This is a genomic window from Enterococcus salsurae, from assembly GCF_054784955.1.
In genome coordinates this window covers 57,672-173,014 of record NZ_BAAHWY010000005.1, presented here as the reverse complement: position 1 = coordinate 173,014, position 115,343 = coordinate 57,672, and the positions used below count along the sequence as shown (strand labels likewise).

The window sequence follows — 115,343 nt, the reverse complement described above, 5'->3', positions numbered from 1 at the left end:
GAACTGACTGAAGAGGCTGAAGGGTTTATTTATGCCGTTACAGTGAACGGCGTGACCGGAAAAGATGCCCAGTTTTCAACTGGTTTGGATGCACATTTACAAGCAGTTGCCCAAATCAGCCCGATTCCAGTATTGGCAGGATTTGGTATCCGTTCTAAGGCTGATGTCGACCGCTTTAGTCGTATCTGCGGCGGCGTAGTGGTCGGATCTGCCATCGTGGCCGCTTTGGATCAGTCTTTGTCTGAAGCCGAAAATGTTCTCAATAAATTACGCACATAGAAAAAAGCGATCTTATATGATCGCTTTTTTCTATGCGTACAAACCAGTCAGCATCAAAATACCTGGGAGCCAGGTTGTAAAGACCCCGCAAAAGATCGCAAAATAGTGGATTGACTTGCCAAAAGCAACATCCATCACAGAATCTAAAAATCCACAGAACCACAACATGCCCCAAATCAACCAAATCAAGGCAAAGACCCAGTCATTTTCCCATTGCCAACTGATCCAGGCAAAAGGAATCGTGTTGATTGCGACGAACAACGCATAGATGCCATAAATCCGCATGTCTAAATCAAAGAGATACAAGATACCCACTAACAGATACGTAAAGGCAAAGAGAAAGCCTGTACCTGCTTCGTAATAAGCCCCTTGAAACATGTAGATGAGGTTGATGATAAATGATAACGAACCAGTACATAAATTGATCAATGATAATGAACGATGATCAACAGACAACAAACTGCCCCATCCATTGATTATTAAAGTGATTCCAACGAAAAATAATCCAATACCTAACATAAATACCCTGCCTTATTCTTTATTTAGAATAACAAAAACAGGGAGGGTTGAAAAGAGTTATAAAATTAAAATCATTTTTATTAAAAAAATTAACTATTTTTGACTTTTTTTACGCTTTAATTTGATAAAATCAATATAATCAAGGATGTCGGCAATTTCTTCTTCGGACATGGCATCATCGACCACACTGATTATTTTCTGTTGTTGTGCATTTAACTCCTCTGGAGAATAATACACCGGCTCTCCAATAAGCAAGGGTAAGGGGACTGAAAGTGCATCTGCAAGTTTTTTGGCGGTATCGATGTGGGCTGTTTTACGCTTGCCGTTTTCAAAACGTGAGATTTGGGCCGCACTGACGCCAGATTTCAACGCCAACTGGTTGACGCCTAGTTGTTTGTCCTCACGGAATTTTTTTAGATTTTCGCCAAAACTCATGTATGTTCCTCGTTTCATTTGCTTGTTAATTTTATGATACGGGCTAAAGAATTGAATTGCGATGAAAACTATGGCCGAAAAGAAAAAACTGTTGTTCACTGGTAATTTCTCCTTTATACTATTACCAAAGGGCAACGTAGGTATCCGAGATACAAGGTAAAGGATCAAATCACACAAAACTATCTTTTAGAAAGGGGACGCTACATGTTACGAAGAGATCGAATTATTGTATTTATTGATAGCTATATGCGAGAACAAGGTTGTTCACCTACTGTCAGAGAAATTTGTGCCAACGAAGGAATCAAGACGACTTCTCTGATTCATCGTCATCTGGTTCGGATGGAAAAAAAGGGACTGATTTATCGCGAGCGCCGCTTCCAATCCCGGGGGCTGCGTTTTACGGATAAAGGACGTGCTTATGTATCAGAAGTCAAGGCACCTGAGTAAGCAACAGCGTAAGTGGACGCGTGAAGCAAGTGCGAAAAATCGTCCTTATGCCAAAATAAAAAAGCCCAGTGGCTTTTTTATTTTGGTGCACGATAACCAGCCGCTTTTGCTTCAGCAATCGTCTTGAACCATTCTTTGGGATTGGTTGTTTCGTCATAGTAGTTTGAACCCGGCAGGTGATAGATCCCGCTTTTCGAGCCTTTGATCAAGCCATTTCCTTGCTGATCGACATAACTGACTTGATCCGCTGAAGGACTGGTATCAGTATTGTCGGAGCTTACAGTTGATTCACTGTTATTCGTCGTAGAAGTCGTCGGGTTTGTTTCGTCAGAAAGGCGGCTAGTACCATCTTGATAGTTGATCGTAACACCGTTTTGGATATTGAAAATATAGATATTGAACTGAATCGTGTCATCCCCAATAGATTGGGCTTGCATGTGTACCCCGCGGGCCACCAATTCATCCCCGCGATAAATAGGTGTAACAGCATAGCGGACATAGTGACTGGCATTTTGTTTCAAATAATGATTGATATCCATTTCAAAACGCAGCATTTCAGGATTGTTCAATTGACTAGTACCTGTGATCAAGTTTTTCCAATTGGCATTTTCGCCAGCCAATGCAAACCCAATCAAATGGGTTCGATTGTATAGATAACTGCCGCTGGGTAACTCTTTGTTATGCCAACCTGTTGGTTTGACACTTGAAATGTCGCCACGTTTTTCTGTAGGCATCAACGATTGATTCAGCATCGCTTCAGCAGCTGTCGCTCGATTAAGGGTGTCTAAATCGCCGTAGCGTGCCCAAGCCCCTTCAGATGTAGACAGTGCTTCTTTTGAAAAGGTCGGTTGATTGTTGTTGACTTCAATCGTCTGGGTGCCCTCATAGGACAATTGCGCCAATTCTGACTCAGCGGCACTGATCGTGGCTTGCGGTTCTTCAGCAGGAGAGAAGAACGTTTGCTGTCCCCAAAGCGCCAAACCAATCAGTCCAATTGCGATCAAACTGTGGATCTTATGTGTCTTTTTTTTCATATCGCTATCCTTTGCTTTTTTCTTTAACCTCGGTTTATTATATAACAAATCCAGATGAGTTCAAGCAAAACCTTACTTGTTGTATTTGTTTAAGCAACACATTATTATTCAATAGAAAGGATTTGTGTTGCGTATAGAATTTAGTTGCGATAGGATGACATAGAAGATGCATGAAAAAAGGAGATGAGATACATGGAAGATACACTGTTACATCATTTGCATACAAACGACACGGAGGCGTTGAAAACATTTCTTTTCACGATTGAAGAATTGCCTTTATTACAGGTTTTCACATCCTTATCCGCCAATGAGAAAGCCATTGTTTTTCGCTTATTGCCAAAGGATAAGGCGTTGGCGTTGTTTGAAGCACTACAACCAACTGCGCAACATCATTTATTGCGTTCTTTTACTGATGAAGGTGCAACAGAATTCTTCAACGACATGGCACCTGATGTTCGGGTCCGTTTATTGGACGAATTGCCAGCAAGCGTCACCAAGAAACTCCTGCAATCCTTGACGGCTTCTGAAAGGGACGCAACCAATTTGCTCTTAGGCTATGAACGAGAAACTGCAGGCCGTTTGATGACACCAGAATTTATTACCTTAAAGAAGGAAATGACCGTGGAGGACGCTTTAGCAAAAGTACGCCTGCAAGCCAGAGAAAAAGAAACGATCTATACACTCTATGTCACTGATCAAACGAAAAAATTACAGGGTGTTTTATCGTTGAAAGAATTATTGATTGCCGAAGGCTCGCAGTTGATTGCAGACATCATGTCCCACGAGGTGATTTATGTTGCGACGGATACCGATCAAGAAGAAGCAGCTCGTTTGCTGAACGAGATCGATGTGATCGCACTTCCTGTTGTGGATCGTGAATCCCGGATTGTCGGTATTGTCACTGTCGACGATGCCATCGACATTCTGGAACAAGAAGCGACAGAGGATATGTTCAACCAGGCTGGGTTAGCGGATGTCGCCTCGAATGAAGCTGACCGCAGCAACGTCTTGATCAATGGCAATGTTTGGCAAATCTGGAAAGTACGTCTGCCTTTCTTAGTCATTACATTGATTGCTGGTTTGTTGGCCGGTGCCGTGATCGATGAATTTGAACAGACATTGGAATCAGTCGCAGCCGTCGCGATTTTTATTCCATTGATCATGGATATGGGCGGGAACGTCGGCACACAATCGTCAACAGTATTCGTTCGGGGGATGTCATTAGGGCATATTGATCTTTCGTCATTCACTAAATATTTTTTAAAAGAAATCTGGATCGGGTTGAGTTTGGGCTTGATCGTGGGCATTATTTCTGGTGTAGCTGCTGCTTTTTGGCAAGGTATTCCGATGCTAGGCGTCGCTGTCGGCATCTCATTGGTCTTTGCCATGACATTAGCTGCAGCATTAGGCTTCCTAGTTCCTTTTGTCCTGATCAAATTGAATATTGACCAAGCAGCTGGCTCAGCACCGATCATTACTTCAATCAAAGATATCGCAGGGTTGTTTATTTACTTTGTGTCGGTAAATGCATTACTGGGACATCTGTTGTAAAAAGCTATCCAAAGATGGCGGAAGAGGTTCAAATGAATAACCAAAAAGAGACACCCTCACTACAATGGTAAACGTAGTGAGGGTGTCTTAGGCGTATGCCCCTGCCAAGGTATGTCTAGTATAGTTGCTTTGTCATAGAAACACAATCCTATTTTGAAAAAAATGATCGCTCAGCTTTCTCGCAAAATCTTTTGCAGCGCTTTGCCTTTGGCCAATTCATCGATCAGCTTATCTAAATAACGAATCTCTTGCACCATAGGCTCTTCGATCTCTTCGACACGGATCCCGCAAATGACGCCAGTGATCATTTTTCTAGCTGGGTTCAAGCGCGGGGCTTGAGTAAAAAAATCAGCCATTGACACTGCGCTTGAAACTTGTGTGTCAATGCCGGCTTGGTCATAGCCAGTCAACCACTGAATAATAGCAGCTACTTCTGCTTTAGACCGCTGCTTTCTTTCGGCTTTAGCGATATAGAGGGGATAGACCTTTGCAAAACTGATTTCTGTGATATGTTGTCTAGCCATTTGTCTGCTTCCTTTCTTTTTCTTCAGCATACGTGATTGCGCTAGAATTGTCGAGTGTCAGTATAAAAGATACGTCAGAAAATGATTTTCCCATCTTGTTCACGAAATCCATACACTGGTTGCCGTTGCTCCCCATCCCAATAACGCAAGGTCAAATTTTTGTGCAGCATCAATTGCGTATACAATTCTTTTAGCGTCAAGGCGGATTTGTGGGGTTCAAAAAACAGGATCAATTGATCGTGACTATCCACCGCGATCGTTGTGAAGGGAACTACTTTCTCCTTGTATTGTAAGTATATACCAGTCAATTTTTCTGGATCGGCGCCATTGGATAAAGCAGTGAGTAAATCACGGGCTTTCATGATTGTTCCACCTTTACAGGTCGTTGGCAGTGGTCCATGTCCAACATGATTTTTGTCTTGCCATACACAGTATATTTTTGGACCACAAACTGTTTACGAGGGTTCCAGTAGCCGCCGACGACTACATACATGCCTTCATCCACATCACCTAAGAAGTTCAAACTATGTTTAGCAATCAGGCAATTGGTCGTGCCAATCGTAAAACGCAAGAGGGGAGGTGCCCCAAAAGACAACATTTTGATTTTTGAAACTGTTCCTTTCATCGTTTCCAAGATCAATCATTCCTTTCTATGCCATAGCCTGCTCTTTAACCTTCCACATAAAACCATTTCTTTTCTTCAAAAAAAGCCGCGTGCCGAATTTCATCATAATGCACCTTTTCCGTCGTTTCTCCGCTGAGATAGATACCAAGGGAATCATAGCCGCTGATTTTGCCTATGATGTCTGGTGGATAGTGCCCCTCTGGATCGACTTCTTCCCGTTGGATCGCTACGGTGTAATTTTTTTTCATCGCTTCAAATAAACACTGATTGATTTCTTCTGGTGTGAGTGCTTGCTTTGGCGGACAGTGAAACTGTCGTAAAGCTTCTGTATCGATTTCCGTTGTATGTTCAGAAAGAAAAAAACCTTGCCATTTTAATTTTTTTCGATCTTCATAAGGTTGTATCATACCCATCACGATCACCTCTTAGCTATATCATACAAACATTTGTTCCCTTTTGTAAAGCGAACAGGTTTTTAAATTTACGTTTTACGCAACAATGGCATCGATTCGGGCAAAACTTGTATTTAGTATGATAGAAGGTACATGTGCGGATGAGAAAAGAGCGTTGTTTTCTCAGAATAGGCTAATGTCTGAAAAAAAGTCCTTTAGAGAAAGCCGTATTATACGTTGAATCATTATCGGAAAAGTTATTTAAAAATCACTGGATACTGACAGCATCGCAACAAGTAGTTCTTTTCATTTCTTTTTGTTTCATTTTAAAAAAACAGTTTTTTTTAAAAAATAACTTTCCGAATGTATAGTGAATAGTGTGCCAATGTTTGCGCTTTTGCGACGTAAGCTTGTTTGTTGACCAAGAGGGCATCTTTGGGACTAGTTTAGATGATGCAAAGTCATCTGTTTCATTATGTTCACCAAAAAAGTTCAAAAGGAAAGAAAGAGAATGAAATCATGAAAAGTCATCAATTTGCAACCGCAGCAACCATCACAGCACTAGCTTTGGGCAGTACTCAGACCATTTTTGCCGAAGAAACTACGGAAACCGCACTGAAATCTGTGCAAACGCAAGGAACGATCACGTTCGAGAGTCCAGATGGGCCTTCGATCATTGTTCCGCCAGTTGAAGAACCAGACATTATCCCAGAAGAACCAGATAAAACTGCAGGGCCTTTAGCTATCGTTCATGCGCCGAATCTAGACTTCGGGACGCATGAGATTTCAGTTCAAGACGAAACATATACAATGCTGGCAGAAAAAGCAAAGACAGGTGATGGAAAAGAGGTCCCATATGTCAGTTTTGTTCAAGTACAAGATTTACGTGGCTCAAATACTGGATGGAGTCTAAAGGTCAGCCTAAGTGCGTTTACATCAAATACGCAAAATAATACGCTAAAAGGGGCTGCACTGACATTTGAACCCGGTGTACTGAACTATTCTGGAGATGAAATCAGTAAACCAAGTTTTGAAGAGGAAATAAAATTAAGTGCAGATAGTGAAAGCCAAAAAGTAATGGATGCGGTAGTTAAAGTCGTAGACGAAAAAACAGTCGGGGAAGGGGCTGGTGTAACATCGTTGATTTGGGGGGATCAAGAAAAATTGAACAAAGCAGAGCCTGATGAACAGGTACTGAATGACGCGATTACACTCTCTGTACCAAAAACAGCCACCAAAGATGCTGCAGAATATACAGCAACGCTGACATGGGAGTTAACAAGTACACCTGCAAATGTCATCGACTAGTAGAAAATAGGAAAGGAAATTCTTCGGCATGCGATTTTTTAGATTAAACAATGTATTCGTAAAGAAGTCCATCATTCCTATAAGTATGCTGATTTTTTTCTTCTTTGGTAGTGTCTTGACCCATGGGGATGACAGAGCTGACTTTTATGTCACACCAAATTTACCGAAAAGTCAGCTTGCCGATAGTGAAAATTACTTCAATGTATTGTTGGCACCTCATACAAAAGAATCTTTGAAATTAACCTTGATCAACGCAAAAAATGAACCGTTGACCGTCAATGTTACAGCCCATACAGCCTATACGAACAACAATGGCGTCGTAGAGTATAGGAAAGATGCGGACACCCCGGATGCGTCATTGAACTGGTCGATCGCAGCTTTATTGGCAACCCCAGGTATCGTTAAACTGAAAGCCAATGAAACAAAAACGATCGATATCACCCTTACAATGCCAAAAGAACTATTCTCTGGCGTGTTGGCCGGGGGAATCAGACTGCAAAAAGTAAAAGGATCTGAAGAGGCTTCAGAAGAAACCGATAAAAGCCAACAACTATCCATCGAAAATGAATTTGCTTATGTGATTGGTGTGGTGGCCAGAAATGAACAAGAAAGCATGTCGCCTGATTTGACGTTGCTGGATGTATTCCCTGATCAACTGAACTATCGCAACGTCTTCAGTGCAACGATACACAACAGCTTGCCCACTTATGTGAACCAACTAACTGTTGAGGCAAAAATAAAACGTAAAGGCAGCAATGACATACTGTACCAAACGAAAAAAGAAACGATGCAAATGGCGCCCAACTCATCCTTGGATTTTCCAATTTCTTTAGCAGGGGATTCCTTCAAAAGTGGGAGCTATGTTGCAGAAATCAGTGCTTCATCCGGAGAAAACACATGGGAATGGACCAAAGCATTTACAGTTAAATCAGATGAAGCAAAGGCATTCAACCAAAGCGATGTGACCATCGATCATTCGCTGAAATGGTGGTGGATCATCCCTGCTGTGATAATCAGTTTGTTGAGCATTATAGTTTTGCTTTTGGTCAAGCAAAGAAATCTCAATCACATGACCCAAAATAACTAATTTCAGAAAGATATGCAAAAAAAGCTTATTCAATCAAAAATGATAAGCTTTTTTTGCATATCTTTATTTTTTTACCCGTTACAGAGATTCTTCAATCATTTTGGTTAATGTTTTTCTATCCCATAGTTCGACATTTAACTTTTGTGATAATTGCTTGGCAGATTCAGTATAGTAGCTGTTTGTTAATACAATTGCTTGATCTAGGGAATAATAGCCAATGCCAGCATAAACTTCTTGAATCGCTTTATTGCCCACATTCTTTTTCCAGCGCTTACATTGGATTCCATAAGTAATACCGTTTTTAGTAGCAATCACATCGATACCTTGATCGCCGTAATCCTTTGTCTGTTTGATTTGTTCAAATTGATGTTTAGCCAATAGAAATGTAGTATAGGCTTCAAATTCATTTCCGGTCATTACATCTATGTGTTCTAATTGTGCATTTGAAAACCTTTTACGCCTGCTTAAAAGGGGATAGAGCAGAGCTAGTAATCCTAAAAAAATTGCACCAAGACTTATATATAAGATGACATCATAAGTAGAGTCGAAAAGAATATAAAAAACTAACAGAAAAACCCCCATACTAAATACACCAAATCGCTCATTTTCCTTTTTTGACATATGGTTCCCCTTAAATGTTTTCTAATATTATATCATAATTAGGTATTTATTTTTTTTTTTTTGATAAATTTAATTCAAACGTGTATGAACTACTTTTAAAACGTATCAATAAGTCCGATCAATTTATAAAGCTGTAAATATGCTACGATTGATTCAATTTCTAGATGACATGCAGTAGAAACAAAATAGTATACTTAAAAAAGAGCAATCAACTTTAAGGATTCAAAGACAAGGATGCAATCCAACTGATACACATCAATGCAGTCATTGATGATTTGTTAGCGCTGGAACCACAAACGTATCAAACAAATTTCAAGTTGATCATGAAAACACTAAAAAGAAGAACTTTAAACAACAATTAACGAAATTGGGCTAAAAAGAAAGGTTTCTATGTAAAAATACAATTAAGAGAGACCCTGAAAAGATAAAAACAGACTTGTTGGCGTCTTAACTTTTTTCTAAATAACCTCGTATAATATATAAACTTTCAATGTAAGTTGAAAATGTCAAAAAACGGTATATTTCTATATTAAATAGATTAATATCTCCAATTTCCTCTCTTTTGATGGTAAAATTAAAAGAAAAAGTGAGTTGGTGTAATATGAGTATGGATGACAGAGAATATTATAGGAACTATAAAAAAGAGCAAGTAAAAAAGCAAAAAGTCAATTACAGTACTTATTCGACAAATACGACATCCCAAAAAACAATCATTGGATGGAAATGGATCTTTCTTTCTATTGCGTTCTCAGCTATTCTATGGTATCTATCAGGTTCTTTAGAATGGCCAATAAGATTTTTGTTTATCAGTATACCAGTTACTACAATTACTACTACTAGGAAAACTTATAGGGGTTAGGAGAATTGATAATGGGGATTGTTTTTTTTGTTGTTTCTATATTAGCGCTAATTTTGTATGTAGTTATATGTGTTGACGTAAAAAAGCTTAGGGTAATGAATGCGGTTCTTATATTGTTGATGTGTTACCTGATATATAATTTATTTATGTATGTAGTTGTCTTCAAAGCATTCTAAAATAATATTTATCTTTTATAAAATGATAAATATGGTATACTTTTGAAGTCGGCCGTTACTCCTGTTTTTTAATGGGAGGGGGTGATTTTTTGCTAGAACTCATTATAAAGCACGTGCTTATACCTTTTATTGTTGGCATATCTGTTGGTTTAATAAACAGATGGCTCGATAAAAAGTAGGGCCGACAAAGGGTTACCAATGACAGTGGTAGCCCTTATTTTTTTGCAAAAAAATAGCACAATGCAGATGACAGCTACATTGTGCAGGGTGTTTGCTAGAACTCATTTCATAAATATTATATATGATTTCTATTGATTCGTCAATTTGGCTTTATCATTCGCTATACGTTGCAAGTCTAAAGATTTCTTTCTTAGTCGCATTAATTCAATTAGTTCAATCAACTCTTTTTCAGTAGCATGATCTACGATATATGATTTAACTAGTTTCAACCATTCCGACCTCGATTTTTCTTCTTTACTACCAAACATTTTCATTTCCCCTTTTTAATAGAGGATCCATCCATCACTCCTGCATTGAATTAATAAACTCTTCAAGTTTTGCTAATTGGTTTTCATTTAATTGTAAATTGTGGTCACTGTCTATATCGCCATTATTTCTATATGGTGAAATACTCAAAAATTCAACAACAGTGATATCAAGTGCAGTACATATCTTAAAAAGCATATCAATTTTTGGAACACTTTTTCTATTTACTAAATTACTGAGAGTAGATTGTCGTATTCCAGTTAAATCAGCTAATCTACTAATTGTTATATTTTTTTTTCTCAGAAAATAGTAAAGCCTATCTATGATTATTTCGTTGTGATTTATCATCCTGTATCACTCCATAATAATATTATTATATACAATATTAATGCTAATAACCAAAAATTGTTAACCAAAAAGTGTTTACTAATCACCATTTTTGGTTTATAATTCTAATTAACCAAAAATGGTTAACGCAACCCAAAAGGAGAGATTGTCAATGTCAGAAAGAACTCTAACAGTTACAAAAGATCAGGAATGGATTATTCGAAAAAGCTTATACTCTGAACTTAATATAAGAGAAGAACAATTAGAATATCTTAATCGTCGCGCAAAAGATAAAGATTATGGTCAAAGTTTGATAGCTACAATTCAGAATGATATACAAGAAATAAATTCTATACTTCGACAATTAGGTTATCAAGCATAATGCTTAATATAAAAAATAAAAAAGGAGGATGTCATATGTTTGTCAGTCAATCAGATTTGATTTTCGAGAAGAAAGAGGAAAAAATAAGCAAAGCAGGAAATCCTTATATCACAATACATTTTATCGATACAAAAAACTATCAACGTTTAGAATTTTTTGCTGATGAGAATCTTACTATCAACTGTGGCGAAGGTGCTAAATGCAAAGTTGTTTTAAAAGCTGAACGTCGCGGTTTTAGCACGAATCTTAACTGCTTGTCAGTTGCAGCAGCTTAGTATGAATGAAGCGCAAGAAAGGCTCTTAGAAGACATCTTAAGCGAGTTAAAGACGTTTAATGATAACTATACAAGCGAACTTGAAAGGGCTGAAAATGAACGTAATAATCAAGCTGTTGAGGATCGCAACAATGCTGAAATACTTGCTGAAGCCGAGAAACAGGCGCTAGAATTGCAAGACCAGCAAATGCAAGAAAATCTTGAAAAAGAAGAAGAACAAGCGAATATAATCAAAGAACGATTTGAATCAACAGAGTCATTACTCGAAAATTCTGAAAAGTCAAATAAGTTGTTGATCCAGACCTTAGAAGAATCAAATCGCGATTTAATATCATCGATCGAAGAATCAAATGATTTAAATGAATCAATCGAAGAGTTAAAACTAGCAATTTTTTCAAATGGTGAAATCTTAGAAAGTGTCAATCAAAATCTAGAAACTAGTTTAATTCAATCAAACGATCAATTTTCAGCTACTGGTTTTGTTGCTGGTGGTGTAGCAATTGTAAGTATAGCTATTCTAGTATTTTGTTTTTTGAATTGGTTCTTTAAACCGTTCTTCACTTTCTAATTTTATAAAAAATTAAATGGAGGGAAAAAATATGTTTACAATGGATATGTTCGAACCGATCATCACAGCAACAACACAATTTGTACCGATTGGTCTTGGCGTTGGTGTAGCATGTTTTGCTGTTACGGGCGTTGCGACTAAAGGCTTCAACTTCATCAAATCTATGTTCTTTTAATTTGATGGAAATCAGGAGAAATCAGAATATCTGGTTTCTCTTTTTTTAATAAAGTAATGGAGGTTAAATAAATGGACAAAGAATTTCAATTATTTTTAAAGAAATACTTTTTTAAATGGTTTATGCGAATCGCAGTATGCTTTTTATTTTTTTTAGCATTTGTGAGCCCAGATTCTGTCGCAGTTCTATTCATGCGTTTGATGAGTGTTCTGATCACATTTACATTAGTCAAACTTTGTTCAATTTGGGTTCGATGGTTACGCACGCCAGCGAGATTGAAAGTCGAGGAAACATCGGATTAGAGAGAAATATAACCTATATTGCAGTTGAAGCACCACCGCCTCAAGTAGTCACTGTGCAAGGACTTGAAGATATAAAATCAAAGCTAGGAGACTTCACTACATCATTTGATACTCAGTTTGAAAAATCTTTTAAAGAGCTTGAAAGAACGGGGCAAAATGTTAGAGATGTTGTTAATAGAGTTGACGATGTAGGGCAATCCGTTAAGACGAGTGTTAATAATTCGAGTTCTATATTAAATAGTATCGGGAATATCAGTACACCGATAATTGGATTTGCTGGTGACATGCTTAGCACATATTTAACAGTTAAGAGTATAAGTGAATTGATGACTTTACACGCTAATACTCTTAATAACAATATTATGACCCAAACAACACAATTAGTGAATTCAATTGGTGCTCCAGTTCAAACTATAAGAGACTTCTTAAAGGTAGGCAGTTCTACTTCTACAAGCGCTAATAGCTCTGATGGACCATTTACTTCATTAATGAAAAATCTAACCAAAGCTGTGATCTCACCGATCGATAAGTTAAATGACTTATTAAAAATCGGTAGTCCTACTTCTACAAGCGCTAATAATTCGGATGGATCTTTTGCTACACTAATGAAAACTCTAACCAGAGCTGTAATCTCACCAATTGATGCATTGAATAATTTATTAAAAGTCGGTAGTCCTACTTCTACAAGTGCTAATAGTTCGGATGGAACATTTGCTACGTTAATGAAGACTTTAACCAGAGCTGTGATCTCACCAATTGATGCATTAAATGAAGTTTTCAAAATTGATAACGCTAATACTATAAGTGCAAATAATTCGGATGGAACTTTATCTACGCTAATGAAGACTTTAACCAGAGCTGTGATCTCACCAATTGATGCATTAAATAAAGTTTTCAAAATTGATAACGCTAATACTATAAGTGCAAATAATTCGGATGGAACTTTATCTACGCTAATGAAGACTTTAACCAGAGCTGTGATCTCACCAATTGATGCATTAAATGAAGTTTTCAAAATTGATAACCCTAATACTATAAGTGCAAATAATTCGGATGGAACATTTGCTACGTTAATGAAAACTTTAATGAGAGCTGTCATTTCACCTATTGATACGATTGTTAACATACAAACTGCTATCTCTAATACTGCAAATGCAACTCAAAATCTATTCACGAATAATGGTACATTTACGAACGTTTTAATATCCATAATGCAAAATGTTATCAATCCACTTGAAAGCATACAAAAATTGATGAACGTTGGCAATTCTACATTATCGATCAATAGCAACGATGGATTGCTATCACAACTTTTCAAAAATGGTTTTAACACACTATCAAATGCAATAAGTCAAATTCCTGTATTAGATTTGAATAATATAACTAGCAATATAAGTTCAGGTTTCAACGATGTTATGCAAGGCTTGCAAAATATTAGTGATATTTTTAAGAATGGTTTTGAATCAGTGCTTGAGGGTATCAGCAGTTTATTCGTTCCTAATGGTGCAAATCTCAAATCAAATTTTGACGATTTAGTGACTACTGCTAATAAAAAATTGCCGTTCATATTTACTCTTCCAAGTTTTATGCTAGCACTGTTTACTCCAATTTCTTCAGATTGGTTTGAAGCTGTTAGTTTCAATTTTATGGATGTACAGGCGAATTTTAATAATACTGCTCGACCTTTAACAGATATTTATATACCTGTATTTAGAGATATTATACGCTTGTTGTTATGGTTGACGTTGATCATGAAATGTTATAAGCGTGTAGTGGTTGGATCTGCAATTACAGATGGGGGAGATACTACTTGATTTTAGATGCAATTTTCAACTTATTTTTCGGATTAATCAATGGTATTCTTGATTTTCTTCCAACCCTTAATTTTTTGATTGATTTACCAGATACCACAAATTTCCGAATATTCTTGGGGTATGCTGATTATTTTTTTCCTGTCCAGACACTAATCATTGTTGCTGGTATCTACTTTGATTTTTCTCATAGCATGTTCATTTGGCGATTTATCAAAATGTTATGGAAATTAATACCTTTTACTTAACATCTAACATATTTTTTTAATTTACTATTTTTAAACTATCGGAAATTTTTTTCTGGGTGCAGGCTTGACCTGTACCAGAAAAAAATTCGATTTTTAAAGTGAGGTAGAAAAATGCAAGAGATTTATAAAAAAGTTTTTAAAGGCCATAAATTTTGGCGTTTGTGGTATTACGTTTTTAGAGATTTGAAACTTGAATCGGATAACAAGAAAAAGGGGATCGTAAATTTTAAGCATTTCGGATTGACTTTGTTTTGTGGTCGTCAAGGATCTGGTAAAACAATGAGTCTTTGCTACTATGCGCTGTATATTATGCGGAAATATCCAACAGTCAAAGTTTTATCTAATTTTGGGTTTGTATATCAGCATGATGAAATATACAGCATATACGATATTGTTGAAGCAGCAGAAAAAGCAGAATCGGAAGGGTACGACGGTACGCTTATATTGTGGGATGAGCTTCAGAATGATTTTGACAGCTATTCTAAAGTTTCTACTGAGGTTTTATCATTCATCACTCAACAGCGTAAGAGAGGCGTTAAAATACTTGCTACGTCTCAAGTCTTTACAAGGATCTCGAAGCCTTTACGAGAACAAACTTTTGAAGTAGTCGAATGTCGTACATTCTTTAACAGATGGACTCGTGCAAGATTTTATGATGCGATCAATTATATTGAAAATATCGAAAAGTCACAAGATCGTAAGCATCTGCAAAAAGGCAGACTCTTGAGCTTTATACAAGAAGACACCTTGCGAAAATCTTATGATTCTTATGCTGTTATTGAACGTTTGATAGATAAATCTAAAAAAGAAAAAGACAAAGAACCGGCTAACTTGATTGTTATAAACGAATAAAACCGAATGTTTGATAGACCAGGAACGATCATAATCACACTATTAACCGAACGATAATGTTTCAAAAAACTAAAAGTATATTAAAACTATTATAACTAATTATATTCAAATAGTTGGTTTACATTAATTCGATTATTTAAATGTGACTTGCATCGATATTTTACGAATAGTGTAAAAAGTTTTCCACAGTTTTAAAATCAAGAAAACAAACAAAGTGTGCATTATCCACATTTTTATTTTCTAAACGCTAAACGGTGTAACACGTGCGTCTATGTTTTTGCTTTATTTTATTAGTTTTTCAGCATAGTTCAATAAAGTCATGCCGAACAAAATAATTATAAGAAATTTTGATAGTTGAAAATAGTCTGTTTGTAAGTAATTTTGAGTTAATACGCTATGAAAGACGATGCTAGCGCCTACAATAGCTAATAAAACAGCATATAATTTTCTTGCTATAGAATTCACCACCTTTAAAATAAAGCGGTGTAAAACATAGACACACGATAAATATAGTTTACTACAGTTATCCACAATTTCGAAATCAGAAATCAAGTTATCGTGCAGTCAAGTATAAATGTCACGAGCCAGCGAGTTTTATGCCTTGACGGCTGCAAATCAATCTCCAGAGCCTTGAAGCACTAGGGATGCCAAAGCCATTCCTAGACACCTGCCGACGGGGCGTGCCCCCAAGCATGGGGGAGTGGGGGGCTGACCTATTAAAGTTTGGAGGTGGCCTTTTCAAAGGCTACGGTTTTAAAGCAATCTAAATTAAATTTTTGGGGAGTGATCAAATGTTAAGCTATGTCGAATTTTTAGAAGTTGTCGAGTTTCATGTATCAAAGATTTCAAACACTGATCGTATGTCGCAAGCATTGACGCTTAAGATCCCACGTACCAAAACAAAATTTCACGTGCAGATCTGCAATCGTATTCGTTTACCGGATCTAAAAAAAGGCGATAAAGTCAAGTTGGTGCTTGATTTTTATACTTGCGCGAGATCAAAGATGCTGCGCTGGACTGTCAGAGATGTGATCTTACTACATGATTTATCAAATGTTAAAACAGAAATTGTCAAAAAGTCGAAAAAGTGATTCGCATTTTACTGCAGTAATAAGTGCTTCACTTTTTAAATTTGGATTATTTAAGTGAGTCGCTTTTGTCCAGGATGTAAGTGATTCACCATTCCTGATTTGAGTAGTTGGATCCAAACGCATTATATAAAAATATTGTAGAGGTGGTAAAAAGATGGGTGTAGCAATAAATAAAGATCGTAGATCAGTAACTTTAAGAATTAAACATTGGGAGTACCTAAGCGAAAAAGCAAAAGCATCAAAACAGAAACATCCGTATTGTGGCCGTTATACAATCAGCACTGAGATCGAACGATTAATAGAACAAGACATCGAGTTAAAAAAGGCGGGTTTTATCAAATGAGTGAGAAAACAAATTTTCTTGAAACCCCCGTAACTAACAGGGGGGTATACAATACAAGGCAAATCTCTCTAGCTTATGTGGCACAAGAGTTACACCTTGATCGCGACTGACAGACTGTCTTACAAAATAGTATAACAAGGTAGGTAGGTTGTATGAATGATGTTTCATTAGAATTTGTTGAGCAATCTAAACGCTATATCACAATAGACTGGCTGACTGCTAGCTTCAACATTAATCTTGATGTACACGATTTTATAGGTGAAATTTTGTTTATGGATTATCATGATTTCGAATTTGAAGTGGGTGGATTAGCGCGATCATATCGCTATGGGAACACTGCTAAATTTGGTGATATTCATATTTATTATTCTAACAATTTGGATGTTGAAAATGGCTTGAACGCTGGCTTTACAATCATTTTCAGAGGGCAAGGCTGCAGACAATTTGAAAGCTATCGCTGGTCGGATGGATCTTGGTGCTGGTACGATACAATCAAAACTTTTTTCTGAATGATTGCAAATTTACTAGACTAGATATTGCATTAGATTTGATCAATACAAAATATACTTGGCAATTTTTGCTTGAAAAAATTTATCAGAAAACATTGATTTTTCGTGGCGACGTTCGTCGTCACAATAAGATCAACACAAAAACAGGCGAAGATTATCATGCTAGTATTTATATTGGATCTAAACCTCAACAATTAAACGTTTATGACAAAAAAGGTGAACGTTTTGATCGTGCTAGTCAAGAGTTTGATGTTGAAAATTGGATTCGTTGGGAGTTGCGTTTAAGTGGTGAAAAAGCATATTTAGCATGCATAGAACTTGAAAACGGTCGATCGTTGTCTGATTTGTTTTGTGGCGTATTAAGAGCGCATTATCGATTCGTATAACTCGCACTGGTGATAAAAACTTGTCAAGACGTAATGACGCACGTTGGTGGTTAGAATTTCTGGGAAATGCAGTTGAAACAAAACTATATGTAGATAAAGACAAGCCGACCCTTAAAAAGAAAGAAAACTGGCTTGAAAAACATGGACCAGATAAGTCAGAACTCATGCTTTATTTAAAAGATTACTTTGTTTATGGATCGGCAAAAGCGTTTGATAAACTCACTAAAAGAATTCAAAGGCAAAGCTATAATCTAACTGTTGATGACTTATCAATGATCTTACAAGGTGTTTATGAAGAATGTTCGAATGCTGGTGTTATCAGCAAATATTCTAAAAATCAGATTATTGAGGAATTGCACAAAATTCAATTTAGAAAGGAATCTGAATGATCTATATGAAAATCAATGAATTGATCGATCAATATCAAAAACAAGCTGAAAAACTTGAAATCAAATTAAAACGGCTATCCGTAAAAGAATTAAAATCGTCAACCGACCAGCAACGCATAGGAATCATTCAAGGTCAATTAATGCACATTGATACAGTCATTGATGATTTGCTTGCGCTGGAGCCGCAAACGAATCAAACAAACTTCAGATTGATCATGCAAACATTAAAAAGAAGAACTTTAAACAACAATTAACGAATATTAACGAATTTGGGTTGAAAAGAGAGGTTTTTCCATAAAAATGCAATTAAGAGGGACCCTGAAAGGATAAAAACAGACTTGTTGACGTCTTATCTTTTTTCCATGTAACTTTGTATAATATATATTATGTAAACTAAAATAAATAATTTTCCTTACTGTCCCAGATTTGTTAAAAAATGCCTACATCCTCCTTCTTAGAACCACTTATTTGCCCTTGATATCTCTAAAACAACACTACGTGCGAAAAAATTCGTAAAAAATACATAACTATACAAAATATATCAATCAAATCATGTATAAGCAAATGCCTGCCTAGGTCCACAAGCGACTGACGATTTCTAAGTGGTTCATGACTGAAGCTTTGCGAATAACACCCATGCCTGGGAATTTTTCTTGATCAACAGCATTTTGCAGCAATTGCAATCCAGCGGTATTTGTCGGAAATCGTTGTTCATGATCAGAAAGTTGCACCATTACTTGAAAAAATTTATCTTTCTGACTAGGCAGCTCGTCATCAGAAACCAAATGTACGAGCTGTAGATCAGCCGTTTCATCTAAAAAAATCCAGTGAAGTGCGATACGATTTGATGGATAGCTTGATTCGTAATAAATTTTGCTATCGATCGAAAAGTCGCTGTATCCGTTAAATCCCAATTGATGAAAAGACTTTTTTCGTGAAGAAAAAAATTCTGTGGCATATTCTGTGTAAAATAGATTTTTCGGTAAGCGTGTGAATGGATCTTCCATAATGATTTTGGGACCTTTCACATGTGTTAACAGACGAAATTCTTTGCTCACTAATGTTGGAATATGATTCGTCGACCAATCACTTGCTAAAGCAGCCTCAGCGTGATGTATGATCCACATATCCGGCTGTGTGTCATAGGTTTCGATGGGCTGTTCAACGATTCTTGCTTTGGCTAATGGAATGGCCGCTAATGCTTGCAATCCGTCATCGGTCAAGAAATCACCTGCACTCGGGTTGTCGATGATCAAACAAGGATGATTTTTTTGTTTAAACAAATCAATCAGTGACCAAAAAGTTTTTGATTGTTTGACTGGTTCAATGATGGGTTGGACTTGTTTTGATAACAGATCTGCTTCTAACAATGTTTTCAATGCCAGCAAATCAAATTGTTTGCCCCGTAAATATGGATAGTACACCCGCTCACCTTCCCTCTTGTTGGCCGTGCAAAAATCGATTTTCCAATGCTTCATAGGCAATCCTTGTTGCAGCCAATTCTTCTTTTAGCGCTTCGATTGCTTGATTTTGGGTATCTTCAATGAAGCGGTCATAATAATTGACGCCTCCCCCGAACAAATCATATTCCGGTTGTCGTTTCTTCAACTCCTGGTATAAACGTTCCGTCGAAAAGACTCTTAATCCACGGGCAGTTTGCTTGGCTTTGCCAACTTCCCTAGCTTGAGCTGAAATCAAACGAAACAATAGTGCTTTTTCGGGAACTTGCAGTAGTTGCCGTTGCGGTTTCTTTTCGACACTGAAATAGCCTTTTCTGCCGCTTTCTTTGTCTATAAAAGAATGATAAACCAGTACACCGATTGCTGGAAGGATTTGGTCCTTGACCTTTTCGTAGAGTGCTTTTGGCAAGACAAAATAATTATAGTGACCAATAAAAGACAACTTTGCTTTTGACCGAAAATCTGCCAAACTGACTTTTAATTCATAACAACGCCATTCAAATTCATTTTCTGCAGTCAAACGGCAGCTTAATGTATCGACAATGCCTTGGTCATCTGGCATCACGACTTCTTCAACCACGATGTCGCTGTTCTCACGGCAATAATAATAGAGTGCTTCTTCCATTTCGATCGTTAACGGGGTTTTCACAGCAATGCCTACTTTCTCAAATGAAAAATAACCTTCTATAAGTATAAAACATACGTTCCCGTTTTGGAAGTGTCTGACACAAATTTTGGCTATTTCTTTTGTTTTAACAAAGTTTACATAATTTAATTATTGAAAACACGCAAAAAAAAACCCGTTAAGGGAGCTGTTTGCGTGTTTTCACGGTGTCTTTATAGATACCTCACCAAAAGTTGCAACAACTGTTGCGGGAATTCGTGTAAATCAGACAAGTCGATGAAGCGTTCTGGGCCATAGATCGATTTGATGACATCTCGATCTTGACCGATGGCAGCTGCCAAAAACAATACCCCTTGACGTTCATAGTCAGCAATCACCTGTTGAATGTCGCTCTTGGCTTTTTCACCAGTATAATCAGGCAATGCTTTTGGTTGTCCGTCGCTGATATTCAAGACGAGTTTGGTTGTCGCTGTTTGTTGGCTGACGTGATGGGCCAAGACGCGTAACGCTGCGCCATCTCGATTGTTTTGCCGTGGTTTCATGGTCATGAGCTTCTCTGGGACAAAATCATATCCTTCGTGAAATTCCTTATAGGCATACAACGAGGTCTTTTCTCGTGCTGAAGTATCCGCTGTATCGCCGTAGATCATTAATGGGATTTGGACCTGTTGGGCAAACTCGGTCAACGCTAAGACTGCTTGTTGGGCATATTTGATGCGGTCTTCTCTGACCATAGATCCTGATTCGTCGATGCGGATCGCTACTGCCAAAGATGGTGTTTCATTAGGCGGATTCTTTTTGTCGAAGGTGCGTAAGTCTTGATAAACGACTTTACTCGCATCAAAACGTGTACCGGTATATTGGCCCTTTTGATAGACAGTTCCCTCTTCGTTTTCCAACAATTCTTTCGTTTGTTTTACCAAGGCATCAATCACAGGTCGTAAGGGTTGAATGAGCGCTTGTGCGGCCTTTCGCAGATGTAAATCTACAGCTGGTCGATGAACGATCAGCCCTTCTTTGGCATGGATCGATTCTTTTAACGCTTGGCGTGCTGTTTTTGACGCGTGGGCTTTTTCTTCTTTGTTCGTTGCTTCAAAATCTTCAAAGGTCAATGAATGATCTACAAGCTCCTGGTTGTCTGATTCAGTGCCGGTTGCGGCTTGTCCAGATTGACTTGCCGTCTCTGTATCCTCGAATAATCCAGCCGTATTTTGCGGCGCTACTTCTTTGTCTGAGACTGTTTCCTCAAGGGTTTCATCAGACGTTTTCTCAGGCAAGGTGTCGTTTTCTGCAGATGTAGAGGATTCTTCCTCGGTGAAAGCTGCTGTTAAATGAACATGTCCCTCGGCCGTGATGTTTATTTCTTGCGCTTCCTCAGCTGAAATACGGCGTCCAGCTGCTTTCTTGAAGTCTTGCAGTGGCTGGCCGTGGATCAGCAAGCGCAATTGCGCCAAAAGCCCTGTAGTATCGAGAGCTGTTTGCAATAGTTGCAATTCGTTGTTGTCGGTTGTGACTTTGTATAATACTTTTTGATGGATCGTTTGCAAGGGATCTTGTCCTCGTTTGACAGCTTTTAGCCAATAAAAATAGGAACGCATGCCAGCTGCGCCTTTAATAGCGTTCGCTTTAGCTGAGATGTCTAAGAGGCGAATGATTTCAGCCATTTTCTCTGCAACGGCTTGATTTTGGTAGCCGGTTTTGGCCATGCCGCGGTCAACCATCACACCTAAAGGCGGCAGATCCATTTTCTCTGCATGCTGCATCCGATCTCGCAAAGACTCATTCAACGGTCGATTGCCTTGGTAATTGCGATTGGTGGTAATCACAACCACACAATCTGGATGGCGTTGTACAAAACCTGTCGGAATATTCAACATGCCATTTTGTTCCAATGCTGCGTTTAGTGCCACCAACACGGAGGCATCGCGTATTACTGTTGGTTCCTGTATTTCTAATAGATAGCCTTTCTCCATTGCTCGTACAATCTCAGAAGGATAGTATTTATAACGAACGATTGGCTGGTCCTCAGCGTCCTCTATACGCTGGATCAGTTCAGCAAACTTTTCTTTCCCACGATCAGGTGTGACTGAAAAGTGCCGTTCGATCAATTGCAGGACATCATCAAAACAATCGCTTTGGTAGATGGCATCCAGCAAGTCTTTATCCTCTTCTTGATCCGTATTGATCACAGGCAGCAGCGCACCGAAGATGTCTGATTTATCCATATCGGCAAAGCAGGTGATTTTTGTATAAGGCAACTGCAGATCCGCGGACAATGCTTTGGCCAATTGGGTTTTGCCTGAACCTGCATCACCTTCTAACAAGATATTGAATAATTTCAGTTCAGGGTCATCCCAATTATCGGCAATCTCTGAGGCAATCCGCAATTCTTCAGCACTCGTCTGATGGCTGGCTGGTTTTTGCCAGATCATCATTCGTTCCAACTTGCTGAAGTCGCGCCCGGTTGTCACTGCATAGGGAAAATCGGGTTGTTCCATATGTATCCGCTCCTTTCTTAATAACCCAAATCTTCAAGCAGCCGTTTGAGTATTTTATATCTTTCGCCGATCAATTCGCCATTTTTTTGCAAAGTATCGTAAAAAGTCAAAATATCGGGATCGATAGTAGGATTTTCTGTATCGATTTCTGCCGTCATTCGATTGCCTTGGATACCAATAATATCGATCAATGGATTTTCTGGATCATAAAATTTTTCGTGGCGATAGGCTTCTTGAAAGTATAAGCTAGACTGCGCAGTCAAAATCGCCATGTCTAAGATCCGTGTCAAAGGCATTTCTTCTGCCTCCACGGAGGAATCAGCATGTTCATGCCATATTGCGCCGATGATATCATTGGGATTTTTTTCAGGGTCTAGTCCTAAGGATAATGCTTTGGCATCTGTATGCAAGGCATTCCGACCATCGATTTGATCGTAATGTTCAACTTTTACTACAGGTTTATGTTGTTGATCTTCAGGTATTTTCACATGAACACTCCTTAACTAAATGCGTTTGATGCTACTTATCAGTATAGATATCTACTAGCGGATACTCAAGCAATACACTTACATGCAACGAGGTGTTCACTAGATAAAAAGCGTCAATCAGGTGCTCGACCTGATTGACGCATGCGCTTAGGGAAAACTATAAACTTGATCCAGTCGCTTATTGTGCAGAAAGTGCAATACCGATTGCTTTTTCGCCTAAATGAGAACCAATGACTGGGCCAAAATGACCAATTTCAATGTAGGCATTTGGGTATTTGACTTGCAGCTTTTCTTTTTCTTCTTCGGCAACAGCCAAATTATTGGCATGGATCACATAGAACTTCACTGGATAAGCAATATCTGCTTCTCGCTGGCCGATAATATCTTCCGCGCGATTGAAGGCTTTTTTACTGGACCGCACTTTTTCATGAAGAACGATCTTTCCTTCATCAAATGTGAGTATCGGTTTGATTTTTAAAAGTCCGCCAATCAGTGCTGCACCATTGGTCAAGCGTCCGCCACGAACCAAATTGTTCAAATCATCGACGATCAAATAGGCATAGGTGTTTTCTTTGATGATATCTAAATGAGCCAAAATATCTGTCAAGGATTGGCCTTGCTTTGAAAGATCCAACGCAGCTTCTACCATATGTCCCATAGGCATACTGGTGATTTTTGAATCGTAAGGAATGATCTCAACACCTTCGATTTCATCTTTGATGCCATATAATGTATTGATAAATCCAGAGATACCACTAGATAAGTGGATACTGATGATCGTGTCATACCCACGATCACGCAAAGAAGTATATAGATCCATCACTTCTCCTAAAACCGGTTGTGAAGTGGTGGGGAATTCTTTGCTGTTTTTTAAAAGTGCATAATATTCATCCGCTTCGATGTCAATTCCCTCATTGTAGATTTTTCCATCTAAGATAACAGGTATCGGAATGACAAACAAATCCTCATGATTCTTGATCCGTTCCGGCAGATAAGCGGTACTGTCAGTTACAACGGCTAATTTCATTCTTTTTCCTCGTTTCAAGATATTTCAAACGTCATTAATAATATAGCACAATTTTGCATGCTTTCAAATGATTTTCAGAAGATTTCCCAATTCCTACTGATTGAAGAAATCAGAGATTGCTTGCTGATTTGTTTGCAGATCGACGACCAACACACTGCCTGCTGTGTCCGAATTTCCATACTGCCATGAGTCATCGACCGGAACAGTCAAGCGCTCAATACCAGCGGCGCCCCGCGCAATGGAGAAGATATTCTTTAGTAAAAAGGTAACTGGCAAGTTGGTTGAAGCGTAGCCGAGTACTTTACCCGCAGCATATGGCAATTTGGCGATCGACAATGGATTTTTCATCTCGCTGAAAATGGCATCAATCACTTGTTGCTGACGACGCACCCGACCAAAATCGCCTTCTTCATCCATGCGAAAACGTGCATATTGCAGCAATTCTAACCCATTCATCTGCTGTTGTCCTTTTTTGATGGCCACTTCCAGATTCTTACTCATATCTTTTTCGGCATTGATTGAGACACCAGAAGGGAATAATGTATCTATCACTTTCTCAAATGATTGGAAATCAACCTTCGTGTAGTATTTGGTCTCAACACCAAAATTTTGAGCCAACGTTTGTCGCACCAGTTCGGCACCACCAAAAGCGTATGCCGCATTGATTTTGTTTTCCCCATATCCAGGAATCGTCACCAATGTGTCACGCATAAATGAGACCAGCTTAGGTTGTCCTCCGCCATCTAGTTGCAGCACCATAATGGTATCTGCACGACCCGTCTCCCCTTCGCGGCTGTCACTACCAATCAGTAAAATGTTATTGCTGCCGTCTGCTGATGTGACACCATTAAAGGTTTCAGCGTCATCTTTTGGAATCGATGCGTCGCTTCTTGCGACCTGTTGACCAATAAAAAAGGCACCGACTGAATAAATCAATAAAAAGAGCAGTATGCGGATAACAATTCTTAAAAATGGTCTTTTCTTACGTTTTTTCTGTGCTTGTTTTTGCTTATTCTTTTGTTTTTTTGCTTGTTTTTTGGTTTCTTGATTTGTCGATTGTCCACGATTGGCTGAATCGGCGCCGCGGGCAGTGCTTTGCTTCGTATTTGACTCTAGGTTGTGTTGCGTATGGCCTTGTCTGATCTGCGTAAGCGGTACGCGAGGATCAATAGACATCGACGATGAACGACGATGTGTGTTTGTATGATCTTCAAGAGACTGATCATAGGCAGCGTCATCTTCTGGATCCTGCGCCTCTTGCGCGATGGTTCTGCGGGCAAAAATACTCTCTTTCGATGTCTGTTTCTCTTCTGCCAGTTTTTTATGTAGTTCTTTGTTTCGTTCCATCCGACTCATTGCGGTTTTCCTCCAATAAAATAGCTTTCTATCTATAAGGATACCTTACCCCTCACAGAAAGAAAGCTGTTTGTTTAAAATTTAATCTTTTTCTAGGAAAACAGACGCGCTTCACAGGTGTTTTATAGCGCCGTGACGCAGATGACGCACTGTTTGAATCTCTTGATAAAACCCTGTCAATGCCAACGCATCGTCAGACGCTTTAAGGATGAAAGACTGTGACATGGACTACCTCACTTTCTTTTCTTCAACTGGATAGACACCTAGCAGATGGACCCCGCTGCCTAAGAGCTGAATCTCCTCAAACGCATTGGCTATCAATTGGATTGGTTTATCCACGACCAAGTCGATCACAAAAAAATATTCCCCTAGCGTTGTTTTTGACGGTCGGGACTCGATTTTACTCAAATCGATATCACGCCAGCCAAAAGCCGCCAAAATCTTGTGTAAAATGCCCGGTTGATTGGCTGGCAATGTAACAAAAATCGTTGCTTTAGCAGCATCGTCAGAAACAGCATCCAACTGAGCTGCTCCTTGTTTCATCACCCAAAATCGGGTTTGATTGAAGGAGACATCTTGGATATCTTCCGCTTCTATCCGTAAATCATAGAAAGCAGCCGCTTCTTTAGAAGCAATTGCGGCTACCGAATCATCAGGATGATTTTTGACATAAAGCGCCGCGGTCGTTGTTGAAGCAACCGCTTCGATCACCGCATGTTGATAATAGCGATTTAAAAAGTTGGTACATTGTGCGAGTGCTTGCGGATGAGAAATGATTCTTGTGATCACTGGCGGTTGGTCTTTACCAGACTCCGCTGTCACCAACTGATGGTTGATTGGCAAGATGATCTCCTTTTCGATCGACAGTTTTTGTTCTCTGAAGAGCGTGTCGATCGTCGCATGCACTGACCCTTCCAATGAATTTTCATTTGGCACGACGCACCGATCCACGACGCCGTCGACCAATGCTTGAATACACAGAGGGATCGAAGGGTATGGCACCAATGTTTCATGGACAAAGGCATCTTTGGCAGCAAGATATGTGAAGGAGTTCTCCGGACCTAAATAACCGACCTGCATACTATTCACCTACTTTTGTTATAATTTCTGCAACGATCTCCTGCGGTGCCTTATTTGTCGTTTCTACTACCAATGTGGCACTCTCTTCATAAAATGGGATCCTAGGCTGGTAGACAGCCAAAATCTCAGCTGGTGTTTTTGATAAAACCAACGGGCGGATATTTTCCGCATCTCCTTCCAATCGGCTAATCAATTCTGCTGGATCAGTCTTCAAATATACGACGCGCGGCATATTTTTCAATAGCTCTCGGTTTTCTTCTTTTAGCACAATGCCGCCACCAGTCGAAATGATCGCTGATCTTGTCAAAGTCTCTGCTAAAATACGGGTTTCGATTTCTCGGAAGGCAGGTTCACCATGGATAGCAAAGTAATCCTGGATGCTCATGCCGATTTCCTCAGTGATCAAATCATCAAAATCAATCTGCGACAAGCCGGTTTCCTCAGCTAAAAGCTTGCCGACCGTCGTCTTGCCAGCACCCATAAAGCCGATCAATACAATACCATTCATTTTGCTTCACCACCTTGCGCTAAAGTTGTGACATCATCAAAGAAATGAGGGTAAGAAACTGCCACAGCTTCTGCCCAATCCAATTCAACATCTTCATCTGTTAGCAATGCAGCGATCTGCAGCATCATACCGATTCGATGATCGCCTCGACTAGAAACTTGACCACCATGCAGTTTTGTCGGTCCATGGATGATCAATCCATCGGCAGTCGGTGTGATATCCGCGCCTAACTTTTGCAATTCCTCGGCGGTGGCATCGATACGGTTGGTTTCTTTGACTTTTAATTCTTCGGCATCTTTGATCACCGTTGTGCCATGGGCTTGCGTGGCTAAGAGCGCGATGATAGGCAATTCATCGATCAAGCGGGGGATGATATCGCCAGAAATCGTGATAGCAGTTAATTGAGAAGAACGAATATCAATCGTGGCAGATTGGTTTTGTACATCTTGGTCATGGATGGACATCTCTGCGCCCATTTCTTCCAGCACCTCTAAGATACCCGTTCTCGTTGGATTGATGCCCACATTGGTCAATGTGACCTGACTCTCAGGCATGATCGCTGCAGCGGTCAAAAAGAATGCGGCGGAAGAAATATCTCCTGGAACGATCACTTCCTGTCCTTGCAGTGTTTGCGGACCCGTGACGGTGATTTTTTTCCCTTCAGTACTGATATTTCCGCCAAATTGACGAATCATCTCCTCGGTGTGATTGCGGCTGGCTTCTTTTTCGATAATCGTAGATGTGCCCTTGGCTTGTAAGGCCGCAAAAATAATCGCTGATTTGACTTGGGCGCTGGCTACAGGCATCGTATATGTGATGGGCAGCAGCGATCCTTTCCCGGCAACAGTGATGGGTGGAAATTCTGTGTTTTGATCCCCAGATAAGATTGCACCCATTTCCCGTAAAGGCAGCATCACACGATTCATTGGCCGTCGATTCAAAGAATCATCGCCATACAGGGTCGTTTCGAAAGACTGACCAGCCAAGATCCCCATCATCAAGCGAATCGTCGTACCAGAATTGCCGATATCGATCGCCGTTTCTGCAGGTTTCAGCCCGTCAAACCCTTGGCCTTCGATGGTAATCGTTTCCCCATCATCAGTAATTGGTACGCCTAATTTTTGGAAAGCGTGCAAGGTACTGAAACAGTCCTCTCCCCTCAAAAAATTGCGAACGGTTGTCGTGCCGTTAGCCAATGCACCGAACATAATGCTGCGGTGAGAAATGGATTTATCAGCGGGTACAGCGATCGTCCCGTTTAAATGCGTAGCTTTGACTAATTTCATCGTATTCTCCTATTTGATCCGACATGTGTAGGTCGTTTTTTGGTTGATTAGCTGTTCTGCCAACAGCAAATCGTTTTGGCTTTTGAAGGAGATCTGAAGGACACCAGTGATCTCTTCACGGCTTTCTAAAATTTTCAAATTGATCAAGGACAGCTGATGCGTCCCTAACAGTCCGGTGACTTCTGCGATCACTCCTGAATAATCGGGCACATCGATAAATAAATCGTAAAACGCTGGAATAGCGCCATTTTGATGGACTGGCAGCTGATCGCGAGTTTCTTTTGCTGATTCGAAAAATGCATAAATCGCCTGTTCATCTTTCGTTTGCAACCAACGGGAGACGGTGTCCATCCGCTTTTGCCAGTCAGCGATCATCGTCAGCAGTGCCTGTTGATTGCTTAATAAAATATCGGTCCACATGCGCGGGTCAGACGAAGCAATTCGCGTGATATCCCGAAAACCGCCCGCAGCCAATTGTTGTGCTCTAGGATGTGCTTGGTTGAAGGTATCCGCTTGATTCACTAAACCAGAGGCAATGATGTGGGGCAAGTGGCTAAGCATACCGGTGATTTGATCATGCTCTGCTGGTGTCAGTGTCACATACTTCGCCCGTGTTCCTTGAAATAATGCTTCCAGTTCGTTGATACGGGAAGCATCGTTCGGCGTAAAAATATAATAGGCATTTTCAAACAAATCTCCATTTGCGGCTTGAATCCCGGATTTATGCGAGCCAGCCATTGGATGACCGCCGATAAAATCAAAGGAAAACTGTTGCGCAAATTGACTGATCTCTGATTTTGTACTGCCGGTATCTGTCACCAATACATTCGGCTTGAGGGGTAGTTGCCCTAAGCGCGCCAAATAACTTTTCGTGATTTCCACGGGTAATGCCAACAGAATGATATCTGCTTGGACGGCTCCTTCATCAAAAGAAGCTGGGACTTCAGCAACGAGGTTAGTCTGACGGGCGATCTCATTCGTCGATGAACAATGATCCCAGCCCATCAGATAGCTCTCGGGATGTTCCTTCTTTATACATATTGCCAGTGATGCACCGATCAGCCCTAGACCTGCGATCATAATCCGTTGCGTCATATCCCTTGTCCTCTCCTTCATTCATTTTTTTGTCAACCTGTATTTAATACTGTAGTAAGTATGCGCGGTATTCTTTGACTGCCGCTTGTAATTCTTCGTATGAATCACTTGGGAATTTCTCTAAGATCTCATTGGCGACAACTGTAGCAACCACACTTTCGCAGACGACACTTGCTGCTGGTACTGCAGTACTATCAGAGCGTTCGACACTTGCTTTGTAGGGTTCCTTGCTGTCGATATCCACGCTTTGCAATGGTTTATACAACGTTGGGATTGGTTTCATGACGCCACGTACCACGATAGGTTCTCCATTGGTCATTCCGCCTTCAAAGCCGCCTAAATTATTGCTGCGTCGGGTATACCCGGATGTCGCATCCCACAAGATCTCATCCATGACTTTGGATCCTGGCAATACTCCAGCTTCGAAACCGACCCCAAACTCAGCGCCTTTAAAAGCATTGATGCTGACAACAGCTTGGGCAATTTTGGCATCGAGTTTTTTATCCCATTGCACATAACTGCCAAGACCTGCTGGCACGCCGCCAACTAAGACTTCTACAACGCCACCAATCGTGTCGCCATTTTTTTTCGTTTGATCGATCAATGCCTTGATGTCTGCTTCAACTGAAGGATCAAGGACTCGGACTTCGGATGCCTCAGAACGTTCGGCAATTTCTTTGACAGTCAAGCCGTCAGGAATCTCAGCCTTGATCCCGCCTAACATGGTGACATGGCCAGCGACATCTATCTCTAACTCTTTCAATATTTTCTTAGCAATTGCACCAATCGCTACCCGCATCGTCGTCTCTCTAGCAGAGGAGCGTTCAAGGACGTTGCGTAAATCTTGATGATGGTATTTCATCCCACCGACCAAATCTGCATGTCCAGGTCTAGGCCGTGCAACACGTCGCAACTTGCGGTCTTTTTCCGGCACTTCTTCAATGGCCATGACTTTGGTCCAGTTTTTCCAGTCTTTATTTTCAACGATCAATGTGACGGGAGAACCTAACGTTTTACCATGACGAATCCCGGAAGTGATCTTGACTTGGTCTTTCTCGATCAGCATGCGGCCGCCTCGACCATAACCAGTCTGCCTTCTTGCCAATTCATGATTAATGTCTTCAGCCGTCAATGGCAGGCCAGCGGGCAAGCCTTCGATGATGGCTGTCAATTCTGGTCCATGGGATTCCCCAGCTGTAATGTAACGCATAATAGATAACCTTCCTTCTTTCTTATAGGTAGTTTTTGATATTTATTGTAGGGATGGTAACGACTCTCGCTTGTCCAATTTCAGCCAGCAGAATAATTTTGATTTGATTGCCTCGCGCTTTTTTATCATGTGTTATCGCTTGAAATAGTTGCTCCTGATCCACGTCTGGCAAATTGGTTGGCAAAGAAAATTTACGATTCATATTGATTAGTTGTTGTGTAGACCCCTTTTTTGAAAACCCAATCTTCTCCGCATGGCGTGTGATCATCACCATACCGATCGCCACACCCTCACCGTGACTCAGCGTGCCGAATCCAGACAACTTTTCCAATCCATGGCCAATGGTATGACCAAAATTCAATGTCAATCGGCTGCCATGATCAAATGGATCTTCTTCCACAACCTGTTGCTTGATTTTCAACGTTTCAGTGATGATTTCTGTTGCATGTGCTAAGAGATCTTCTTCATCCGCTAATGCTGCAAGTCTTTGCCATAGAATTGGATCTGCGATAGCCGCTGATTTGATGATCTCAGCTATGCCTTCTCGTACCCTTTGGATGGGCAATGTAGTCAGTAGCGCTGGATCGATCAAGACGCCTTCTGGCTGAGAGAACGTCCCCACCAGGTTTTTGGCTGAGTCGGTATTGACGGCTGTTTTGCCGCCAATACTCGAATCTACTTGTGCCAATAAACTCGTTGGGATTTGCAAGAAATGGATCCCTCGCATATAGGTAGAGGCCACAAAACCAGCCAAATCACCGATCACACCGCCTCCTAACGCAATGATGCCATCGCTGCGGGTCATGCCGAATGTTGCCAACTGATCATAAAGGGCCGTAGCTTGCAGCAATGATTTGCTTTTTTCCCCTGCGGGCACTTCGAGCAATGTCGCATCAAATCCATGGCGCTTCAAAGCTGTCATTATGGCTTCTCCATACAAAGGTGCAACATGGCTATCGGTGATCACCGCGACTTTTTGTGCTTGCCACAAGCGACTGACCCAACTACCGACCTCTTTAAAGGCACCTGATTCGATGATGATATCGTATGATTGATCTTTTAAATTTATGTGTAACATCTACCTACACCTCACGATTTGTTCTTCAGATTATAATGCTTTGATTTCTTTCATCGCTTTTTCCATAATATTGACTTCTTGCATCATTCTCATGTATGTTTTTTCATTCAGTGATTGCGGACCATCTGACCATGCATTTGCTGGATCAGGATGGATTTCGACGATCATACCATCTGCCCCAGCAGCGACACCCGCTCTCGCCATTGGCGGAACTAGATCCCAAATGCCTGTACCATGACTAGGGTCAACAATGATTGGGAAGTGACTTAGTTTCTTGATGATTGGCACTGCACTGAGGTCGAAGGTGTTTCGTGTAGCTGTTTCGTAAGTCCGAATCCCCCGTTCAATGAAAATCACTTCACTCTTGTCTTGTACGGCAATGTATTCAGCTGCATTCAACCACTCATCGATCGTACCTGAGATCCCGCGTTTCAAGCCGATTGGTTTGCCTGTTTTCCCAACAGCTGATAGTAATTTGAAGTTTTGCATGTTGCGGGCACCAATCTGTAAAATGTCGCTGTATGCAGCAACCATATCGATATGGCCTTCATCCATGACTTCAGTAATGACTTTCATACCCAACTCATCTGCTGCTTGACGGATGTATTTCAAGCCTTCTTCTTCTAATCCTTGGAAAGCATATGGTGACGTCCGAGGTTTGAAGGCTCCTCCACGTAAGATCGTTGCACCGCCGGCTTTCGCGATACGGGCACATTCACGGATTTGATCAAGGCCTTCGATTGAACATGGGCCAGCCATTGTAACGAAGTTGCCACCACCGATTTTTACCCCATCAACATCGACAACTGTATCTTGCGGATGGAATTCGCGTGAAGTCAATTTGTACGTATTTGAAATACGAATTGCGTCTTCAACGCCTTCGTAACTGCGGAATGCAACATCTTGGATCAAGCGGGTATCTCCTTTAAGGCCGATCACAACTTGTTCTTTTCCTTGGTTGACTTGAACATCCAAGCCTTCTTTTTTGATTCTTGTTACAACAACATCCACTTGTTCGGCAGTTGCGCCTGGTTTCATAATTACGATCATTTTCATTTCCTACTTTCAGTTTTTATAGTTTATAATTTATAGTTGCTTTTTTATAATGTTTCGATCAATGCTTGGACTTTCTTCACCAGCATTTCTTTGCCTGTCCATAATTCAAATGCTGCAGCACCTTGATAGAGCAGCATGCTCAATCCATTTGCTGTTTTGGCACCGGCTGCTTTAGCATCCCGCAACAATTGGGTTTCACGGGGATTGTAGATCACATCGTAGACCGCCATTGACGCCCGTAATAGCGATGTGTCTTTTAGCGGACTCTCTGATTCATTGGGCTTCATCCCAACCCCAGTCGCATTGACCAGCAACTGACTCTTATTCAAAGCGTCTGCCAAAGCTGAATCATCTGCTAAGTCTTGCAGTGTGATGTTGCAGCCTGTTTGTTGTGCAATGTCTTGTAATTTGACTTCGATCACTGGATAAAAAGCATCTTTTCGATTAAATACTTGGATCTCTTTGACACCATCCAAAGCTGCTTGACTAATGATCGCTGTTGCTGCACCGCCGGCACCGATCACTGTGATCGTTTCACCGATGATCGACACATCGATTGCCTCCAGTGCTTTCATAAAGCCGATGCCGTCTGTATTGTGTCCAGTTAAGTGACCGTTGTCGTTGACGATCGTGTTGATCGCACCAATCAAAGCCGCTGCTGGTGAAAGTGCATCTACCAATGGTACGGCCGCCATCTTGTGGGGCATTGATAGATTGACACCTAACATATCTAAGGTACGGATACTTTCAATGCTGGTTGCCAAGTTTTCTGGTTCAACATCAAAGGCAAGATAGACTGCATCAATGTTGTTTTCTGAAAAAGACAGATTGTGCATTGCTGGTGAGATGCTGTGTCGTGCTGGCTTAGCGAACAGTGCGGCTAAGCGGGTATGCCCGGAGATCATTTGTTCCATTTGATTCATTCCCTTCAACAAAAAAAGATGTCCACCGTAAATTGTCAGAATCTACAGTGAACACCTTTAAACATTACATATCAGCTGATATACGAATATAAAAAATAGCCACTATAGATTTTACGATCTACGTGGCTGCGAATTCATTACGAAATGCCCTAGCCATCATAGATACAAACGCGTAGTTTGCATCCATGCTTTCATGAATACAAACCTATCTAAAATAGCTAAAGTAATAATTATTCAGTTGTGAGGGGTTCGATTGCAATTGTTTTTGCATAATAGTTCGCTCCAAACTGATGTAAGATTGACCTTAGTATAGGATTTCTTGTGAAAGTTGTCAATGATTTTTTCTGATTTTTTTCAAATATTTGCATTTTATTTATCTAAACGCTGTAATAGCAACGTTTTACAAATCATCTTCAAAGAACAATAACAGTTCAGGCAAGCTAAGCGCCGCTTTTTCTGTTGCGGACAAATCTTTGACGATTTCTCCTTTGCGTAATAAAATCAAACGATTACCGTATTTTAATGCATCGTCCATGCGGTGGGTGATCATCAAGCACGTCAATTGCTGTTGGGCCACTCTCTCAGCAGTGATCTGCATCAGTTGTTTGGATGTCTTGGGATCCAAAGCCGCGGTATGCTCATCCAATAGCAGCAATTTTGGTGTTTGGATCGTGGCCATCAGCAAACTTAACGCTTGTCTTTGCCCACCTGACAAATTTCCCGTCGGTGTGTCCAAATGTTGTTCCAAGCCATTGCCAACTTGTTGGCACAAAATATAGAAGTCCTCTCGTTGATTTTGCAGCTGTCTCAATTTCAAATTACGCTTTTGCCCTCTTTTTTGTGCCAACAATAAGTTTTCTGCAACGGTCATCCGTGGTGCAGTACCCATTTTTGGGTCCTGAAAGACCCGCGCCAAATAGCGGGCTCTTTTTTCTTCCGATAACGTGGTGACCTCTTGGTCATCGATCTTGATCTGCCCGCTTGTTAGTGGCAGCGTGCCAGAAATACAATTGAACAAGGTACTTTTCCCTGCGCCATTGCCGCCTACCACCGTGACGAACTCACCTGGTTGTAATGTCAAGTCAACTTTATTCAGTAGGACTTTCTTTTCATGGGGACCATTACCCACCACTTTGGTTGCTTTGCTGATCTGTAACATTACTCATCCTCCGTTTCGAACCCTGTGCGTAAATGCAGGGCTTGCTTTAGTTGCGGGATCAATAGGCAGATCGTCAATACGATGGCAGAGAATATTTTCAAGTACGTCGTATCAAAACCAGCTTTGATCACAAATAAAATCAATAATTGATAGATGATACTACCAATCACGATCGCAATCAAGCGTTCCACTAGGGTCAATTCTCCATATAGAACCTCACCGATAATGATCGATGCCAATCCGATCACGATGACCCCAATCCCTTTGCTGACATCCGCATAGCCGTCATTTTGGGCAATCAACGCCCCTGACAATGCAATGACCCCATTAGATACGATCAAACCCAAAATCTTCATCCGATCAGTGTTGATACCCATTGATTTGGCCATGTCTTCATTGTCGCCTGTTGCGATATAAGCTTGACCAAGATTGGTATGGAACAGATACAACAAGATGCCGCCAATCAATACGACCATGATCAACCCAATGATGACCGTATCGTAATAGTTTGGCAAATTCATTTTTGTAAAAAAGTCTTGAATTTTCGGTTGATTCAATAAAGACAGATTCGGTGATTGCATGACAAACAACATGACAGAATTCAAGGCTGACATCACTAGGATCCCTGCTAAGATCACTGGAATCTTACCTTTGGTGTAAAGCAGACCCGTGACACATCCTGCACACATACCAGCCAGTACACCCAGTACAGTAGCTAAAACAGGTGAAACGCCATGGGTGATGGCTGTGACACACACGGCCCCTCCTAGAGGAAACGAGCCTTCAGTCGTCATGTCTGGAAAATTTAGAATGCGATACGTCATAAAAATACCTAAACCAAGAATGCCCCATAATAGCCCTTGGCCGATTGCTGATACGATCATGTTGATTCCTCCATTATTGCACACTGCCAGATGTCGTTAGCGACATTGGCAGTGCCTAATTCGTTACGTTACTCTGCGCTTGATGATGTGGTTGCATCATCGCTGTTGACCATTGTCGCATCCGCTTTGATGCTGTCAGGGATCGTGATGCCTAAAAACGCTGCTTGTTCTTCGTTGATGATCGTTTCCCCATCACTGAATGTGTAGATTGGTGTCGTTGCTGGTTCTGATGTCCCATCTAAGATTGCAGCAACCATTTTTCCAGTTTCCACCCCAATCGTAAACTGGTCTTGCCCAACAGTAGCTAGGCCCCCTTGTTCGACCATGGTGTCCACAGATGTAATGATCGGTGTTTTGGTTTTATTGGCTTCGCCGACAACAGTTTGCATCGCATTCGCAATCGTATTGTCTAATGGAATATAGATAAAGTCAACTTCTTGCGCCATGACTTGAACTGTTTGTGCAATCTCATTGCTTGAAGGAACCGCATATTTTTTTGTGGTCAAACCATTGTCTTGTGCTGCTGCTTCTGCCTCAGCCACTTGATACTTCGAATTGTCTTCAGTCGACGAGTATAAGATTCCGACAGATTTGGCATCTGGCATGAGTTCTGTAGCCAATTTGATCTGTGCCGCCACAGGCGCTTTGTCAGATACCCCGGTGATATTGCCGCCAGGTTCGTCCATATCAGCAACCAAATTTGCACCAACTGGATCTGTGACAGCACCTAATACGATTGGTACATCTTGCGTCACATTTGCTAAGGCTTGTGCCGCTGGTGTCGCCACACCCACCAGCACATCTGCATTTTTGTTTAACAGCTGCTGACTCATCGTGGCCAATTTACTTTGATCCGCTTGTCCGTTTTGAAACTCGATCGTTAAATTATCGCCTTCAGTATAGCCTGATTCTTTCAATCCCTCTTTGATACCATTCGTAATGGCATCTAATGCTTCATGGCTGACATATTGCAAGATTCCCACCGTTTTGTCCGCTTTTTCACTTGTCGTTGCTGTCGTGGCTGCTTGATCATTGCCGCGGCTCATGCCTAATTGATACACCAATGTTGCCCCCAAAAATAGTAAAATAACAATAACTGTAGCCATTAATCCTTTGTTTTTCATGTGTATTTGCTCCTTTTATTTTCAAGTATATTGATATGATTGCCAGACGAATGTTGAGAACAAAAAAAGCAACTGCCTATGGTTGGGCAATTGCTTGTAAGCAAAAGCCGCATAGAAGCTCGTCCTATGCGGCGGATATGTCAACTACCAGCATAGATACAGCACTTTAGAAGGTTCTCTAAAAAGTTGTATCTATGGAATGAGGTCCATCAATACAACTATCTACGCCAGATTTGCCATGATTTGACTTGCAATGGAATAAATAGTTTCATGATTGTTCCTCCTCTTCCTGTGATCGATTTCTTGATTTGAATTTAGTTTAGCTTATTGATAAAAAAACGTCAATAGAAACTTTGCAAATTGTCAGATTTTTTTATTCATCCTCATCCAAGGAGCGAATCGTCCACATTGGCAAGCGATTCAGTTCAGGAATAAATTCAGTTTCCGGATGTTCAAATGAGTCAAATGTAAAGCGGTTCTTTTCAACCCCTTCTTCATAGAAGACAAAGGTCACTTTATTCGGATCTACTTGATACGTGTCGGTGAAAAAAACAGTGTCATAAACGATTGGGTAATAATAAAACGTCCGATTCAATTCCTCTTCCTGGTCAGCAATCAACTGATACACCTGGTCTAACGCTTCTCCATGTGGTTGACTGAACATGACCGAGATGGCTTTTGTCTGCTGGATGGTTTGATCCGCAGATTGATAGTGCAATGGTTGCACTTTTTCTGAAGGGAGCTGTTCAAAGGCCATGCGGTCTACCAATGATGCTTTGATTTGCTTTTGAGAAAAAAGGATAATCCCCGCAAAAACCACTGCCAATAGGATCCCAGTGCTTAAGATAATCAGCGTTTTACGTTGATTACGATAGACATCATCCACGAAATCATGCCAAATATCCGCACCTTTACGTTTCATTTCTTGAAAATAACGGGCGGCTTCTGCCATAAGGCCCCCTCCTTTGATAATATATTTATGTAAAAATTCGTCGGTTCATCTTCTGTATCATACTAACAAGATGCGTCCAACACGTCAAGAAACTTCACATATTGGCCTATTTTCGGTATGATAGACAAAAAGGACAAAGGAGTAAAAATAACCAATGGCAGATAGACTGATGGATATAGCCGCACCAATCTTCAATATGATCGTGGTCTGTTTGAATTTCTTATCGATCTTCGTTTTGGTTTGGGGTGTTGTCATGGCGGGGATTGATTTTATTCGTTATGAATTAACCGAAAAAGACCGACTGGTTGCCGCAAGAGAAAACAATTTTATCCGTAATTTCTTAGGCAGTTATGTTCTATTGGGATTGGAAATCTTGATTGCGGCGGATATTATTGAAACGATCATTCACCCAACCTTTGAAGACATCGTCCGCTTGGCCGCTGTCGTGATCATTCGAACCGTGATTTCTTATTTTTTGAACAAAGAGATCGAACGGGCGTTGCAAACCACAGATCATCACTCCATCAAGAAAGACAAGTAGCCGTTGTCCATGGCTTTTGTCTTTCTTTTTCGGTATAATAGATAAGAGTTTACGCGATAAATGACTGCTTCCAAGTGACAATGGAATGCGAGAAAAGAGGAACCAATCATGTCTTTTGATGGTGTATTTACCCATTTAATGGTTTCAGAGCTCAACAATTTGTTGATCAATGGCCGTGTCAATAAGATCCATCAACCTTACGAAAACGAGGTTGTCTTTGTGATTCGTTCTCAAGGGAAAAACCACAAACTATTATTATCCGCCCATCCAACCTATGCCCGCGTGCAATGCACGACGATGACATACCAAAACCCAGACACCCCCCCTAACTTTTTGATGATGCTGCGCAAATATTTAGAAGGTGCGATCCTAGCCCGAATTGATCAAATCGACAATGACCGGGTGATCCATTTTCATTTTAGCCGGCGAGATGAGTTAGGTGATCTGCAATCATTGGTTTTAATCGTTGAATTGATGGGACGACACAGCACGATTTTATTAATGAACAATGCCACAGGGAAAATCGTCGATACGATCAAACATATTGGGCATGCACAAAACACGTATCGTACCCTCCTCCCCGGTGCAGTCTACATTGCACCGCCAAAACAGACAACACTCAATCCGTTCACTGCTGCCGACACAAAAATTTTTGATGTATTATCAAGGATCGATGACTGGCAGCCAAAAACGCTGCAGCAACAGTTCCAAGGACTCGGCAGAGATACTGCGGATGAGTTGATCCAGCGCATCACTGCCAATCCCAATGACAAATTACGCCAATGGACCCAATTCTTTAAAGCAGTCACGGATCAATTGCAGCCCAGCTACATCGAAACCACTGGCAAAGAATTCTTCACCCCGATCCCTTATCAATCCTTATTGACTGAGGGAAGCCAAATCACAAACTTTGCGTCACTAAGCGCCCTGCTTGATCATTTTTATCATGACAAAGCCGAACGGGACCGTGTCAAACAGCAAGGCGGTGAATTACTCAAAAAAATCGAGAATGAGCTGAAACGTAATCAAACCAAATTGCAAAAACGGCAACAGACATTGCGTGATTCGGAAAATGCCGAAGCATTCCGGCAAAAAGGTGAACTATTGACCACCTTTATGGCACAAGTGCCACGCGGTGCACAATCGGTGACATTAGAGAACTATTATGAGGAAAATCGCCCATTGATCATTGACCTTGATCCGGCATTGACCCCCAATCAGAATGCCCAGAAGTATTTCCAGCGTTATCAGAAGCTGAAAAATGCCGTCAAATTGATCCATCAGCAAATTGCCGAAACCAAAGAAGAAATCGACTATTTAGCCTCCGTGCTGGCACAATTAGAAATTGCTTCTCCATTAGATCTGGCGACGATCCGCGAAGAGTTGGTGGTACAAGGCTATATCAAAAACCGCAGCAAACAAAGGAAAAAAGCTGCGCCTTCACAGCCCGAACGTTATCTGTCATCTGATGGTATCGAGATCCTAGTCGGCAAAAACAATTTGCAAAACGATCAGTTGACATTAAAGACAGCCCGTAAAACAGATTACTGGCTCCATACGAAGGATATTCCAGGTTCTCACGTGATCGTCCGATCTGATGATCCAAGTGAAGCCACCTTACTGGAAGCCGCCGAACTAGCTGCTTATTTTTCTAAATACCGACAGTCAGCGCAAGTGCCGGTTGATTATGTTCAAGTCAAACATATTCGCAAACCTAATGGTGCCAAACCAGGTTTTGTGATCTACGAAAATCAAAAAACACTGTACGTGACACCAAGTGAAGCAATTTTGCAGTTACGACAATAAAAACAAGACCGTTCAACGCAGGAATCCTCTGCTTCGAACGGTCTTGTTTCATTTAACGTAGAGATCTAGATAGACTACAGGAGAATCAGGCTTGACTTTTCCTAAAGAAAAACAACGCCATGACCCCGAAAACGACCCCAATAATGGCTGGAGCAACTGGGGCAAATAAGACATATAACTGTCCACCCAGCAAAGGTCCGATCACCCGTGGCAGCGACTGCATGCCTTGGCTGCTTCCCAGCACCATACCTTGTTCTTTGTGGTCCACTTGCTTTGATAACGAGCCATTATAGGCAGGCGCAAAAACAGCATCCCCCATTCCGTATAGAAGCAAATCTAGTACAAACAAGATCGGTGCTGCAAAGAAACCGGATAAGCAGATGAAGCAATAACCACTGACCTCGCCTATGATCCCCCAGCGAAGAATCGCTGGCTCACGCATTTGTTTCAGCAGCCACGGCATCAAAAAACTTTGTGCCAAAATATCTTGAATCCCAATGATCGAGAACATCAAGCCGATCAGCGTTGGCGACCAATTGAAGGAATCGATGGTGAATTGCGAAAATATGGCTTGCAATCCACCTGCAGGGATCCACAGAATAAACGCCATGAAAACAATGCGTCCAATCGCTGGATGGGTGAATACATAGCGAAATTGCCGAAATGGATTGATTGCTTTCAGACTAGCTTTCTTACGAGAAGATGTTGGCAAACTCTCAGGCAAGCAAAGCCAGGCATATACACCATTGACGATCGAGACCAACGCACCGACAAACATCGGCACCGCATAGCCGAAATGTGCCAGACCACCGCCAATGACCGGACCTAGCGCCGTACCGGCACCTGCTACCGCACTCATCCACCCAAAATATTTCGTTCGTTGATCAGGGGATGTACTATCCGAAAAGTAAGCATACAATGTGCTGATACTACCACCAGTAATCCCTTCAATGACACGACTCAAAAAGAAGACCCACAATGCACCGCCAATGCCAAACAAGAGATACCCAAGTCCGCCGCCGAATAAGCAAAGAATCAAAATCGGGCGTCTGCCGATTTGATCACTAAAAGCCCCCAAAACAGGCGCAGCAAGAAAGACACATGCTGCATAAACAGCCGTCAATGCACTAATCACAAATGCTTGCTGACTGGGATCTTGAACATAAGGTGCCACCAAGAATGGCGTCACAGGTGCGATGATCGTAAAGCCGACCCCGCAAAGAAAAACCGAAATTAAACCTAAAGTCAAAGCATGTGGTGAGAGTTGTTGATTATTTGTAATAAGAATCAGTCCTTTATATTTAATGTTTCCCAGGAAACAAATGTATCATACTGCAATATTGTTTCCTAGTCAACAATAAAAGGCACACTTCTGTCAAAGAAGTGTGCCGTGTTATGATTTTCCAATGAGTAAACCCAAGCCACCTATATGAAAACAAACAGCATTCCTGAACAAAGGGTACCAATCAAGAAAATCTTAATACTTCCTTCCCCACCTTCTGGCAACTCAAATTTAATGATATTCATGAGCAACGCACCCGTAATGATTGCCTCAATCGACACCAGTACAAAATAAGGCAAAATCAAGAACATCGAACATATGGCACCTGTGAGAATCGAACCTACGAGTAGAAAGCGTCCGATCTGAGTGAAGCGCGTCCCATGATGATGAAACAAATGCCAGTCATTCATCAAAAAATGCAACCCAAACGCGACAAAATAGGTCAATACATAAAAAGGCGCATCTAAAATATTCGCAATCACCAAATAACCAATCATCACATTGTACAGCATATGAAAAGAAATATCCGACCAAAAATACGCTTTTTCTGCAGAAGCAAGATCCTTCTTAGCCAAAATACTGAAACTACGTTCATCAATTTTGTAGGCGATGTAACTCAACACGAGCCCCAGCAATACTGAGGCATAAATACCGTGGGTATAAAGAATGCCTGAAGACCAGCCAAATTCATCAATCAACACCGATTGGAAATAGGCCAGATGTGGCAATAGGTGTATAATCGCATAGGAAACCCCCACACCAGCCGCGAAAGAATGAAAAAACTGAACATCTCCATTTTTATCCAATAGAAAAATAGATGCCAAATGAATCAAGATAAAGCCTGAGATCACCAACAAATTGATGAGCACCTCTGAATTCGAAAACATATGAACTCCTTACCAACAACCATGTTTAATATTTTAATATAAATAACGATTGTTTATTAAGTTCGAACCGAATATTCAACTAATAAACAACCTTTAATGATATGCAAAGCATTAAAAATATTGTAACACGCCAATTTTAAAATAACAACATACGCCATAGTGAAAACGCTAGGTGAAAATCATGAAAAAAACAGCTAAGCTTTCACTCAACTGTTGGTCAATGGATGGTGGCTTGCTTGCTGATCGAGATGATCGCTGTATAATGCCAAAAAATGTAATAACTCGGCTTTTTGCTCCGCATTCATCGTGGCAAAAATCGGTTGATCCCGTTCTCTGAACACTTGGTGCAAATCACGATGGGTGTCATATACGGACTGGCCTTCTTCCGTCAAGGCAAATAAGATCTCTTTTTTATTTTCCGGGGATTGATAGCGAGTGATTGCATCCTTCTTCAATAGCTTTTGCGTCAATTTGGTCACCGCACTGCGGGTCAAAAACAGCGTTTCGGCCAGCTGTGTCACATTCGGATGTGGCAAGTCATGGATTGCTTCAATCAAATGGACTTCAGTTGACGTATAGCCCGCCAGCGCAGCTTCCATTTCTTGTTTGTTCAAGGCAGCCATTTTGTTGTAGACATCACGAAAGCCGCGTATGATTTTTTCTTCATCGGTATAGGGCATCATCTTGCAGCTCCTTCATTTTTTATTATTATAAGCCGAATGAAGGAAGAATTCAATGGACGCCTCAGCCAGGTGAGTGAATCATATTATACGCACTCAAAGTGAATCGAAATTTCAAATCGATGTTATATCAACATTCTATTTTATGAAGCCCCATTTGGTGGGGAGTCGTGCGATAAGAATAGTTAGATTTTTACTGCCTGATTTCCATTCGATTCTCTTACTTTTGATTTGGACTTAAGTCAATACTTCGGATACGATTTGTGAGAGTTTTTTCGAGATTCCGACGGCGAGTTTCTCATCTTTCAGTGGCTAATTTTTGATGTAAGATTTTGGGGATACTAACTTATTTTCATTATGTCATAGTATTAACTAAAAAGAACAACTTCATCAAGACAGAAAATGACTTCAATCTTCCAACTTCCGGAATTAAAGTCATTTTCCACTTGCCTCATCATTTTTTGTTAGCACTTCAATAAAATGTAAAAGAAACTCATAATACAATTCTATCAAAAAGTTTTCTGATTAGAAAAGCACATTAAAATTGGAAAAGTTTGCTTCCAGACCAACCGGTAATTTCATAACTCTGTAGAGTTCGAGGGATTGAGGTATAATTGAAATAAGTAGCACTATCATACCAACCATCTGCTACGACCAAAAAGTTTGTTTGTGCACCGTTAATAGTTCCTGATAATGCTCCTTGTGCGAATACCGTGTGTCCTCCAACTGTTCCATTTGGTCGATAATAAAAATAAGTAAAAGCTACAGGATAGCTTTGTGCAATTCTGGTTTGAATATCCGAAAATGATGGTGATATTATCCGTTGAGACGTGAGATTCATACCTTTGTCTCTCGCGTAACTTACTAAAGCTGGTCCAATTCTACTGGGTTGAGTACCGCCATAGGATATTCCGTTAGAAGTTGATGATACAGTCGTACCTGAGTAATTCCACAGAGAATTGTAGGCGGTTCTCAGCTCTGCATCATTAGCAGAATTGTATAATCTGTACGAACACGCTATAGTTGCCATGGCATGCACAGCACATGCATATTTTCCCGCTGCTCTCTCGGAGCGTCCCTGTGTTAAAGAATTAAACATTCTGAGATAATGAGAACTACTTAAGTTTAGATTACTTGGATAGTTACTGAACACAGAGCTAGCATGCTCATATTTAGTTGAACGGCTGTTTCTTGTTGCACTATTTAGCATTTCACGTTCAGCAATGGGTTTTACTTTTTCTGTGTATTCTTCAAACTCACTTATTGAAAAAGTTTCGCCATTTGTATTAATAACTTCATCATCATTTTCGATAACTAGATTATACTCCGTAGGAAATGTTTCAATAAGATATGGTTCTTCATTTTCGATCCCTTGAATATCTGTTTTGTCAGCTAGAGATTCATATAAACTCTGAGCTCCAGGTTCTATAGAAAATTGAGAAATGTAGCTTCCTTCCATTCTTAAATCGATTAATACATATCCATAAGAAACATTATCTTTAACAAAATCAACACTATAAGAAATGATTTGATTTTCTGTATCATAAATTGGAATAATTGAGGAGACCACTAAACCCTCTGTCCCTTTAAACTCTTTTGCAAAGATTAATGCAAGATTAGCCAAACTTTCGTCTGTTACATCAACAACTGATTGATCAGAATAATCTTCACTAATATCCGCTTCCGAAATAGATACTTCTCTTGCGAAGACACTATTCTCATTATATGAGAACAAAAATAAAGTAAATAAACTGACTACTGTTTTTAAAAATATGCATTTCATTTTCTTCACTTTGATATTCCTTTCGTTTAAACCTAAGAAACAAAATAATTTGACCCATATCCTCCAAAAAAACGATTTCTGCACTTAATGTTCGGTTCAATTTTCGTAAAAACTAAAATTTAAAATATCGAGAAGATGCATTCTATAGATTTAGAAACAAATAGGGCTAATCAACTAGTCTTAAATCATTATCATTATTCAAAATAATCTTATGATCTTTAGGGATATTGTCTCTGAAATAGTACAAAATGCTTTGATTGATTTGATAGTTTAAAAAGACTAATCTTCTCTTATCATCCAATTCTTTAGGGTTCAGGTTCTCCACAACAAAATCAAACCGTACAATTTTATCAAAATAGATACGAATACTGTCTCCAATATTTATATCGATTGAATCTAGAAGAACTAAGGTAATATTAGTCACTTCTACATCCAAATAAAGTTGAGCGGTATTCTTTTCAATAATCTTCCCAATAATTCTTTCTGGTGGGATGGCATCAACTAAATAATTCACCTCTCTTCCCTCCTTCCCACAAGAAAAAAGTATAAATAAAAATGGAATTAAGATTATTAGCCCACGTTTCAAAATATCGCCTACTCTCATAAAATATCATATTTCAACTCTATATTAATCATGCTGAAGATAATAATAACTTGACGGCTTTATAGTGGCTGCTTGTACGAGACTTAACCGCTTGTGAATTTTTGATAAATGAGGTAGGTAGATACTCTTAGAGTTTAATTGGTGTAAGCTATGATAATTGCTAATACATCGAATATTCAGAAAATTAAATCTAAAAGTAATGGATAATCTATAATTCTACAAATTAACGATACCATATTCATTCAAAAAAAACAAATAATTTTATATATTTTAAATAAAAAAACAAATAATTTTAGTTGATACCAAATTAAAGGTGATTCTAGTTAATATTCTAGAAATATAAAAGCAATGAACACCCCAAAAAAAGTTTGTTTACGTCAATGTAGACAAACTTTTAGTAGGGAAAAAATAGAGAATTATATCATTTTTTATGAAAATCAAATGCTTCATAAGTTGGAAAGGTTGATTTATCGACATTCCACATCCTTATTATGTTGACTTTTTTCTCCCCTCAATGAAGCGGGTAAGGGTTATATTGCCTGTTGTTATCACATTTTCAAGGTGTCTCAACTACCTTCGAAACTGTTTTGAGCCAATCAAGACCCACTCTTTAGGCGTGGATAAACTTCGCATTGGTTCACTGCCTACCAAAAATATTTCTCTAATGCGCGATTATATATGTTCCCTTCATTCTTACCTTTAATAGCAACAGCATCTGTTCTCTTTTTCGTTTCGCTTGTTCAATATTCTTCATTAACGATTGGCAAAGCTTTACACATTGATTAATCAATTTCAGTATCAATGTTTTCACAAAAATCAACGTATACCATTCCGATCCAAAGTGATCTTTTCGATAAAATCAAGGTGATATAGTTTTTCCCAGTGGTTGATATTCAAGATTCCTTGTGTAAGATGAATCGCCAAGAAGCAACAGCCTTGGTCTTTCTCATTGTTTACCTCAGCATACCAAACAAATGCCTTCCTGATTTTCTCTCTCAGTTCAGCATTTTTCGGATCTAAGACCCACCCTAAATTCTCCCCGATTCCATTGGCCGTAAACCATTCCCCGCAAACTGCGATTGAAACTTCTGGATTTTGTTAGATCTGCTTGATCTTGTTCGAATTTTCATGAGTGGATACATAAAATACCCCCTTTTCGTAATACGCGTCTACATCACGGACAACAGGACGCGGCATTCCCTTGCTCCCTGGCTCGCAAGCAATGGTTGCCAAGGAGATCAAGTTGTCTTTCCCCTTACCGAATTTTTCTTCTATCAGTAAGATTCCTTCTTTATACAATGTCATGGTGCGCTCTACTTTTTTTATTAGTCTATGATTTTTCTCCACATATAACGGAATGAGATACCTGTTTCTGTTTGTAAAGGCAATATTTTGTGTTTCATTTCACAAGATTCCGTTTACGGCATTGCAGAAGCAAACAAAGTAAATCTATCGGAGATTGAATCAGATAGATTGCTTCTTTAAAAGTGTAATAAGTAACATAATAATCCGCAACAATAAGCCATACTCACACTGAATCAACGCGTACGCTTCTTTCCTCTAACTTCCCATCCTTCATCACTACTTGTCGGTCACAGGCATCAGCAATAGCTTGTTCATGGGTCACGATGATCACAGTCTTGCCTTTTTGATGTTCCCTTCTCAGAATATCCAACACCATCTGACTATTGCGTGAATCTAGATTCCCCGTGGGTTCATCGGCCAAAAGAATATCTGGGTCATTGATCAACGCTCTCGCGATTGCGACACGCTGTTGCTGGCCACGGGAAAGCTGGTTCGGATATTTTTTCAGTTGATTGTCGATCTGCAAGTCAGTAGCCAATGTGGCTAAGTGAGCCGCTTTTTCTTTTCTGATTTTTCTCGGCAAATAGGTTGTTGGCAATAAAATATTTTCTTTCACTGTATAGTCAGTGATCAAGCCAAAATGCTGTAAAACAAACCCAATCATTTGATTTCTTATCTGTGCTTCTTGTTTATACGTGAATCTTTCGGTTAGTTGATCTTTAATTTGATAACTACCGGCGTCACAGTGATCCAGCAAGCCTAAAATTCTTAACAATGTTGTTTTTCCGCTACCCGATTCGCCGATGATGGCGAGCAACTCCCCTTGTTGGCAATGAAATAAGGGGATATCAAGCGCAGTATAAACCGTGTCTCCTGTTTGATATGTTTTCTTGATATCTGTTAAATGAATCACCTGATAGGCCCTCCCTTTCTCAACTACTGCTTCTTTCTAATCTTTCGTCTTGGAAAAAAGTGGCTGATTAAGACGGTCATGACTGTTACCCCATAAAATGCAAGGTAAAATAATGTACCAAACACTATCTGCCGATTCAGCCAGTTTTCTCCTAAAAATAATTGATTGATCATATACATCAGCGCCCACGATACTGTAAATAGCACCAAATAACTTATACTGATCACAGCAAACAGCTCTGCTTTTGTAGACCCTATGCCAAAATAAGCAGCATATACAGTTTGTCGTTTTTGATAGCTAAAATGAACGATCATGCCTGTTTGTACCGTTGCAAAAACAAGCAGCAACAGTAACAAAAACAGTTGATTTTGGTACAAAGAGCGATACATATTGATCTCAAAATCAAAGATGGATCGATCATTGCTAAAAGAAAGGTAGCTGTATCCATGTCTAGTGCCTATGTCTTTGACCGCTTCTGCAAGATCTAAATAATTGAGCGATTCTTCCTCTTTAGCAGACAACATATAAAAAAAGCCCATGATCTGCACCGATAGATTGGGGCTATCTGATTGCATTAAATCTTCCGTCAACGGGATGACGATCATCTCGTCTAGTAGGATTTCTTCTGTTCTGCCTTGCCAAAAATTCAGCAATGAATGCGCCTCAGTCAGGAAGCCTTTCACCTGATACGTCTGCTCTGCTGTAATCACTTGACCCGCTTCACTGATTTCCACAAACGTTTGCAATAAAAATTCATCACCAATCTGGTAACCTTCTCGGTAATGCGCCCCCAAGAGAATCCCATTTCCGCTACCGGCGAAATCACGCTCCTCAAGTTGGCGTCCGTTAGCAAGACGGAAGTCAGCTTTTTCCACTAATGCTTGATTCATGATCATGATTTGTGGCTGAACCAAAGACTGGCCAAATTGATTTTCAATCGCCAGTTCCGCCTCAGGGTAAACAAAGGCCTCCGCGCCTGCAAAAAAATCTCCCCCTTGCAAATAGTAATAAATGTCATCGCCGAATAGCGTTTTGCCTTCGTCAATGATCGCTAAAATATCCTTCGAAGAAATAGATTCGGTTGAAATGTCCACAAAACGGATCGAGGCGTCCGATCCAAAGTTTTTCATTAGAGCTTGTGTGTGTTCCAGATAGGTTTCATATGATTGGAAGAACTGGACACTGCTCATGATAACAAGGGTAGTCATCCCTACTACTGCAGCTTTCAGCCAAACATGTACGCCCATTTCGGTCAGTACATAGATCAACCTTCTCATTCGTCCACCTCCATAAACATAGCCGTTACACTGACTTTCCTAACGTACCAGATAGAAAGGAGGAAAAAGACGCCTAATAGTCCTGTGTACAACGCGCATACATGGAGCAATGCAAGCCAACGTTGAAAGGCTGTTAACGGTAAAAACCATGGAAACAAGCGAACTATACCGAAGTAGACTATGCAGGCAGAAACAAAGGCCCACGTAGTCAAAAACAAAAATTTTTTAAAGGTATCGATCACTAGCTGAAAAGTGTGGGCACCAGCCATTTTTCGGACAGCAAATTCCAAGCGCCATAAATCAAAGCGCTGATAATAATGAATCCCCATGCACAGCAAGATGATCAAGAGTAATTGCATGAATAATTGCCGGTATTCCGATACAATATCCGCCATATTTTGCTGATTCAACCCAGCAGACAGATCATTGATCGCGCTCATATAGTCACTTTCATCGACAACAGCTAAGATTGCTTGCAATTGGTTCTGTGCTTTATCGTATTGCGCACTGCTTACTACGATCGCAGTAATATTGGATTGGTAACGTGCATCTGTCAAGATCTTATCAGAGTATAAAATTAGGTTCTGATTAAATGGCGATTGAGGCAGCAAACCGGTGATAGCAAATTGGGTATCATAAATAGCTAGTTGCTGATGATGGATGTCTTTGGCAATCGCTTGATACGCATCTTTCCCCGCAATCAGATGTGGAACTGTCTGGGCTGTATTTTCTAAAACATTGAGCTGTTGAATCGCCCCTTGAGGATAGATCATCATTAATAAGGTTTCTGCATTATACATTGGCAAATAAAACTGAACAAAACTTGTATCATCTAACACATCATTCATGACGCGAATCATTTCCTCTCCATCGAATTGCAGCCCATGGACGTCGATTTTAGCAAAGGATTTTTCGTAATATGTTTGGTAGGTAGAAAAAAATGTCAGCTGGGATTGGATCATCGTACTTATGAAGAGTAAAAGCAGAAAGCTAACGGTAATGATCGCTCCAGGCAATAGTTGTTGATTCAATCTTTTCATAATGATCCTTTCAATTTGTGCGCACTATTCGACTTGGTTTAGCATCAAGGAAACTTCCATTTTGTAAGGTTGGTCTTGACCAAAAGGATATTTGAAAACAGCCAACCATTTAGTCAGATTGGTTTCTCTATCATAAACTGGTATTTCTGTATAGATCTCCCAAAGATCCAGTGGCAGTTGGTTACTGACCGATGTCGCCTCATAATGAAATTCTTTGTTGGATTGATTTCCTTCTAGCATGATATACAATGGAATGGCGTAAAAGCCTTCTGCTTCAGCAAGGAACTTGTACTTGTACTTGTCATAGTAGCCTAATCCATCATCACTATGATAGGATTCGTTTTCTTCTATCCCTATCCCATAGGCGAATTGTTCATAAAAAGCACTAGATTGGATGACATCTCCCGATAAACCATCACTAGATAACTGAGATACATAGCCATATCCTTTATTCTTAAGATAGATTTTCAATGTATTGCGCACATATTCATCCACTGACATGAAACCATTGTTGACTTCTGAGTCGATTACCGTGAATAGTTCGTCTTGAGATAGCATTTCGGATTTTTGACTTTGATTGATATTAGCAATGAGAAAATAAGCACTGAATAAGATAACTGTAAAAAAAATAATATAGGGAAAATATTTTTTCATAAAATACTCCTTATAAATCGAAAATTCTATAATCAAAAAATCTTTTTATTATATAAGAGAAACAAGAAGGCAATTTCCAATTTTCAATTATAGAAAACTGAAATTACCTTCTACCTACTTCACTCTTTTTTCAAGATATGATTATTTACTCTCGCTTCCAAATGAATTAGATAAAGATTTATTACCACTTGCTCGAGCACTTAATAATCCTGTAGATTTCCAAGCAGAATAATTTTTAGTGGATCCAACCTGTGCAAAAACTCTTTCTGTTTTTCCTATACTTGGATAAGCAGTAAATACGATAGTTCTTGTATTGCCATTGACTGTATTTGATGGCACACCAGCGGTTATTCCATTGACTATACTTACTCCTCCAGTAATTAAAACAATTGACAACAGCACGCTTCCTACAATCTTTTTCATTCACAATTCCTCCAAAACTATATTTTTAACACAGAAAAACTGTATTAAATACTTTAAGAAAAATCTAAAAAATTTATATTTTCTGAAAATTAACAAGGTAAAAATCTACATTGGTTAATCATTACACCATTTATTTTATCATAATCACATATTAAAACAACAGTTTTTTTGTATATATGACAATTTATTCGCGTTTCATAAAAATAAAATTCACATTTTGTCCTCTACACAAAATAACCAACTAGATTGATAGTCTAGCTGGTTTTATGTCATTATTTTAGATTTACTTACCGATTATTATTTTTAACGCACCATATTTGAATCTCAATAGAAATAAATCGGTCGTTCTTTGCGGTCTTGCAAAGGCCGGTTGTTGTTTTCCAAGACTTCTTCCCGGAATTCTTGAATAAACTTGCGGCTCATCTCTCCCACCCAGTCAAAAACGAACCAGTTGATTGGTCCTTTGGTTGGTGGTGTGGTCAATGAGCCCACATAGTGAAAATGGTGGGTCCGTTCTGGCAAGAACATGCTCGGATCGAACCATTGAACGTGGTTTTCGAAATCCCAAATACTGTCATCTTGTGCATTGCAGATCCAGTTCAGTTTATCCGTCAGACGGAATAAGATACCAACAACCAAGTTCTGCCCTGCTTCATTCATATGCACCAAATGAAATTCAAGTTCTTGTTGTTCGTCATCGATGATATGTTCTGAAGGCATGTGGAAATGAATATCCGTCAAGTGGTAGTCGACCCCTTGGAACGTCACATAGCTCTCTTTATCGAAGGGAACAAAGTGGATTGTGTTTTTAAATTCTTTCTCGGTAAATTGCTCACGGGTATAATGGAACGTCAGATCTTGATCGATTGGTTCTTCGGTTTCGTCATGGACCAATGCGATTGGGGATTGCAACGGGAACTCCGCGCCTTCTGCATACCAGTCACACAATGTATGCCAATGTTCGGGTCCATTATCGCCTGAATAACTCCAGGGCACATCCATATTTCTTTTCAAACAAACAGCCTCCTATATCAAGCGAATAGTCATTGTAAAGTTTACGCTAAGAAAACTTTCTCCCCATGCTATCAGAAAATAAATAAAATGAAAACGAATATGCTTACAGCTGACTGTAAGCTATTCGTTATTCGTTTCATGAAGAATGATTTAGTCGTTGGCCTTCCATGTTGCTGGTGACTGGCGCCACTCTTTCAACAAGGTCACATCATCTGCTTGAATCTTGCCTGTTTCTAATGCCACATCGATCAAAGTAGTATAATTTGTCAACGTAACAAAAGGGAAACCTGCTTCGGCAAAGTTTACTGCCACTTGTGGCAATTCATAGGTGAAAATAGCCGCAACACCCAACACATCTGCCCCTTCTCTCTTCGCCGCACTGCAAGCTTCAAGCACACTGCCGCCGGTGGAAAGAAGGTCTTCGATCACGACCATTTTTTGATTAGGGGTGATTCGCCCTTCGATTTGATTGCCTTTGCCATGGGCTTTGGCTTGACTGCGAATGTAAACCATTGGTAAATCAAGCAATTCAGCTACCCATGCTGCATGGGGAATGCCCGCAGTTGCGGTACCCGCGATGACTTCAACATCAGGAAACCTCGTTTTTATGTTCTCAGCTAGTCCTTGTGCGATAGCTCGTCTGACTTGCGGATAACTCATCGTGATGCGATTGTCACAGTAGATTGGACTTTTGATGCCGCTAGCCCAAGTGAAGGGCGCGTTTGGTTGTAGAAAGATGGCCTCGATGGCTAATAAATCTTTGGCGATTTGTTTGGCTTGTGTATGCATTATTGTTCCTCCCATGCTTCTTTGATTGCAAGATAACGTTCATATGGAGCTGCCGCTTGCGTGATTGGCCGACCGACAACGATCATCGTAGCGCCAGCTTTGCGGGCATTTTTCGGTGTCATCACCCGTTTTTGATCACCAATGGCACTGCCGGCTGGTCGGATCCCGGGTGTCAAGCGAATAAAATTCTCACTCGTGTGTTCTTTGATTATCTTTGCTTCATGTGCTGAGCAGACCACCCCTTGCAGACCAGCAGTTTGCGCACGTTTGGCATAATGCAAGACACTATCTTGCAAAGAAGTCAAAATTTGCTGATCTCGGTGCATTTGTGCTTCGCTGGTGGAAGTCAATTGCGTCACCGCGATCAGGTCTGGTACCCGTGCACCGTTTGGCGTGCCTTTGTGTAATCCAGCTAGACCCGCCTCCATCATGTCGATACCGCCGGCGGCATGGACATTGGTCAATGACACCCCCAGACCAGCCAAACGGGCCATCCCTCTTTCGACGGTGTTAGGTATATCATGCAGCTTCAAATCAAGAAAGACATCATGACCTTGATCCTTCAACCAAGCAACGATTGCCGGCCCTTCTTGATAAAAAATTTCCATGCCGACTTTTACAAATAAGGATTCACGCTGCGGAAAATGGGTGAAGAAAGCCTCGATTTCTTGTTTGTTTGGAAAATCTAATGCAATGATTGGTCGTTGATTCATTGATCAAGCTCCTCTCTGACGTCTTTGATGAGTTGTTCCAATGAAGATATACCGAGCTCTGCCATCCGCAAGGGTAAAGCGTCGATCAGCTTCGGACAAATATAAGGATCGGTGAAATTTGCGGTTCCCACTGCCACGGCTTGCGCACCGGCTAGAAACATTTCCAGTACATCATCCACGGTCATCACACCACCCATGCCAATGATTGGTAAATGCGAAACTTGTGCGACTTGCCGAATCAGACGTATTGCTACTGGTTTGATCGCCGGTCCCGACAAGCCGCCAGTTTGATTGGCAAGAATTGGTTTTCTGGTTTTCAGATCGATCCGCATCCCCAATAAGGTATTGATCATCGTGAACCCGTCCGCCCCGCCCGCTTCGATCGCGCGAGCAATCGGCACGATGTCAGTCACATTCGGTGACAATTTGACATAGATTGGTACCTGCGACACTTCTTTAACGGCTTCTGTCAAGGCACCAACAGTTGCTGGATCGGTACCAAAAGCGATGCCGCCGTGTTTGACATTGGGACAAGACACATTCAGTTCGATCGCTTTGACATTCGGCGCCTGGCTGATCTCTTTACAAACAAGCACATAGTCTTCGACTGTTGAACCCGCCACATTAGCAATGATCGGCAATGCGGGGTGCTTAGCGGCTAAATCCGGTAAAATTTGACCCAAGACGGCATCCAGACCGGGATTTTGCAGACCAATGGCGTTCAGCATACCGCTTGGGGTTTCGGCAACCCGTGGCGTTGGATTGCCAAAACGGGCTTCAGGCGTCGTGGCTTTGATCATCACAGCACCAAGTTGACTGATATCATAGTATTTGTCATACTCTGCCCCAAAACCAAAGCAGCCGCTCGCAGGCATGATCGGATTCGCTAAATCTAATCCGGGTAGTTTCACTTGTAAAACCATCTCTAGATAACCACCTTTCTCGCTTGAAAGACAGGCCCTTCATCACAGACCTTGACGCTTTTGACACCCGTTTCATCCTCTTTCGTGTGACAAACACAAGCGTAACAAGCCCCCATCCCGCAAGCTATGCGGGCTTCCATCGAAAGTTGCACATCATCAAGCGCTTCATAGAGTTGGGCAACTGTTTTCAATAAACCGTTGTTGCCGCATGCAAAGACAGCTGCAGGCGTTTGGGCTGCAGCCATCAATACATTTCCGACATTTCCTTGTACACCATAACTGCCATCATCTGTGGCGATCCGCGTATCACCTAAAGCTTTAAATTCTGCCTCGTAATACATAACATCTTTACTGGCAAATCCAAGGAAATGGATGACGTTGATCTGACGTTGGCGCAACTGTTTGGATAGTTCATAGAGGGGTGGTACACCAATCCCGCCCCCCACGACGAACACTGTTTCGCCGGGGGTCAAATGATGAAATTGAAAGCCATTGCCTAACGGACCCATCACATCTAGCAAATCTCCCGTTGTCAAATGTGAGAAAATCTCAGTGCCTTCTCCTTCGACCCGGTAAATGATCCGGCATTCTTTTTTTGCTAAATCTACATGATTGATACTTATCGGCCGCCGTAAGAGAAAAGCCTGTTGCGGCACCCTAAGATGGAGAAATTGACCAGGGGTGGTCATTTGACTGACCAATTCCCCTTTTAGCGTCATTTCAAAAATCCTCGGCGCCAGTTGCCGTTGTCTTACGATTGTCAAGTCTTCTTGTTTCATCCGTCGTCAAACCCCTATCCGTTATATTGCTTTTGTAGAAAAACTTCGAGACTCCATCACTTTCAAAATCGCATCCGCTGTATCGAGGGATGTAAATAGTGGCACGCCATGTTCCACTGCTTCTCGACGAATGATAAAGCCATCTTCCGTCGTGTTGCGTCGATCTTTGTCCATCGTATTGACTACGACTTGCGTGGTGCCGTTTCTGATCAAATCTACCACATTTTCTGCAGCGGCCGTATCTGAGATTTTAGCGACGCGCGTGACTGGCAGTCCTTGCGCTTCAAAGTAATCCGCCGTGCCGTTTGTAGCTAGTAAAGTAAAGCCAACCTCGAAGAATCTGGCCGCTAAAGCTGCTGCTTCTTCCTTGCTTTCATCAGAAACTGTAAAGAGTGCTCTGCCAAATTCAGGGATATGCAAGCCGGATGCTTCAAAGGCTTTATACAGTGCTTTTGCCAAATTCTTGTCCGAACCCATGACTTCCCCTGTCGATTTCATTTCAGGTCCTAAGTAGGTATCGACTTTTAAAAGTTTTGTAAAGGAGAAGACCGGCGCTTTGATATGCACCGCATTCGGTGTTGGATAGAGCCCATCGTGGTAGCCAAGTGCAGTGATCTTATCACCTAAAATCGCTTTAGTGGCAATTTGCGCCATTGGGATTTCCGTGACTTTACTTAAAAATGGCACCGTACGACTTGCACGAGGATTGACTTCGATCACATAGACCTGATTTTCGTGGATCACGAACTGAATGTTCATCATACCGATACAGTTCATACCGATTGCCAAGCGTTTGGTATAATCCTCGATCGTTGCGATGATGTCATCTGAAAGATTTTGCGGCGGATAAACGGCCATCGAATCTCCTGAATGGACCCCAGCGCGCTCGATATGTTCCATGATCCCGGGAATCAACACTGTTTCTCTATCGCAGATCGCATCTACTTCACACTCTTTCCCAACCAAATACCGATCGACTAAGACTGGATGCTCTGGAGAAGCTTTGACTGCATGACGCATATAATCTTGTAGATCCGCCTGGTTTTCGACGATTTCCATTGCCCGTCCACCCAAGACATAGCTTGGACGCACCAGTACAGGATAACCGATTGTTTGTGCAATGGCGATCGCTTCTTGTTCATTCGTTGCGGTATCTCCTGGCGGTTGTGGAATGGTCAATTTTTGTAATGCTTGTTCAAATAGATCGCGGTTTTCAGCACGATCTAGATCCTCAATGCTGGTCCCTAAGATTTTGACTCCATGTTTGGCCAAGGGTTCTGCTAAATTGATCGCGGTTTGTCCACCAAATTGCACGATAACGCCGATCGGCTGCTCTAAGTCAATGACGTTCAAGACATCTTCCAAAGTCAAAGGCTCGAAGTATAGTTTATCGGAGATCGAAAAGTCTGTAGACACGGTTTCCGGATTGCTATTCATGATGATCGCTTCATATCCCGCCGCTTGGATTGCTTTGACTGAATGAACAGTCGCATAATCAAACTCGACCCCTTGTCCAATTCTGATTGGCCCTGAGCCTAAAACCAGCACGGATTCTTTTGCGCTGCGTTGGCTTTCATTTTCAAATTCGTAGGTGCTGTAAAAATATGGCGTTGCTGACTCGAATTCCGCTGCGCAGGTATCAACCATTTTATAAACAGGCACCAGCTTCGCTTCATGACGTTGGGCGCGAACGGCATCTTCTGTCGTTTGCCATATGCCAGCAATCGTACGGTCAGTGAAGCCGTTTTGCTTTGCTTCTTTCAAGTGTACTAAGTCATTTTTGGCTGTTGCCAATGCTTGTTCGATTTCGAAGATATGCAGCAGTTTATCCAGGAAGAAGAGATCGATTTTGGTCATCTCATTCAAATCTTCTATCGTATAACCGCGACGAATGGCCTCCATAACATAAAACAACCGATCATCCTGGGCTTTGATCACTTTTTCGATCAAGTCATTGTCTGACAGCTCTGCCAATTCTTTGATTTCAATATGATTGGTGCCGATTTCCAATGAACGCACTGCTTTCAGCAATGATTCTTCGATATTGCGGCCGATGGCCATGACTTCACCAGTGGCTTTCATTTGTGTCCCTAGGCGCCGATCGCCAGTTTCGAATTTATCGAAAGGCCAGCGGGGGATTTTTGCAACAACGTAATCTAACGCTGGTTCAAACTCGGCATAGGTTGTCTCCGTCACTGGATTTTTCATTTCATCTAAGGTCAATCCGACCGCGATTTTGGCTGCTAGTTTGGCAATTGGATAGCCGGTCGCTTTACTGGCCAATGCGGAGGAACGAGAGACCCGCGGATTGACTTCGATCACATAGTAATTAAAGCTATGGGGGTCAAGTGCCAACTGGACGTTGCAGCCGCCTTCGATTTTCAAAGCCCGAATGATTTTCAGTGATGCATCCCGCAGCATTTGATACTCATGGTCTGACAATGTTTGACTTGGGGCAAAGACGATCGAATCGCCAGTGTGGATCCCCACAGGATCAAAGTTTTCCATGTTGCAGACAACGATGGCATTATCGGCAGAATCTCGCATCACTTCGTATTCGATCTCTTTGAACCCAGCAATACTACGCTCGATCAAACATTGGGTCACTGGCGATAGTTTTAAGCCGTTTTCCGCAATTTGACGCAGTTCCTCTTCATTGTTGCACATGCCGCCGCCGGTACCGCCCAACGTAAAGGCTGGACGCACGATGATCGGAAAGCCGATTTTTTTTGCAAAGATCACAGCTTCTTCAACAGTCGATACGATTTCAGATTCTGGGATTGGCTGCTCAAGTTCTTCCATCAATTGTTTGAAAAGGTCGCGGTCTTCTGCTTGGTCGATCGCTGATAATTTGGTCCCCAAAAGCTCGATCTGCAACTCGTCTAAGATCCCTGAATTGGCCAATTCCATTGCCATATTCAGCCCTGTTTGACCGCCTAATGTTGGCAAGATTGCATCTGGCTGTTCTTTCCGAAGAATCCTTGACACAAATTCAAAGGTGATTGGTTCAATATAAACTTTATCGGCAATCTCTTTGTCAGTCATGATCGTTGCCGGATTTGAATTGACGAGCACGACTTCATAGCCTTCTTCTCTTAGCGCCAGACACGCTTGTGTGCCGGCATAATCGAATTCTGCAGCTTGTCCAATAATGATAGGACCAGAGCCGATAACCATGATTTTCTTGATATCTGTACGTTTTGGCATATTAGTTCTGCTCCTTCCAAGCGTCGATCATTTCTAAAAATTCATCAAATAAGTGCACTGCATCATGGGGTCCAGGTGCAGCGTCTGGGTGATATTGAACACTGAATGCTGGGTAGCGGCGATGACGTACCCCTTCGATCGTGCCATCATTGACTTCCACATGGGTGATCATCAATTTTTCTGGATCAATAGAAGATTCAGCCACTGCAAAGCCATGGTTCTGTGAGGTAAAATCGATCCGTCCTGTTGCGATTTCTCGCACCGGATGATTCAAGCCACGGTGACCAAATTTCATTTTGTACGTATCTGCCCCATTCGCTAGCGCAAACAATTGATGCCCCAAACATATGCCGAAGATCGGTACTTTTCCTTGAATGCCTTGAATCATCGTAATGGCTTCTGGCAAACTCTTGGGATCTCCTGGGCCATTGGTCAACATCACGCCATCTGGTGCTAGATCAAGAATTTCTTGTGCAGTAGTATTGTATGGCAAAATCGTCAAGTTGCAGTTTCTTCTTGACAGCTCCCGCAAGATACTATGCTTCAATCCATAATCGATGACTACGATGTTTTTGCCTGTGCCTGGACTTGGATATGGTTTTGATGTTGACACCTGTGCAACTTGATTGGTGGGCAGAACAGCGGCTTTCAACTGATCGAAGGCATGATCAAACGTATCCCCCGCATCAACGATACTCGCTTTCATCGTGCCATGCTGCCGAATCTTGCGGGTCAATGCCCGAGTATCGATCCCAGCAATGCCTGGAATGTTCTTGCGGGTCAAAAATTCATCTAAAGTCAACTGATTGCGCCAATTACTGGCACGGCGGGCATGTTCTTTGACTACGACCCCTTTACAAGTTGGGGCGATCGATTCGTAATCATCTCGGTTGACACCATAATTGCCCACCATTGGGTAGGTAAAGGTGATGATTTGTCCATTGAAACTTTGATCAGTGATCGTTTCTTGATACCCCGTCATACTTGTTGTGAATACAATTTCACCATAGACGTTGATGTTAGCACCAAAGCCCTCGCCTTCAAAATACGTCCCATCTTCTAAAATCAACCATCGTTTCATCTTATCGCCCACCTTTTTGCCAAACTATGTTGCCATTTACAAATGTATAACTGGTATCGCCGTACAATGTCCATCCACCGAATGGGGTATTCACGCCTTTTGATAAAAAGTACGCTGGATCGATCTCATAGGCGCCTTCCAAATCAAAGATGGCCAGATCAGCTGGTGCACCTACTGTCAAACGTCCCGTATCTAGGCCGAAGACATCCGCTGGTTTCACTGTCATCCAATCAATCAACTGCTGTAAGGAAAAGCGTCCTGTTTTGACGAAGTGCGTATACAACAATTGGAACGCATACTCTGACCCTACGATACCGAATGGTGCTTTTAAAAAACTTTGCATTTTTTCTTCTAAGCCATGCGGCGCATGGTCGGTTGCGATACAATCGATCGTGCCATCTAAAAGACCTTCAATCAATGCATGCCGATCGTTTGTACTGCGCAATGGTGGATTCATTTTCCAGAATCCTTCATCAGCAGGAATATCTTCATCCACCAACAATAAATGATGGGGTGAAACCTCAGCTGTCACATGGATCCCGGCTTTCTTGGCATCACGAATCACACGGACACTCTCTTTTGTCGACACATGACAGACATGATAATGGGCACCCGTCGCTTCCGCCAACAAGACATCTCGTGCAATCTGAGAAGCTTCCGTCACACTCAAGATACCTGGCAAGCCCAACGCTTCTGCTTTTTGACCTGCGTGCATGACACCGCCAAACAAAAGCGAATCATCCTCTGTGTGGGCGACCAACGCCAAATCATTTTCAGCAGCAGCTTTCATGGCCAGATACATGGTCCCTGCAGTTTGGACGCCGACACCATCATTTGTTAGCGCAAAAGCGCCAGCTTTCTTCATGGCTGCTGCATCCGTCAATACGTCACTGCGTAGATTCTCTGTGATTGGCGCGTATTGTAAGACGTTGATCGACGCATCTGTTTGAATTTTCTGATAAACGCGGTTTAACTTCTCTGGGGTATCTGGGACAGGATCAAGATTTGGCATGGCACAGACGGTGGTAAATCCGCCTCTGGCTGCTGCCATACTACCTGTTTCAATCGTTTCTTTGTACTCAAATCCTGGCTCTCTGAAGTGAACATGAACATCCACCAATCCTGCTGTGATCAGTTGCTGTTTGGCATCAATGATCTGATCAAAGGCTATGTCAGAAAAGTCACTGCCAATGCCTCGAACCTTACCGTCCTCGATCCAAATCGCTGCAGGAACGCATTGATTGTCTTTTTTGATTATCTGACCATTTTTAATCAGTGTTTTCATGTTTTCTTCCTCCTTAAGTTGGTGTTTTGCTGCGATGGTTACGCTTTGCCATTCAATACGGCTTCTAAGATCGCCATGCGGATATAGACGCCATTGGCCATCTGAGTGACGATTCTAGAGCGGATACTTTCAACAAGCACATCGGCCAGCTCGACATCCCGATTGACAGGTGCCGGATGCATGATAATCGCATGATCCTTCATTTTCGCTGCTCTAGCCACCGTCAATCCATGATGTTTTAGATATTCCTCTTTAGAAAAACTCTCTTTGCCATCATGTCGTTCGTGCTGGACCCGCAGCATCATCATGACATCCACTTCAGTGACTAATTCATCCAAAGGCAGCCAATGGCCATAAACTTCATATTCTTCGTCATACCATTCCTTTGGTCCTGAGAAAAAGACCTGCGCCCCTAATCGTTTCAACATCTGCATATTCGATTTCGCCACTCTAGAATGGGTGATATCACCAACGATCGCTACTTTCAGATCCGAGAACTGACCGAATTCTTCATAAATGGTCATCAAGTCCAACAAACATTGGGTAGGATGCTGTCCACTGCCGTCACCGCCATTGATGATACTGCACTGGATCGTTTTACTCTGGATCAATTCATCATAGTAGTGTTCATCACCATGGCGAATGACCGCTATATCAACGCCGATTGCAGACATGGTCAAGACAGTATCATAAAGTGTTTCGCCTTTTTGGACTGAGCTAGTAGATGCGTCGAATTCAATCACTTCGATGCCCAATTTTTTTTCGGCGACATCAAAACTCTTATGGGTGCGCGTGCTATTTTCAAAGAAAAGATTGGTTGCAAAATATTGCGGTTTTTGCGGGGTCCACTTGGCCCCTTTTTTAAAGGCTTGCCCTCTTCTGATCAGTCCCATGACCTCACGATCAGATAAGGCTTCTACAGTTAAGAGATGTTTTAAGCTGATTTGTTCGGATTGGATAATCATGAATGTAATCCTCCTTTTATGCGGATGATGCTTGTCCTTCGTCTATTGTTCTTCGCTGCGAGAGGTTTCTGGTAAGACTAAGTTTAAGAAGATGCCTAAGACAGTCGCTAATGCCATGGCCGATAAAGTGAAGGTTCCGACTGTGAAGACCAGTCCACCGATACCGACAACTAAGATGACTGAAGCAATGATCAAGTTCTTCTTGCGGTCAAAATCGATGTTGTTATCGATCAAGATTTTCAAACCGCTGGCGGCTATCACACCGAAAAGCAGAAAGCTGATGCCTGAGATCACTGGCCCAGGGATGCTCAGGATCAACGCACTTAGCTTGCCGACAAATCCTAAAATAATGGCTAATGCTGCGGCGCCGCCGATGACGAACACACTGTGGACCCGCGTAATGGCTAAGACGCCAATGTTTTCCCCGTAACTCGTCACGGGTGGTCCGCCAACAAAGCCGGCAACGATCTGTGCGAAGCCATCCCCCATCAACGTCCGATTCAGACCTGGTTCTTCAAAGAAATTGCGTTTGGTCAATTTGTTCAAGACCATCAAGTGACCGATATGTTCAGTCATTGTCACAAAAGCGATTGGTGCCATTGTCGTAATGGCATTCAAGTGTAAAGTTGGTGTGTAGTTGACAAAAAGAATCTCGAAACTAGGTAAGCTGAACCAAGCAGCATCGATAATCGGCTGAACATCGACGATACCTGCTGCTAATGCGATCAGATAGCCCCCCACGATCCCTAGCAGGATCGGGATCAGTCCCAAGAAACCACGCAGGAACATGTTGAAGAAAATCGTTAAGCCTAATGTCGCTAAAGCGACCAAGATATATTTAAAGTCATAGACACTGTCATTGTACATCGCGTTTTGCGCGGCATTCGCTGCCAACCCAAGACCGATAACCATAATCACCGGTCCGACAATGATCGGCGGCAAAATTTTGTCTAACCAAGCTGCCCCCGCGCGTTTGATGATCATCGATACGATGACATAAACCAAACCTGTAGTGATGGCCCCTTGTGCAATGGCAGGATAGCCGTCTGATTTCATCAACATTTGCATCGCTGCGATGAAGGCAAAACTACTGCCAAGATAAGCTGGAATCTTCCCTTTAGTGGTGATCAGATAGACCAATGTACCTAGCCCTGAACTTACTAAGGCGATACTTGGATTGATCCCAACTAAGATAGGCACCAAAACGGTTGCCCCAAACATTGTGAATAAGTGTTGTAAACTAAGGCCTAGCCAAGGCAGGGCTTTTGGTCGATCTTTAATGTCTAAAACTGCATCCGGGTTACGAAATTCTTGCTTCTCCATCCTGTGTGTCACACTTCTTCCTAGTCGTTTTCTTTGTTGATCATAATGCGGTCTGAACCGTCTGTTTCTTCCATCTCAACGATGATTTCTTCACTTAAAGCCGTTGGGATATTCTTGCCCACGAAATCAGCTCTGATCGGCAACTCACGGTGTCCGCGGTCTACTAAGACGGCCAATGAGATTCTTCTCGGTCTGCCAATATCCATAATGGCATCCAATGCGGCGCGGATCGTCCGTCCTGTAAATAAGACGTCATCGATCAAGATCACTTCTTTGCCGTCGATCGCAGTCGGGATGTCTGAAGAATGGATCTCTGGATCTTCTTCGGCTTTTTTGTCATCACGATAGAGCGTGATATCTAATTCTCCCACCGGCACATCGACGCCTTCCAATTGTTTCAAACGCTCTGCAATCCGTTGTGCGATGTAAATACCGCGGGTTTTGATCCCTACAAGCACCAAATCCTCAATACCGCGATTTCTTTCGATGATTTCATAGGTGATCCGTGTTAAGGCACGTTTCATTGTTACTGCATCTACCACTTCTTTTGCTGTCATCTGTTTTCCTCCTCATTTTGAACATAAAAAAACTCCTACCTGGTAGAGGTAGGAGTCATGTTTTCTGATTACAGCCCAATCTTAGATACTACTCTTGTTTTGGGTATGCGTCATCATCCAGTAAGGGTTCGATCTCCAACGCGGGAGTCGTCTGCTTACTCATTCCTTCTTAGCCTCACGGGACTACATTTAAAGGAGCTATTCACTTGTTAGGAATACTATACATTTCTTTAAATAAAAAATCAATCATTTTTTCGCAATTTTTTTAAAGTCTCTTCAAACAACGCAGGTAACGGTGCTTCAAAGACCATGTTTTCACCTGTTGTCGGATGCGTGAAGCCCAACAATTTGGCGTGTAAGAATTGACCATTGCCTTTCAGTGTTTTCTTTGGTCCATAGACTGGATCCCCGGCTAAGGGAAACCCAATATATTGCATGTGGACTCTGATTTGATGGGTCCTGCCAGTTTCCAATTGCAATTCCACCAATGTGAATTGATCAAAGCGTTCCAAGACGGTAAAATGCGTCACCGCAGGCTTCCCATCTTCGATCACAGCTTGCATCTTCCGATTGACCTTTGAACGACCGATCGGTGCAGTGATCGTTCCTTTCTCATGACTGATATTGCCGTGGACCAATGCGACGTATTTGCGCAATGAGGTCTTGTCTTTCAACTGTTTGGCTAACGATTCATGGGCATGGTCGTTTTTGGCCACCATCAATAGACCCGATGTATCTTTATCGATGCGGTGCACGATCCCAGGACGAACGACATCGTTGATCGTGGATAGATCATCCAGATGGTACAACAACGCATTGACCAAAGTATGGTTTGGATGACCTGCGGACGGATGGACCACCATCCCTTGCGGCTTGTTGATGACTGCCAAGTCGCTGTCTTGATAGACGATCGTCAAAGGGATATTTTCTGGTTCTAAGGTTAATACTTCAGGTTCAGGGATTTGGATCACGAAATGATCCCCGGATTTGACCTTATAATTGGCACGAACGGCTTCTCCTTCAAGTGTCACCGCATCTTCTTTGAGCCATTGCTGGATCTGTGACCGGGTGTGGTCAGCCAATCGTTCCGACAATACTTTGTCAACCCGTCCTTTTTCTTCTTTAATGATTACTTCAAGTTTTTTTTCCATGATTTTCTCCTTACCCTTTTGCTTCGTCATCAGTTAGTGCATAAATAAAAATCAATATAACCCCACATACCAATGACATATCTGCAATGTTGAAAATTGGGAAATTGATGAAATCAAATTGGAACATATCAACGACATAGCCATGCTGCATCCGATCAATAAAGTTGCCGATCGCCCCTGCGAGAACAAATGCTAGTCCGAAGCGAAACCACAAACTGCTTTTACGGTAGCGGAACATCAAGTAGACGACGACTGCCACAGCAATGACCGTGATGATTGCAAAGAAAATCATTCTACCTTCTAAAATACTCCATGCTGCCCCTGTATTTTGCAGATAAGTCAAAGAAAAAATACCATCGATCATCGAATGGGTCTCACCCAATTGATAATTGGCCACGATCCATATTTTCAGCCATTGATCCAAACCGATCACGACTGCACTTAATAAAAAAAACACTGCTATCATCTATCTTCCACACTCTCTTCATTAAAAATATCTCTCGGCCGAATAATCCCCAATAAATTGCCATTAGGGTCTTGATTTTTGGTGATCAAGACGGCCTCAAGAAACGTATTCTTCTGGAATAATTCCTCGACTTCGCTGATGGTCGTAGCTGGTGAAACAAAGCAGTAGTTCGCTCTTTTCCCATCTGCATGCAACAATTCGGCTGCCGTGCGGCCGGCAAGATCTAATGTGCCTGTTTGACTTTCTTTCGCAAACCAATAGCCTAAGATACGCAACGTGATCAAGCCTAAGAATTGCCCTTTATCATATAAAGGAAACTGCGAATAGCGTTTTTGGGCCACTGTTTTCAATAATTCCGTCAAAGGCAAATCTTTCTCGAACCCAGTCACTTTTTTGGCAAATTTAGGGACGACACGATCCGGTTGCAGCAATTCTTTCTCAATGGCTTGAATACGTTCTACCACCCATTGATTCGGCTCAGCAATCACAAAATTTTCACCAATTTTTTCATGAACGATCGCATTGCGCAATTGCGCCATTTGCAATAAATCATCTTCTGCTTTTCGGACCGTTCCTTTTTGGCTCTTGGCCAAACGACGCACCATTTCCGAAAAGCCCATATTTCGAGGGTTATCTAATGCATCCCGCAAGTATTTTTCGATCCGATTAAAACTACTTAGAAATAGATCGGCACCACTGGCCATCTTATTCAACCTCCCTAATCAAATAACCCCGCACAAGGAAATAGCGCAAACCGACGCCATATAGGACGATCAGCATAATCAACAGCGGCCAAAGCCAGCCTTGCGTATAAAATAACCCGCTCAAACCAGCAAAAACGAAAAACAGACCATAACTGAGAAAATAAAACTGTTTCAACTGCGGATTAAGCACAATCTCAAGCTTGACCGGCATCATCTCATGCTTCACCCTATAAGGTTGACTGCGAAGCATCATCAATTTAACCGTTAATGGTTGTGACGGATCAATCGTGACCAATTGTGATTGGTCGTGAGAGATACTGGCAATCGGTTGTCCAGCTTGCACCAATTTGATTGGACTGGCCATGGCGAAAAAGCCTGTGCGACGTTTGATTTCGATTTGCATAGCAGGTACACACTCCAATTTTTTAAGTATACTTGAAAATCTGCAAAAATAAAACAGCTTTTGTCAGACCTCTTCTGATTATAACAAGAAAAACTGAAATTTGCGCCTAAAGACGACAACGCACCAAAAATAACGACTACCATCGTGCAGACAGTAGTCGCTGTGCTTCTCTATTAAAACAGTCCCACCGCTTGTCCATCAGAAGTGACATCCATCTTCAAGGCAGCTGGTTGTTTCGGCAGGCCTGGCATGGTCATGACTGCTCCTGTCAGCGCCACGATAAAGCCGGCACCTAGTTTTGGTACAAATTCACGGATGGTGACCGTAAAATCCTTTGGTGCCCCTAGGCGTTGCGGGTCATCACTAAAGGAATATTGGGTTTTTGCCATACATAAAGGCAATTGATCCCAACCGTTTTCAGCGAAAGCCGCTATCTGACTTTTGGCTTTTGCTGAGAATTCAACGGCAGAACCGCCATAGATTTCACGTACGATCGTTTCGGCTTTTTCAACCAAAGATTGTGCATCCGAGTATAATCGTTGGTAGCGGGCAGGCGTGCTCTCAATCGTCTGGACTACAGCCTGCGCGAGTGCTTCGCCCCCTGCGCCTCCCTGCGCCCACACATCGGTTCTAGCAACTTGGACGTCTATCTCTTGACACAGGTCTTCTACCAGTAGTCTTTCCTGTTCAGTATCTTGGACAAATCCATTTAATGCCACGACCACAGGTATCTGGTATTTCCGCAGATTGCTGACATGACGAGCCAAATTGCCAAAGCCTGCTCGGATCGCGTCAAGATTCTCGCTGCCTAGCGCATTAACTGCCACACCGCCATGCATTTTCAAGGCGCGGATCGTTGCAACGACGACGATGGCATCCGGCGCTTTGGACAAATTCGGTGTTTTGATATCCAAAAATTTCTCAGCCCCTAAATCAGCACCAAATCCGGCTTCCGTTACAGTATAAGCGCCTAAACGCAAAGCAGATTCTGTAGCGATCACGCTGTTGCAGCCATGCGCAATATTGGCAAATGGGCCGCCATGCACCAAGGCTGGTGTGCCTTCGATCGTTTGGACAAGATTCGGTTTCAAAGCATCTTTGAGTAATAAGGCCAATGCACCTTGGACTTGAAGATTTGCTACGAAAACAGGCTGCCGGTCATACGTATACCCAATCAAAATGTGACTCAAGCGTTGTTTCAAATCATCGATACTGGTGGCCAAACATAAAATGGCCATAATTTCACTGGCGACTGTGATGTCAAATCCATCTTCTCTAGGCACCCCTTGCACAGGTCCACCTAGTCCTACGATCACTTGTCGCAAGGACCGATCATTTAAATCGACGACGCGCTTCCAACTCACTCTGCGGGGATCGATGTTTAGTTCATTCCCTTGTTGGATATGATTATCGATCAAAGCGGACAAGGCATTGTTCGCCGCAGTGATCGCGTGCATATCTCCTGTAAAGTGCAAATTGATATCTTCCATTGGCAACACTTGTGCCATGCCGCCACCGGCCGCACCGCCTTTGACACCCATCACAGGTCCCAATGAAGGTTCTCTTAATGCAATCACGGATTGCTTCCCGATCCGATTCAAGGCATCTGCAAGACCGATAGTCACGGTCGATTTGCCTTCTCCGGCAGGCGTTGGATTGATTGCCGTAACTAGGACCAATCTCCCGGTTGCTTGTTGTTTGCGTGCTTCGATCGCTGACCACTCCAGTTTGGCCTTATACTTGCCATATAAAGATACATCATCATCAGTCAAGCCGATGGTCTGCGCAATGTCAATAATCGGTTTAAGCGTTGATTCTTGTGCTATTTCAATATCTGATTTCATTCAAACCCTCTATTCACGAACTATTTAGCATATAAATAAAGATTCGTTTGCTATATATCCATTATACTAGTTTTTCAACAGATGTGAAGCCCGAGTTTGTGCCCAATAGCAAAAAAAGCCTCTCCTTCTGCTGCAGCATCCAGAGAGCACTTTATCATTAGTCGATCGGCGGTCTTTTTTCTACCACACCTGAAACAATCGGCAATGCTGTTTTATCCGACAAATATTCCGCCAAAGCTGAAACATCCTGTTTGCGGAAAGCAGCGGTCCATTGCTCATTGCTGGTTGAAATCTTCAACATCCGTCCTTCGTTGCAGAGATGTTCGATCTCTGTATAACGGATCACTCTTTTTTTCCAAATACGGGCATAACGGATCGTGAGTTGCGTATCATCTAACGATACTTTGCGCCGCGAGCCCAAATAGACAAATAACACAAAGAACGCCAGCACCAAATTGCTTTTCCAGTAGGGTCTGGTATTCTCCAAAGCCAAAATCAAACTATAAAATAAAATGATCAAAGTCAATGACCAATAAATAATCGCTGTTGCAGCTTCTGGCTGCCAGTAAAATTTACGCTTCATATATGTTCCTCACACCATTTATTTCTTGTATACTATAAGTTAATCATAACAAAAAGGGTGAAAATATGTTAAAAATCTATCTCGATGCTTCCACAAAAGGCAATCCTGGTCCTAGCGGCGGCGGCATCATGCTTGTGGGTGACCAGATATATGAACAACTGTCCTTCCCATTAGCACAAGGCAGCAACCATCAAGCTGAATTCGCCGTCATGGCCCAAGCGTTGACCTTGGTCTTAGAAAGAAAGCTGCATCAGCAAACCTGCATGTTCTTTACCGATAGTAAAATCGTGGCGCAGACCATTGATAAAGACTATACCAATAATCCCGATTTCAAAGATTATTTACAGCAGATTCGTCTTTTGCTAGATCAGTATGCTTTGGCGATCATTCAATGGATTCCCGAAAGTCAAAATAAGGGCGCCGATCATCTGGCCAGACAAGGGTTGGCCAAAGCCCTGAAATTACAAGATCGGTGAAAGCAGTCGTGAAAAGTTTTGCTTGAATCGCAGCCAATAGGATTGTCCTGCTAATAGTTCATCCGTCAGCAAAGTCGATTGCAGCATATCTTCTTCAAAAAATTGTTTCAACGTTTGCGTGACATCATGGTCATACGTAAAGGCATTGACTTCAAAGTTCAATGCATAACTGCGGATGTCTTGATTGGTGGTCCCAAATGAACAAATCGTATCATCCATCATCACCGTCTTGGCGTGTAAAAATCCATTATTGTACACATAGATTTTGGCGCCCCGACGATGCAAATAATTGGCATAATGCTGCGTCGCACGATAAATAAATGGATGATCTGGCATACAAGGGATCATAATGCGAACATCGACCCCTGAATGGATCGCGATTTCCAGTGCGTTCATCATACTATCATCGGGAATCAAGTAAGGTGTTTGGATCCAAATGGACTCTTTGGCAGCCAAAATCATTTTGACAAAACCGCCTTTGAGGATTTGGGTTTCTGATTCTGGTCCATCCGCCACGATTTGCATATCCACATTGCCAGAATCTTCTTTTGAAGGCAAAATAAAATAATTGTCTGCATATTCCAGCTGATCTTCTTCTTTTTGCACGGAAGCATTCCAGTCGCGGATAAAAATCTCTTGCAACGTAAAACTAGCGGTACCAACGATACGGGCGTGGGTATCTCGCCAGTAACCAAATTTGGCTTTTTTGCCTAAATACTGATCCCCTACATTAAAGCCGCCCGTCCAGCCGATTTGTCCATCGATAACCACGATTTTCCGATGCAAATGATAATTCAATCGGGTATTGCGGATCAAATTTTTAGATGTAATGAACGGGGCAACTTTCCCCCCCGCATTGATCAACGGTTGAAAAAACTTGCGATTGGCTTTTGGTGATCCCCATGGATCATATACCAAACGAACTTCGACTCCTTCTTTGGCTTTATCGATCAAGATCGATAAAAATTGACCACCGATCTCATCATTAAAAAAAGAGTAATACTCTACGTGCACGTTATCTTGGGCTTGTTTGATATCTTCAAACAATGCCGCAAACTTCTCTTTGCCATCGGTATAGAAATCAACTTTGTTGCCTTTTGTCAACGGCGACTCATCTAAGTTTTTAAAATAGCGTTCCAATAAATGGTTGTCATCCGAATAGGGATGATCAGGGAAAGAATAGTTGTGCACTTTGATGATTTGATTGATTTCATTGATGCGGCTTTGGTGGTGTTCACTAAATTTATAAATGATTTCTCCATCGATCCCCCGACCGCAAAACAAATACAAAACGAACCCTAATCCTGGTATGAAGACCAACGTCATCATCCAGGCAAACACACTTGCTATCGAGCGTGGTTTGCGAAACACTGTAATGAAGGCTGCCACTGTATTGATGAAGAGCAGTGCCACAAAGACAGTTGAAACCATACTCATATCCATTCTAATCATATTTTCCTCCTACAATAGATAACTATGGTCAAAGGTGATCTCCACCACATAGTTTCCTAATTCCTCCGTCATTTTTTCCTGCATCATTTTCCGAATAGCCGCATCTGGGTAGAGTGCTTCATTCGGAATGACCAGATCAAAGTAAATCTTTTCCCCCGACACACGAAAATCATGCATTCTTAGTTGCGGATCGATCATCCGCAGCAATCTTTTGACGGCTTGTCTCAATTGGCGATAAAGCGGATCATGGATCGGGACCGGATCCAAATGGCAAACAAGCTCCACTTGAAGCTGCGTGAAAAAGTCATGCTCGATTTGATCGATCACTTGATGGGCTTGATTCAAGGTCCAGGTATCATCCACTTCGATATGCACACTCGCAAATCGATTTGAAGGGCCATAATTATGAACGAGCAGATCATGAAAACCCAAGATTGTCTGATAACTAGCCAACCGTTCTTCCATTTCTGTCAACTCGGCTTCGGTTGGACGACTGCCTAACAAATCATTGATAAATGTGCGAATCATTTGAATCCCATTATATAAAATATACAGCGCGATCAGCAACCCAACGTACCCATCGACCCGCCAGCCTGTCAGCCATTCTATGATTGCTGACAATAAAACAGCAGCTGTCGTGATGACATCATTGATGCTATCTTGGCCACTGGCTTGCAATGTCGCCGAATCAATTTTTTTTGACAGCGATCGGTACATCAAGCCCTGCCAGACTTTGATACCAATCGAAAAGATTAAGACAACAAACAGCATAGATGAAAGGCGAATATGTTCCGGTGTGATGATTTTATTGATTGAGGAAAGCAAGAATTGCCCCCCAACAAAGGTGATCAGCAAAGAGACTACAAACCCGCTGATGGATTCAAAACGGGCATGTCCATAAGGATGCTCACTATCTGCTGGCTTCCCCGCGATCCGAAAGCCGATCAACGTTAGCAATGAGGAAGCTGTATCGGTCAAACTGTTGATTGCATCAGCCATGATCGACACTGATCCCGCCGATAAGCCAATCAAAAACTTGCCGATAAACAAGACAAGGTTCGATCCCAGCCCTAGCCAACCTGCCCGCACACCGATCGCCACACGGTCATCAGATCCGTTTTGACGATTGCCTTTCTGATTAAAATCAGCCACAAGTCGTCCCCCTCTCACCTAAAATTTCGTCTTTCTTATTTTACCCCGAAAGAAAAGATTTAAACAACTATTCCTCTCTTCATTTGAAAAAAAGTTTTTTTTGACTCTCAATGATAGGACCAGATAAACGTACATTTAAAAAGATAACAGAATGACCTCAATCATTCTGTTATCTTCTGACAATCGCTTTTGTCTAAATATAAATAAGGGTTGTTTTATTTTTCGGCTAACCATTCTTTGGTTTTGCTCAAGGCTTCTGCGATTCCTTCAGGATTCTTACCGCCTGCTTGCGCCATATCAGGACGGCCGCCACCACCACCGCCAACGATTGGTGCGATGGTTTTGATCAGATCGCCAGCCTTTATGCCTTTGGCGTTAGCCGCTGCATTCACAGCTGCCAAAAGATTGACTTTGCCATCATTGGCAGTTGCTAAGACCAACACATCGGAGTAGTCTTTTTGTTTCCATTGATCGGCCAATTGACGCAGTTGGTTCATATCTTTGACATTGACTTTGGCTGTGATCACACGGACACCATTGATCTCTTCGACTTCTTTAAAGACATCTCCAGCTTGCTGATTGGCCAATTTGCTTGCCAATGCTTCATTCTCTTTTTGCAGTTCCCGCAATTGCATGTGCAATTGTTCTGTCTTGGTAACCACTTCTTTGATTTGTGCGGACTTCACGATAGAGGCAACAGCTTTCAATTGTGCTTCCTCGTCTTGCAGCAAGCGATAGGCTTCTTCACTCGTTACCGCTTCGATCCGACGAACGCCTGCGCCGATACCAGATTCTGAAATGATCTTGAAGATACCGATATCTTCCGTATTCACAACGTGGGTTCCCCCGCATAGTTCGATCGACCAATCTGCTACATTCACTACCCGAACATCATGGCCGTATTTCTCACCGAATAAAGCCATCGCGCCCATGCCTTTGGCAGTATCGATGTCGGTTTCAATGGTTACGACTGGCAAAGCGGCCCAAATCTTTTCATTGACGATTTGTTCCATTTGGCTCAGTTCTTCAGCAGTGACTTGACCAAAATGGCTAAAGTCAAAACGCAAGTGCCCAGGTGCCACTAATGAACCGGCTTGATTGGCATGATTGCCCAATACTTCTTTCAACGCTTTGTGCAGCAAGTGGGTTGCTGTGTGGTTTTTGATAATTTTATTGCGACGGTGCTGATCGACTTGCAAGAAATACACTGTATCGACTGTGATCGGTGCAAGGATCGTGACTGTATGAAGGAATTGACCATTCGGCGCTTTCTTCACGTCGGTGACTTCGGCAACGATTTGACCTGTTTCATCAACGATCGTTCCAGTATCTGCGACTTGTCCACCCATTTCGGCGTAGAATGGCGTTTCAGCAAAAATCAATTGCGCTTCGCCTTCATTCGCCGTATCTTGCAATGCTTCCTCTTGGATCAAGACGCGCAAAGAACTTTTGACTTCTTGGGTGTCATAGCCGACGAAACGGCTGTCGATTTTGATGTCTGTCAGCAAAGCAGATTGAACGCCCATAGATAACTCCGTTTGACGGGCAGCACGCGCGCGGGTCCGTTGTGCCTCCATTTCAGCTTCAAACCCTGCATGATCGACTTTCAATCCTTCGTCTTCTGCCACTTCTTCTGTTAATTCTACTGGGAAACCATACGTATCATATAGTTTGAAAATATCTGCCCCTTGCAATGTATCTTGATCTGCAGCTTTGACTGCAGCGATGACATCGTTCAAGATGGCTAAACCTTCATTGATGGTTTCATGGAAACGTTCCTCTTCACTGCGAACGACTTTTTCAATAAAGGCTTGTTGTGCCAATACTTCAGGATAGTAGCTTTCCATAATACCACCAACGATTGGCACCAATTTATACAAGAAAGCAGCGTCGATCCCTAATTTCTTGCCATGCATGACCGCACGACGTAGCAAACGACGCAAGACATAGCCACGGCCTTCATTTGATGGCAGTGCGCCATCGCCAATCGCAAAAGAAAGCGCACGGATATGATCAGCGATGACTTTGAACGAGATATCCGTTGTTTTGCTATCACCATATGCGACTTTTCCGCTCAATTGGGCAACTGCTTCAATGATCGGCATAAATAGATCTGTTTCAAAGTTGGTTGGTGCATTTTGCACGATCGATACCATACGTTCCAGACCCATCCCCGTATCAATGTTTTTGTGCGGCAGTGGTTCATAAGAACCGTCAGGCTGGTGGTTGAACTCAGAAAAGACTAAGTTCCAAATTTCTAAATAACGCTCATTTTCGCCGCCAGGATAATTTTCTGGATCATCTTCCGCTACATCATTAAACGCTTCACCACGATCATAAAAAATCTCTGAATCCGGTCCACATGGGCCCGCACCGATATCCCAGAAATTGTCTTCGATCTCAACAATATGTTCTGGAGTCAAACCAATTTCTTCCGCCCAAATACGTTTTGCTTCCGTATCTTTCGGGTAAACAGTCACATATAATTTTTCCGGATCAAAAGCCATCCATTCAGCACCAGTTAAAAATTCCCAGGCCCAATGAATCGCTTCATTTTTGAAATAATCGCCGATGGAAAAATTACCTAGCATTTCAAACATCGTATGGTGACGGGCAGTCTTACCCACATTTTCGATGTCGTTGGTCCGAATTGATTTTTGGGCATTGGTGATACGCGGATTTTCAGGTACGACTGAACCATCAAAATATTTCTTTAATGTTGCGACACCCGAATTGATCCATAATAATGTCGGGTCATTGACAGGAACCAATGATGCACTTGGTTCGATAGAATGGCCTTTAGATTGGAAAAAATCTAAAAACAGTTTGCGTACTTCTGCACTGGATAATTGTTTCACTTTATTCTCCTACTTTCTGCTATGTTCGTTTAGGTCGTGGTGCATACTCTCTCTCCTGTTGATCGCGGCGTATAGAAAAAAAGACAAAAAAACACCATTGCAAAGACAAGGACGTCAACACGCGGTACCACCTTGCTTGCAATGATGTAACTCATTACCTCTTAGACTCGCTAACACTGAGTACGCGTCAACATTGCTGTTGAAAACCGATCAAAGGGAGCCATTCAGCTGGGCACATGTTTTTCTCTCAGCAGTGAAAAACTTTCTGTGATGCAACACCAAACCAACGATATCCTTTATCATTCAAAGTATAAGGAAAGATAAAGAAAAAGTCAATCCTTAGATGCGGTCTTTTTCGATCAAAATCGCTTTACGATAGCGATAATCTTGGGGAGAAAGGACTTTTTCCGGTTGCAAGATCTGACGTGACCGATAGTAGGTGGCATAGGGCAAGGCATCCAATAATGAATGACCGCAAGCTGTCAACTTATCCATTTTCAAGGACAAGCCATCGGTCAATTCCCAGCCGTCCGCTAACCCATACATGCAGCCAAACATATTGGGCTCCAGCAGCTCATAGGCAGGCAGTGTCATTCCATCCTCGCAGGATTTCTCATTCCCCCAGCGAAAAAGCCGTCTTGTGCCCGCGCCGCAGCAATATTCCCACTGGTCTTCTGACAACAACGAAAAGCCCTCAGCAGCCAATCTTGTTTGCAGCATCGTATGGGATACTGCTTGATGATCGAACAGCATATAATCGTCGGTCAAAGGATGCAAAGCAGCATAATAGTGATTTTCTTTCACGATTCCTTGAGGCAACGCATAGCGTAAGCTTTCTTCGAAGGAAGTCGGCCGATGGAATGTTGCTTGCAGATCGTCGGCAAACAAATTGTATCGCTCGACATGGCCGCGAAACTCTGCAGTGACGGTGTTGAGAATCCCCACGAAGGTACTGCCAACTGGTAATGCATAACATTGCACCAGCATAGGCGCAATTTCAGCTTTACGCAGCGGACTGGTAGATTCATTGACATAATCAGACCAATCCTGTTCATTTTGAAAGCCATAGGTTTGAGCCAAACCTGCGGCATGGGTATTTGCTGTTTGCCATGATTGTCCCCAGCTTGATAGCGTCAACCCTTGAACACCTAAATCCCAACCCAAGATTGCCTCGGAAGTGCCTGGCACAAATACGAAAGCCTCATCATCGATCATTAGCTGAAACGTCGTGCATTTGATTCCGGCATACGCATATTCCACTAGATGCAGATCGGTTATTTCCTTTAATGGACTGACAAAATACATCAATATCTGTTGGATCAACTGGTTTTTGACCTCCAACGGCAGCTTTTTCCAATTGTTCCATTGCAACGCCTCAAAAAAATCCACGTCATATCCCCTCTCATCTGCTACAATTACTTTACCTAGAGTATACCATGAATCAGGAGGGAATAAATACATGCTTTATTTTGGACGCAGCCCCTGGTTGACAGCACAGGTCTATGCCTTGCGGCGCACGGTTTTTGTTGAAGAACAACAGATTCCCGCTGCTTTAGAGTTTGACCGATTGGATCAAACTTGCCCTTATTACTTGTGGCTGGGCGACAATGATCAGCCAATCGCCACCGTGCGCTATCAATTAAGCGACCCAATGACAGTCTAGCCGGATCGTTTTTGTGTGGCTGCAGCCTATCGACAACAAGGATATGGCAAACGCTTGCTAGCCTTCTTGGAAGAACGAGGCCAACGCGCCGGTGCCGAACGCGCCATCCTTTCAGCTGAAATCACTGCCAGCGGATTTTACTTGTCCTGCGAGTACCAAATCAGTTCTGCACCTTATTTAGAAGATGGGATTCCTTGTGTGACCATGCTGAAAAAACTAAAATAACCCTCGGAAATGATTTATCCAAGGGTTGCTTTAGTCGATCAACTATTCGAATTTTTCTTGTTCTTACGCGCAGTACGCGTTGTTTGGCGTCGCTCGATCTTGCGTTTTTCTTTGTTTTTCTTCTCTACGGCCCATTGAATTTTCTTCTTGTAGCCTGGTTTGATATTTTTCTTTTTCTTTTTCACTAAACCAATCAAAGTAGGATCTAGTTCGTCACGAGATTTTTCCCGCTTGGTTCGTCGGTTACGATCATAGGTATCGACGATTTCATCGTTTTTGATTTCTTTGGGCTGGAAAGTCACACCCAGATCTTCAATGGCTTGGATCGCTTGTTCATCTGCTGGATCATATAATGTGATCGCCGTACCAGATAAATGGTTGCGTCCTGTCCGTCCCACTCGGTGGATAAAGAAATCTAAATCGGCAGGAATCTCCGCATTGATCACGTGGGATACCCCTTCAATGTCGATCCCGCGGGCCGCCAAATCAGTGGCAACGACATATTGAAATTCTAAATCATGGACTTGGCGCATGATCCGTTTGCGTTCTCTTGGGCTGATATCCCCATGGATCTTCGCGACTTTCAAGCCCTGCCCTTTCAGGTAATCCGCAATATCATCGACACGGCTTTTTGTGTTCGCGAAGACAATGGCTAAATACGGGTGGCCAGTCGTCAAAATTTGGTGGATCAATTTGTTTTTGTTCTTCCCTTTGGTAGAGATCAGCCAGTTTTCAATAGAATCAGATATAACGGCTTTGGCTTTGATTTCTTCAATCAATGGGTTTTGCATATATTTCTTCAAAAATGGGCGCAATTTCTCAGGAATCGTCGCTGAGAAGACCAACATTTGCAATTTGGCTGGCAAGCGGCCGGCGATTTGGTCGACTTCTGCCAAAAAGCCCATGTCCAATGTCATGTCTGCTTCATCCACGACAAAGGCTTGTGCAGTATGCACGGATAAAGCTTGCTCGTTGATCATATCAAGGATTCGACCTGGTGTTCCAACAACCACATGTGGTTGTTGATTGCCTAAACGGGCCAATTGGCGTTTTTTATCGGTGCCGCCGACAAAATTTGATACTCTGATCTCTGGATCATGGAAGCCGCCGATTTGTTTGGCTGCTTGATAAATTTGAACGGCTAATTCTCGACTAGGTGCCGTGATCACGACTTGAACTTCATCTTTGCTGGCATCGATTCGATCCATCAAAGGCAGTAAAAATGTATGGGTTTTACCGCTTCCCGTCTGGGATTGTCCGACAACGCTGCGGCCTTTTTGGATAACCGGAATCAATTTGGCTTGCACTTCAGTTGGTGTTGCGAATTGTTTTTCCGCAAGTGCTTCGTAAATAAATGGTTGAAATTTAAATGACTCAAAAGACATTCAAACACCTTCTTTCTTTTAACATCTTTAGAATTATAGCATAATCTACAGGCTTTTCCTAACCTTCTTTTGGTTGGACCGTACTTATCGTATAGGTTTTGCTGCGTTTCTCATAAAAGAAGCGCGGCTCTTTTCTGATGGCACCCCAGATCAAATTGAGGTAAAAGCCGAATTGCAGCAAGCCAAACAGCAAGACCATCAGCAAACTCACTATCAGCAAAAGAGCTGAGTCTGATTGAAGGAAAGGTGCGAACAGCAGGTTGACTCGACTGATACTGGCATAAATCAAATAGAATAAGCCATACCGAAGGAACAATGCAGAAAAACTGATTCTTTGCCGCCCTTCTTGCACCAATCGGATACGCACCATTTTTTTCCCAAGGGTTTGTCCATTGGTTAGATAAGGGATCAGCATGAAATAAAGACAGACTTCCACAGCGAAAAACCAAAAATCTCCAGTAAAATCGCGCATATTTTTTTGTGTCACCAGTGTGACGATCAGCAACAGAAAGGTCTGAAAAACATTTAAAATCAGCCAGTCGATCGCCCAGGCGAAAAAGCGCCGCGTCACTGTCACCCGTGTATCCTTGGCATAAGATTCGGCATCGATTTCTTCTCTGGATGGCAACAAGAAGGTAAAGATCGGTGCAATCACCCACCCCAGCACACCACCAAGGGTATTGACGAATAAATCATTGACATCAAAGAGTCGATAAGGCCGTGGGTAGATGAAATATAGACCACTCAACTGTGTCAATTCGAAAAACAACGTAAGACAAAAAGATAACAACAAGGTTTTTTTGAATGAATAGTTAAAGTAATAGCGCAAGTAAATACCGAATGGAACCGTCAGCAGCAAGTTAAATAGCGGCTCCAAGACGACGCCTTGCTTCAAAGCTGGCAGATAGGTGCTTGGGTCGTGGATATCTAAGACCGTTTGCTGCATGAAATGGACACATGACGCCCCCAAATGCCACTCCATTTTTGGTCCCGTCATTTATGCCACTTCAGAAATAGCTGGCAATGGCAAGATCACCAAAAAATAGGCGCACAATAAATAAAAGACAAATGAATACAAGATGATTCCTCTTGACCAAATAAATCGGCCATATCGCCGATATTGGCGAAAAAAAAGATCGTGGATATCACAAGCGCGAGAAATGGAAATACGAGTAATGCGATTTTGATTGGTTCAATATACCCTGACATGATACACTCCTCTGTAATGAATATAGCACGCAAGTTCACAAAAATCAGATTTTGGCGTATGATAAAGAAAAGGAGGTCGAAAATATCATGTTAGATCCTTACTTCTCATTCGGCGTGCCCAGCTTATTGCTGATTTTATATGTGGCATTTGCGTTGTTTCAACGTTCTGCGCACATTCCTTATTTGGGTTTCGGATTATTTATTATTGCTGGTTTCCTGACCGGGTTTAGTCTGCAAGTTATCCAGCTGGCATGGAGTGAAGTCGCACGATCATCCATCGAACAAGTTCAGGATACGTACCATTATTCCCCTTATTTGCTGCTGATTCCATTGGTGATGGGTTTATTATTGGTTATTATCCATCTATATCAAGGATATCTGAAAGTCAAAACGGTTCATTTACGAAGTAAATAACGATCAGCAATCTCAACCAAAATCACCTGACACAAAACAACAACTAACCAGTCTCTGATTCTGACAGCCCAACTGCTACCAGAATGTGACGATGGTTAGTTGTTTTTTAGTAAAACAGTTTATGTGCTAAGTTTCATCTTCTGATAATGCATCAAACGAAGTGGTCTCTTCAATAAACGATGCCTTGACTTCCTCGTCCACTTGCGACAAAAGATCTTGCCAATCACTATTCGACAAAACCACCACATCAATGTTGTTTTCTTCATCGATCAGCGCTACATTGGTGACTTCTTCTCCTAAGGATTGAAACAATTCTTTGAGTTTTGCATCTTTGATCGTGATATATTCCGTGCGATTCATTATTCATCACCCCATGAATCAATAAATTCGTAAAACAAAATATCAATGTTTTCTAGGTCGTCCATTTTCTGTAATGTGGATAAATCTAAGCGTATGAAGGCTTTCTCCACAAGAATATAATGATTTTCTTCCAAAGCTTCTTCAATAAAAGGTAAAATTTCTTCTTCATCACCAAGTTTGATATTGGCAATTTGATCAATTTGCGAGAAGAAGGCTTCATCTTGGAGCAAGAAGTATTGATTATCATATCGATAGACCGCAACTTCATATGTTCGCAGAGGTAATGTTGCGCGAATGACGAATAGACATTCGCCAGTTTCAGAAAGTGTCGGCAACAATTCGTTTGGTTGCAGTGCTTGCTGATAATACATTTCCATCCCTCCTTTCTTCTTATTATAGTGAAGAAAGGAGGAAAATGGAAATAATCGGGTTATAGATTAAAATTCTTTAAATATGGCTAAAGATCCCACTCTGCGTAAAACTCTTTTAAGAATTCTTCCATAAAAGATACGCGGCGCAGTGCTTCTTTGAGGCCAAAATCAGTCCGCATCTTTTCCGGCAGCAAAAATAATTTTTCGTAAAAATGATTGATGACTGTGGTTCCTTTGCGGTAATCAGCATGGTTGGCAAAATCTTTCGGCGGAAGTGACGGAAGATGCAACGGGTGCTGATGACTGCCGCCAAAATAACTGGTTCGCATGATTCCGATTGCCCCTAATGCATCTAAACGGTCGGCATCACGAACGATTTGCCCTTCCAATGTCGTCACATCTGCCCCTTCGAGTAACTCTTTCGAAAAGGAAAGGTGATGGATAATCAGAAAGATATGATCGATCTGTTCTCGACTAGCTCCTGCTGTGTGCAAACAGTCATCGACCTCTTGTTGAGCTTGGTTTACATCTGCAACCACTTTGTCGTCTATTGTATCATGGAGATAGGCTGCGCTTTGGACGACAAAATCATCGACACTTAATTGATCCTGATCGATAATGGCTTGACTCAGTTTTGCGACGCGCTGGACATGGTCAAAGCCATGTCCGGTGTAATCTTTTGAAAGAACCAGTTTAGCATAATCAATCACTGGTTCGAGATTGGGTTGATCCTGTGGGTATCTGTCTGTCATCATTGGCTCCTTTACCTCATATTGGACCGAAAGAAAGAGCCTGTCTGTTGGGAAGCGGCGCCGATATAAGGCAAGTCCTCTTCTTTCACAAATCAGGCACTTCAGGTCACATGGTTGGCACTCAATTATTCGTTGATTTTGTAGACGGCAAAATATATTTTCCGTAAATAATCCAATAGATATTGCGGGTTCAATAATTCACCTGTGGCATCTAGAATCAGTTCATTTGGTTTTTTTGACGCGCCATATTGGTGGATATGTTCTGTTAGCCAATGACGGATCGGTGCATAGTCGTCAGAAGCCAACACCTCATCCACAGCGACATCACGTTGCATCGCATGCAGCAATTGGGCGGCATACATATAGCCTAACGCATACGATGGGAAGTAACCAAAGCTGGCACCTGACCAATGCACATCTTGCAAGATTCCTTCTAAATCATTTTCAGGACGAATCCCTAAATATTCTTCATATTTATCATTCCAAATTTGCGGTAGATCTTCCACAGCTACTTGACCATTGAAGAGCATTTTTTCAATCTCATAACGAATGATGATATGCAAAACATAGGTTAAACTATCAGCTTCGATCCGAACTAAGCTCGCTTGGGAATACTTTAATGCGTCATAAAATGCATCAAACGACACATCATCAAAGGTGCCTTCCGCACATGTTTGAAAGAATGGAAATTGTTTTTCCCAGAATGCACGATTGCTGCCGATGATGATTTCATTGAATAAAGATTGTGATTCATGGATGCCCATCGACGCCCCTTCATGGACTGGGGTGCCTTGATATTTTTCATCGATATTTTGTTCATACATCCCATGACCGGCTTCGTGGATGACCCCGAATAAGCCCATCGAAAAATCATGTTCATTCCATCTTGTAGTCAATCGGACATCATTGTGGTTGATGCCTGTCGCAAATGGATGGACCGTGTTATCCAAACGACCGCGCGCAAAATCATAGCCTAAGTCTGTAATGACTTTGGTGATAAATCTGCGTTGCTGTGCTTCGGTCATTTTGCGAGAAAGGATCGTTGTTTTTGGCGCTGTTCCCTTTTCGGCAAGTTGACGACGAATATCCATGATCCCATCTCTGACTTGCGAGAAGACATTGTCAAGGATCTCAACAGTCATATTGGGTTCATATTGATTCAATAGGACATCATAATCTGTGCGTTCATTCTTTTTCATATAAGGAATCATTTCTTTAGTCAAACGAATGTTTTCTGATAATGCCTCTTTAAACAGATTAAAATCTTGTTCTTTACGGGCTTTCAACCAAGCGGTATGGGCTCTAGATGTAGCTGCAGAAGCGGCGATCGCCAATTCTTGCGGCACGTCTTTTTGCAATTCGTATTCTTCTTTGACCAATTTGTACGCGGCTTGACCAACTTCAGATAATTCGTCCGGATGCGTACCGAAGTAAGTAATTGCCTCTTTGATTGGCGCACCGATTTTTTTCTCGAAATATAAACCATAAAGATAGCTGTCAACTTCACTGCGGTATTCACTGGCTGCTTCAGGCATGCCGGTTTGGTTGTCCCATTCTAAGATGCCCATGGCTTGACGCAATAGATTGATTTCTTTCAATTCTTTCAGAAAATCTTGTTCTTTCATGCACCCATCTCCTTCTTCCGTGGTGGACGTTGTCCCCAATATTGGAACAAGTCTGTTCGGATCGCACCATTATATAATTTCCGTTTTTTGGTCGCTTTTTCTCCATAATGACTTTCGAATGTCAAATCACTGGTCAGGATATATTTGCTCCAAGTTTTTAACGGTCGAAATGCTTGACCCATTTCTTTGTACAAGCGTTGGACTGATTCTTCTTCACCCAAACGTTCGCCATATGGTGGATTCGCGACGATCACACCATATTCTTTCTCCGTCTTGAAGTCTTTGACTGCCTGTTGCTTGAAGACGATTGAATCGCCTAATCCGATTTCTTCAGCATTTCGTTGTGCGATATCGATCATGCGGCCGTTGATATCCGACCCAGTGATATCTAAGACGATATCATAGTCAGCCGCTTCATCTGCTTTTTTACGCACGTCTTCAAAGACGGAGGCTGGGAACCAATCCCATGTTTCACAAACAAAAGACCGATTAAAGCCTGGAGCGATATTGTGACCAATCAATGCTGCCTCGATACATAACGTACCTGATCCGCAAACCGGATCAACAAAAGGTTTGTCTTTGTGCCAATTGGTCAACATGACCAAGGCAGCCGCCATATTTTCTTTCAACGGCGCGCCCCCTTTTTCTAACCGATAGCCACGTTTGAACAAACTAGGCCCGGTGGTATCTAACGTAATGATCGCATGGTCTTTCAATAAGGCGACTTCTAATTGGAAGAACGCACCTGTTTCAGTTAAAGGTACACTTGCTGGACGATGATAGACATCCCGCAAACGATTGACAATGGCTTTTTTGGTGATCGCTTGACAATCGGGTACACTAAATAATTTTGATTTGATCGACTTGCCCGCTACCGGGAATTCGGCGTCCAAGGGCAGAAAATCTTCCCATGGCAACGCTTTGACCGATTCAAACAGTTGATCGAAGGTCAACACGTCAAATTCTCCTACAACGATTTTGATCCGATCCGCCGTCCGCAGCCATAGATTGGCTGTCGCGATCGTTTCTAAAGTCCCTTTGAATCGCGCACGGCCGTTTTCGACTTCACAGTCGATGCCTAGATCACGTAATTCTTTCCCTACTAATGCTTCTAAGCCGCTGGCAGCTGTCGCAATACAATTAAATGTTTTTTCAGTCATAAATAGCTCCTTCTTGATATAAAAAAACCTTCCGTTGCTGGAAGGATTCCCTGATATGTTGTGGTTTTCTATAAGCCATGTTTTGTCCCTATTTTCCTCAGGGAGAAGAAAATAGTGGGTAATTATCTATCTGCAATTACTTGCCTTCTTGCTTCCGTTCATTTCCGTGCAAAAAGCGCCCCTACCGTTGTTTGGGTTGCTCGCTCGAGGGGTTTACCGCGTTCCACCAAGACAGTTTCCCGGCTTGCTTCGTCACTGTGGCACTTTCAAGGATACTTTGGCATAGCTTGCACCTTAGCCATTTTTCCTGCCGTTACTTTTTCAAGTACCCTAGCTTATGGTTTCGCTAGGCACGAACACTACAAGCATCTCAGCCTGTGCGAGCATGGACTTTCCTCAGCATAATCTAGTTATGCCGCAATTACCCGAAAACCACAACCATCATCATTGTCTAGAATTGACGGGTTTTCTCATTGTCATCTTCAAGATCAGCATTTGTATAGTTGCTGCTATAAGACGAGCTGCGTGTCGTTGGTTCTGGCTCACGATCAAGCTTTTTGCCAAAGACTTCTTTTTCAAGATTCGATAAACGCTTCAAGATATCAAAGTTGGTCACAGTTTGACTCTTAGGCGCTTCTTGTTGGACACGAGAAGCAACTGCTTGATTCTTTGATAATTGATCGACTTTTGCATTCAAACGATCGTTTTCTTCTTGCAGTGCCAAAATCTCTTTGTTGTAGTTTTCGTAATCTTTGATGATATTGTCTAAAAACTCATCCACTTCAACTGGATCGTACCCACGCATTTTGGTTTTAAATTCTTGTTGCAGAATATCTTTCGGACTATAAATTAAATTTGCCATTATTTACACCTCATTGTTTATTCCAAATGGTTTTCACTTTCTTACCCATTCTATCAAAAAAAACGAGAAAATCAAAGTAAATTACCATCAAATGTTGCGTTTTGTAAATCATCCATCGTAATTTGGTCGATGACATAGGGGTGTTGCCCACTAAAATCTTGCGCATCTTTCAGAAAATAACTGGTTTTTCCAGGAAATTCTTCATCATATAATAGGAGGGCACCATCCGTATGCTGTAGTAAAAAGGCAGTATGGTTTCGCAATTGACTGGGATCTTGATACGGTTTGTGGCTAGTGGCATCGACATAATCAGCAAAAGCTTTCACTGTTTGCAATGCTTCTCGGTTGGTTTCATTCCAATTTTCGCCAAAACCTTCAAAAGGAAAGATGATACCTAATTTGATTTCTGGATATTCTGCCTTCAACCCGGCCATCAATTCCCCGCACCACAGCTCAACACCCAAGTTGCCACTGATCAAGATCCAGGCCAACCCTTCTTCAATGTAGCGTACAAGTGCTTCTTTTATGACTTTCTTAATGACTTTGACTTTAGGATCTTTTGCTTGAAAGACGCCTAATTCATAACTTCGATACCCAGTAAAGTATAAGGTTTTCATTGTTTATATAGTCATCTCTTTTCTTTCCAATCTTATTTTTGGTATAATGTGCCCTAGGAGTGTGAATAACATGGTCATTCGTTACCCTAACGGTCAGTCTAGTACTTATGATGGCGGGAAAAAACAAAAAATGCAAGAAAAAGCGATACGTCCAAAAACATTTGCCAATCGTGGTATGCGTTTTGAAGAAGCCATCAACGAAAGCAATCTTTACTATTTGAACCGGCAGATCGCAGTCATCCATAAGAAACCTACCCCGATTCAAATCGTGAAAGTCGATTATCCAAGGCGAAGTGCAGCAGTCATCAAAGAAGCTTATTTTCGAGAAGCCTCTACGACGGACTACAATGGTGTTTATCGTGGACATTATCTTGATTTTGAAGCGAAAGAAACCCAAAACAAAACGTCATTTCCCTTTAAAAATTTCCATCTGCATCAAATCAAACATATGGAAAACTGTCTAGAACAAAAGGGTCTTTGTTTTGTTTTGTTATGGTTTTCCAGTTTACAACGCTGCTTTTTCTTAGATAGCCGTTCGTTGATCGAAAAGTGGTATTTACAAGATAGCACAGGCAAAAAATCATTGCCTCTATCGTATATCGAGCGTGCGGGCATTGAAATCAACCCGAAAATCGCCCCGCGGATCCCCTATCTTGAAGCAGTTGATTCATTTTTAACAATAAAGGAGAATGAGTGATATGGCAAATGAATCCCGTTCGAGAACCGCTCGGCATGATTCAAAGAAGAGTTCAGGCAACAAAAAAGTACCTAAAAACAAGAATACGCGCAAATCCAGTATCGGCAGCATCTTGCTGAAAATCTTTATGGGCTTGTTTTTCTTAGGCTGCGTGGCGATTCTTTCTGGTATGGGCTTGTTTTGGTGGTATGCCAAAGATGCGCCAGCTTTAGACGAATCCAAATTAGATTCAACGGTCTCTTCTCGTTTCTATGCAGCCAACGGTGACTTGATCACCGAATTCGGCAGTGAGACCCGCGAAAAAATCACGGCGAGTGACATTCCGCAACAATTGGAAGACGCCATCGTTTCCGTTGAAGACCGTCGATTCTATCAGCATATCGGCGTCGATCCCATACGGATCGTCGGCTCTGCACTTTCCAATGCAACAACAGGAGGGATGCAAGGTGGTAGTACCTTGACCCAGCAATTGATCAAACTGTCCTTCTTCTCTACCAATGCAGAAGATCAAACCTTGCGACGCAAAGCCCAAGAAGCCTGGATGGCGGTACGATTGGAGCAAACGAAATCAAAACAAGAGATTTTGACCTATTATATCAACAAAGTCTATATGTCCAATGGCCTATACGGGATGCAGACAGCAGCGACCAAGTTTTATGGCAAATCATTGGATGAATTGGATTTGGCACAAACTGCATTGCTTGCAGGATTGCCAAATGCACCTTCTGCCTTCGATCCTTATGTAAATCCTGATAATGCGAAAAAACGGCGAGATGTCGTCCTTAAGGCCATGTTGGACAATGAAAAGATCACCCAAGATGAATATGATACTGCCGTCGCTGAAGACGTCCAAGAAGGATTGCAAGATATCAGTGATGACAATCAAGAATGGAAATACTTTGACAACTACTTCAATGAAGTGATTGCCGAAGTCAAGGAGAAAACCGGGAAAGATGTCTATACCGATGGATTGGACATTTACACCAATATTGATGTCGATGCCCAAAAACGGCTGTATGATATCGTCAATTCTGATGATTATATCGATTACCCAGATGATGAGATGCAAGTTGCTGCGACGTTGATCGATGTCAATACCGGTAAAGTCACCGCCCAAATCGGTGCTCGTAACAACGATGCCGTCCTAGGCAATAATTTGGCTGTCAATGTCACCCGTGACTTTGGATCCACGGTCAAACCAATCACTGATTATGGTCCAGCTTTCCAATTTTTGGAGAACTCCACCGGACGCACGATTCTTGATGAGCCATATAATTATGTTGGTACGGATATTCCAATTTATAACTGGGATCGTCAATACATGGGCAACATTACTTTGCGGACCGCTTTGGTGCAATCTCGGAATGTACCTGCCGCAAAACTATTTGAGGAAGTCGGCGCGGACAATATCACTGACTTCTTAAGTGGTTTAGGGATTGAATACAATGCCATCACACAATCAAATGCGATTTCAAGCAACACCGATAAAATCGATGGCTCAAAATATGGTATCTCCAGTTTGAAATTGTCTGCGGCTTATGCCGCCTTTGCCAACGGCGGAACCTATTATGAACCACAATACGTCAACAAAATCGTCTATCAAGATGGTACCGAAGATGAAGATTCTTTCAATGTATCCGGTGAAAAAGCGATGGATGATACTACTGCCTACATGGTGACAGACATCCTCAAGGATGTGATCTCTCAAGGAACTGGGACCAATGCGCGAATCGATGGCTTGTATCAAGCTGGCAAAACTGGGACATCCAACTACACCGATGACCAATTGGCCCAATTAGACACGTCAAATGGGGCTTATCCAGATATCACTTTTGCAGGCTATACACCTTCCTATTCACTAGCAGTTTGGACAGGGTACAATGACAAAATGACCCCAATCACAGATAGCAGCACCCATGTGGCGTCTGATGTTTACCGAGAGTTGATGCGCTTTGTTTCCTCTTCCGTAGAAAACACGGACTGGACGATGCCTGATGGCCTCACACGTATTGGCAATGAACTTTACTTGGCTGGATCGTACACACAACCAAGCTATTCATCAACAAGCAGTTACAGCAGCAGTTCTTCTTCTGAAACGACTGAACCATCTTCTGAAAGTTCAGAATCAACGGAATCTAGTTCTTCTGAAGAATCGATTCCTTCGTCTAGCAGTGAGGAACCACCTGCCTCTTCTACACCTGAGACGACACCAAGCAGCAGCGAGGAAAGTACACCATCCTCTTCTGACAACGGCGAGTCCTCTGCACCACCATCACCACCAGAATCAAGTGAAGATACAAATGAATAATAAAAAACCAGCAAATCCTTCACGATTTGCTGGTTTTTGCTTTCATTCTGATTTTCCCCTCTTGACACATGGCGAGCAATGGACAGCTGTCACACTTTGGTGATCGTGCCGTGCAATGATATCGGCCAAAGAAAATCATCGAGTGATGGGTTTTGACCCAAAGAGATTCAGGAATTTTTTTCATCAATGTCTGTTCGACTTCGACCACATTGGCATCCAAGCGGCAGATCCGCAATCGTTTTGACACGCGTTCAACATGGGTATCGACAGCGATTGCCGGTATCCCGAAAGCATCACCCATCACCACATTGGCCGTTTTGCGACCGACGCCTGGCAAAGAAACCAAATCTTCTCTGCTATGGGGTACCTGGCCATCAAATCGAAGCAAGAGTTCACCTGCACAAGCCTTGATGTTCTTGGCTTTATTGCGGTATAAACCAATTGATTTGATTTTATCGATGATCCCTTCCATTGGTGCTTCGCTTAACGCTTCCGGCGTCGGATACGCAGAAAAAAGCGCTGGTGTGACCTTATTGACCGACACATCAGTGGCTTGCGCACTGAGTATCACAGCGATCAGCATTTCAAACGCATTGTTTGAAACCAGCTCGCCATGGGCTTCCGGGAACATGTCGAACATCGTTTCTACCGCTTGCAGTGTTTTCTCTTTACTGATCATCTTTCTCTTTGGCCACTCCTCTTATTATTCGCCTTCCAGCCAGTTGTGCATAGGGATCTTCGGTGCTGGTCCCTCCTCTTGCTGCAACGAATCTTTTTGTAAAAATTGTTTTTTGCGTCGTTTTTGTTCTTCTTCGACTTGCGCTTTTGACGTGATATTCTTGCGTTCCCATGACAGCAAGATCCGATCGATATAATTCAAACTGTAAGCTTGATTCAACACCGCTTCTCGTAGCGCAAGCTGCACCAATTCGGGTTGATAGTGATCCTCTTCTAACCACTGGCTGATCCGCTGGTATTCAATGGCCGACAGTGGCCGTCCGAATTCACCTTCAAATAACTGATAAAGATTGCGTACCTTTTCTTCATTTGTTTGTGCTGCTTGTTTGCTTGCTTGCTGCTTCAACAATGCTTCTAGCCGACCATAGATGCCGGAAAAATCATAATAATCGGTCATTTTTCCAAAAGAATCTTTTTTGGCATCCAGCTTGATGATATTTTTCTTCAACAATTGGTTGAGCCAATGATAAATTTCTTTCTGGTCACTCCCCATAACAGCTGCAATCTCACGCAAATCAGGGAAATCATTTCCTTGTTCATGAAACCGGAATAATTGCAGCCATAACAGAAATTCATCATTGGACAAGCCTAGCTGATGATAATGATCCAGCAACATATTGGAGATCGTCGTTTGTCCTTTTGCTAAATAATCCTCTAACGAGATCACTGAACATCCTCTTTTCTATTCTAAGACATGTATCGGTTGATTCATCAAAAAAGGGACTGCGCCAACAAAGCGTTCGTCCCCTATCGTTCTTTATTTACGCTTTAACAGCCGCAATGATCTCGACTTCAACCAATACGTCTTTCGGCAGGCGGGCAACTTCGACCGCTGACCGAGCCGGCAACGTTTGATCAAACAAGGTTGCATAGGTATTATTAAATGGCACGAAATCATTCATATTTTTTAAGAAACAAGTTGTTTTGACAATTGCATCTGGTGTCAAATCAGCCGCTTCTAATATGGCACGAATATTTTTCAGTACTTGCTGCGTTTGAACTTCGATCGTGGTACCTACCACTTCACCTGTTGTAGGGTCCAATGGTACTTGACCAGAAGCAAATAAAAATCCATTTGCGATTTTAGCCTGTACATAAGGACCAATCGCTTGCGGTGCTTGATCTGTCGAAATAATTTTCATGATTGATCTTCTCCTTTACAATCGGAACAAAGTCCATATACTTCTAAGCGATGGTTATTGATTTGATAGCCGGTTAATTTAGAAGCTGCCATTTCAACATCTTCTAATCCCGGATAATAAAAATCGGCGATCTTGCCACAATTTTGACAAATCGCATGGTAATGTTGTTCCGTCGTAAAATCAAAACGACTCGACGAATCGCCATATTTCATCTCTTTGACAAAGCCGATTTCCGTGAATAACCTTAAATTATTATAAACCGTCGCGACGCTAATACCAGGAAAATGTACTTCGATCGCACGGTAAATCTCCTCAGCGGTCGGATGGGCATCGTGGCTGGCTAGAAATTCTAAAATAGCTACTCGCTGCGGTGTAATACGAATATTTTCGTGTTTGAGCTTTTTGATTGCTTCATCATAAATCGTACTCACAGGAGTTCCTCCATTTCTCTTATCCTTCCTATCATACTATGTAAATAACAAAAATTCAAACAGCTTTCCTTTATTTTTGGTCTTTTCCGATACTTTATTTCACAAACAGCTGCTTTTTATTTCGATAAGAAAAGCAGGCATTTGTTTGCCTGCTTTTCCCTGTATCAATCTTCGAACTGATATAAAGCTGTAGATAGATAGCGTTCCCCATTGTCTGGTACGATGGCTAAGACTTTCTTGCCTGGCCCTAGATCTTTGGCTACTTTTAAAGCGGCGTGGATCGCAGCGCCTGAAGAAATACCAACCAAAATTCCTTCTTGACGCCCAACGGCACGGGCTGTTTCCATTGCTTCTTCACTTGATACGGCGATTGCTTGATCAAAAATATCCGTGTCCAAGACCTTCGGCACAAAACCAGTACCGATCCCTTGGATTTTGTGGGGACCAGGTTGACCGCCTTCCAGAATCGCGGATTCAGCTGGTTCAACACCATAGATTTTCAAATCAGGATAGACCCGTTTTAATTCTTTTCCTGCACCGGTGATCGTTCCGCCAGTACCGATCCCAGCAACAAATGCATCTAACCCTTTTGATTCGAAGGCATCCTCGATTTCTTTACCAGTCGTTTTCTCATGGATCTCTGGATTCGCTGGATTGTCAAATTGCAGTGGCATGAAATAGCCATCTTGGGCTGCAATTTCTTTGGCTTTATTGATAGAACCTGTGATTCCTTCTGAGCCTGGTGTCAATACCAGTTCAGCCCCATATGCTTGAACGATTTTGCGTCTTTCGATACTCATGGTTTCTGGCATTACTAGCATAACTTTATAGCCCTTAGCAGTACCGATCATGGCCAATCCAATCCCAGTATTGCCCGAAGTCGGCTCAATGATCGTATCACCAGGTTTAAGTGTCCCGTCTTTTTCCGCTTTTTCGATCATGGCTAAAGCGATCCGGTCTTTGACACTGCCTCCTGGATTGAAAAATTCTAATTTAACATAGACATCTGCCGAACCCTCTGCCACAATACGATTTAATTTGACGATAGGTGTATGTCCGACCAATTCATTGATTGATTGATAGATTTTTGTCATTGAAAATCCCTCCAATTCTTATGTCCATTCTACCGAAAAAATCAAGGGATTGCGAATAAAAAGTAAGCACTTTCGAGAAAAGTTAAACCAAATCAGCTCTATCCAATCTGTTACATCTCTTTTATTGCATCAATGACTATTTAACTTTAGCAGTTTTACATCGTTTTAATCGTGTAAGCGAGTCATAAAAGCATTTAAAACTATTCCTCTTAGTTACATCATTTTTGAAGCACTATTTACTTTACTCTTTCATATTCTTTTTAATGAAATACAAAGTCAAAGTTTTATACATTTCATTTGTCATAGGAAAATTTTTCAGATTTTTACTATCAACCCAATCATATTGTTGATGTTCTGGATGCCATCGAATTTCATTATCCTTTGTGATAAGTGAAAAATTAAACTGTCGAGTTTTCTCATTCTTTTTGCTGTAGTAATCAAAATACCCTAAGTAGGCTGTGACAGCTATAACTTCAAGGCTGGTTTCTTCATAAAGTTCTCTTTTGACAGCAAAGCTTAAAGTTTCATTTTTCTCCACTTCTCCACCAGGTATTTCAAACATATTTGGATATGAATCGTTAGGTAATCGTTGTAATAACAAGATACGACCATCGTTTTCTACAAAAGCACCTACTACAAACTTATCTACTTCATGCTTTCTAGCTTCTTCAAATAGATAATCATATGTATCTCTATGCATAAAATCCCTCCACGAATGTTTTATCATTACTTTGTACTCAAAAAGACGGATAAATATCATGCATTGCTATCTTCTTTATAATAGTTAATACCTGATATATTCAATCTTTCATTACGCGTTTGTAAAAACAATATTTGAACTATATGCACGGTTGTTATGACCAAATGCAAAGTTAGCTTACCAAATCCTCAACCACAAAGAAAGTTATCGTCATATTTTACAAAAAAGAGCATTATATATTTATTTTTCTGATTTTTTATTGATTTAAAATGAAAATACATATAAATGGGGGGCTCTCGTGAATAGATTTTTTAAGAGCGCATAATCAACCAATTTTTACCAGAATACAACCTACTTTTTTTAACACATACGCAAAAAAACACACCCGAAATTCATTAAAACTTGAATTTCCGTGTGTGTTTATTATTTCAACAAAATTAGTTGATTGATTTAAATGTATCGACTACATTCTCAACTGTAAAGCCAAATTCTGCTAAGACTTTGTCCCCAGGTGCAGAGGCGCCAAAATGATCAATGGCGATCACTTTGCCTTTACAGCCTAAGTAACGATCCCAGCCAAATGGTGAAGCTGCTTCGATCGCTACGCGTTTCTTGACTGCTTTAGGCAAGACGCTTTCTTTGTATGCTGCCGATTGAGCTTCAAATAAATCGAAACTTGGTAAGGATACAACGGCAACATCGATGCCTTCTTCTGCCAATTTTGCTTGTGATTGTACAGCTAAGTTGACTTCAGAACCTGTTGCGATCAAGATTCCTTCTGGTTGTTCACCTTTTTGTTTTGCGATCACATAGCCGCCTTTTGCGACTTGTTCATCAGCGTGTTCTTTTGTTCCTTCGATGACTGGCAAGTTTTGACGGCTCAAGACTAAAACAGTTGGTTTGTCCGTAGTCGTCATGGCCAATTTCCAAGCTGCACGGGTTTCATTGCCATCAGCTGGTCGGATCACTTGGACATTCGGGATACAGCGGACACTGGCCAATTGTTCGATTGGCTCATGGGTTGGTCCATCTTCACCGACTGCTACTGAGTCATGGGTCAAGACATAGATGACTGGTGCATGTTGGATCGCAGACAAACGGACTGCTGGGCGCAAGTAATCCACAAAGACAAAGAATGTTCCGCCATAAATGCGTGTTCCACCGTGCAATTGGATTCCATTCATCGCTGCGGCCATCGCAAATTCACGCACACCGAACCAGATGTTGCGGCCTTCATATTGGCCAGGTTCAAAATCTTTTTCTGCTGCGACCATTGTGTTGTTAGAACCAGATAGATCGGCTGAACCGCCCCATAAACTTGGAATCGCTTTTGATAGAGATTGGATCATTTCTTTACTAGATACACGGCTGGCTTGTGAACTGCCGACTTCATAGCTTGGCAATGTTGCATCCCAGTCACTTGGTAATTCGCCTGCGAACGCTTTTGTGAATTGATCTGCCAACTCTGGATACGCTGCTTGATACGCCTTGAAGGTCTCATTCCAAGCCGCTTCTGCTTTTTGTCCTTCATCGATCATTGTTTCTTTGAAACGGGCAGCGACTTCTTCAGGTACGGTGAATTCAGGATATTCCCAGCCGTAGATCGCTTTGGCTGCAGTAATGCCATCCGCCCCGATCGGTGCACCATGCACTGCTGAAGTGCCTTGGTTCGGTGCGCCATAGCCAATAACTGTCTTGATTTCGATCAACGTCGGTTTATCCGATTCAGTTTTCGCTTCTTCGATCGCCGCAGAGATCGCATCCAAATCATTGCCGTCTTTGACCAAAATATGCTGCCAGCCATAAGCTTCGAAACGTGCGCCGACATTTTCAGTGAAGGCTTTTGATGTTGGTCCGTCTAAGGAGATGTCATTTGAATCATATAAAACGATCAATTTATCTAGTTTCATATGGCCCGCCATTGACGCTGCTTCTTGGGAAACACCTTCCATCAAATCTCCATCGCCGCAAAGTGCGTACGTATAATGGTCGATGACATTATAAGCGTCACGGTTATAGGTTGCAGCTAAATGGGCTTCAGCCATCGCCATCCCCACGGCCATTGCGATACCTTGGCCTAATGGTCCAGTCGTTGCTTCCACACCATCTGTATGGTCAACTTCAGGGTGCCCTGGTGTACGGCTGTTCCACTGGCGGAAGTTTTGCAGATCATCCACGGTCACATCGTAGCCGGATACATGCAATAAGCTGTATAACAATGCGGAGCCATGTCCTGCGGATAAGACGAAACGGTCGCGATCGACCCAGTTTCTAGATGTAGTTGGATTGACCTTTAAATGTTTGGTCCAAAGCGCATAGGACATAGGTGCTGCACCCATCGGTAGACCTGGGTGACCTGAATTCGCTTTTTGGACAGCTTCAATACTTAATGTACGCAATGTGTTGACGCCTAATTGATCGATTTTATCAAACAATGAGAGTTCCTCCTAATTTAGGTTTTTTTTACCTTTATTACTTATTCTCAATTATACGTGATTTCTCTATCGATTACAATAGATTGGAAAGGATTTCACTACTCCCTGCCGTGAAGTCCTTTTTGCTTTTGGATTTCTTTTAATTTTTCTGGCGTGACATCGGTTCCTTCTGGGTCAACGATCTTCATGCCTTCGATATGGTGTCGCATCCCACCGCGAAAGGCTGTTAAATACTCTTCTCGCAAGATTTTTTGTTCTTTTGCTTCAGCATCTGTCAGACCTGTACTTTTTTTCTTTTTTGCCAATGCATTGATGCGCGCTAATTTCTCTGGTGATAACATCTTCGTCACTCCTTTACCCTTGATTTTACTACAACTTGCGCTATAAAAACAATAGGACAAAAAGCGAACATTTGTTTGAATTATTGACAATCCTATGGTACACTTTAGTTATTAAATGAAAGAAGGTGTCAGTTTTGGCAAAACGAACAGAAAATCGACAGATCGAAATTCTTAAGTTTATTCATACACGTGTCACTGAAAAAGGTTATCCGCCGACTGTTCGCGAAATTGGCGAAGCCGTTCAGTTATCTTCCACTTCAACTGTTCATGGTCATTTGTCCCGACTTGAAAAAAAGGGCTTGATTTTAAGAGATCCAACGAAACCTAGAGCGATCGAATTGACCGCTTCCGGTCTTGAAAAGATCGATGTTCAACCAGCTTCGATTCCAATGCTAGGGATCGTTACAGCCGGCGAACCGATTTTAGCTGTCGAAGAAGCATCAGACTTTTTTCCGATCCCGCCTGATTTAGCCAATAGTTCTGGCAGCTTGTTCATGCTGACGATCCGTGGTGAAAGTATGATCAACGCTGGCATCCTCGATGGGGACCAAGTCATCGTCCGCAAGCAGTCTAGTGCCCAGAACGGAGATATCGTGATCGCCATGACGGATGAAGACGAAGCGACTTGCAAACGATTCTTTAAAGAAAAGAACTATATTCGTTTACAACCAGAGAACGATTATATGGATCCGATCATCCTCAATGATGTCACGATTTTAGGACAAGTTGTTGGATTATATCGACATTTTTTATGACCAATATGCGCTATATCAATGAAATCTTCGAATCTTCGAAGATTTTTTTCTTTCCTCTTTACAAAGCGAACAAACATTCGTATAATAGTTATACAAACATTAGTTCGTATATAAGGAGTGAACAAGATGAAAGCTATTCGTCGATTTGGTTTTGTTTTATTTATATTATTGGTGGGTATTATTATTGGTTATTTTGGCGTACTTAGTGCAGTTTTGATTTTTTGTCCTCTAACGATGCTATGGTTCATGTTGTGGGACGAAAAGAAATTCCGACAAGCTGAACGCAAACGAAATAGACATTACTACGATCATGATATCTATCGCTACGAACCATAACCCTTCCCTTCGATCACAAGGCTCCCTTGATTATAATAAAAAAAGTCGGACATCACGTCCGACTTTTTTAATATTCCATCAATGTTTTGATTTCGACACCTTGGATTTTATCTCTGCCATGAAGATCCATCAATTCAATCAAGAAGGCACAGCCAACTACGACACCACCTAGTTTTTCGACCAATTCAATGGTTGCTTTGATTGTACCGCCAGTTGCCAATAGGTCATCACATATCAACACGCGTTGGCCTGGTTTGATGGCATCTGCATGCAGCGTCAATACATCTACACCATATTCTTTTTCATATTCAGCTTCGATGGTTTCACGAGGCAATTTGCCTTTTTTGCGTACTGGCGCAAAACCGACACCCAATTGATAAGCAACGGGACAGCCGACGATAAAGCCGCGCGCTTCTGGTCCGACCACCATATCGATTGATTTTTCTTGCGCATATTCAACGATTTGCTGTGTCGCATAACGATATGCTTCGCCATCCGCCATCAAAGGGGAAATATCGCGGAAAATAATGCCTTCTTGAGGGTAATCCGGAATACTCGCAATATAATTTTTTAAATCCATGTTTTTTCCTCCTAAGATATCAACCATTGTTTTAAGGTCGATAAATCACTCATTAATAAAAATTCTTCTGTCTTGATCATTTGCTGCCTTTGTTGATATATACGACTATCCGTTAATGGATGATTTGCAGGGGCAGCATTTTTTTTCAAAACGCCATCTTGTATTGTAACAAATTCCAGCTCAGAAAACACCTGAATCATAAAAATTAATAATTTTTCGGGTAATTTTAAGAAATCCGCAATGCTTTTCAGTTTATAGCGGACATCTAATTGTGCTTGCTGCTGAATCAGCTTGAAAAACCGACTGTATTGATCACGGGAACCAACACCATCTACATAGGCGTCTTCTGGAGAAAGCAGAACGAAATCGATGCGGTTGACAGTCAATGCATCAACGATTTCTTTGATGATCTGCGGCTCTGTCGGGCAATCCAAAAACGCGATTTCCTGGAACCCGCCGTCATGATACAGATCGATCAATGCTGGCAATGTATCAAATACTGTCAGCATTGGCGCCAGCCGTTGTGCCTCAGGTGCTGGTTTTTTCTGGAATGAGATGCATAATGTCTGTTTGCCAAAAGATACGCCTTGACGGTTGCGTTTTGAGCGGTAATCAAATAGTTGAAACCCTTCAACTGCAAAGTCTTCCAACATCAATTGCGGTTTTCTATTGCCATTCCATTCGTTGATCGTCAGTTGGCCGACCAACGATAAATGATCATTGGCAAATTCCGGTGCTTCAGCACCGAAACCAAAGCCGATCACATCTAATTGATTCGATGCAGCATCTTCCATGACCAACTTCAAATGCTGATTGTCTGATCCGATTTGGCGGGCATTTTTGGTGTTTAAATCTTTGATCAAGAATTTAGGCAATGGATTGCCCAGTCCGAATGGTGCCAATAACTTCAATGTCTCGATCAATTGGATCGTCACATCCGCCAAAGGCAGTGTATCATCGATTTGCAATGGAATACCTTGACGCAAATCGATTCCCTTAGATTGGACATACTGATTCATTCCTGTTTGCAGCAGATCCAGATCATCCGTGGGAATGGTCAAACCTACTGCTGCATGATGACCGCCAAAACTGACGAACAGGTCTTTCATCGTTGACAGCATCTCAAATAGATTCAAGGCAGCGACACTGCGACCTGATCCTTTAGCGATTCCTTGGTCTTTTTTGGTCAAGACAATCACGGGACGACCTGTTTGCTGCATCAGACGGCCAGCCACGATCCCTAAGACGCCTTCATGCCAGTTATCCCCCACCACCAGATGGACCTCGTTTTCGGGGTGGATTCTTTGTTGGGCTTCTTTCATGATTTCTTCAACAAAAGACTTGCGTTGTTGATTGATGACATCTAATTCGTGGGCGAGTTGTCTCGCTTCTTCCTGGTCGAAAGTCGTCATCAATGTCACTGCCGGATTAGGATCTTTTAACCGACCGATGGCATTCAATCTAGGCCCGACAGAAAAACCGATATCCGTTTCAGTTACTTGCTGCTTATTGACGCCACTGATCGACAGCAGCTCATTCAATCCGATTCGATCGGACTGTTGGATCATTTTCAACCCATTGCTGACCAAGATCCGGTTCTCATCGGTCAAAGAAACCATATCTGCGATCGTACCGATCGCAACTAAGTCCAGCAATTCCAATGGTACTTCTTCCAATAATGCACAAGCAGTTTTGAAGGCAACCCCCACACCAGCCAAATCACCGAATGGATACTGTCCTTGCGGGTGTCGTGGATGAATGATCGCATAGGCGTTGGGCAGCGTGTCCGGCAATTCATGGTGGTCTGTAACGATCACGTCGACACCTTGTTGTTGGGCATAAGCAATCGCCTCATGTCCTGATACACCATTATCCACTGTCACGATCAATTGAATACCTGAAGCGATTTTTTCTTTATAGACCTCTAGATTGGGCCCATACCCATCTGTGAAACGGTTTGGCAAATATGTGCTGGCTTCAGCACCAAGCAATTCCAATGTTTCTTTTAACACAGTGGCACTCGTGATCCCGTCGGCATCATAGTCTCCATAAATCAAGATCTGCTCTTCATTGATGATTGCTTCATGGATCCGTGCTACCGCCTTTTCCATATCATATAACAAAAAGGGATCATGTAATCTATCTAAATCAGGACGCAAAAAAGCAGCTAACGCTTCGGCGGACCGAATCTTTCGTTGCCACAATAAACGACCAATTTGTTCGGGAATATTATTTGTTTGTATTATTTCCTTAAACGCTGGGGATAGCTCAGTCACTTCCGGCTGGACCCACAGAAAATTCGCTTGTTTCACCAAATCACTCCTAACACGCTCATTATATCAAACCTCAGACAAAAATGGAAAACAAGCTAAAAAACCACGCCTTATCTTTCTGGCAATAGGTTTAGATCAATGCGCTGTCTTCGCCTTTTGACAATAGAAAGTCGTGGTTTTGCTATTTCATCCTCTATTCAAATTCAACGATTAAGCTTGAGAATCGAAAGATTTCATTTCATCTGTTTCATCTGTCGAACGCGTCTGCACAGCCTCTTCGAACAATGGTGTTTCCTGATTGCTCAGCTGTTTTTCTCTTGCTGCCAACTCCGCTTGTTTGTTGTTAAACTCGCGTTCCAAGCTTTCCCGTTGTTCTTTGAGGACTTGATCGTTCTCCGTTTGATATTTGGTAAGACTTTTACGTAGTTCCTTCAACTCTTTTTTTTGACGGAACATCGCTGTTGTTGATACCAGCAACAAAATCAAGGCTCCCAATAATGCAGAACCAATGATGACCAAAATCAATGGAGATTGGATAGTTGTAAAACCAAAATTTATGGGTACCGTCATATTATTTGCCACTGCGAATAACACAACCACCAAAATCAATAAAATACCAACAATGACCCGCCATTGATTTTTCATCTGTTTCATCTCCTATTTTTTGTTAAATAAACTCCCTGCCATATAATCTCCGACACTAGGAAACAACGTGTATAGTTTCGCTGCGGCACCAAAAATATGCGGTCGATTGATTTCTCGTTTAGGATGGATCATGTTTTTGACAATCGTTCGAGCTAGTTTATTCGGCTCCAACACGATACTGCCCAAATTCGCCAAATAATTACCGCTTGGATCTGCTTGATCAAAAAAGGCAGTTTCAATTGGTCCTGGATTGACCGTTGTGACATGGACGCCAACTGGTTTCAACTCCAAACGCAAGGCATTAGAAAAACCAATCACCGCAAATTTAGTTGCAGAATAGACAGCCGTTTTTGGTGTCGCGATTTTTCCAGCGATCGAGGCAACATTGATAATATGACCAGCTTTTTGCTCAGCCATCTGAATGGCGATTTTTTGGGTCAAGACCATCATGCCTAACACATTGACCTCGAACATTTGGTGAAAAATCTCTGAATCCATCTTTGTAAACTCTTGGAAGATCCCATAACCTGCATTGTTGACCAAAACATCTACAGGACCGACTTCTTCATTGATGCGTTCCACTAGGCGATCAATGCTTTCAGGATTGGCAATATCTAATTGAAATGCGAAGGCTTCTTTACCGCTTAATGCCATACATTGTTCTTTGACTTTGCCGATCAAATTGATCCGGCGGGCGCAAGTAACGACAATTGCCCCCTGTTTCGCAGCTTCATAACAAATTTGTTCGCCTAAACCTGCCGAACCCCCAGTGACAACCACGACTTTATTTTCTAAATTCATACTAAACGTCCTCTCCAGCAAAAGGAATATCGACAATATCGAAATCTTTTACGATCAAGGTATTGGGAAACTTCTCTTTGGCTTCATTCGCTAAATCAGTAATGTCTTTGCCTACATATCGGGCACTGATATGGTTCAATAACAATTTTTTCACGCCAGCATCAGCTGCGACTTGGGCAGCTTGATATGTCGTAGAATGAAAATAAGCCCTGGCAAGCTTTGCCTCTGCCTTATTAAAGGTGCTTTCATGCACAAGTATATCCGCGCCTTCGGCAAGGGTGACTGCATTGCGGCATAAACGGGTATCTCCTAAGATTGCCACGATTCGGCCTTGTTTATCCTGTCCGAGATACTCAGATCCATCGATCACCCGACCATCTTCTAGCGTGACCACTTCACCTTTTTTCAAACGACCAAAAACCGGTCCGGGTTTCAATCCTAAGGCCAAAAGCGCATCAACTTGTAATTCACCCTTATGGCTGGCTTCAACGATGCGATAGCCAAAACTTTCTATTCCGTGATCAAGTCGTAGACAAGATACTTCGAACTGCTGGTCTTTGAACAGCAAGCCTTCTTCCTCGATCTCGATCAAGCGTAAAGGATAGCTGACTTTTGTTTGTGAAATACGCAAAATCGTATAGACGAAATCTTTGATGCCTTTTGGGCCATAGATTTCTAATGGTGTATCGCCACCTTGAAAAGAACGACTGCTGATCAACCCTGGTAATCCATAGATATGATCACCATGCAAGTGGGTAATAAAGATTTTTTCAATTTTACGTGGGCGAATCGTTGACCGCAAAATTTGCATTTGCGTGCCTTCGCCACAGTCAAACAACCAAACCGCGTTGCGTTCATCCAACAACCGCAGGGCTGTACTTGTAACATTCCGATGTTTTGCGGGCACACCCGCGCCTGTGCCTAAAAATTCTAATTCCATGTGCTTCGTTCCTTTCATCTCTCCACAATTTTAGCGGAAAAGAGAGCAATATGCAATCGAAGGTTCCATGGATCAGTGCGTGTCATTTTGCGTGTCGTTTTGGTCATGAGAATTTTTCCAATCCTCTTGCGCACGGACCCGCGCTTGTTCTTCAACCTCTTTGGCTTTTTCGATTTCTGTTTCGACTTCGTCATAATCAAAGCGTGAAATATCGCCGCCTAATTCTTGCATGATCAATTGATTCAATGGCCGATTGTCGTCTTCATCCGCCAGCAGCAGCAGACCCGTATCGCCTACGCCGATTTGTTGTCCAACATGTTCAAACAATACTTGGGCATTTTGGATCTCCTTGGCATCTCTGCTGGCACCGATCATACTACCGCCAAACCAGCCCAGCATAATACCTAGCGGGCCGCCAAGAATGCCAACTAACATCCCGATCAACCCACCGGTGGAGGTTTTGTTGCTGCCGGTAAAATCAAGAAAATCTTCGATCTTGAATTGATGGACACCTGTATTGGTATGGGTCAAGACCGCCATCTGTTCTCCTTTGATGCCTCGGCTCGCATGCAGCTTTTTGACCTCGGAAAAAGCTTGGAAAGCCTTCGCATTGGCATCAAAATTCATTACGATCACACGTTTTGGCATGAAAATCACTCCTATTCATTTTTATGGATCTCTTTTATTTAACAGTATATGATTTAGGCAAAAAAATAAACCAAAAAGACTGCAATTCACTGTTTTCTTATCGAAAACGAGTGTTTTGCAGTCTAAAGTGATAGATCATCTTGTTATTTTGTTAAACTCAGGTTCAAACAAAGGCCTATTCAACAAATTCAAATTCAAATTCGCCGATGCGAACGATATCGCCGTCCTTGGCACCTCGTGCCCGTAAGGCTTCATCGACACCTAATCCACGTAATTGACGGGCAAAGCGCATGACGGTTTCATCGTGATCAAAATTCGTCATTTGGAACAGTTTCTCGATTTTATCGCCGCTTAATACCCATGTTGCATCCGGTTCACGATCGATTTGGAAGACAGGTTCATCTGATTTGAAGCCATATTGTACCACATCTTCTTCAATTTCTTCATCGTATAACAAGAATTCTGGCGTTACTTCAATCAAATCAGCTGTTGCGTTCAACAGGCTGTCGATGCCTTTTCTCGTGACACCGGAAATTGGGAAGATCATTGGCCCTTCTGCAAATTCATCCGTCTGTTCTTTGGCTAATTGTTCTTTGAACAAAGCTAGGTTTTCTTCAGCATCCGGCATATCCATTTTGTTGGCCACAATAATTTGCGGTCTTTCCAACAAACGCAAGTTATGCGTGGACAATTCATGATTGATCGCCAAGTAGTCTTCATACGGATCGCGCCCTTCCATCCCACTCATATCGACCACATGCAAAATCACTCGTGTCCGTTCGATATGGCGTAAGAATTGCGTCCCTAGTCCAACACCTTGTGATGCGCCTTCGATCAGTCCAGGCAGATCAGCCACAGCAAAGCTCCGGCCATCTGATGTGGTGACCATCCCTAAATTCGGCACCAATGTTGTAAAATGATAGGCGCCGATTTTTGGCCGTGCAGAGGAGATCACAGACAATAATGTCGATTTCCCAACTGAAGGAAATCCAACCAACCCAACATCTGCTAAGACTTTCAATTCTAATTCGATTTTTCTTTCTTGACCTGGTTCACCATTTTCTGCTAATTCTGGTGCTGGATTTTTTGGTGAAGCAAAACGCGTATTGCCGCGTCCACCACGACCGCCTTTAGCGATCACAAGCGTTTGGCCTTGCTCGATCAAATCTCCCAATAAAGCGCCGGTCTCTGCATCTCTGACAGTCGTGCCTTGAGGGACTTTGATGTAAGTATCTTCGGAACCGCGGCCATGCATGCCTTTACTCATTCCGTTTTCACCCGGATCTGCTTTGAAATGACGATTAAAACGAAAATCCATCAACGTGCGCAGTCCTTCATCGACCATCAGTACGACATCACCGCCTTGACCACCATCACCGCCGGCAGGTCCACCATCGGGTACATATTTTTCTCTGCGGAACGCGACCATACCGTCGCCGCCTTTACCCGCTTTCACATCGATCGTTACTTGATCTAAAAACATGGACATGATTTGTCCTCCATTCTTTTCTTTGTTACCTTCTGTTTAGTTGATTATCAGTTATCCCACAAAAAGTGGTGCCTATTTCTCTTATAAGAAAGCCTATTTTATTGTAACGACCCAGCGGACTTTTGTCCATCTTTTCCTTTGATTTCCTCTAGTTTATGCGAATTCTTAAACGCTTTTAGTGCTCCCAACAAAAAAAGACCCTCAAGATCGAGGGCCATTCATCAACAGATCGTTTATTGATGGTCATACGTGGTGAGAAAAGCAGCAATCCGTTCTTTATAGGCTTCTGGGTCCATTTGGTAACTTTTGGCATGTTCTGCCCCTGCCACGATCCACTTTTCTTTCGACGCAGTTGTCGCATTGTACAAGGTATCAAGCATTTCATATGGGACAAAGGTGTCGGCGTCGCCATGAATGAAGAAGATTGGACGGGTATTTTTTGTCAGCTGTTTGACTGCATCGGCTTCGCCGAACCAATAGCCGGCACGTAATTTGGTCACCAAACTGGTTACGTTCATCAATGGAAAAGCCGGCAGATCAAACAATTGATCCAACTGATACCCCAGCTCTGCATTGACTGAGGTGTAGCCGCAGTCTTCAATGATCGAGGTCACATTTTCCGGCAGTTCTTCCCCACTGGTCATCATGACCGTCGCAGCCCCCATACTGATGCCATACAACGTAATCGTTTCTTGCGATCCATTCATATCAATGATTTGATTAATCCATTGCAGGTAGTCCTTGCGTTCAGGCCAGCCAAAACCGATATAGTCCCCTTGACTCTCTCCGTGTCCACGGGCATCCGGAGCCAATACATTGTAGCCTAGGTCATGATAGATTTTGGCATAATCTGCCATTGTTTCGGCATTCCCCATATAGCCATGCGCAATAATGGCCGTTTTCCCTGCAGCTGTTTCAGCTGGCAAATAGATGGCAGACAAGCGCAAGCCATCTTGACTCGTCATCGTAAGCATCTGACGATTGTTTGAATCTTTGAACCACGCTTCGTTGCTATCTTTGCTTTGCGCTTCGTCGGTCCCTGGCGTACCGCCTGCCAAAAAATCTTTTTCTGATGGCACGACCGCGTAGTTATAAAAATAATTGCCGGCAAATCCTAACCCGATCACCGCCAAAAGAACAACACCAACACCGATTCTCCAAAACCACTTCACATGTTTCACGTCCTTATCAACTTGTTTACATAATTATATTATCGGTACCAAATCACTGTTTTTCGAAAAAAGGTCCTTTCATAAAATACCGTCTTTTTCAGACTTTTGTCAACTCACAAAAAAAAAGCATACCTAATGCACTTAGGTATGCTGCAGTCATTCAATCATTTATTTGTTCTCAGTCAACTTGAAGCTAGACCAAGGTTTCAAGAAATCAAGCAAGAATAATTCTTCCTCTGTGATTTTGCCGACGACATTGACACGACCGTCGTTCTTCATTTCTTTCAAAGCAATTTGCGTTTCGCCTTTGTATTGTCCGTAGCCTACATTGTCGATCAAAACATCCCCGCGAACCATGTCATTGGTATCATGGGCTGGGAATTCTTTGTCTTTATAATAGACACGGGTCATGGTTGAACGCAAAATATATTCAGAGCGATCGCCACGGTAACTATGCAAGTTGTCAAACAGACATATCCGTTCGTTTTCCGTGATTCCTTCTGTGACATCGATGCGCAAGGTTGGATAGTCAGCGTTGAAGGCTTCCGCCATTGCTGCCAATTCAGCTTCAGAAGCATAGGCATTACCGACAGAGATATCATCGATCAAACCAGTCAGCACCAAATGCTTGACTTGTGTTGCAATCGGCAGATCGCGATGATCTTCTAACGAGCATAGGCCATCTTGTGTTGGCCATGGGCCAAAATCAGCGGCATGAGAATTGACGAAGGCCATTGTATTTAAGTTATACTTACGGAATTTTTCTGAGCAAAAAACAAAGTGATCATAACCCAAGCCAGAATAACGATGCGGATAAAAATTATGTGAGCCCAAAAGATTGTCAGTATTCGGTGAATAACTCATGATGTTGTCGACATAGCCAGTACCAGAGCTCATATTGATCTCTATTTTGATGCCATATGGATTACGGGTCATTTTGGCTTCTTCGGCACCAGTAAATCCGATGTCTAAACGCACACCATAAGCGCCCATTTCATCAAAGAAGGATAAATCATCGTAAGAGATACCCAATTGTTCAAATAGACCTGGATTGATATCCACCATCACTTCCATGCCTAATTGGTTGGCATAATCCACGACTTGTTTAAAATCTGCCAAGACTTTTTCTTTGTCATCATTGATCTGCAATAAACTTGTAAACACGCGTTTGAATCCATATTGATGCGCCAAATCTAAATACGCTTTGTCCTTTTCAAATGTTGATCGTTCTGGATAAATCGAAATACCTAATTTTCCCATCAAAAAACCTCCTATAATTTTCTATCCGTTAGATACTATGTATCCTCTTACATTGTACCAAACATTCGAAAAGTGGTCTACACCTTTGACGGGAAATCGACGAACGCTATGAAATCTGCGCTTTCATCTAACACACTTTTTTGTTATCATAAGGCTATTGACGAAGGAAGGATTGAAAGAATGAAAAAATGGTTCTATACCCTGACAGCAGCCGCAAGTCTATTGTTGCTTGCAGCTTGCAGCAACAGCACGACAACAAGTTCTGAAACAGCAGAAAGCACCTCTTCATCTGAAGCTGTTGATTTGAACGCCTTAACATTGCCTCAGTTGGAAACAGAGATTCAAGAAAACGAAGATGTGGTCGAAATGGTAACTGGCGAAGGCACGATCACCATCAAATTATTCCCTGAATTGGCACCAAAAGCCGTTGAGAATTTTATGACCCATGCCAAAGATGGCTATTACGATGGCGTTACCTTCCATCGTGTCATTGAAGAGTTCATGATTCAAGGCGGTGATCCAAAAGGCGACGGTACTGGCGGAGAAAGTATTTGGGGCGAAGGATTTGGCGAAGAGATCTCCAATCAGCTGTATCATATCCGTGGTGCGTTGGCGATGGCGAAATCAAGCTTGCCCAACAGCCAAGGCAGTCAATTTTATATCGTTCAAAACGATCAAGATGTGTCGGATGGTTTAGCGATCCAACACTATCCGCAAAAAATCATCGATGCCTACAAGAATGGCGGTACCCCGAGCTTAGACTTTAACTACACGGTTTTTGGTCAAGTGATTGAGGGCATGGATGTCGTAGAAAAAATCGCTAAAGCTGAAACAACGGCTTCAGCTAGTGGTGAAAACTCCACACCAGTTGATCCGGTGAAAATCGAAAAAATCAATATCATCCAAGAGGCAGAATAAGAAAGCAAAATAAGAAAGCGAAATAAAAAATGCCAGCACAGATCTCCTACTGAGACATGTGCTGGCTTTCTTTTATTTTTGATCGCCAACGATGAATGTAAACTCGCATTCAGCGACTTTTTTGTCCTCTACTGTTGCTACAGCATCTGCAGTCCCAACAGAGCCTTTGATCTTTTTGATTTCGAAGACCAATTTCATCGTGTCTCCAGGCACAACTTTTTGGCGGAATTTCGCTTTATTGATACCGCCGATATAGGCCGTACGTCCTTGAAACTCTTCAGATTTCAAAATAAGGATCGAACCAGCTTGTGCTAGTGTTTCTAATATCAACGCACCGGGCATCACTGGGTTGCCAGGGAAATGACCTTGGAAAAAATCCTCATTGATCGTGACATTCTTCGTTGCAACAATTTTTTTGCCAGACTCGATTTCATCAACATAATCAATATAAATAATTGGGTATCGATTTGGAATCAAATCCATGACTTCTGTTTCAGTCAATAGTTTCTTCATGGTTTCCCTTCCTTGCTTAAAAAAATAGTTTATAGTTTGATTATCAAAGTATCATAGTTCCGCTAAAATGGCAACTAAATTTTTATAGAGAAAAAAATAGTTTGACAATCAAACAATTATGCATAATAATTAGGAATCAAGAGCGAGCTTTGCTCTCTTCGTTATTATACTTATTGATTGTTTATTTTATTAAGGAGTGGAATTATGAGTTTTTTAACTGGAAAGAAAATCGTCGTTATGGGCGTTGCCAATAAGCGCAGTATTGCGTGGGGCTGTGCGCAAGCATTGAAACAACAAGGTGCCGAAGTCATTTATACTTACCAAAATGATCGGATGAAAAAACCATTGGAGCGTTTGCTGGAAGAAGGCGAATTCACGGTAGAATGTGATGTCGCCAATGACGACAGTATTGCGGCTGCTTTTGAAACGATCAAAGCATATACTGGGCAAATCGATGGCGTGGTGCATGCCGTAGCGTATGCCAACAAAGAAGATCTATCTGGAGATATTTTGAATATCTCTCGCGATGGCTATGCACTGGCACAAGATATCAGCAGCTATTCATTGATTGCGGTCACCAAATATGCCAAACCAATCTTATCTGAAAATGCTGGTATTGTGACCCTATCTTACTTAGGTGCTGAACGTGCTGTACCGAACTACAATATGATGGGCATCGCCAAAGCGGCATTGGAATCCAGCGTACGCTACTTAGCGGCTGAATTATCTCCGCAAAAAATCCGTGTCAATGCTATTTCTGCAGGTGCCATCAAGACCCTTGCAGTCACAGGTGTCAAAGACTACCAAAAACTGATCCAATTATCTGAAGACCGCACACCAGATCATGTCGGTGTAACGATTGAAGAAGTCGGCAATACGTGCGCCTTCTTGATCAGCCCATTGTCTAGCGGGATCATCGGCGAAGTCATTTTCGTGGATAAAGGGGTACATTTATCATAAGTTTGACCATCTTCGTAGACTGTCTGAACCTAAGGCAGTCTTTTTTTGCATGAAAGCCCTTATCATAAATAAGTATTTTTGCAATTGCTGGCTTTCTTCGTTAAAATAAAAGTACTACGTTTTGGAGGTAAATCATGAATCTATTTATACTAGCAGCATCCACCACGGACTCCTCTGGGTCAAGCATTACCGAGCCAGCTGCTGCACAATTAAACGCGATCCAAAAATGGTGGCAATCGATCAATTGGGAAGAAATCGTGGGTCTAGTGATCCAGAAAGCATTGATGCTTTTCTTCCTGTTGATATTATTCGGCATTTTGTTAAAAGTCAGCAATCTGATCATCGATCGCATCTATCGGTCATACGAAAAGAAAGCGACTTTTAATGCGAGCCGGATCAATACGATCCATACATTGATCCGCAACACTGTCCATTATTCATTGGGTTTTTTCTTTGTTTACGCCCTCCTTTCTACCATAGGTGTCCCGGTTGGCTCATTGCTTGCTGGTGCCGGAATCGTCGGTGTCGCACTTGGTTTAGGTGCACAAGGATTTATGAATGACTTGATCACTGGCTTTTTTATCATTACCGAACAACAAATCAATGTCGGTGATTATGTACGTCTGACCAACTTGACCTTAGAAGGCACAGTCACAAATGTCGGTATCCGAACGGTTCAACTGAAATCAGTTGATGGGACGGTCCATTACATTCCCAACCGCAATATCACAACGATCAGCAATACGTCTAGAGCCAATATGCAAGTCGTTGTCGATGTCCGAATCTTGCCTTCTGAAGGGTTGGAGGATATTCGCGGAATCATTGAGGAAGTCAATCAAACAATCGCGGCACAGCATGAAACAGAGATCCAAACGGCCCCATCTGTCTTTGGGTTGGTTGACCTTGGCAATAACAACTTTGCCATTCGTTCAACGATGTATGTTTCCAACGGTACACAATGGAAATTAAAAGAAGAGTTTTTAGCCGCATCGATCGATGCATTAACCGCTAAAGGTTATACGATCCCTAATGCCCCAATCGTTGGTATATAGCAAAACACCCTCACCTGTGAGCCAAAGCTGCCAGTTGAGGGTGTTTTGTTCTAGATTTCCTTTAGACCACATGTAATGTTTCAGTGGGGTTCGAGGTTTCTTCTTTTGAGATCAATAAATAACGCCGTTCCAATTCATGGGCGAGATGGTTGACTGATTTCAATATTTCTTTGCGGGTCATAATGCCGACAAACACCTTGTCCTCATCAACGATCGGTAAAAATGCCTGATCGACTAGATGATGCAGCATGTCCTCTAGATCGCCATCTGCCTGGATACAGGCCACATTGACTTCCATTACATCTGCAACTGTCAATCCTTCAATATTTTCCATGCTGAATCCAGTAAGATCCATCATTTTTTCGACGATATTTGATAGACTGATCAAGCCGACCAAATGATCTTCACTGTCCAACACAGGAATCTTTGAGTACCCTACTTTAGATAATACAAGTAACGCATGGCTCAATGGATGATTATAAAAAACAGATGCTACATTTTCGGCTGGTACCAAAAAATTCTCTTGATTTTCGAGTAAAATTTTTTCTACGGTTGGTCCTATCAATCTAACTGCCTCCATTTCACGACTACCTTTTTATTTTAACTGAAAATGAGAAAATAAGGGTGATAGCCGCAAAATTATAATGAAATTTTTACTTTTTGATGCCGTTTTCTCAACGGGGAAAGACAAAGTGCAAGTCTTCTTGGGCTTTGAATTGACGGTCATAATAGTCCACATGCCACGCTTCTGCTGTGCTCTCAATGATCCCGAAGCTTTTGACATTGATCGGTCCTCGCGGCTGTGAAATGCTGCCTGGATTCAAGAAAAGCCGGCCACCGACCTTTTCACAGGCAATTTGATGGGTGTGTCCAAACAACACGATCGCTGCATCGGCTTGTTGCGCTTGCAAGCCCAGTTTCGTGATACCAAACCGCACGTCAGCCAAATGACCATGGGTCATATAAATCCGATCAACCGCGGTTTCAACAGTGCGTTGATTTGGGTATTGGGCACCGTAATCGCAATTGCCGCAGACGACTTGGTACGTATCCCATAAAGGATCCGAATCGGGCAATTCAGAATCCCCGCAATGCAGAAACAAGTCGACTTGGTCTTTATACGCGTCAAGAAGATCCACCAGAATTTGGCGATCCCCATGGTTGTCGCTTACAACCAAATATTTCATCTCTTTATTCTCCTTCCAACCATGATTGCCATTCGTTTTGCAAGGCTTGGATAGCCAGCCCCCGATGACTCATACTGTTTTTTTCGGCTTGGCTTAGTTCAGCGGCCGTTTTTTCAAAACCATCTGGTACAAATAGTGGATCATAACCAAACCCATTCTCGCCTCTTGGGATCCGGCCGATTTTCCCTGGCCAATCGGCTTCGACAACTAAACTGTCTTTGTTCGGTGCTGCAAAAACCAGCGTGCAATGGAACTGGGCAGTTCGCTGTTCATCTGAGATGTCTGTTAATTCATACAAAAGCTTGGCATTATTCGCCGCATCACTTTTTTGCTCGCCGGCATACCGTGCGGAATAGACGCCTGGTCGGCCGCCTAAGGCATCTACCTTAAGTCCGGAATCATCGGCTAAAACAGGTCGACCCAATAATTTGGCAATCGTTTCCGCTTTTAATCGTGCATTTTCCTCAAAGGTTTTACCCGTTTCTTCAACATCCGGCAATTCTGGATAATCATTTAATGTTTTGACCTCATACCCTGCAGCCCCAAAAACAGCTTTGAATTCTTTGGCTTTGCCAGGATTACCAGTGGCAATGACAATGGCTTTTTCTGGGATATCATACAATGGTTTTTCCGGGATGAACAAGGCTTCTTTTTGATAAGCGATCAATTCTTCGATTGCTGTTTTTCCATAAACCAGCATTTCATTCAATTCTTGGCCATCAAATGTGGCTTCCTCACCCGTTCCTTGTAATTCAACAAACCGACCAGATTCTGTCATCACTAAGTTCATATCTACCGCAGCAGATGAATCTTCCAAGTAATCTAGGTCTGTGACACAGGTGCCATCAGGCAAGATACCCACACTGATTGCAGCCAAATGTTCTTTGATGGGATCAGTCGTTAATTTTTTTTCTTGCAACAATTTGTCAACAGCCAGCCTCAAGGCGACGAAGGCGCCTGTGATACTGGCTGTTCTCGTCCCGCCATCGGCTTGAACGACATCGCAATCCACCACGATGCTGTGTTCGCCTAGTTGTTCTAAATCAACGACCGCTCTTAGTGAACGGGCAATCAGGCGTTGAATCTCCATCGTTCGGCCGCTTAATTTTCCTTTGGCACTTTCACGGCGATTACGGGTATTGGTCGCGCGGGGCAGCATGCTGTACTCAGCTGTGACCCAGCCCTTGCCGGTGTCCCGCAAAAAGGGCGGCACACGGTCTTCCACTGTGGCGGAACAAATCACTGTGGTGTCACCAAATGAAATGACCACAGAACCTTCCGGGTGTTTATAGACATTGGTTTGGATCTTTACAGGGCGAATCGTTGTTTGACTTCTGCCATCATGACGCATCTAATTTCCTCCTAAGTCGATATGGTTTGATGAGATTTTCGATAGATCTAACCAGTCGTTCGCGATTTCATCAAAGATTTTGGGCGAACCCGTGGTATAAAATTCGTGTGTTGGTGTGGTATATGGGTCTGATTGTTGGGCAATATCGAAATAATCCAGCAAGGTGCTGACCTCGCCAACGGTTTCTGCACCCGAATCGATCAAACGGATCGTGCTGCCTAATTCATTTTGGATCATTTGTTTCAAAAGCGGATAATGGGTACAGCCTAATATCACGGTATCCAATTTTTTGTTTTTCAATGGCCGCAGCGTTTCTGCCACGATTTTTTTGGCGACTGAACTGTGGTACTGGTTACTTTCAACGATCGGCACAAATTTTGGACAAGCCAAACTGATCACTGTGGTTTGCGGCGATTTTGCTTTAAGAGCGCGTTCATATGAATTGCTTTTGATCGTACCAGCGGTACCGATCACGCCAATTCGATGATTGCTGGTTGCTTTGACAGCCGCGCGGCTGCCGGGCAAGATCACCCCAATCACGGGAATCGACAAGGCCTCTTTGATTTCTTCGAGGGCCACCGCCGTTGCGGTGTTGCAAGCGATAACCAGCATTTTGATGTTCTTTTCAAGTAAGAATCTGGTCATCTGCCACGTATAGGCAATCACTTGCTCTGCGGGTCTTGGGCCATATGGACAACGGGCAGTATCACCCAAATAAAGGATGGATTCATTGGGCAATTGCTTCATGGCTTCTTTGACTACAGTCAAACCGCCAACCCCTGAATCAATAAAGCCAATTGGTTGTGTGTGTGTCATCGATGTCATCCTTTGCATAAAAGTAAGTCTAAGGCATGCTAAAAATACCTATCTCTCATTTTGGACTTTTTTGGTTGATATTTCAAGTCTTCCTTTCCATTCCTCAAAAATAGACTGCTACAAAAAAGTTCAACCTCATCCCCTACGGACAAAGTTGAACTTCACAGTCACGATTTCACTCAATAATCATACTGTCTTTTCTCAAAGAAACGAGAAAGCAGCGATAAGGCATAACAGACAAAGAAATACAATACAGTCATTGCAAAGAACATTGGTAAGACATAATTTGTATTTTGACCATAGATGATACGAGCATGGTGTGTCAACTCAGGCAATGAGATGATCACTGCCAAGGAGGTATCTTTGATCAATGAAATCAGCTGGCTGACGATTGCTGGCAGCATAGCCTTGAATGCTTGCGGCACAACAATGCTGCGAAGCACTTCTATATAGGTCAAACCAGTCGAAAGACCGGCCTCCATTTGTCCTTTCGGTACTGCGTTCAAGCCGGCACGAAAGATTTCTGACAACATGGCTGATTCAAAGATCGTCAAAGCCACTACGGCCGACCAAAAAATGTCAAAGCGAATACCGATTTGCGGCAAAGCAAAATAAGTAAAGAAAATAATCAATAACAGTGGCAGATTACGGATCACATCGATCACGACACCCAGGATCTTGGACACAAAAGGAATGCCGCTAAAGCGAATGATCCCTGCAATGCCGCCGATCAAGAAACTAAATAAAATCGATAGAATCGAGACTTCAACGGTCACACGCAAGCCATCAAGCAAAAAGCGGATATTGATCAACGAAAAAGCTTCAAAAAACGTCATAAGTCAAGCACTCCTTTCTATGAGCGGATCGCCCAGCGGCGTTCAAGATAAACCATCAAATAGGATAATGGCAAAGTAATAATCAAATAAAACACGCCCACGATGATATACGTGTCAAAGGTGTTGAATGTTTCACTGGCAATCAAGTCCCCTTGATACATGATATCTAGGCCAGCAACCATCGCCAAAATGGATGAATTTTTCACCAAATTGATGAATTGATTGCCTAACGGTGGCACAACGATTTTGAATGCTTGCGGCAAGATGATATAGCGCATCGCTTGGCTATAAGTAAAACCTGACGATAACGATGCTTCCATTTGCCCTTTAGGAACCGTTTGGATCCCGGAGCGGATCGTCTCCGCAATAAATGCAGACGTATAGATCGTTAAACCGATCGTTCCTGCTTGAAAGCCGTCAAAGGTCATCCAATACATTGGCACCACAACATAAAAGAACATCACAATAATCAACAAAGGAATATTTCTGAAGAACTCCACATACGCTTTTGCTAATCCTTTAATCAAGCGGTTATCTGACAGTTGGAAAATAGCCATCAAGGTACCAATCACCAGACTGAAAAACAAAGCGATCAAACTTGCCATAACTGTATATTTAAAACCATCAATAAATTGAGGGGTATATGTTTGAAACAGCTCTACCATTGATTTCCCTCCTATTCTACTTTTCCTGATGCATCATCAGGGAACCATTTGTTATAAATATCATCGTACGTGCCATCCTGATGCATGTCTGCTAGTGCCTGATTGACCGCATCGCGGAAGTTGTCTTGGCCTTTATTGATGGCAATACCATAGGGTTCTTCCGTAAACGTACCACCTACTAAATGGTAATTTGGATTTTCACTTGCCATACCTAAAAGAATCGCATTATCCGTTGTCATGGCATCCCCTTGTCCAGATTGCAAAGCGGTGAATGCTTCAGCATAGTTCTCTAACTCCAAAATATTGGCTTCAGGTGCCGCTTCACGAATGTTGACCGCAGAGGTCGATCCTTTGACCACAAGTACAGTAGAATCAGCTGTTAAATCTTCGACCCCTTGAATCGGACTGTCTTTTGCAACCAACAAGGATTGCCCGGCATCAAAATAGACGTCAGAAAAATCAACTTGTTTTTTGCGTTCTTCTGTGATTGTCATCGTCGCGATAATGGCGTCGATATTCCCATTTTTCAAAAGCGGGATCCGCGTTTTTGATGTCACTTCAACAAAAATCGCGTTCCCATCTCTGCCTAAGATCTTCTCCGTGATGGCTCTTGCGATATCAATATCGAATCCCCGCACTTCACGGGTGGCAATATCCATCAATCCAAACAATCGAGTATCATTTTTTACACCCCAGATAATTTGGTTCGTATCTTGACTATTTGTCAAAATGTCTTTATCAGCAGCACTTTGCCCGGCACATGCAGAAAGTGTGATCAGACTCAAGGCTAGCACTAGCAAAGAGATCATTTTTTTCCTCATTCTAGTTCCTCCTCGAATTAGTGATTGGTTACTTTACTTAAGAATTGCTGCGCCCGGACGTCACGA

At 42.1% G+C, this 115,343-nt stretch carries 123 protein-coding genes, 1 other RNA gene and 1 pseudogene (2 of these 125 cut by a window edge); 29 read left to right on the top strand and 96 right to left on the bottom strand.

Annotated elements, in window-relative coordinates; translation table 11 throughout:
* On the top strand, positions 1 to 279 hold the final stretch of the coding sequence (gene trpA, locus ACYVRS_RS13060) for a tryptophan synthase subunit alpha (protein WP_461203506.1). Its footprint begins 486 nt before the window's first position; the window shows 279 of its 765 coding nt (coding positions 487-765); its start codon lies off the left edge, out of view; its stop codon occupies positions 277 to 279.
* A gap of 30 nt (positions 280 to 309) precedes the next feature.
* Here trpA and ACYVRS_RS13055 read toward each other — a convergent pair whose 3' ends face one another.
* Positions 310 to 798 (bottom strand): AmiS/UreI family transporter, encoded by a 489-nt coding sequence (locus ACYVRS_RS13055; RefSeq protein WP_461197533.1) that lies wholly within the window; start codon positions 796 to 798, stop codon positions 310 to 312.
* Between the two features lie 93 nt (positions 799 to 891).
* Positions 892 to 1,233, bottom strand: coding sequence for a helix-turn-helix domain-containing protein (locus tag ACYVRS_RS13050; protein ID WP_054114987.1), 342 nt, complete (start codon positions 1,231 to 1,233; stop codon positions 892 to 894).
* 204 nt (positions 1,234 to 1,437) lie between these two features.
* Here ACYVRS_RS13050 and ACYVRS_RS13045 point away from each other — a divergent pair, with 204 nt between their 5' ends.
* Entirely contained in the window at positions 1,438 to 1,680 is a 243-nt protein-coding gene (locus tag ACYVRS_RS13045; RefSeq protein WP_461203505.1) for a LexA family protein, read from the top strand.
* A 77-nt stretch (positions 1,681 to 1,757) separates the two neighbouring features.
* Here the strand turns inward: ACYVRS_RS13045 and ACYVRS_RS13040 are convergent, their stop codons facing one another.
* Positions 1,758 to 2,714 carry a DNA/RNA non-specific endonuclease gene (locus ACYVRS_RS13040; protein ID WP_461203504.1) on the bottom strand — a complete coding sequence of 319 codons (957 nt, stop codon included), beginning with the start codon at positions 2,712 to 2,714 and terminating at the stop codon, positions 1,758 to 1,760.
* Between the two features lie 192 nt (positions 2,715 to 2,906).
* Between ACYVRS_RS13040 and mgtE the strand changes: the two genes are divergently transcribed.
* The gene (gene mgtE / locus ACYVRS_RS13035; RefSeq protein ID WP_312497726.1) at positions 2,907 to 4,265 is read left to right on the top strand and encodes a magnesium transporter; all 1,359 of its coding nucleotides are present in this window, start codon (positions 2,907 to 2,909) and stop codon (positions 4,263 to 4,265) included.
* A 170-nt stretch (positions 4,266 to 4,435) separates the two neighbouring features.
* Here mgtE and ACYVRS_RS13030 read toward each other — a convergent pair whose 3' ends face one another.
* The 4 genes from ACYVRS_RS13030 to ACYVRS_RS13015 form a co-directional block, all read right to left on the bottom strand.
* Positions 4,436 to 4,789: a DUF2200 domain-containing protein gene (locus tag ACYVRS_RS13030; protein WP_312497727.1), complete on the bottom strand. Its 354-nt coding sequence runs from the start codon at positions 4,787 to 4,789 to the stop codon at positions 4,436 to 4,438.
* A gap of 74 nt (positions 4,790 to 4,863) precedes the next feature.
* The gene (locus ACYVRS_RS13025; protein ID WP_461197530.1) at positions 4,864 to 5,151 is read right to left on the bottom strand and encodes a hypothetical protein; all 288 of its coding nucleotides are present in this window, start codon (positions 5,149 to 5,151) and stop codon (positions 4,864 to 4,866) included.
* A complete protein-coding gene (locus ACYVRS_RS13020; protein ID WP_054114981.1) occupies positions 5,148 to 5,423 on the bottom strand; it encodes a hypothetical protein in 276 nt (91 codons plus the stop codon). The genes ACYVRS_RS13025 and ACYVRS_RS13020 overlap by 4 nt, the downstream gene beginning before the upstream one ends.
* Before the next feature lie 35 nt (positions 5,424 to 5,458).
* Positions 5,459 to 5,827, bottom strand: a complete 369-nt coding sequence (locus ACYVRS_RS13015) for a hypothetical protein (RefSeq protein ID WP_461203503.1) — start codon at positions 5,825 to 5,827, stop codon at positions 5,459 to 5,461.
* A 498-nt stretch (positions 5,828 to 6,325) separates the two neighbouring features.
* Between ACYVRS_RS13015 and ACYVRS_RS13010 the strand changes: the two genes are divergently transcribed.
* Positions 6,326 to 7,114: a WxL domain-containing protein gene (locus ACYVRS_RS13010; RefSeq protein WP_461203502.1), complete on the top strand. Its 789-nt coding sequence runs from the start codon at positions 6,326 to 6,328 to the stop codon at positions 7,112 to 7,114.
* A gap of 28 nt (positions 7,115 to 7,142) precedes the next feature.
* Positions 7,143 to 8,201, top strand: coding sequence for a WxLIP family cell surface protein (locus ACYVRS_RS13005; RefSeq protein ID WP_461197526.1), 1,059 nt, complete (start codon positions 7,143 to 7,145; stop codon positions 8,199 to 8,201).
* Positions 8,202 to 8,279: 78 nt separating this feature from the next.
* On the opposite strand, the gene ACYVRS_RS13000 is transcribed toward ACYVRS_RS13005, so the two are convergent.
* The 3 genes from ACYVRS_RS13000 to ACYVRS_RS12990 form a co-directional block, all read right to left on the bottom strand.
* Positions 8,280 to 8,822, bottom strand: a complete 543-nt coding sequence (locus ACYVRS_RS13000; RefSeq protein ID WP_461203501.1) for a restriction endonuclease — start codon at positions 8,820 to 8,822, stop codon at positions 8,280 to 8,282.
* Positions 8,823 to 10,165: 1,343 nt separating this feature from the next.
* Entirely contained in the window at positions 10,166 to 10,345 is a 180-nt protein-coding gene (locus tag ACYVRS_RS12995; protein WP_461197524.1) for a hypothetical protein, read from the bottom strand.
* 34 nt (positions 10,346 to 10,379) lie between these two features.
* A complete protein-coding gene (locus ACYVRS_RS12990) occupies positions 10,380 to 10,691 on the bottom strand; it encodes a helix-turn-helix domain-containing protein (protein ID WP_461203500.1) in 312 nt (103 codons plus the stop codon).
* A gap of 151 nt (positions 10,692 to 10,842) precedes the next feature.
* On the opposite strand from ACYVRS_RS12990, the gene ACYVRS_RS12985 reads away from it, so the two are divergent.
* From ACYVRS_RS12985 to ACYVRS_RS12935, 11 genes are all read left to right on the top strand, one after another.
* Positions 10,843 to 11,052 (top strand): hypothetical protein, encoded by a 210-nt coding sequence (locus tag ACYVRS_RS12985; RefSeq protein WP_461203499.1) that lies wholly within the window; start codon positions 10,843 to 10,845, stop codon positions 11,050 to 11,052.
* Between the two features lie 35 nt (positions 11,053 to 11,087).
* The gene (locus tag ACYVRS_RS12980) at positions 11,088 to 11,327 is read left to right on the top strand and encodes a hypothetical protein (RefSeq protein WP_313511030.1); all 240 of its coding nucleotides are present in this window, start codon (positions 11,088 to 11,090) and stop codon (positions 11,325 to 11,327) included.
* Position 11,328: 1 nt separating this feature from the next.
* The gene (locus ACYVRS_RS12975; protein ID WP_461203498.1) at positions 11,329 to 11,895 is read left to right on the top strand and encodes a hypothetical protein; all 567 of its coding nucleotides are present in this window, start codon (positions 11,329 to 11,331) and stop codon (positions 11,893 to 11,895) included.
* A 31-nt stretch (positions 11,896 to 11,926) separates the two neighbouring features.
* Positions 11,927 to 12,070, top strand: coding sequence for a hypothetical protein (locus ACYVRS_RS12970; protein WP_461197521.1), 144 nt, complete (start codon positions 11,927 to 11,929; stop codon positions 12,068 to 12,070).
* A 115-nt stretch (positions 12,071 to 12,185) separates the two neighbouring features.
* On the top strand, positions 12,186 to 14,186 hold the full coding sequence (locus tag ACYVRS_RS12965; RefSeq protein WP_461203497.1) for a hypothetical protein: 2,001 nt from the start codon (positions 12,186 to 12,188) through the stop codon (positions 14,184 to 14,186).
* A 356-nt stretch (positions 14,187 to 14,542) separates the two neighbouring features.
* A complete protein-coding gene (locus ACYVRS_RS12960; RefSeq protein WP_461197518.1) occupies positions 14,543 to 15,283 on the top strand; it encodes an ATPase in 741 nt (246 codons plus the stop codon).
* A gap of 1,245 nt (positions 15,284 to 16,528) precedes the next feature.
* Entirely contained in the window at positions 16,529 to 16,717 is a 189-nt protein-coding gene (locus ACYVRS_RS12955) for a hypothetical protein (protein ID WP_461203496.1), read from the top strand.
* 152 nt (positions 16,718 to 16,869) lie between these two features.
* Complete coding sequence (locus tag ACYVRS_RS12950; RefSeq protein ID WP_461203495.1) at positions 16,870 to 17,226, top strand: hypothetical protein; 357 nt, start codon at positions 16,870 to 16,872, stop codon at positions 17,224 to 17,226.
* A complete protein-coding gene (locus ACYVRS_RS12945) occupies positions 17,193 to 17,612 on the top strand; it encodes a replication initiation factor domain-containing protein (RefSeq protein ID WP_461203494.1) in 420 nt (139 codons plus the stop codon). Before ACYVRS_RS12950 ends, ACYVRS_RS12945 begins: the two co-directional genes overlap by 34 nt.
* A gap of 20 nt (positions 17,613 to 17,632) precedes the next feature.
* A complete protein-coding gene (locus tag ACYVRS_RS12940) occupies positions 17,633 to 18,001 on the top strand; it encodes a hypothetical protein (RefSeq protein WP_461203493.1) in 369 nt (122 codons plus the stop codon).
* Entirely contained in the window at positions 17,998 to 18,255 is a 258-nt protein-coding gene (locus ACYVRS_RS12935) for a hypothetical protein (protein ID WP_313510770.1), read from the top strand. The genes ACYVRS_RS12940 and ACYVRS_RS12935 overlap by 4 nt, the downstream gene beginning before the upstream one ends.
* A 318-nt stretch (positions 18,256 to 18,573) precedes the next feature.
* Here the strand turns inward: ACYVRS_RS12935 and ACYVRS_RS12930 are convergent, their stop codons facing one another.
* From ACYVRS_RS12930 to ACYVRS_RS12845, 18 genes are all read right to left on the bottom strand, one after another.
* The gene (locus ACYVRS_RS12930; protein ID WP_461203547.1) at positions 18,574 to 19,425 is read right to left on the bottom strand and encodes a sce7725 family protein; all 852 of its coding nucleotides are present in this window, start codon (positions 19,423 to 19,425) and stop codon (positions 18,574 to 18,576) included.
* A 4-nt stretch (positions 19,426 to 19,429) separates the two neighbouring features.
* Entirely contained in the window at positions 19,430 to 20,110 is a 681-nt protein-coding gene (locus ACYVRS_RS12925) for a hypothetical protein (RefSeq protein WP_312541007.1), read from the bottom strand.
* A gap of 188 nt (positions 20,111 to 20,298) precedes the next feature.
* Positions 20,299 to 22,584 (bottom strand): AAA family ATPase, encoded by a 2,286-nt coding sequence (locus tag ACYVRS_RS12920; RefSeq protein ID WP_461203492.1) that lies wholly within the window; start codon positions 22,582 to 22,584, stop codon positions 20,299 to 20,301.
* Positions 22,585 to 22,601: 17 nt separating this feature from the next.
* On the bottom strand, positions 22,602 to 23,072 hold the full coding sequence (locus ACYVRS_RS12915) for a DUF6530 family protein (RefSeq protein WP_312498950.1): 471 nt from the start codon (positions 23,070 to 23,072) through the stop codon (positions 22,602 to 22,604).
* Between the two features lie 178 nt (positions 23,073 to 23,250).
* Positions 23,251 to 24,099: a DegV family protein gene (locus ACYVRS_RS12910; protein ID WP_312498951.1), complete on the bottom strand. Its 849-nt coding sequence runs from the start codon at positions 24,097 to 24,099 to the stop codon at positions 23,251 to 23,253.
* 93 nt (positions 24,100 to 24,192) lie between these two features.
* Complete coding sequence (locus tag ACYVRS_RS12905) at positions 24,193 to 25,455, bottom strand: LCP family protein (RefSeq protein ID WP_461203491.1); 1,263 nt, start codon at positions 25,453 to 25,455, stop codon at positions 24,193 to 24,195.
* A gap of 228 nt (positions 25,456 to 25,683) precedes the next feature.
* Positions 25,684 to 26,535 carry a prephenate dehydratase gene (pheA, locus tag ACYVRS_RS12900; RefSeq protein ID WP_461203490.1) on the bottom strand — a complete coding sequence of 284 codons (852 nt, stop codon included), beginning with the start codon at positions 26,533 to 26,535 and terminating at the stop codon, positions 25,684 to 25,686.
* Position 26,536: 1 nt separating this feature from the next.
* Positions 26,537 to 27,043 (bottom strand): shikimate kinase, encoded by a 507-nt coding sequence (locus ACYVRS_RS12895; RefSeq protein WP_313510751.1) that lies wholly within the window; start codon positions 27,041 to 27,043, stop codon positions 26,537 to 26,539.
* A complete protein-coding gene (gene aroA / locus ACYVRS_RS12890) occupies positions 27,040 to 28,329 on the bottom strand; it encodes a 3-phosphoshikimate 1-carboxyvinyltransferase (RefSeq protein WP_461203489.1) in 1,290 nt (429 codons plus the stop codon). Before aroA ends, ACYVRS_RS12895 begins: the two co-directional genes overlap by 4 nt.
* Positions 28,330 to 28,338: 9 nt before the next feature.
* Entirely contained in the window at positions 28,339 to 29,424 is a 1,086-nt protein-coding gene (locus tag ACYVRS_RS12885) for a prephenate dehydrogenase (protein ID WP_313538880.1), read from the bottom strand.
* Between the two features lie 43 nt (positions 29,425 to 29,467).
* Positions 29,468 to 30,634 (bottom strand): chorismate synthase, encoded by a 1,167-nt coding sequence (gene aroC / locus ACYVRS_RS12880; RefSeq protein WP_313538882.1) that lies wholly within the window; start codon positions 30,632 to 30,634, stop codon positions 29,468 to 29,470.
* 22 nt (positions 30,635 to 30,656) lie between these two features.
* Complete coding sequence (aroB, locus tag ACYVRS_RS12875; RefSeq protein ID WP_461203488.1) at positions 30,657 to 31,712, bottom strand: 3-dehydroquinate synthase; 1,056 nt, start codon at positions 31,710 to 31,712, stop codon at positions 30,657 to 30,659.
* Positions 31,713 to 31,742: 30 nt separating this feature from the next.
* Complete coding sequence (gene aroF / locus ACYVRS_RS12870) at positions 31,743 to 32,762, bottom strand: 3-deoxy-7-phosphoheptulonate synthase (RefSeq protein ID WP_054114966.1); 1,020 nt, start codon at positions 32,760 to 32,762, stop codon at positions 31,743 to 31,745.
* A 50-nt stretch (positions 32,763 to 32,812) separates the two neighbouring features.
* Complete coding sequence (aroE, locus tag ACYVRS_RS12865) at positions 32,813 to 33,682, bottom strand: shikimate dehydrogenase (RefSeq protein WP_461203487.1); 870 nt, start codon at positions 33,680 to 33,682, stop codon at positions 32,813 to 32,815.
* Positions 33,683 to 34,091: 409 nt separating this feature from the next.
* Entirely contained in the window at positions 34,092 to 34,850 is a 759-nt protein-coding gene (locus tag ACYVRS_RS12860; RefSeq protein ID WP_313538888.1) for an ABC transporter ATP-binding protein, read from the bottom strand.
* Entirely contained in the window at positions 34,850 to 35,734 is an 885-nt protein-coding gene (locus ACYVRS_RS12855; RefSeq protein ID WP_054114963.1) for an ABC transporter permease, read from the bottom strand. Before ACYVRS_RS12855 ends, ACYVRS_RS12860 begins: the two co-directional genes overlap by 1 nt.
* 68 nt (positions 35,735 to 35,802) lie before the next feature.
* A complete protein-coding gene (trpX, locus tag ACYVRS_RS12850; protein WP_461203486.1) occupies positions 35,803 to 36,858 on the bottom strand; it encodes a tryptophan ABC transporter substrate-binding protein in 1,056 nt (351 codons plus the stop codon).
* 373 nt (positions 36,859 to 37,231) lie between these two features.
* Positions 37,232 to 37,810, bottom strand: a complete 579-nt coding sequence (locus ACYVRS_RS12845; RefSeq protein ID WP_461203485.1) for a hypothetical protein — start codon at positions 37,808 to 37,810, stop codon at positions 37,232 to 37,234.
* A 154-nt stretch (positions 37,811 to 37,964) separates the two neighbouring features.
* Here ACYVRS_RS12845 and ACYVRS_RS12840 point away from each other — a divergent pair, with 154 nt between their 5' ends.
* Positions 37,965 to 38,351 carry a DUF1622 domain-containing protein gene (locus ACYVRS_RS12840; RefSeq protein WP_313538893.1) on the top strand — a complete coding sequence of 129 codons (387 nt, stop codon included), beginning with the start codon at positions 37,965 to 37,967 and terminating at the stop codon, positions 38,349 to 38,351.
* 108 nt (positions 38,352 to 38,459) lie between these two features.
* Entirely contained in the window at positions 38,460 to 40,157 is a 1,698-nt protein-coding gene (gene efbA, locus ACYVRS_RS12835) for a fibronectin-binding protein EfbA (RefSeq protein ID WP_461203484.1), read from the top strand.
* Between the two features lie 85 nt (positions 40,158 to 40,242).
* Here efbA and ACYVRS_RS12830 read toward each other — a convergent pair whose 3' ends face one another.
* The 28 genes from ACYVRS_RS12830 to ACYVRS_RS12695 form a co-directional block, all read right to left on the bottom strand.
* Positions 40,243 to 41,406: an MFS transporter gene (locus tag ACYVRS_RS12830; RefSeq protein ID WP_461203483.1), complete on the bottom strand. Its 1,164-nt coding sequence runs from the start codon at positions 41,404 to 41,406 to the stop codon at positions 40,243 to 40,245.
* A gap of 176 nt (positions 41,407 to 41,582) precedes the next feature.
* Entirely contained in the window at positions 41,583 to 42,326 is a 744-nt protein-coding gene (locus tag ACYVRS_RS12825; RefSeq protein ID WP_461203482.1) for a hypothetical protein, read from the bottom strand.
* 206 nt (positions 42,327 to 42,532) lie between these two features.
* On the bottom strand, positions 42,533 to 43,009 hold the full coding sequence (locus ACYVRS_RS12820) for a MarR family winged helix-turn-helix transcriptional regulator (protein ID WP_461197499.1): 477 nt from the start codon (positions 43,007 to 43,009) through the stop codon (positions 42,533 to 42,535).
* A 535-nt stretch (positions 43,010 to 43,544) separates the two neighbouring features.
* Positions 43,545 to 44,798, bottom strand: coding sequence for a hypothetical protein (locus tag ACYVRS_RS12815; protein WP_461197498.1), 1,254 nt, complete (start codon positions 44,796 to 44,798; stop codon positions 43,545 to 43,547).
* A 157-nt stretch (positions 44,799 to 44,955) separates the two neighbouring features.
* A complete protein-coding gene (locus ACYVRS_RS12810) occupies positions 44,956 to 45,303 on the bottom strand; it encodes a hypothetical protein (RefSeq protein WP_461197497.1) in 348 nt (115 codons plus the stop codon).
* 1,188 nt (positions 45,304 to 46,491) lie between these two features.
* The gene (locus ACYVRS_RS12805; RefSeq protein WP_461197496.1) at positions 46,492 to 46,698 is read right to left on the bottom strand and encodes a hypothetical protein; all 207 of its coding nucleotides are present in this window, start codon (positions 46,696 to 46,698) and stop codon (positions 46,492 to 46,494) included.
* A gap of 223 nt (positions 46,699 to 46,921) precedes the next feature.
* Positions 46,922 to 47,611, bottom strand: a complete 690-nt coding sequence (locus tag ACYVRS_RS12800; protein ID WP_461197495.1) for an ABC transporter ATP-binding protein — start codon at positions 47,609 to 47,611, stop codon at positions 46,922 to 46,924.
* A 23-nt stretch (positions 47,612 to 47,634) separates the two neighbouring features.
* Entirely contained in the window at positions 47,635 to 48,888 is a 1,254-nt protein-coding gene (locus ACYVRS_RS12795) for a hypothetical protein (RefSeq protein ID WP_461203481.1), read from the bottom strand.
* Positions 48,885 to 49,928 (bottom strand): hypothetical protein, encoded by a 1,044-nt coding sequence (locus tag ACYVRS_RS12790; protein ID WP_313539053.1) that lies wholly within the window; start codon positions 49,926 to 49,928, stop codon positions 48,885 to 48,887. The genes ACYVRS_RS12795 and ACYVRS_RS12790 overlap by 4 nt, the downstream gene beginning before the upstream one ends.
* Positions 49,929 to 49,952: 24 nt before the next feature.
* Positions 49,953 to 50,582 carry a hypothetical protein gene (locus tag ACYVRS_RS12785; RefSeq protein WP_313539055.1) on the bottom strand — a complete coding sequence of 210 codons (630 nt, stop codon included), beginning with the start codon at positions 50,580 to 50,582 and terminating at the stop codon, positions 49,953 to 49,955.
* Between the two features lie 141 nt (positions 50,583 to 50,723).
* Positions 50,724 to 51,005 (bottom strand): hypothetical protein, encoded by a 282-nt coding sequence (locus tag ACYVRS_RS12780; protein WP_313539058.1) that lies wholly within the window; start codon positions 51,003 to 51,005, stop codon positions 50,724 to 50,726.
* Between the two features lie 324 nt (positions 51,006 to 51,329).
* Positions 51,330 to 52,007, bottom strand: coding sequence for a carbonic anhydrase family protein (locus ACYVRS_RS12775; protein WP_054115026.1), 678 nt, complete (start codon positions 52,005 to 52,007; stop codon positions 51,330 to 51,332).
* A 162-nt stretch (positions 52,008 to 52,169) separates the two neighbouring features.
* Positions 52,170 to 52,808 carry an orotate phosphoribosyltransferase gene (gene pyrE, locus ACYVRS_RS12770; RefSeq protein WP_461197494.1) on the bottom strand — a complete coding sequence of 213 codons (639 nt, stop codon included), beginning with the start codon at positions 52,806 to 52,808 and terminating at the stop codon, positions 52,170 to 52,172.
* Complete coding sequence (pyrF, locus tag ACYVRS_RS12765) at positions 52,808 to 53,521, bottom strand: orotidine-5'-phosphate decarboxylase (protein WP_461203480.1); 714 nt, start codon at positions 53,519 to 53,521, stop codon at positions 52,808 to 52,810. The genes pyrE and pyrF overlap by 1 nt, the downstream gene beginning before the upstream one ends.
* On the bottom strand, positions 53,518 to 54,444 hold the full coding sequence (locus ACYVRS_RS12760; RefSeq protein WP_313539067.1) for a dihydroorotate dehydrogenase: 927 nt from the start codon (positions 54,442 to 54,444) through the stop codon (positions 53,518 to 53,520). Before ACYVRS_RS12760 ends, pyrF begins: the two co-directional genes overlap by 4 nt.
* Before the next feature lie 2 nt (positions 54,445 to 54,446).
* The gene (locus ACYVRS_RS12755) at positions 54,447 to 55,223 is read right to left on the bottom strand and encodes a dihydroorotate dehydrogenase electron transfer subunit (protein ID WP_461203479.1); all 777 of its coding nucleotides are present in this window, start codon (positions 55,221 to 55,223) and stop codon (positions 54,447 to 54,449) included.
* A 21-nt stretch (positions 55,224 to 55,244) separates the two neighbouring features.
* On the bottom strand, positions 55,245 to 58,430 hold the full coding sequence (gene carB, locus ACYVRS_RS12750) for a carbamoyl-phosphate synthase large subunit (RefSeq protein WP_461203478.1): 3,186 nt from the start codon (positions 58,428 to 58,430) through the stop codon (positions 55,245 to 55,247).
* A gap of 1 nt (position 58,431) precedes the next feature.
* Positions 58,432 to 59,511 (bottom strand): carbamoyl phosphate synthase small subunit, encoded by a 1,080-nt coding sequence (locus ACYVRS_RS12745; RefSeq protein WP_054114946.1) that lies wholly within the window; start codon positions 59,509 to 59,511, stop codon positions 58,432 to 58,434.
* 1 nt (position 59,512) lies between these two features.
* Entirely contained in the window at positions 59,513 to 60,796 is a 1,284-nt protein-coding gene (locus tag ACYVRS_RS12740) for a dihydroorotase (RefSeq protein ID WP_461203477.1), read from the bottom strand.
* A gap of 38 nt (positions 60,797 to 60,834) precedes the next feature.
* Entirely contained in the window at positions 60,835 to 61,761 is a 927-nt protein-coding gene (locus ACYVRS_RS12735; RefSeq protein ID WP_461203476.1) for an aspartate carbamoyltransferase catalytic subunit, read from the bottom strand.
* Positions 61,762 to 61,803: 42 nt separating this feature from the next.
* Positions 61,804 to 63,084 (bottom strand): solute carrier family 23 protein, encoded by a 1,281-nt coding sequence (locus tag ACYVRS_RS12730; RefSeq protein ID WP_461203475.1) that lies wholly within the window; start codon positions 63,082 to 63,084, stop codon positions 61,804 to 61,806.
* 20 nt (positions 63,085 to 63,104) lie between these two features.
* Positions 63,105 to 63,641, bottom strand: coding sequence for a bifunctional pyr operon transcriptional regulator/uracil phosphoribosyltransferase PyrR (gene pyrR / locus ACYVRS_RS12725; RefSeq protein ID WP_054114942.1), 537 nt, complete (start codon positions 63,639 to 63,641; stop codon positions 63,105 to 63,107).
* A 242-nt stretch (positions 63,642 to 63,883) separates the two neighbouring features.
* Entirely contained in the window at positions 63,884 to 64,792 is a 909-nt protein-coding gene (locus tag ACYVRS_RS12720; RefSeq protein WP_312499149.1) for an RluA family pseudouridine synthase, read from the bottom strand.
* Positions 64,793 to 64,802: 10 nt separating this feature from the next.
* Complete coding sequence (lspA, locus tag ACYVRS_RS12715; protein WP_312499151.1) at positions 64,803 to 65,258, bottom strand: signal peptidase II; 456 nt, start codon at positions 65,256 to 65,258, stop codon at positions 64,803 to 64,805.
* Positions 65,255 to 65,962 carry a CBS domain-containing protein gene (locus ACYVRS_RS12710; RefSeq protein WP_461203474.1) on the bottom strand — a complete coding sequence of 236 codons (708 nt, stop codon included), beginning with the start codon at positions 65,960 to 65,962 and terminating at the stop codon, positions 65,255 to 65,257. Before ACYVRS_RS12710 ends, lspA begins: the two co-directional genes overlap by 4 nt.
* A gap of 1 nt (position 65,963) precedes the next feature.
* Positions 65,964 to 66,365, bottom strand: a complete 402-nt coding sequence (locus ACYVRS_RS12705) for a hypothetical protein (protein ID WP_313539086.1) — start codon at positions 66,363 to 66,365, stop codon at positions 65,964 to 65,966.
* A 173-nt stretch (positions 66,366 to 66,538) separates the two neighbouring features.
* The gene (locus tag ACYVRS_RS12700) at positions 66,539 to 68,209 is read right to left on the bottom strand and encodes a formate--tetrahydrofolate ligase (protein WP_313539088.1); all 1,671 of its coding nucleotides are present in this window, start codon (positions 68,207 to 68,209) and stop codon (positions 66,539 to 66,541) included.
* Between the two features lie 157 nt (positions 68,210 to 68,366).
* Positions 68,367 to 68,792, bottom strand: a complete 426-nt coding sequence (locus tag ACYVRS_RS12695) for an EbsA family protein (RefSeq protein WP_054114936.1) — start codon at positions 68,790 to 68,792, stop codon at positions 68,367 to 68,369.
* A gap of 65 nt (positions 68,793 to 68,857) precedes the next feature.
* On the opposite strand from ACYVRS_RS12695, the gene ACYVRS_RS12690 reads away from it, so the two are divergent.
* Positions 68,858 to 69,268, top strand: a complete 411-nt coding sequence (locus ACYVRS_RS12690; protein WP_312499158.1) for a ribonuclease HI family protein — start codon at positions 68,858 to 68,860, stop codon at positions 69,266 to 69,268.
* Here ACYVRS_RS12690 and cls read toward each other — a convergent pair.
* The 4 genes from cls to ACYVRS_RS12670 all read right to left on the bottom strand — a co-directional run bounded on the left by cls (position 69,254) and on the right by ACYVRS_RS12670 (position 76,119).
* Positions 69,254 to 70,720, bottom strand: a complete 1,467-nt coding sequence (cls, locus tag ACYVRS_RS12685) for a cardiolipin synthase (protein ID WP_461203473.1) — start codon at positions 70,718 to 70,720, stop codon at positions 69,254 to 69,256. The two genes, ACYVRS_RS12690 and cls, sit on opposite strands and share 15 nt — an antisense overlap.
* A 9-nt stretch (positions 70,721 to 70,729) precedes the next feature.
* Positions 70,730 to 71,872, bottom strand: a complete 1,143-nt coding sequence (locus ACYVRS_RS12680; RefSeq protein ID WP_313540431.1) for a cation diffusion facilitator family transporter — start codon at positions 71,870 to 71,872, stop codon at positions 70,730 to 70,732.
* A 215-nt stretch (positions 71,873 to 72,087) separates the two neighbouring features.
* Positions 72,088 to 74,730 (bottom strand): alanine--tRNA ligase, encoded by a 2,643-nt coding sequence (alaS, locus tag ACYVRS_RS12675; RefSeq protein WP_461203472.1) that lies wholly within the window; start codon positions 74,728 to 74,730, stop codon positions 72,088 to 72,090.
* A 339-nt stretch (positions 74,731 to 75,069) separates the two neighbouring features.
* Positions 75,070 to 76,119, bottom strand: coding sequence for a DUF7278 family profilin-like fold-containing protein (locus tag ACYVRS_RS12670; RefSeq protein ID WP_461203471.1), 1,050 nt, complete (start codon positions 76,117 to 76,119; stop codon positions 75,070 to 75,072).
* Between the two features lie 70 nt (positions 76,120 to 76,189).
* On the opposite strand from ACYVRS_RS12670, the gene ACYVRS_RS12665 reads away from it, so the two are divergent.
* Together ACYVRS_RS12665 and ACYVRS_RS12660 are read left to right on the top strand one after the other, a co-directional pair.
* Entirely contained in the window at positions 76,190 to 76,393 is a 204-nt protein-coding gene (locus ACYVRS_RS12665; RefSeq protein WP_461203470.1) for a GNAT family N-acetyltransferase, read from the top strand.
* Positions 76,394 to 76,408: 15 nt separating this feature from the next.
* The gene (locus ACYVRS_RS12660) at positions 76,409 to 76,618 is read left to right on the top strand and encodes a GNAT family N-acetyltransferase (RefSeq protein WP_461203469.1); all 210 of its coding nucleotides are present in this window, start codon (positions 76,409 to 76,411) and stop codon (positions 76,616 to 76,618) included.
* Between the two features lie 38 nt (positions 76,619 to 76,656).
* Here the strand turns inward: ACYVRS_RS12660 and ACYVRS_RS12655 are convergent, their stop codons facing one another.
* Complete coding sequence (locus ACYVRS_RS12655; protein ID WP_313540443.1) at positions 76,657 to 78,003, bottom strand: DEAD/DEAH box helicase; 1,347 nt, start codon at positions 78,001 to 78,003, stop codon at positions 76,657 to 76,659.
* A gap of 58 nt (positions 78,004 to 78,061) precedes the next feature.
* Positions 78,062 to 79,212 (bottom strand): annotated as a pseudogene (locus tag ACYVRS_RS12650) (VanZ family protein).
* Between the two features lie 87 nt (positions 79,213 to 79,299).
* Between ACYVRS_RS12650 and ACYVRS_RS12645 the strand changes: the two are divergent.
* Complete coding sequence (locus tag ACYVRS_RS12645; protein ID WP_461203468.1) at positions 79,300 to 79,626, top strand: hypothetical protein; 327 nt, start codon at positions 79,300 to 79,302, stop codon at positions 79,624 to 79,626.
* A gap of 126 nt (positions 79,627 to 79,752) precedes the next feature.
* Here ACYVRS_RS12645 and ACYVRS_RS12640 read toward each other — a convergent pair whose 3' ends face one another.
* The 8 genes from ACYVRS_RS12640 to ACYVRS_RS12605 form a co-directional block, all read right to left on the bottom strand.
* Positions 79,753 to 79,986 carry a hypothetical protein gene (locus tag ACYVRS_RS12640; protein ID WP_312541083.1) on the bottom strand — a complete coding sequence of 78 codons (234 nt, stop codon included), beginning with the start codon at positions 79,984 to 79,986 and terminating at the stop codon, positions 79,753 to 79,755.
* Positions 79,986 to 80,363 carry a hypothetical protein gene (locus ACYVRS_RS12635; protein ID WP_312499972.1) on the bottom strand — a complete coding sequence of 126 codons (378 nt, stop codon included), beginning with the start codon at positions 80,361 to 80,363 and terminating at the stop codon, positions 79,986 to 79,988. The genes ACYVRS_RS12640 and ACYVRS_RS12635 overlap by 1 nt, the downstream gene beginning before the upstream one ends.
* Before the next feature lie 80 nt (positions 80,364 to 80,443).
* Entirely contained in the window at positions 80,444 to 81,109 is a 666-nt protein-coding gene (locus ACYVRS_RS12630; RefSeq protein WP_313540918.1) for an HD domain-containing protein, read from the bottom strand.
* Positions 81,110 to 81,234: 125 nt separating this feature from the next.
* Complete coding sequence (locus ACYVRS_RS12625; protein ID WP_312541085.1) at positions 81,235 to 82,734, bottom strand: carboxypeptidase M32; 1,500 nt, start codon at positions 82,732 to 82,734, stop codon at positions 81,235 to 81,237.
* Complete coding sequence (locus ACYVRS_RS12620) at positions 82,731 to 83,894, bottom strand: THUMP domain-containing class I SAM-dependent RNA methyltransferase (RefSeq protein WP_313510681.1); 1,164 nt, start codon at positions 83,892 to 83,894, stop codon at positions 82,731 to 82,733. The genes ACYVRS_RS12625 and ACYVRS_RS12620 overlap by 4 nt, the downstream gene beginning before the upstream one ends.
* Before the next feature lie 66 nt (positions 83,895 to 83,960).
* Positions 83,961 to 84,327: RNase P RNA component class B (gene rnpB, locus ACYVRS_RS12615), an RNA gene on the bottom strand.
* A gap of 18 nt (positions 84,328 to 84,345) precedes the next feature.
* Complete coding sequence (gene gpsB, locus ACYVRS_RS12610; RefSeq protein ID WP_312499768.1) at positions 84,346 to 84,756, bottom strand: cell division regulator GpsB; 411 nt, start codon at positions 84,754 to 84,756, stop codon at positions 84,346 to 84,348.
* A 71-nt stretch (positions 84,757 to 84,827) separates the two neighbouring features.
* Positions 84,828 to 85,373, bottom strand: a complete 546-nt coding sequence (locus tag ACYVRS_RS12605; protein WP_312541087.1) for an SLOG family protein — start codon at positions 85,371 to 85,373, stop codon at positions 84,828 to 84,830.
* 70 nt (positions 85,374 to 85,443) lie between these two features.
* Here ACYVRS_RS12605 and recU point away from each other — a divergent pair, with 70 nt between their 5' ends.
* Together recU and ACYVRS_RS12595 are read left to right on the top strand one after the other, a co-directional pair.
* A complete protein-coding gene (recU, locus tag ACYVRS_RS12600; RefSeq protein WP_054114919.1) occupies positions 85,444 to 86,070 on the top strand; it encodes a Holliday junction resolvase RecU in 627 nt (208 codons plus the stop codon).
* 1 nt (position 86,071) lies between these two features.
* Positions 86,072 to 88,378, top strand: a complete 2,307-nt coding sequence (locus ACYVRS_RS12595; protein WP_313537805.1) for a PBP1A family penicillin-binding protein — start codon at positions 86,072 to 86,074, stop codon at positions 88,376 to 88,378.
* Between the two features lie 19 nt (positions 88,379 to 88,397).
* On the opposite strand, the gene nth is transcribed toward ACYVRS_RS12595, so the two are convergent.
* From nth to ACYVRS_RS12555, 8 genes are all read right to left on the bottom strand, one after another.
* Complete coding sequence (nth, locus tag ACYVRS_RS12590; protein ID WP_054114917.1) at positions 88,398 to 89,057, bottom strand: endonuclease III; 660 nt, start codon at positions 89,055 to 89,057, stop codon at positions 88,398 to 88,400.
* A gap of 24 nt (positions 89,058 to 89,081) precedes the next feature.
* Positions 89,082 to 89,783 (bottom strand): DnaD domain protein, encoded by a 702-nt coding sequence (locus ACYVRS_RS12585; protein ID WP_312499760.1) that lies wholly within the window; start codon positions 89,781 to 89,783, stop codon positions 89,082 to 89,084.
* Between the two features lie 94 nt (positions 89,784 to 89,877).
* Entirely contained in the window at positions 89,878 to 90,258 is a 381-nt protein-coding gene (locus tag ACYVRS_RS12580; protein WP_312541094.1) for a RidA family protein, read from the bottom strand.
* Complete coding sequence (locus tag ACYVRS_RS12575; protein WP_054114914.1) at positions 90,255 to 90,689, bottom strand: Fur family transcriptional regulator; 435 nt, start codon at positions 90,687 to 90,689, stop codon at positions 90,255 to 90,257. The genes ACYVRS_RS12580 and ACYVRS_RS12575 overlap by 4 nt, the downstream gene beginning before the upstream one ends.
* Positions 90,690 to 90,853: 164 nt before the next feature.
* Positions 90,854 to 91,783 (bottom strand): cysteine synthase A, encoded by a 930-nt coding sequence (gene cysK, locus ACYVRS_RS12570; RefSeq protein WP_054114913.1) that lies wholly within the window; start codon positions 91,781 to 91,783, stop codon positions 90,854 to 90,856.
* 241 nt (positions 91,784 to 92,024) lie between these two features.
* Entirely contained in the window at positions 92,025 to 92,483 is a 459-nt protein-coding gene (locus tag ACYVRS_RS12565) for an NUDIX domain-containing protein (RefSeq protein WP_461203467.1), read from the bottom strand.
* 437 nt (positions 92,484 to 92,920) lie between these two features.
* Positions 92,921 to 94,918 (bottom strand): transketolase, encoded by a 1,998-nt coding sequence (gene tkt / locus ACYVRS_RS12560; RefSeq protein WP_461203466.1) that lies wholly within the window; start codon positions 94,916 to 94,918, stop codon positions 92,921 to 92,923.
* Between the two features lie 98 nt (positions 94,919 to 95,016).
* Entirely contained in the window at positions 95,017 to 95,259 is a 243-nt protein-coding gene (locus ACYVRS_RS12555; protein WP_054114911.1) for a DUF896 family protein, read from the bottom strand.
* Positions 95,260 to 95,384: 125 nt separating this feature from the next.
* Between ACYVRS_RS12555 and lexA the strand changes: the two genes are divergently transcribed.
* Both lexA and ACYVRS_RS12545 read left to right on the top strand, forming a co-directional pair.
* Positions 95,385 to 96,014 carry a transcriptional repressor LexA gene (lexA, locus tag ACYVRS_RS12550; RefSeq protein WP_152911875.1) on the top strand — a complete coding sequence of 210 codons (630 nt, stop codon included), beginning with the start codon at positions 95,385 to 95,387 and terminating at the stop codon, positions 96,012 to 96,014.
* 126 nt (positions 96,015 to 96,140) lie between these two features.
* Positions 96,141 to 96,350, top strand: a complete 210-nt coding sequence (locus ACYVRS_RS12545; protein ID WP_054114909.1) for an HMG-box domain-containing protein — start codon at positions 96,141 to 96,143, stop codon at positions 96,348 to 96,350.
* Between the two features lie 67 nt (positions 96,351 to 96,417).
* Here the strand turns inward: ACYVRS_RS12545 and ACYVRS_RS12540 are convergent, their stop codons facing one another.
* The 9 genes from ACYVRS_RS12540 to ACYVRS_RS12500 all read right to left on the bottom strand — a co-directional run bounded on the left by ACYVRS_RS12540 (position 96,418) and on the right by ACYVRS_RS12500 (position 106,158).
* On the bottom strand, positions 96,418 to 96,930 hold the full coding sequence (locus ACYVRS_RS12540; protein ID WP_054114908.1) for an adenine phosphoribosyltransferase: 513 nt from the start codon (positions 96,928 to 96,930) through the stop codon (positions 96,418 to 96,420).
* Between the two features lie 11 nt (positions 96,931 to 96,941).
* A complete protein-coding gene (gene recJ / locus ACYVRS_RS12535; protein WP_461203465.1) occupies positions 96,942 to 99,242 on the bottom strand; it encodes a single-stranded-DNA-specific exonuclease RecJ in 2,301 nt (766 codons plus the stop codon).
* 171 nt (positions 99,243 to 99,413) lie between these two features.
* Positions 99,414 to 99,848, bottom strand: coding sequence for a lipopolysaccharide assembly protein LapA domain-containing protein (locus tag ACYVRS_RS12530; RefSeq protein ID WP_312497506.1), 435 nt, complete (start codon positions 99,846 to 99,848; stop codon positions 99,414 to 99,416).
* Between the two features lie 12 nt (positions 99,849 to 99,860).
* Positions 99,861 to 100,649: an SDR family NAD(P)-dependent oxidoreductase gene (locus ACYVRS_RS12525; RefSeq protein WP_313537765.1), complete on the bottom strand. Its 789-nt coding sequence runs from the start codon at positions 100,647 to 100,649 to the stop codon at positions 99,861 to 99,863.
* Between the two features lies 1 nt (position 100,650).
* Positions 100,651 to 101,589: a ribonuclease Z gene (gene rnz, locus ACYVRS_RS12520; RefSeq protein WP_313537767.1), complete on the bottom strand. Its 939-nt coding sequence runs from the start codon at positions 101,587 to 101,589 to the stop codon at positions 100,651 to 100,653.
* Between the two features lie 72 nt (positions 101,590 to 101,661).
* Positions 101,662 to 102,237, bottom strand: coding sequence for a DUF456 domain-containing protein (locus ACYVRS_RS12515; protein WP_313537769.1), 576 nt, complete (start codon positions 102,235 to 102,237; stop codon positions 101,662 to 101,664).
* 175 nt (positions 102,238 to 102,412) lie between these two features.
* Entirely contained in the window at positions 102,413 to 103,726 is a 1,314-nt protein-coding gene (gene obgE, locus ACYVRS_RS12510; protein ID WP_054114902.1) for a GTPase ObgE, read from the bottom strand.
* Between the two features lie 233 nt (positions 103,727 to 103,959).
* Positions 103,960 to 104,898: an alpha/beta hydrolase gene (locus tag ACYVRS_RS12505; protein WP_461203464.1), complete on the bottom strand. Its 939-nt coding sequence runs from the start codon at positions 104,896 to 104,898 to the stop codon at positions 103,960 to 103,962.
* Between the two features lie 168 nt (positions 104,899 to 105,066).
* Positions 105,067 to 106,158, bottom strand: a complete 1,092-nt coding sequence (locus tag ACYVRS_RS12500; protein WP_461203463.1) for a DUF871 domain-containing protein — start codon at positions 106,156 to 106,158, stop codon at positions 105,067 to 105,069.
* A gap of 180 nt (positions 106,159 to 106,338) precedes the next feature.
* Here ACYVRS_RS12500 and ACYVRS_RS12495 point away from each other — a divergent pair, with 180 nt between their 5' ends.
* On the top strand, positions 106,339 to 107,076 hold the full coding sequence (locus ACYVRS_RS12495; protein WP_461203462.1) for a peptidylprolyl isomerase: 738 nt from the start codon (positions 106,339 to 106,341) through the stop codon (positions 107,074 to 107,076).
* A gap of 72 nt (positions 107,077 to 107,148) precedes the next feature.
* Here the strand turns inward: ACYVRS_RS12495 and fabZ are convergent, their stop codons facing one another.
* Positions 107,149 to 107,589 (bottom strand): 3-hydroxyacyl-ACP dehydratase FabZ, encoded by a 441-nt coding sequence (gene fabZ, locus ACYVRS_RS12490; protein WP_054114605.1) that lies wholly within the window; start codon positions 107,587 to 107,589, stop codon positions 107,149 to 107,151.
* Between the two features lie 204 nt (positions 107,590 to 107,793).
* On the opposite strand from fabZ, the gene fabI reads away from it, so the two are divergent.
* Together fabI and ACYVRS_RS12480 are read left to right on the top strand one after the other, a co-directional pair.
* Positions 107,794 to 108,549 (top strand): enoyl-ACP reductase FabI, encoded by a 756-nt coding sequence (gene fabI / locus ACYVRS_RS12485; RefSeq protein ID WP_054114604.1) that lies wholly within the window; start codon positions 107,794 to 107,796, stop codon positions 108,547 to 108,549.
* Positions 108,550 to 108,683: 134 nt separating this feature from the next.
* Positions 108,684 to 109,601, top strand: coding sequence for a mechanosensitive ion channel family protein (locus tag ACYVRS_RS12480; RefSeq protein ID WP_313537777.1), 918 nt, complete (start codon positions 108,684 to 108,686; stop codon positions 109,599 to 109,601).
* A gap of 61 nt (positions 109,602 to 109,662) precedes the next feature.
* Here ACYVRS_RS12480 and cbpB read toward each other — a convergent pair whose 3' ends face one another.
* The 8 genes from cbpB to ACYVRS_RS12440 all read right to left on the bottom strand — a co-directional run.
* The gene (gene cbpB / locus ACYVRS_RS12475) at positions 109,663 to 110,166 is read right to left on the bottom strand and encodes a cyclic-di-AMP-binding protein CbpB (protein ID WP_313537781.1); all 504 of its coding nucleotides are present in this window, start codon (positions 110,164 to 110,166) and stop codon (positions 109,663 to 109,665) included.
* A gap of 109 nt (positions 110,167 to 110,275) precedes the next feature.
* The gene (locus tag ACYVRS_RS12470; protein ID WP_461203461.1) at positions 110,276 to 110,788 is read right to left on the bottom strand and encodes a metallophosphoesterase; all 513 of its coding nucleotides are present in this window, start codon (positions 110,786 to 110,788) and stop codon (positions 110,276 to 110,278) included.
* A 4-nt stretch (positions 110,789 to 110,792) separates the two neighbouring features.
* The gene (gene rph, locus ACYVRS_RS12465; protein ID WP_313537785.1) at positions 110,793 to 112,139 is read right to left on the bottom strand and encodes a ribonuclease PH; all 1,347 of its coding nucleotides are present in this window, start codon (positions 112,137 to 112,139) and stop codon (positions 110,793 to 110,795) included.
* Positions 112,140 to 112,955: a glutamate racemase gene (gene racE, locus ACYVRS_RS12460; RefSeq protein ID WP_313537787.1), complete on the bottom strand. Its 816-nt coding sequence runs from the start codon at positions 112,953 to 112,955 to the stop codon at positions 112,140 to 112,142.
* A 179-nt stretch (positions 112,956 to 113,134) separates the two neighbouring features.
* Entirely contained in the window at positions 113,135 to 113,791 is a 657-nt protein-coding gene (locus ACYVRS_RS12455) for an amino acid ABC transporter permease (RefSeq protein WP_312497493.1), read from the bottom strand.
* 17 nt (positions 113,792 to 113,808) lie between these two features.
* Positions 113,809 to 114,456, bottom strand: a complete 648-nt coding sequence (locus ACYVRS_RS12450) for an amino acid ABC transporter permease (protein ID WP_313537789.1) — start codon at positions 114,454 to 114,456, stop codon at positions 113,809 to 113,811.
* 11 nt (positions 114,457 to 114,467) lie between these two features.
* Positions 114,468 to 115,277, bottom strand: coding sequence for a transporter substrate-binding domain-containing protein (locus tag ACYVRS_RS12445; protein WP_054114597.1), 810 nt, complete (start codon positions 115,275 to 115,277; stop codon positions 114,468 to 114,470).
* A gap of 17 nt (positions 115,278 to 115,294) precedes the next feature.
* Positions 115,295 to 115,343, bottom strand: the 3' end of a protein-coding gene (locus ACYVRS_RS12440) for an amino acid ABC transporter ATP-binding protein (protein WP_054114596.1). 689 nt of this gene lie beyond the right edge of the window; 49 of the gene's 738 nt are visible here — the last part of the coding sequence; its start codon lies off the right edge, out of view; the stop codon is at positions 115,295 to 115,297.

Bases quoted from the DNA above. Each gene is read 5' to 3' on its own strand.
- ACYVRS_RS13055 (WP_461197533.1), bottom strand. From the start codon at position 798: ATGTTAGGTATTGGATTATTTTTCGTTGGAATCACTTTAATAATCAAT.
- ACYVRS_RS13050 (WP_054114987.1), bottom strand. From the start codon at position 1,233: ATGAGTTTTGGCGAAAATCTAAAAAAATTCCGTGAGGACAAACAACTA.
- ACYVRS_RS13045 (WP_461203505.1), top strand. From the start codon at position 1,438: ATGTTACGAAGAGATCGAATTATTGTATTTATTGATAGCTATATGCGA.
- ACYVRS_RS13040 (WP_461203504.1), bottom strand. From the start codon at position 2,714: ATGAAAAAAAAGACACATAAGATCCACAGTTTGATCGCAATTGGACTG.
- mgtE (WP_312497726.1), top strand. From the start codon at position 2,907: ATGGAAGATACACTGTTACATCATTTGCATACAAACGACACGGAGGCG.
- ACYVRS_RS13030 (WP_312497727.1), bottom strand. From the start codon at position 4,789: ATGGCTAGACAACATATCACAGAAATCAGTTTTGCAAAGGTCTATCCC.
- ACYVRS_RS13025 (WP_461197530.1), bottom strand. From the start codon at position 5,151: ATGAAAGCCCGTGATTTACTCACTGCTTTATCCAATGGCGCCGATCCA.
- ACYVRS_RS13015 (WP_461203503.1), bottom strand. From the start codon at position 5,827: ATGGGTATGATACAACCTTATGAAGATCGAAAAAAATTAAAATGGCAA.
- ACYVRS_RS13010 (WP_461203502.1), top strand. From the start codon at position 6,326: ATGAAAAGTCATCAATTTGCAACCGCAGCAACCATCACAGCACTAGCT.
- ACYVRS_RS13005 (WP_461197526.1), top strand. From the start codon at position 7,143: ATGCGATTTTTTAGATTAAACAATGTATTCGTAAAGAAGTCCATCATT.
- ACYVRS_RS13000 (WP_461203501.1), bottom strand. From the start codon at position 8,822: ATGTCAAAAAAGGAAAATGAGCGATTTGGTGTATTTAGTATGGGGGTT.
- ACYVRS_RS12995 (WP_461197524.1), bottom strand. From the start codon at position 10,345: ATGTTTGGTAGTAAAGAAGAAAAATCGAGGTCGGAATGGTTGAAACTA.
- ACYVRS_RS12990 (WP_461203500.1), bottom strand. From the start codon at position 10,691: ATGATAAATCACAACGAAATAATCATAGATAGGCTTTACTATTTTCTG.
- ACYVRS_RS12985 (WP_461203499.1), top strand. From the start codon at position 10,843: ATGTCAGAAAGAACTCTAACAGTTACAAAAGATCAGGAATGGATTATT.
- ACYVRS_RS12980 (WP_313511030.1), top strand. From the start codon at position 11,088: ATGTTTGTCAGTCAATCAGATTTGATTTTCGAGAAGAAAGAGGAAAAA.
- ACYVRS_RS12975 (WP_461203498.1), top strand. From the start codon at position 11,329: ATGAATGAAGCGCAAGAAAGGCTCTTAGAAGACATCTTAAGCGAGTTA.
- ACYVRS_RS12970 (WP_461197521.1), top strand. From the start codon at position 11,927: ATGTTTACAATGGATATGTTCGAACCGATCATCACAGCAACAACACAA.
- ACYVRS_RS12965 (WP_461203497.1), top strand. From the start codon at position 12,186: ATGGTTTATGCGAATCGCAGTATGCTTTTTATTTTTTTTAGCATTTGT.
- ACYVRS_RS12960 (WP_461197518.1), top strand. From the start codon at position 14,543: ATGCAAGAGATTTATAAAAAAGTTTTTAAAGGCCATAAATTTTGGCGT.
- ACYVRS_RS12955 (WP_461203496.1), top strand. From the start codon at position 16,529: ATGGGTGTAGCAATAAATAAAGATCGTAGATCAGTAACTTTAAGAATT.
- ACYVRS_RS12950 (WP_461203495.1), top strand. From the start codon at position 16,870: ATGAATGATGTTTCATTAGAATTTGTTGAGCAATCTAAACGCTATATC.
- ACYVRS_RS12935 (WP_313510770.1), top strand. From the start codon at position 17,998: ATGATCTATATGAAAATCAATGAATTGATCGATCAATATCAAAAACAA.
- ACYVRS_RS12920 (WP_461203492.1), bottom strand. From the start codon at position 22,584: ATGGAACAACCCGATTTTCCCTATGCAGTGACAACCGGGCGCGACTTC.
- ACYVRS_RS12910 (WP_312498951.1), bottom strand. From the start codon at position 24,099: ATGAAATTAGCCGTTGTAACTGACAGTACCGCTTATCTGCCGGAACGG.
- ACYVRS_RS12905 (WP_461203491.1), bottom strand. From the start codon at position 25,455: ATGAGTCGGATGGAACGAAACAAAGAACTACATAAAAAACTGGCAGAA.
- pheA (WP_461203490.1), bottom strand. From the start codon at position 26,535: ATGCAGGTCGGTTATTTAGGTCCGGAGAACTCCTTCACATATCTTGCT.
- ACYVRS_RS12895 (WP_313510751.1), bottom strand. From the start codon at position 27,043: ATGAATGGTATTGTATTGATCGGCTTTATGGGTGCTGGCAAGACGACG.
- aroA (WP_461203489.1), bottom strand. From the start codon at position 28,329: ATGAAATTAGTCAAAGCTACGCATTTAAACGGGACGATCGCTGTACCC.
- ACYVRS_RS12885 (WP_313538880.1), bottom strand. From the start codon at position 29,424: ATGACGCAACGGATTATGATCGCAGGTCTAGGGCTGATCGGTGCATCA.
- aroC (WP_313538882.1), bottom strand. From the start codon at position 30,634: ATGCGTTACATTACAGCTGGGGAATCCCATGGACCAGAATTGACAGCC.
- aroB (WP_461203488.1), bottom strand. From the start codon at position 31,712: ATGTTACACATAAATTTAAAAGATCAATCATACGATATCATCATCGAA.
- aroF (WP_054114966.1), bottom strand. From the start codon at position 32,762: ATGATCGTAATTATGAAACCAGGCGCAACTGCCGAACAAGTGGATGTT.
- aroE (WP_461203487.1), bottom strand. From the start codon at position 33,682: ATGGAACAAATGATCTCCGGGCATACCCGCTTAGCCGCACTGTTCGCT.
- ACYVRS_RS12860 (WP_313538888.1), bottom strand. From the start codon at position 34,850: ATGTTACAGATCAGCAAAGCAACCAAAGTGGTGGGTAATGGTCCCCAT.
- ACYVRS_RS12855 (WP_054114963.1), bottom strand. From the start codon at position 35,734: ATGATCGTATCAGCAATCGGCCAAGGGCTATTATGGGGCATTCTTGGT.
- trpX (WP_461203486.1), bottom strand. From the start codon at position 36,858: ATGAAAAACAAAGGATTAATGGCTACAGTTATTGTTATTTTACTATTT.
- ACYVRS_RS12845 (WP_461203485.1), bottom strand. From the start codon at position 37,810: ATGGCAGAAGCCGCCCGTTATTTTCAAGAAATGAAACGTAAAGGTGCG.
- ACYVRS_RS12840 (WP_313538893.1), top strand. From the start codon at position 37,965: ATGGCAGATAGACTGATGGATATAGCCGCACCAATCTTCAATATGATC.
- efbA (WP_461203484.1), top strand. From the start codon at position 38,460: ATGTCTTTTGATGGTGTATTTACCCATTTAATGGTTTCAGAGCTCAAC.
- ACYVRS_RS12825 (WP_461203482.1), bottom strand. From the start codon at position 42,326: ATGTTTTCGAATTCAGAGGTGCTCATCAATTTGTTGGTGATCTCAGGC.
- ACYVRS_RS12820 (WP_461197499.1), bottom strand. From the start codon at position 43,009: ATGATGCCCTATACCGATGAAGAAAAAATCATACGCGGCTTTCGTGAT.
- ACYVRS_RS12805 (WP_461197496.1), bottom strand. From the start codon at position 46,698: ATGACATTGTATAAAGAAGGAATCTTACTGATAGAAGAAAAATTCGGT.
- ACYVRS_RS12795 (WP_461203481.1), bottom strand. From the start codon at position 48,888: ATGAGAAGGTTGATCTATGTACTGACCGAAATGGGCGTACATGTTTGG.
- ACYVRS_RS12790 (WP_313539053.1), bottom strand. From the start codon at position 49,928: ATGAAAAGATTGAATCAACAACTATTGCCTGGAGCGATCATTACCGTT.
- ACYVRS_RS12785 (WP_313539055.1), bottom strand. From the start codon at position 50,582: ATGAAAAAATATTTTCCCTATATTATTTTTTTTACAGTTATCTTATTC.
- ACYVRS_RS12780 (WP_313539058.1), bottom strand. From the start codon at position 51,005: ATGAAAAAGATTGTAGGAAGCGTGCTGTTGTCAATTGTTTTAATTACT.
- ACYVRS_RS12775 (WP_054115026.1), bottom strand. From the start codon at position 52,007: ATGGATGTGCCCTGGAGTTATTCAGGCGATAATGGACCCGAACATTGG.
- pyrE (WP_461197494.1), bottom strand. From the start codon at position 52,808: ATGCATACACAAGCCAAACAAATCGCCAAAGATTTATTAGCCATCGAG.
- pyrF (WP_461203480.1), bottom strand. From the start codon at position 53,521: ATGAATCAACGACCAATCATTGCATTAGATTTTCCAAACAAACAAGAA.
- ACYVRS_RS12760 (WP_313539067.1), bottom strand. From the start codon at position 54,444: ATGGTTTTACAAGTGAAACTACCCGGATTAGATTTAGCGAATCCGATC.
- ACYVRS_RS12755 (WP_461203479.1), bottom strand. From the start codon at position 55,223: ATGAAACAAGAAGACTTGACAATCGTAAGACAACGGCAACTGGCGCCG.
- carB (WP_461203478.1), bottom strand. From the start codon at position 58,430: ATGCCAAAACGTACAGATATCAAGAAAATCATGGTTATCGGCTCTGGT.
- ACYVRS_RS12745 (WP_054114946.1), bottom strand. From the start codon at position 59,511: ATGAAACGATGGTTGATTTTAGAAGATGGGACGTATTTTGAAGGCGAG.
- ACYVRS_RS12740 (WP_461203477.1), bottom strand. From the start codon at position 60,796: ATGAAAACACTGATTAAAAATGGTCAGATAATCAAAAAAGACAATCAA.
- ACYVRS_RS12735 (WP_461203476.1), bottom strand. From the start codon at position 61,761: ATGATTATCCAATCCGAACAAATCAGCTTAAAACATCTCTTAACTGTA.
- ACYVRS_RS12730 (WP_461203475.1), bottom strand. From the start codon at position 63,084: ATGGAGAAGCAAGAATTTCGTAACCCGGATGCAGTTTTAGACATTAAA.
- pyrR (WP_054114942.1), bottom strand. From the start codon at position 63,641: ATGACAGCAAAAGAAGTGGTAGATGCAGTAACAATGAAACGTGCCTTA.
- ACYVRS_RS12720 (WP_312499149.1), bottom strand. From the start codon at position 64,792: ATGGAAAAAAAACTTGAAGTAATCATTAAAGAAGAAAAAGGACGGGTT.
- lspA (WP_312499151.1), bottom strand. From the start codon at position 65,258: ATGATAGCAGTGTTTTTTTTATTAAGTGCAGTCGTGATCGGTTTGGAT.
- ACYVRS_RS12710 (WP_461203474.1), bottom strand. From the start codon at position 65,962: ATGGCCAGTGGTGCCGATCTATTTCTAAGTAGTTTTAATCGGATCGAA.
- ACYVRS_RS12705 (WP_313539086.1), bottom strand. From the start codon at position 66,365: ATGCAAATCGAAATCAAACGTCGCACAGGCTTTTTCGCCATGGCCAGT.
- ACYVRS_RS12700 (WP_313539088.1), bottom strand. From the start codon at position 68,209: ATGAAATCAGATATTGAAATAGCACAAGAATCAACGCTTAAACCGATT.
- ACYVRS_RS12695 (WP_054114936.1), bottom strand. From the start codon at position 68,792: ATGAAGCGTAAATTTTACTGGCAGCCAGAAGCTGCAACAGCGATTATT.
- ACYVRS_RS12690 (WP_312499158.1), top strand. From the start codon at position 68,858: ATGTTAAAAATCTATCTCGATGCTTCCACAAAAGGCAATCCTGGTCCT.
- cls (WP_461203473.1), bottom strand. From the start codon at position 70,720: ATGATTAGAATGGATATGAGTATGGTTTCAACTGTCTTTGTGGCACTG.
- ACYVRS_RS12665 (WP_461203470.1), top strand. From the start codon at position 76,190: ATGCTTTATTTTGGACGCAGCCCCTGGTTGACAGCACAGGTCTATGCC.
- ACYVRS_RS12655 (WP_313540443.1), bottom strand. From the start codon at position 78,003: ATGTCTTTTGAGTCATTTAAATTTCAACCATTTATTTACGAAGCACTT.
- ACYVRS_RS12645 (WP_461203468.1), top strand. From the start codon at position 79,300: ATGTTAGATCCTTACTTCTCATTCGGCGTGCCCAGCTTATTGCTGATT.
- ACYVRS_RS12640 (WP_312541083.1), bottom strand. From the start codon at position 79,986: ATGAATCGCACGGAATATATCACGATCAAAGATGCAAAACTCAAAGAA.
- ACYVRS_RS12635 (WP_312499972.1), bottom strand. From the start codon at position 80,363: ATGGAAATGTATTATCAGCAAGCACTGCAACCAAACGAATTGTTGCCG.
- ACYVRS_RS12630 (WP_313540918.1), bottom strand. From the start codon at position 81,109: ATGACAGACAGATACCCACAGGATCAACCCAATCTCGAACCAGTGATT.
- ACYVRS_RS12625 (WP_312541085.1), bottom strand. From the start codon at position 82,734: ATGAAAGAACAAGATTTTCTGAAAGAATTGAAAGAAATCAATCTATTG.
- ACYVRS_RS12620 (WP_313510681.1), bottom strand. From the start codon at position 83,894: ATGACTGAAAAAACATTTAATTGTATTGCGACAGCTGCCAGCGGCTTA.
- gpsB (WP_312499768.1), bottom strand. From the start codon at position 84,756: ATGGCAAATTTAATTTATAGTCCGAAAGATATTCTGCAACAAGAATTT.
- ACYVRS_RS12605 (WP_312541087.1), bottom strand. From the start codon at position 85,373: ATGAAAACCTTATACTTTACTGGGTATCGAAGTTATGAATTAGGCGTC.
- recU (WP_054114919.1), top strand. From the start codon at position 85,444: ATGGTCATTCGTTACCCTAACGGTCAGTCTAGTACTTATGATGGCGGG.
- ACYVRS_RS12595 (WP_313537805.1), top strand. From the start codon at position 86,072: ATGGCAAATGAATCCCGTTCGAGAACCGCTCGGCATGATTCAAAGAAG.
- nth (WP_054114917.1), bottom strand. From the start codon at position 89,057: ATGATCAGTAAAGAGAAAACACTGCAAGCGGTAGAAACGATGTTCGAC.
- ACYVRS_RS12580 (WP_312541094.1), bottom strand. From the start codon at position 90,258: ATGAAAATTATTTCGACAGATCAAGCACCGCAAGCGATTGGTCCTTAT.
- cysK (WP_054114913.1), bottom strand. From the start codon at position 91,783: ATGACAAAAATCTATCAATCAATCAATGAATTGGTCGGACATACACCT.
- ACYVRS_RS12565 (WP_461203467.1), bottom strand. From the start codon at position 92,483: ATGCATAGAGATACATATGATTATCTATTTGAAGAAGCTAGAAAGCAT.
- ACYVRS_RS12555 (WP_054114911.1), bottom strand. From the start codon at position 95,259: ATGTTATCACCAGAGAAATTAGCGCGCATCAATGCATTGGCAAAAAAG.
- ACYVRS_RS12545 (WP_054114909.1), top strand. From the start codon at position 96,141: ATGAAAGCTATTCGTCGATTTGGTTTTGTTTTATTTATATTATTGGTG.
- ACYVRS_RS12540 (WP_054114908.1), bottom strand. From the start codon at position 96,930: ATGGATTTAAAAAATTATATTGCGAGTATTCCGGATTACCCTCAAGAA.
- ACYVRS_RS12530 (WP_312497506.1), bottom strand. From the start codon at position 99,848: ATGAAAAATCAATGGCGGGTCATTGTTGGTATTTTATTGATTTTGGTG.
- ACYVRS_RS12525 (WP_313537765.1), bottom strand. From the start codon at position 100,649: ATGAATTTAGAAAATAAAGTCGTGGTTGTCACTGGGGGTTCGGCAGGT.
- rnz (WP_313537767.1), bottom strand. From the start codon at position 101,589: ATGGAATTAGAATTTTTAGGCACAGGCGCGGGTGTGCCCGCAAAACAT.
- ACYVRS_RS12515 (WP_313537769.1), bottom strand. From the start codon at position 102,237: ATGCCAAAACGTGTGATCGTAATGAATTTTGATGCCAATGCGAAGGCT.
- obgE (WP_054114902.1), bottom strand. From the start codon at position 103,726: ATGTCCATGTTTTTAGATCAAGTAACGATCGATGTGAAAGCGGGTAAA.
- ACYVRS_RS12500 (WP_461203463.1), bottom strand. From the start codon at position 106,158: ATGGGAAAATTAGGTATTTCGATTTATCCAGAACGATCAACATTTGAA.
- ACYVRS_RS12495 (WP_461203462.1), top strand. From the start codon at position 106,339: ATGAAAAAATGGTTCTATACCCTGACAGCAGCCGCAAGTCTATTGTTG.
- fabZ (WP_054114605.1), bottom strand. From the start codon at position 107,589: ATGAAGAAACTATTGACTGAAACAGAAGTCATGGATTTGATTCCAAAT.
- fabI (WP_054114604.1), top strand. From the start codon at position 107,794: ATGAGTTTTTTAACTGGAAAGAAAATCGTCGTTATGGGCGTTGCCAAT.
- ACYVRS_RS12480 (WP_313537777.1), top strand. From the start codon at position 108,684: ATGAATCTATTTATACTAGCAGCATCCACCACGGACTCCTCTGGGTCA.
- ACYVRS_RS12470 (WP_461203461.1), bottom strand. From the start codon at position 110,788: ATGAAATATTTGGTTGTAAGCGACAACCATGGGGATCGCCAAATTCTG.
- rph (WP_313537785.1), bottom strand. From the start codon at position 112,139: ATGCGTCATGATGGCAGAAGTCAAACAACGATTCGCCCTGTAAAGATC.
- racE (WP_313537787.1), bottom strand. From the start codon at position 112,955: ATGACACACACACAACCAATTGGCTTTATTGATTCAGGGGTTGGCGGT.
- ACYVRS_RS12455 (WP_312497493.1), bottom strand. From the start codon at position 113,791: ATGACGTTTTTTGAAGCTTTTTCGTTGATCAATATCCGCTTTTTGCTT.
- ACYVRS_RS12450 (WP_313537789.1), bottom strand. From the start codon at position 114,456: ATGGTAGAGCTGTTTCAAACATATACCCCTCAATTTATTGATGGTTTT.
- ACYVRS_RS12445 (WP_054114597.1), bottom strand. From the start codon at position 115,277: ATGAGGAAAAAAATGATCTCTTTGCTAGTGCTAGCCTTGAGTCTGATC.